This is a genomic window from Oceaniferula marina, assembly GCF_013391475.1.
GTDB lineage: Bacteria > Verrucomicrobiota > Verrucomicrobiia > Verrucomicrobiales > Akkermansiaceae > Oceaniferula > Oceaniferula marina.
The window spans coordinates 461372-576714 of record NZ_JACBAZ010000001.1; the positions used below are offsets into that span (position 1 = coordinate 461372).

The 115343-nt window shown below is 51.6% G+C and carries 102 protein-coding genes and 1 tRNA gene (2 of these 103 running past the window's edge); 69 read left to right on the forward strand and 34 right to left on the reverse strand.

Annotated features, from left to right (window positions below; genetic code table 11):
• Positions 1-1038, forward strand: the 3' portion of a protein-coding gene (locus tag HW115_RS01860; protein WP_178930875.1) for a sensor histidine kinase. Its footprint begins 147 nt before the window's first position; only the last 1038 of its 1185 coding nucleotides appear in the window; the start codon falls outside the window, past its left edge; it ends in the stop codon at positions 1036-1038.
• An 8-nt stretch (positions 1039-1046) separates the two neighbouring features.
• On the forward strand, positions 1047-1799 hold the full coding sequence (locus HW115_RS01865) for a LytR/AlgR family response regulator transcription factor (RefSeq protein WP_178930876.1): 753 nt from the start codon (positions 1047-1049) through the stop codon (positions 1797-1799).
• Between the two features lie 52 nt (positions 1800-1851).
• Here HW115_RS01865 and folD read toward each other — a convergent pair whose 3' ends face one another.
• From folD to HW115_RS01890, 5 genes are all read right to left on the reverse strand, one after another.
• Entirely contained in the window at positions 1852-2727 is an 876-nt protein-coding gene (folD, locus tag HW115_RS01870) for a bifunctional methylenetetrahydrofolate dehydrogenase/methenyltetrahydrofolate cyclohydrolase FolD (protein WP_178930877.1), read from the reverse strand.
• Between the two features lie 8 nt (positions 2728-2735).
• The gene (locus HW115_RS01875) at positions 2736-3416 is read right to left on the reverse strand and encodes a lysophospholipid acyltransferase family protein (protein ID WP_178930878.1); all 681 of its coding nucleotides are present in this window, start codon (positions 3414-3416) and stop codon (positions 2736-2738) included.
• 34 nt (positions 3417-3450) lie between these two features.
• The gene (locus HW115_RS20020) at positions 3451-4701 is read right to left on the reverse strand and encodes a rhomboid family intramembrane serine protease (protein WP_178930879.1); all 1251 of its coding nucleotides are present in this window, start codon (positions 4699-4701) and stop codon (positions 3451-3453) included.
• Between the two features lie 9 nt (positions 4702-4710).
• A complete protein-coding gene (secG, locus tag HW115_RS01885; protein ID WP_178930880.1) occupies positions 4711-5238 on the reverse strand; it encodes a preprotein translocase subunit SecG in 528 nt (175 codons plus the stop codon).
• A 163-nt stretch (positions 5239-5401) separates the two neighbouring features.
• Positions 5402-5788 (reverse strand): aspartate 1-decarboxylase, encoded by a 387-nt coding sequence (locus HW115_RS01890; RefSeq protein WP_227021218.1) that lies wholly within the window; start codon positions 5786-5788, stop codon positions 5402-5404.
• A gap of 63 nt (positions 5789-5851) precedes the next feature.
• Between HW115_RS01890 and ychF the strand changes: the two genes are divergently transcribed.
• From ychF to aepY, 4 genes are all read left to right on the forward strand, one after another.
• A complete protein-coding gene (ychF, locus tag HW115_RS01895) occupies positions 5852-6967 on the forward strand; it encodes a redox-regulated ATPase YchF (protein ID WP_178930881.1) in 1116 nt (371 codons plus the stop codon).
• 212 nt (positions 6968-7179) lie between these two features.
• Positions 7180-8163: a PEP-CTERM sorting domain-containing protein gene (locus HW115_RS01900; protein ID WP_178930882.1), complete on the forward strand. Its 984-nt coding sequence runs from the start codon at positions 7180-7182 to the stop codon at positions 8161-8163.
• Positions 8160-9263: a hypothetical protein gene (locus tag HW115_RS01905; protein WP_178930883.1), complete on the forward strand. Its 1104-nt coding sequence runs from the start codon at positions 8160-8162 to the stop codon at positions 9261-9263. Before HW115_RS01900 ends, HW115_RS01905 begins: the two co-directional genes overlap by 4 nt.
• Positions 9264-9650: 387 nt before the next feature.
• Positions 9651-10808 (forward strand): phosphonopyruvate decarboxylase, encoded by a 1158-nt coding sequence (gene aepY, locus HW115_RS01910; RefSeq protein WP_178930884.1) that lies wholly within the window; start codon positions 9651-9653, stop codon positions 10806-10808.
• Between the two features lie 38 nt (positions 10809-10846).
• Here aepY and HW115_RS01915 read toward each other — a convergent pair whose 3' ends face one another.
• The 4 genes from HW115_RS01915 to HW115_RS01930 all read right to left on the reverse strand — a co-directional run bounded on the left by HW115_RS01915 (position 10847) and on the right by HW115_RS01930 (position 14887).
• Positions 10847-11458, reverse strand: a complete 612-nt coding sequence (locus tag HW115_RS01915; protein ID WP_178930885.1) for a lysophospholipid acyltransferase family protein — start codon at positions 11456-11458, stop codon at positions 10847-10849.
• A 34-nt stretch (positions 11459-11492) separates the two neighbouring features.
• Complete coding sequence (gene aroA / locus HW115_RS01920; RefSeq protein WP_178930886.1) at positions 11493-13445, reverse strand: 3-phosphoshikimate 1-carboxyvinyltransferase; 1953 nt, start codon at positions 13443-13445, stop codon at positions 11493-11495.
• Positions 13446-13480: 35 nt separating this feature from the next.
• The gene (locus tag HW115_RS01925) at positions 13481-14338 is read right to left on the reverse strand and encodes a prephenate dehydrogenase (protein ID WP_178930887.1); all 858 of its coding nucleotides are present in this window, start codon (positions 14336-14338) and stop codon (positions 13481-13483) included.
• Between the two features lie 105 nt (positions 14339-14443).
• Complete coding sequence (locus HW115_RS01930) at positions 14444-14887, reverse strand: hypothetical protein (RefSeq protein ID WP_178930888.1); 444 nt, start codon at positions 14885-14887, stop codon at positions 14444-14446.
• Between the two features lie 416 nt (positions 14888-15303).
• On the opposite strand from HW115_RS01930, the gene HW115_RS01935 reads away from it, so the two are divergent.
• From HW115_RS01935 to HW115_RS01945, 3 genes are read left to right on the forward strand one after another with little or no spacing between them, the layout of a single operon-like run.
• The gene (locus tag HW115_RS01935) at positions 15304-16383 is read left to right on the forward strand and encodes a LuxE/PaaK family acyltransferase (RefSeq protein ID WP_178930889.1); all 1080 of its coding nucleotides are present in this window, start codon (positions 15304-15306) and stop codon (positions 16381-16383) included.
• Positions 16380-17465, forward strand: a complete 1086-nt coding sequence (locus HW115_RS01940) for an acyl-CoA reductase (protein ID WP_178930890.1) — start codon at positions 16380-16382, stop codon at positions 17463-17465. The genes HW115_RS01935 and HW115_RS01940 overlap by 4 nt, the downstream gene beginning before the upstream one ends.
• 32 nt (positions 17466-17497) lie before the next feature.
• Positions 17498-17746, forward strand: coding sequence for a translation initiation factor IF-1 (locus tag HW115_RS01945; RefSeq protein WP_178930891.1), 249 nt, complete (start codon positions 17498-17500; stop codon positions 17744-17746).
• On the opposite strand, the gene HW115_RS01950 is transcribed toward HW115_RS01945, so the two are convergent.
• From HW115_RS01950 to HW115_RS01960, 3 genes are all read right to left on the reverse strand, one after another.
• Positions 17731-18153 (reverse strand): hypothetical protein, encoded by a 423-nt coding sequence (locus HW115_RS01950; RefSeq protein ID WP_425498128.1) that lies wholly within the window; start codon positions 18151-18153, stop codon positions 17731-17733. The genes HW115_RS01945 and HW115_RS01950 overlap by 16 nt on opposite strands.
• A 69-nt stretch (positions 18154-18222) precedes the next feature.
• Positions 18223-18732, reverse strand: coding sequence for a thiol-disulfide oxidoreductase DCC family protein (locus tag HW115_RS01955; protein WP_178930893.1), 510 nt, complete (start codon positions 18730-18732; stop codon positions 18223-18225).
• A gap of 76 nt (positions 18733-18808) precedes the next feature.
• A complete protein-coding gene (locus tag HW115_RS01960; protein ID WP_178930894.1) occupies positions 18809-19342 on the reverse strand; it encodes a GbsR/MarR family transcriptional regulator in 534 nt (177 codons plus the stop codon).
• 462 nt (positions 19343-19804) lie between these two features.
• On the opposite strand from HW115_RS01960, the gene HW115_RS01965 reads away from it, so the two are divergent.
• The 21 genes from HW115_RS01965 to HW115_RS02065 all read left to right on the forward strand — a co-directional run bounded on the left by HW115_RS01965 (position 19805) and on the right by HW115_RS02065 (position 47952).
• Entirely contained in the window at positions 19805-22528 is a 2724-nt protein-coding gene (locus tag HW115_RS01965; RefSeq protein WP_178930895.1) for a LamG-like jellyroll fold domain-containing protein, read from the forward strand.
• A 12-nt stretch (positions 22529-22540) separates the two neighbouring features.
• Positions 22541-23986, forward strand: coding sequence for an outer membrane protein assembly factor BamB family protein (locus HW115_RS01970; RefSeq protein ID WP_178930896.1), 1446 nt, complete (start codon positions 22541-22543; stop codon positions 23984-23986).
• 4 nt (positions 23987-23990) lie between these two features.
• On the forward strand, positions 23991-25166 hold the full coding sequence (locus tag HW115_RS01975) for a hypothetical protein (RefSeq protein WP_178930897.1): 1176 nt from the start codon (positions 23991-23993) through the stop codon (positions 25164-25166).
• 48 nt (positions 25167-25214) lie between these two features.
• Positions 25215-26447 (forward strand): ABC transporter permease, encoded by a 1233-nt coding sequence (locus tag HW115_RS01980; protein ID WP_178930898.1) that lies wholly within the window; start codon positions 25215-25217, stop codon positions 26445-26447.
• A 13-nt stretch (positions 26448-26460) separates the two neighbouring features.
• Positions 26461-27138, forward strand: a complete 678-nt coding sequence (locus HW115_RS01985) for an ABC transporter ATP-binding protein (RefSeq protein WP_178930899.1) — start codon at positions 26461-26463, stop codon at positions 27136-27138.
• Between the two features lie 34 nt (positions 27139-27172).
• Entirely contained in the window at positions 27173-27445 is a 273-nt protein-coding gene (locus tag HW115_RS01990; protein ID WP_178930900.1) for a MoaD/ThiS family protein, read from the forward strand.
• 33 nt (positions 27446-27478) lie between these two features.
• Entirely contained in the window at positions 27479-28249 is a 771-nt protein-coding gene (locus HW115_RS01995; RefSeq protein ID WP_178930901.1) for a HesA/MoeB/ThiF family protein, read from the forward strand.
• Complete coding sequence (gene modA, locus HW115_RS02000) at positions 28246-29763, forward strand: molybdate ABC transporter substrate-binding protein (protein WP_178930902.1); 1518 nt, start codon at positions 28246-28248, stop codon at positions 29761-29763. The genes HW115_RS01995 and modA overlap by 4 nt, the downstream gene beginning before the upstream one ends.
• Before the next feature lie 81 nt (positions 29764-29844).
• On the forward strand, positions 29845-30687 hold the full coding sequence (locus HW115_RS02005; RefSeq protein WP_178930903.1) for an ABC transporter permease: 843 nt from the start codon (positions 29845-29847) through the stop codon (positions 30685-30687).
• A gap of 33 nt (positions 30688-30720) precedes the next feature.
• Positions 30721-31371 carry an ABC transporter ATP-binding protein gene (locus HW115_RS02010; RefSeq protein WP_178930904.1) on the forward strand — a complete coding sequence of 217 codons (651 nt, stop codon included), beginning with the start codon at positions 30721-30723 and terminating at the stop codon, positions 31369-31371.
• Between the two features lie 504 nt (positions 31372-31875).
• A complete protein-coding gene (gene mce, locus HW115_RS02015; protein WP_178930905.1) occupies positions 31876-32277 on the forward strand; it encodes a methylmalonyl-CoA epimerase in 402 nt (133 codons plus the stop codon).
• A gap of 44 nt (positions 32278-32321) precedes the next feature.
• Complete coding sequence (locus HW115_RS02020) at positions 32322-33875, forward strand: acyl-CoA carboxylase subunit beta (protein ID WP_178930906.1); 1554 nt, start codon at positions 32322-32324, stop codon at positions 33873-33875.
• A 35-nt stretch (positions 33876-33910) separates the two neighbouring features.
• Positions 33911-34282, forward strand: a complete 372-nt coding sequence (locus tag HW115_RS02025) for an OadG family transporter subunit (RefSeq protein WP_178930907.1) — start codon at positions 33911-33913, stop codon at positions 34280-34282.
• Between the two features lie 49 nt (positions 34283-34331).
• Positions 34332-34706, forward strand: a complete 375-nt coding sequence (locus HW115_RS02030; protein WP_178930908.1) for a biotin/lipoyl-containing protein — start codon at positions 34332-34334, stop codon at positions 34704-34706.
• A 92-nt stretch (positions 34707-34798) separates the two neighbouring features.
• A complete protein-coding gene (locus HW115_RS02035; RefSeq protein WP_178930909.1) occupies positions 34799-35944 on the forward strand; it encodes a sodium ion-translocating decarboxylase subunit beta in 1146 nt (381 codons plus the stop codon).
• Between the two features lie 80 nt (positions 35945-36024).
• Positions 36025-37512: a butyryl-CoA:acetate CoA transferase gene (locus HW115_RS02040; RefSeq protein ID WP_178930910.1), complete on the forward strand. Its 1488-nt coding sequence runs from the start codon at positions 36025-36027 to the stop codon at positions 37510-37512.
• A 23-nt stretch (positions 37513-37535) separates the two neighbouring features.
• A complete protein-coding gene (locus HW115_RS02045; protein WP_178930911.1) occupies positions 37536-39644 on the forward strand; it encodes a methylmalonyl-CoA mutase subunit beta in 2109 nt (702 codons plus the stop codon).
• Positions 39641-41818 carry a methylmalonyl-CoA mutase gene (gene scpA, locus HW115_RS02050; protein ID WP_178930912.1) on the forward strand — a complete coding sequence of 726 codons (2178 nt, stop codon included), beginning with the start codon at positions 39641-39643 and terminating at the stop codon, positions 41816-41818. Before HW115_RS02045 ends, scpA begins: the two co-directional genes overlap by 4 nt.
• Positions 41819-42001: 183 nt before the next feature.
• On the forward strand, positions 42002-45598 hold the full coding sequence (locus tag HW115_RS02055; protein ID WP_178930913.1) for an HzsA-related protein: 3597 nt from the start codon (positions 42002-42004) through the stop codon (positions 45596-45598).
• 184 nt (positions 45599-45782) lie between these two features.
• Positions 45783-46904, forward strand: a complete 1122-nt coding sequence (gene meaB, locus HW115_RS02060; RefSeq protein WP_178930914.1) for a methylmalonyl Co-A mutase-associated GTPase MeaB — start codon at positions 45783-45785, stop codon at positions 46902-46904.
• 289 nt (positions 46905-47193) lie between these two features.
• Complete coding sequence (locus tag HW115_RS02065; RefSeq protein ID WP_178930915.1) at positions 47194-47952, forward strand: PEP-CTERM sorting domain-containing protein; 759 nt, start codon at positions 47194-47196, stop codon at positions 47950-47952.
• 68 nt (positions 47953-48020) lie between these two features.
• On the opposite strand, the gene HW115_RS02070 is transcribed toward HW115_RS02065, so the two are convergent.
• The 8 genes from HW115_RS02070 to HW115_RS02110 all read right to left on the reverse strand — a co-directional run bounded on the left by HW115_RS02070 (position 48021) and on the right by HW115_RS02110 (position 56316).
• Positions 48021-48968 carry a hypothetical protein gene (locus tag HW115_RS02070; RefSeq protein ID WP_178930916.1) on the reverse strand — a complete coding sequence of 316 codons (948 nt, stop codon included), beginning with the start codon at positions 48966-48968 and terminating at the stop codon, positions 48021-48023.
• A 51-nt stretch (positions 48969-49019) separates the two neighbouring features.
• Positions 49020-49946 (reverse strand): glycerophosphodiester phosphodiesterase family protein, encoded by a 927-nt coding sequence (locus HW115_RS02075; protein WP_178930917.1) that lies wholly within the window; start codon positions 49944-49946, stop codon positions 49020-49022.
• Between the two features lie 192 nt (positions 49947-50138).
• Complete coding sequence (locus HW115_RS02080; RefSeq protein WP_178930918.1) at positions 50139-50966, reverse strand: PEP-CTERM sorting domain-containing protein; 828 nt, start codon at positions 50964-50966, stop codon at positions 50139-50141.
• A 492-nt stretch (positions 50967-51458) separates the two neighbouring features.
• Positions 51459-52190: a DNRLRE domain-containing protein gene (locus tag HW115_RS02090; protein ID WP_227021219.1), complete on the reverse strand. Its 732-nt coding sequence runs from the start codon at positions 52188-52190 to the stop codon at positions 51459-51461.
• 192 nt (positions 52191-52382) lie between these two features.
• Positions 52383-53291, reverse strand: a complete 909-nt coding sequence (locus tag HW115_RS02095; RefSeq protein WP_178930919.1) for a phytoene/squalene synthase family protein — start codon at positions 53289-53291, stop codon at positions 52383-52385.
• Between the two features lie 21 nt (positions 53292-53312).
• Positions 53313-54155 carry a 4-(cytidine 5'-diphospho)-2-C-methyl-D-erythritol kinase gene (gene ispE / locus HW115_RS02100; RefSeq protein ID WP_178930920.1) on the reverse strand — a complete coding sequence of 281 codons (843 nt, stop codon included), beginning with the start codon at positions 54153-54155 and terminating at the stop codon, positions 53313-53315.
• A 9-nt stretch (positions 54156-54164) separates the two neighbouring features.
• Positions 54165-54776, reverse strand: a complete 612-nt coding sequence (locus HW115_RS02105; RefSeq protein ID WP_178930921.1) for an HAD family hydrolase — start codon at positions 54774-54776, stop codon at positions 54165-54167.
• Between the two features lie 145 nt (positions 54777-54921).
• On the reverse strand, positions 54922-56316 hold the full coding sequence (locus tag HW115_RS02110; RefSeq protein WP_178930922.1) for a UTP--glucose-1-phosphate uridylyltransferase: 1395 nt from the start codon (positions 56314-56316) through the stop codon (positions 54922-54924).
• A gap of 213 nt (positions 56317-56529) precedes the next feature.
• Between HW115_RS02110 and dnaX the strand changes: the two genes are divergently transcribed.
• The 7 genes from dnaX to HW115_RS02145 all read left to right on the forward strand — a co-directional run bounded on the left by dnaX (position 56530) and on the right by HW115_RS02145 (position 63911).
• Positions 56530-58158, forward strand: a complete 1629-nt coding sequence (dnaX, locus tag HW115_RS02115; RefSeq protein WP_178930923.1) for a DNA polymerase III subunit gamma/tau — start codon at positions 56530-56532, stop codon at positions 58156-58158.
• A 35-nt stretch (positions 58159-58193) separates the two neighbouring features.
• Positions 58194-58499 carry a YbaB/EbfC family nucleoid-associated protein gene (locus HW115_RS02120; protein ID WP_178930924.1) on the forward strand — a complete coding sequence of 102 codons (306 nt, stop codon included), beginning with the start codon at positions 58194-58196 and terminating at the stop codon, positions 58497-58499.
• A gap of 72 nt (positions 58500-58571) precedes the next feature.
• Positions 58572-59738, forward strand: coding sequence for a tRNA guanosine(34) transglycosylase Tgt (gene tgt / locus HW115_RS02125; protein ID WP_178930925.1), 1167 nt, complete (start codon positions 58572-58574; stop codon positions 59736-59738).
• 8 nt (positions 59739-59746) lie between these two features.
• Positions 59747-60058 carry a preprotein translocase subunit YajC gene (gene yajC, locus HW115_RS02130; protein ID WP_178930926.1) on the forward strand — a complete coding sequence of 104 codons (312 nt, stop codon included), beginning with the start codon at positions 59747-59749 and terminating at the stop codon, positions 60056-60058.
• An 18-nt stretch (positions 60059-60076) separates the two neighbouring features.
• Positions 60077-60913, forward strand: a complete 837-nt coding sequence (locus HW115_RS02135; protein ID WP_178930927.1) for a SecDF P1 head subdomain-containing protein — start codon at positions 60077-60079, stop codon at positions 60911-60913.
• A 130-nt stretch (positions 60914-61043) separates the two neighbouring features.
• Positions 61044-63572, forward strand: a complete 2529-nt coding sequence (secD, locus tag HW115_RS02140; protein ID WP_178930928.1) for a protein translocase subunit SecD — start codon at positions 61044-61046, stop codon at positions 63570-63572.
• 264 nt (positions 63573-63836) lie between these two features.
• Positions 63837-63911: transfer RNA gene (locus HW115_RS02145), tRNA-Asn, on the forward strand.
• A gap of 90 nt (positions 63912-64001) precedes the next feature.
• Here the strand turns inward: HW115_RS02145 and larC are convergent.
• From larC to HW115_RS02170, 5 genes are all read right to left on the reverse strand, one after another.
• Positions 64002-65186 (reverse strand): nickel pincer cofactor biosynthesis protein LarC, encoded by a 1185-nt coding sequence (gene larC / locus HW115_RS02150; protein ID WP_178930929.1) that lies wholly within the window; start codon positions 65184-65186, stop codon positions 64002-64004.
• Complete coding sequence (gene larB, locus HW115_RS02155) at positions 65183-65857, reverse strand: nickel pincer cofactor biosynthesis protein LarB (RefSeq protein WP_178930930.1); 675 nt, start codon at positions 65855-65857, stop codon at positions 65183-65185. The genes larC and larB overlap by 4 nt, the downstream gene beginning before the upstream one ends.
• 7 nt (positions 65858-65864) lie before the next feature.
• Positions 65865-66677, reverse strand: coding sequence for an ATP-dependent sacrificial sulfur transferase LarE (gene larE, locus HW115_RS02160; protein ID WP_178930931.1), 813 nt, complete (start codon positions 66675-66677; stop codon positions 65865-65867).
• 61 nt (positions 66678-66738) lie between these two features.
• The gene (locus HW115_RS02165) at positions 66739-68361 is read right to left on the reverse strand and encodes a 4Fe-4S binding protein (protein WP_178930932.1); all 1623 of its coding nucleotides are present in this window, start codon (positions 68359-68361) and stop codon (positions 66739-66741) included.
• Between the two features lie 4 nt (positions 68362-68365).
• Positions 68366-69280 (reverse strand): DUF362 domain-containing protein, encoded by a 915-nt coding sequence (locus HW115_RS02170; RefSeq protein ID WP_178931428.1) that lies wholly within the window; start codon positions 69278-69280, stop codon positions 68366-68368.
• A 215-nt stretch (positions 69281-69495) separates the two neighbouring features.
• Here HW115_RS02170 and HW115_RS02175 point away from each other — a divergent pair, with 215 nt between their 5' ends.
• From HW115_RS02175 to HW115_RS02205, 7 genes are all read left to right on the forward strand, one after another.
• Complete coding sequence (locus HW115_RS02175) at positions 69496-71562, forward strand: family 20 glycosylhydrolase (protein WP_178930933.1); 2067 nt, start codon at positions 69496-69498, stop codon at positions 71560-71562.
• A gap of 74 nt (positions 71563-71636) precedes the next feature.
• A complete protein-coding gene (locus tag HW115_RS02180; RefSeq protein WP_227021222.1) occupies positions 71637-73814 on the forward strand; it encodes a family 20 glycosylhydrolase in 2178 nt (725 codons plus the stop codon).
• Entirely contained in the window at positions 73811-75493 is a 1683-nt protein-coding gene (locus tag HW115_RS02185) for a sialidase family protein (RefSeq protein ID WP_178930934.1), read from the forward strand. The genes HW115_RS02180 and HW115_RS02185 overlap by 4 nt, the downstream gene beginning before the upstream one ends.
• A gap of 142 nt (positions 75494-75635) precedes the next feature.
• The gene (locus HW115_RS02190; RefSeq protein WP_178930935.1) at positions 75636-77237 is read left to right on the forward strand and encodes a sialidase family protein; all 1602 of its coding nucleotides are present in this window, start codon (positions 75636-75638) and stop codon (positions 77235-77237) included.
• 57 nt (positions 77238-77294) lie between these two features.
• Complete coding sequence (locus tag HW115_RS02195; RefSeq protein WP_178930936.1) at positions 77295-79367, forward strand: family 20 glycosylhydrolase; 2073 nt, start codon at positions 77295-77297, stop codon at positions 79365-79367.
• 40 nt (positions 79368-79407) lie between these two features.
• The gene (locus HW115_RS02200; protein ID WP_178930937.1) at positions 79408-80907 is read left to right on the forward strand and encodes a sulfatase-like hydrolase/transferase; all 1500 of its coding nucleotides are present in this window, start codon (positions 79408-79410) and stop codon (positions 80905-80907) included.
• 126 nt (positions 80908-81033) lie between these two features.
• The gene (locus tag HW115_RS02205; RefSeq protein ID WP_178930938.1) at positions 81034-82659 is read left to right on the forward strand and encodes a sialidase family protein; all 1626 of its coding nucleotides are present in this window, start codon (positions 81034-81036) and stop codon (positions 82657-82659) included.
• A gap of 7 nt (positions 82660-82666) precedes the next feature.
• On the opposite strand, the gene HW115_RS02210 is transcribed toward HW115_RS02205, so the two are convergent.
• Complete coding sequence (locus HW115_RS02210; RefSeq protein WP_178930939.1) at positions 82667-83749, reverse strand: DUF6268 family outer membrane beta-barrel protein; 1083 nt, start codon at positions 83747-83749, stop codon at positions 82667-82669.
• Here HW115_RS02210 and HW115_RS02215 point away from each other — a divergent pair.
• A complete protein-coding gene (locus HW115_RS02215; RefSeq protein ID WP_178930940.1) occupies positions 83748-84275 on the forward strand; it encodes an adenine phosphoribosyltransferase in 528 nt (175 codons plus the stop codon). The two genes, HW115_RS02210 and HW115_RS02215, sit on opposite strands and share 2 nt — an antisense overlap.
• A gap of 462 nt (positions 84276-84737) precedes the next feature.
• On the opposite strand, the gene HW115_RS02220 is transcribed toward HW115_RS02215, so the two are convergent.
• Entirely contained in the window at positions 84738-85559 is an 822-nt protein-coding gene (locus HW115_RS02220; RefSeq protein WP_227021223.1) for an inositol monophosphatase family protein, read from the reverse strand.
• 392 nt (positions 85560-85951) lie between these two features.
• On the opposite strand from HW115_RS02220, the gene proC reads away from it, so the two are divergent.
• The 3 genes from proC (at position 85952) to HW115_RS02235 (ending at position 88316) form a co-directional block, all read left to right on the forward strand.
• Positions 85952-86758 (forward strand): pyrroline-5-carboxylate reductase, encoded by an 807-nt coding sequence (gene proC / locus HW115_RS02225; RefSeq protein WP_178930941.1) that lies wholly within the window; start codon positions 85952-85954, stop codon positions 86756-86758.
• A 266-nt stretch (positions 86759-87024) separates the two neighbouring features.
• Positions 87025-87270 carry a Sec-independent protein translocase subunit TatA/TatB gene (locus tag HW115_RS02230; protein ID WP_178930942.1) on the forward strand — a complete coding sequence of 82 codons (246 nt, stop codon included), beginning with the start codon at positions 87025-87027 and terminating at the stop codon, positions 87268-87270.
• 14 nt (positions 87271-87284) lie between these two features.
• Entirely contained in the window at positions 87285-88316 is a 1032-nt protein-coding gene (locus tag HW115_RS02235; RefSeq protein ID WP_178930943.1) for an endonuclease/exonuclease/phosphatase family protein, read from the forward strand.
• An 11-nt stretch (positions 88317-88327) separates the two neighbouring features.
• Here the strand turns inward: HW115_RS02235 and proB are convergent, their stop codons facing one another.
• The 4 genes from proB to HW115_RS02255 are packed head-to-tail and all read right to left on the reverse strand — an operon-like array spanning position 88328 to position 91784.
• A complete protein-coding gene (proB, locus tag HW115_RS02240; protein ID WP_178931431.1) occupies positions 88328-89083 on the reverse strand; it encodes a glutamate 5-kinase in 756 nt (251 codons plus the stop codon).
• A gap of 39 nt (positions 89084-89122) precedes the next feature.
• Complete coding sequence (locus tag HW115_RS02245; RefSeq protein WP_178930944.1) at positions 89123-90820, reverse strand: putative manganese-dependent inorganic diphosphatase; 1698 nt, start codon at positions 90818-90820, stop codon at positions 89123-89125.
• A 55-nt stretch (positions 90821-90875) separates the two neighbouring features.
• Positions 90876-91319, reverse strand: a complete 444-nt coding sequence (locus HW115_RS02250) for a YraN family protein (RefSeq protein WP_178930945.1) — start codon at positions 91317-91319, stop codon at positions 90876-90878.
• A gap of 24 nt (positions 91320-91343) precedes the next feature.
• Entirely contained in the window at positions 91344-91784 is a 441-nt protein-coding gene (locus HW115_RS02255; protein WP_178930946.1) for a hypothetical protein, read from the reverse strand.
• Positions 91785-92129: 345 nt separating this feature from the next.
• Between HW115_RS02255 and HW115_RS02260 the strand changes: the two genes are divergently transcribed.
• The 4 genes from HW115_RS02260 (at position 92130) to HW115_RS02275 (ending at position 95564) form a co-directional block, all read left to right on the forward strand.
• Positions 92130-92936 (forward strand): hypothetical protein, encoded by an 807-nt coding sequence (locus HW115_RS02260; protein WP_178930947.1) that lies wholly within the window; start codon positions 92130-92132, stop codon positions 92934-92936.
• 116 nt (positions 92937-93052) lie between these two features.
• Complete coding sequence (locus HW115_RS02265; RefSeq protein WP_178930948.1) at positions 93053-93838, forward strand: hypothetical protein; 786 nt, start codon at positions 93053-93055, stop codon at positions 93836-93838.
• 24 nt (positions 93839-93862) lie between these two features.
• On the forward strand, positions 93863-94336 hold the full coding sequence (locus tag HW115_RS02270) for a hypothetical protein (protein WP_178930949.1): 474 nt from the start codon (positions 93863-93865) through the stop codon (positions 94334-94336).
• Between the two features lie 31 nt (positions 94337-94367).
• Positions 94368-95564: a hypothetical protein gene (locus tag HW115_RS02275; RefSeq protein ID WP_178930950.1), complete on the forward strand. Its 1197-nt coding sequence runs from the start codon at positions 94368-94370 to the stop codon at positions 95562-95564.
• Here the strand turns inward: HW115_RS02275 and HW115_RS02280 are convergent.
• Entirely contained in the window at positions 95548-96111 is a 564-nt protein-coding gene (locus HW115_RS02280) for a hypothetical protein (protein WP_178930951.1), read from the reverse strand. The two genes, HW115_RS02275 and HW115_RS02280, sit on opposite strands and share 17 nt — an antisense overlap.
• 110 nt (positions 96112-96221) lie before the next feature.
• Between HW115_RS02280 and HW115_RS02285 the strand changes: the two genes are divergently transcribed.
• From HW115_RS02285 to HW115_RS02325, 9 genes are all read left to right on the forward strand, one after another.
• Positions 96222-96722, forward strand: coding sequence for a hypothetical protein (locus HW115_RS02285; RefSeq protein ID WP_178930952.1), 501 nt, complete (start codon positions 96222-96224; stop codon positions 96720-96722).
• Positions 96719-97279 carry a PilW family protein gene (locus tag HW115_RS02290; RefSeq protein WP_178930953.1) on the forward strand — a complete coding sequence of 187 codons (561 nt, stop codon included), beginning with the start codon at positions 96719-96721 and terminating at the stop codon, positions 97277-97279. The genes HW115_RS02285 and HW115_RS02290 overlap by 4 nt, the downstream gene beginning before the upstream one ends.
• Before the next feature lie 98 nt (positions 97280-97377).
• Entirely contained in the window at positions 97378-99048 is a 1671-nt protein-coding gene (locus tag HW115_RS02295; protein ID WP_178930954.1) for a hypothetical protein, read from the forward strand.
• 393 nt (positions 99049-99441) lie between these two features.
• A complete protein-coding gene (locus HW115_RS02300; RefSeq protein ID WP_178930955.1) occupies positions 99442-100119 on the forward strand; it encodes a hypothetical protein in 678 nt (225 codons plus the stop codon).
• Positions 100120-100190: 71 nt separating this feature from the next.
• Entirely contained in the window at positions 100191-100694 is a 504-nt protein-coding gene (locus HW115_RS02305; protein ID WP_178930956.1) for a hypothetical protein, read from the forward strand.
• A gap of 70 nt (positions 100695-100764) precedes the next feature.
• A complete protein-coding gene (locus HW115_RS02310) occupies positions 100765-101745 on the forward strand; it encodes a hypothetical protein (protein WP_178930957.1) in 981 nt (326 codons plus the stop codon).
• A gap of 531 nt (positions 101746-102276) precedes the next feature.
• Positions 102277-103059, forward strand: coding sequence for a hypothetical protein (locus HW115_RS02315; RefSeq protein WP_178930958.1), 783 nt, complete (start codon positions 102277-102279; stop codon positions 103057-103059).
• 87 nt (positions 103060-103146) lie between these two features.
• Entirely contained in the window at positions 103147-104337 is a 1191-nt protein-coding gene (locus HW115_RS02320; RefSeq protein WP_178930959.1) for a hypothetical protein, read from the forward strand.
• A gap of 175 nt (positions 104338-104512) precedes the next feature.
• Positions 104513-105166 (forward strand): L,D-transpeptidase, encoded by a 654-nt coding sequence (locus HW115_RS02325; protein WP_178930960.1) that lies wholly within the window; start codon positions 104513-104515, stop codon positions 105164-105166.
• 39 nt (positions 105167-105205) lie between these two features.
• Here HW115_RS02325 and HW115_RS02330 read toward each other — a convergent pair whose 3' ends face one another.
• On the reverse strand, positions 105206-105568 hold the full coding sequence (locus HW115_RS02330; protein ID WP_178931432.1) for a DUF3147 family protein: 363 nt from the start codon (positions 105566-105568) through the stop codon (positions 105206-105208).
• A 235-nt stretch (positions 105569-105803) separates the two neighbouring features.
• Between HW115_RS02330 and HW115_RS02335 the strand changes: the two genes are divergently transcribed.
• From HW115_RS02335 to asd, 4 genes are all read left to right on the forward strand, one after another.
• Positions 105804-106931: a DNA-directed RNA polymerase subunit alpha gene (locus HW115_RS02335; RefSeq protein ID WP_178930961.1), complete on the forward strand. Its 1128-nt coding sequence runs from the start codon at positions 105804-105806 to the stop codon at positions 106929-106931.
• 27 nt (positions 106932-106958) lie between these two features.
• Positions 106959-107351 (forward strand): 50S ribosomal protein L17, encoded by a 393-nt coding sequence (rplQ, locus tag HW115_RS02340; protein WP_178930962.1) that lies wholly within the window; start codon positions 106959-106961, stop codon positions 107349-107351.
• Between the two features lie 177 nt (positions 107352-107528).
• Positions 107529-107789, forward strand: coding sequence for a hypothetical protein (locus tag HW115_RS02345; RefSeq protein ID WP_178930963.1), 261 nt, complete (start codon positions 107529-107531; stop codon positions 107787-107789).
• 258 nt (positions 107790-108047) lie between these two features.
• The gene (gene asd / locus HW115_RS02350; RefSeq protein ID WP_178930964.1) at positions 108048-108938 is read left to right on the forward strand and encodes an archaetidylserine decarboxylase; all 891 of its coding nucleotides are present in this window, start codon (positions 108048-108050) and stop codon (positions 108936-108938) included.
• A gap of 44 nt (positions 108939-108982) precedes the next feature.
• On the opposite strand, the gene HW115_RS02355 is transcribed toward asd, so the two are convergent.
• The gene (locus HW115_RS02355) at positions 108983-109921 is read right to left on the reverse strand and encodes a thiamine-phosphate kinase (protein WP_178930965.1); all 939 of its coding nucleotides are present in this window, start codon (positions 109919-109921) and stop codon (positions 108983-108985) included.
• Between the two features lie 115 nt (positions 109922-110036).
• Between HW115_RS02355 and HW115_RS02360 the strand changes: the two genes are divergently transcribed.
• The 4 genes from HW115_RS02360 to HW115_RS02375 all read left to right on the forward strand — a co-directional run.
• Complete coding sequence (locus tag HW115_RS02360; RefSeq protein ID WP_178930966.1) at positions 110037-112727, forward strand: tetratricopeptide repeat protein; 2691 nt, start codon at positions 110037-110039, stop codon at positions 112725-112727.
• Between the two features lie 24 nt (positions 112728-112751).
• Positions 112752-113249 (forward strand): pantetheine-phosphate adenylyltransferase, encoded by a 498-nt coding sequence (coaD, locus tag HW115_RS02365; protein WP_178930967.1) that lies wholly within the window; start codon positions 112752-112754, stop codon positions 113247-113249.
• Positions 113250-113403: 154 nt separating this feature from the next.
• Entirely contained in the window at positions 113404-114783 is a 1380-nt protein-coding gene (locus HW115_RS02370) for an L-serine ammonia-lyase (protein ID WP_178930968.1), read from the forward strand.
• Positions 114784-114795: 12 nt separating this feature from the next.
• Positions 114796-115343, forward strand: partial view of a mechanosensitive ion channel family protein gene (locus HW115_RS02375; RefSeq protein WP_178930969.1) — the 5' portion only. Its footprint extends 790 nt past the window's final position; the window shows 548 of its 1338 coding nt (coding positions 1-548); the start codon lies at positions 114796-114798; its stop codon lies beyond the right edge, outside the window.

Below are 115343 nucleotides of genomic sequence, written 5' to 3' on the forward strand. Positions count from 1 at the left end.
TGGTTCATTGCCAGCCCATTACTGATCTATGTTTCTTACCGGTTCCCCATCCTTTATGACCGCTGGTGGCTGCATACCGCGCTTCACTCAGTGCTCTGCCTGCTCATCATGGTTGGCATTGGCCGCACCCGGGAATTCATACTCGAAGAATGGCCCACCCTCATCCCGCCCGAATCGAGGGTGCCCCAAGCAGCCCCTGCCTCCTCAGCCGCTCACCCGGAGCCCATAGCTATCCCCGGCTCGTCCATTTCCTCCGCCTCCCTGCAAAATAATGAGGCGCCAATCAAATCTGACCATTGGCTCGAAAAAACCGGCGTTATCCGCTACGCGAGTCAAAGCTCTCCTCTGGGTATTCCGCTCTATGTGACGATTCTCTTCATTTTCAGTCTCACCCGCTACAGGGATGAAATAAAAAAACGCGACCAGGAAGCACTCAAACTCGAATCCCAGCTGGTGCAAACGCAGCTCAACCTTCTCAGATCCCAATTGCAACCGCACTTCCTCTTCAACACCCTGAACACCATCAGCACGTTGATCCACACCAGCCCCGACAACGCTGACGCCATGGTCATCCAGCTCAGCAAGCTGCTACGCCGAACACTCGACCAACGAAACGACAGCATGATCCCGCTTCAACAAGAGGTCGAAACCTTGAAAATTTATCTCGAGATTCAAGGGATGCGCTTCGGCGATCGCATGCAAGTGGATTACCTCATTGAGGACGATACCAAAAAAGTCGACGTCCCGCCGATGATCGTGCTTCCCTTGGTGGAAAATGCCGTCCGCTACGGCGTCGAGAAATCAAGTAAGGCAACGACGATCACCATCCGTTCCCACCTCGAGGGTAAACAGCTCCATCTCGACGTGATTGATGATGGCCCGGGCATCAACCCTGAAAACCAATCCGGGACAGGTGTCGGTCTCGGGAATACCCAGAGCCGACTCGAAACCCTCTACCCAGGTAAATCGGCCAGTGTCACCCTCATCGAACAAGAGGATCACGGTGTCATAGCCCATATCGAACTTCCCCTCCCATAAACATCATCATGAATTTAAAAATAGCCATCATCGATGACGAATCCATTGCCCGTGACCGCGTCAGGCGTTTTCTGGAAAGCCACATGACCAACATCCAGATCATTGGAGAAGCCGGCAATGGTATCCAAGGACTTGAAATCATCCGACAGCATCAACCGGACCTCATTTTTTTGGACATTCAAATGCCGGAAATGGATGGATTCGCGATGCTTGCAGAACTCCTTCCAGATGAGCGACCTTATGTGATCTTTACCACGGCCTACGACGAATATGCGATCAAGGCGTTCGAAATTCACGCCCTCGATTACCTGCTCAAGCCTTACACGAAGGAACGCTTTGACTCCGCACTTGAGCGCATGATAACGGTTTCACCTCAAAACGGGGGCATTCAGAAAAAACTTGAGTCACTTCTCGCGCAAGCCGCCCCCCCGAGTATTTCACGTCTGGTCATCAAAGATCAAGGCCGTGTCATGTTCGTCCCCCTTGACCAAATTGATTGGATCGAATCGGCAGGCAACTACGTTATTGTTCACACCCATGATAAGTCCCACATGATGAGAGAAACCATGACCGAAATGGAGCGTAAACTTCCCGAGGTTGATTTTTTCAGGGTGAGCCGCTCAGCAATCGTCCGAGCCGATCAAATCATGGAATTGCGCACCGTCAGCAAATCTGAGAGTCAGGTGGTCCTGAACTCAAAAGCAAAGGTGAAAACAACTCTCCCTCTCAAAGAGCTTCAAGCCAAACTCAATCATCTGTAAGGAGATGGGCAGCCCTTGGTGCTGCAACAGCCACAGATTAGACCGAGGTGCTCTATGAGACCGACTGTCTGGCCGCCTTCACGGTGTTGGCGATCAACATGGCGATGGTCATCGGCCCAACACCGCCCGGCACCGGAGTGATGGCGGCACACTTTGGAGCCACTTCGTCATAAGCAACATCCCCAACCAAACGATAGCCTCGTTTTGCGGAGGCATCCTCCACCCGGTTGATCCCGACATCAATCACCGTTGCCCCATCCTTGACCATGTCAGCCGTGACAAATTCAGGACGGCCAATGGCAGCTACAATAATATCCGCCCGGCGACTGACTTCGGCCAAATCTTTAGTCCGCGAGTGAGCCACGGTTACCGTGGCATTTCCTTCCTTGCTCATCAGCAATAAGGCCATGGGTTTCCCCACAATCATACTGCGCCCGATGACCACGGCTTGGGCTCCGGAGGTCTCCACCCCCGCTTCTTTCAAAAGTCGCATACAACCGGCCGGAGTGCAGGGAACAAATCCCGAGGCGTCCTCCAGCGCCAACTTGGCAACGTTCTCAGGATGAAAACCATCCACATCCTTGGCTGGGTCAATGGCGCGAACAATCGCCTCTTCATCGATGTGTGGGGGCGGCGGAGATTGAACCAAAATCCCATGAATAGCGGCATCCTCATTCAATTCCTCCACAACCGCTAAAACTTCCTCCTGACTGGCATCAGCCGGCAATTCAATTTTTCTGGAATGCAGCCCCAGTTCGGCACATTTCCTTACTTTGGAGCCCACATAGACTTTGGATGCCGGATCATCACCGACCAAAACCACAGCCAAGCCCGGAGTAATTCCGCGATTCTTTAAGGTTTCAATTTCCTGACTGCACTCGTCGAGCACTTTGGCCGCTACCGTTTTTCCGTCGATGATCTTGCTCATGCTGATTATTATTTACTGGAAGTTTCGGGGAAGTCGTCAATCCCTTCGTGAAGAGAACTCTCTACACCTTGTCGAACAGATTCAAAATCATTTTCATCTAACTTCGCCGGAATATGACACGGAGCTTCAATATGAATCGTCACCCGGCTGAACGGTTTCGGGATATGCAAGCGGTCCCAAGTTTTTAACCGCCAACTTGAGGAATAAGAAAATCTGACCGGATACAAAGGACAGGATGCCGATTGGGCCAGTTTGACCACTCCGGGCTCCATCACATATCGAGGTCCACGGGGGCCGTCCGGCGTAACAAACACTTGGTCATTTTGTTTGAGTGCTCGCTTCAAAGCAATCAATGAAGCTACGGCCCTGCGGGAACTCGATCCACGAACGGACTTGACACCAAAGCAGGAAAGGAACGAGGCAATCACCGCTCCATCCTTACTGGCACTGGTCAAAGTGCTCGCGGGAATTTTTCCAAGAAATCGACTCAAGGCCAAAGGAGCCGTTAATAGATTACCATGCCAAAAAACCCAAACCCCGGGGATCCCAGGGCCAACCACTTGACGCGTCTCATGTGGATCCTCAACCCGATAGCGCAGGGTCATCCCCAACAAACCAACCACGGATGCCGCCAGTTTGCCCGCGGCCAATTGCTTCCACGATCCTCGAATTTCCAAGCGCTTACTCATACGGCATCATTCCTCATCCAACTTCAATCGGCAGTTAACCTAGCATCTTCAGCACGGCCGTCAATGCTGCGACCAGAATCAAACAGCCGGCAACAAAACCTGCTATTTTATCACGGGTAATCGATTTAGGCCGGTGCATTGATGCCGACGGTGGAAAAACAACCGCAGCATACACCATGCCTGCTACCAATCCCCCGACATGTGCCGCATTGTCGATGAAGCTCATCCCCAGCGTGCCAATCACCCCCATCAGAATCACCCCCGCAATCAACCTGCGTCTGGCCAACCGCGGAACCAGACTTCTATGCATCAGCTCAAAGACCATCAAAAAGCCCAATAGCCCCATGATTCCACCGGAAGCACCAACGGCAGGACGATCCGGATACCACCAAAAGGAGGCATACCCGCCAACCCACATCGCCATAAAAAAGACAATCAACAAATGGGGCCAACGTGCCAGACACTCGGTTCGGCGACCCAGGTACATCAAGCCGGCGGCATTCATCAACAAATGCACTATATTCCCATGGAGAAAAGGAGTGGTCATCAATCGCCAGGTCTCCGTAGCATCTGGAAATGCCGCAAGGTATTTTACGCCTTCTTGTTTTAACAAGCCAGCCCTCAGGATGGACAATTTAAGACCACCGCTTCCAGCTGCCCCCATATCCACGACCAACTGAACCACAGCACAGACGGCTAAACAGGCCAACAAACCATAGGTTACCGGGATGCGCTGCCGATGCATCCAACTGTCAAACTGGGCATCCGGCAAATCTTCCGCCATATCGCGGTGCTTCATTTTTGCCAGATGCGTTTTGGTTTTCCAGCCTTCATACAATGGCAGCAAACCAAAAATGAGAAATAGAAGAGCGGCCACACCAGCCACCTGACTTGAGTAAAGCGAGCTCCACTGCCCTCCGCTGTTCTGCCAGGCTGACCATAACGACCAGGCCATAACGGCGGCAAAAACGGCTCCCATCCGCAAGCCATCGCTGAGATCCCGCTCTGCTGCAAGCTTGCGCCGAATGCGGATCGGCGTGTGCAAGGCTGCAACTTCCTCTGGAACAACCAAACGATCGTGTTCGGGAGTCCAAACCAAATCAATCCCCTCTCTGGAAGATCGCAGCTTGGATGCCAGGTCTTCCAGATCATCAGCCACATGCGCTCGACCTTTAGCATCAAAAAAGCCAAACCCAGATGTTGCGGGTTTGGCTGGAAAGGCATCCCTACGTGCCCATACAGGCAGAGTCTGGGATGCTCCTGATGTCTTGGACGATTGCCCCACGAAGATGGATTAGTTTCCTCCTTCTCCGGTCTCGGATGAAGCCGGAGTCTCTTCAGAACCGGTGGATGGTTCTTCGGTAGCCGTGTCCTTGTCCTCTGCAGGAACGTCTTTGTTGTCTGTATCTTCAGCAGGAGCGCTCTCCTTGGAATCAGCATCCGGACTGCCAGGCATCACTACCGGAGCCTCAGGAGCTTCCGTTGGAACATTTGGCACAGTTTCAGCAGGAACGTCCTTCTCGGAAGTATCACTCATGTCAATCTGGGTGTTCTGACGCTTACCAATCAAGATGGCCAACACCAGGGTCACCACAAAAAACAAGGTGCCAAGGTAAACGGTTCCTTTTTGCAAGACATCGGTCGTGCGTGCTCCAAACGCCTGGTCGGTCAGACCGGAACCAAAAGCGGCTCCAAGGCCTTCCTGCTTGGGGCGCTGCATCAGAACGACGAGTGCAAGCAACAAACAGATGATCACGTGGATCACCAGCAGAAGATTAATCGAGATGGTTAGCCAGTCAACGGCTGCAATTAAAGGTGTCATGGGCGCGGGAATATGGTGAACGGATGCCAGCTTGTAAAGACGCGATTTACGACTTTAGGCATCTTTTTTCTGATTTTCTCCCCTTTTCTATTCAGTTGGTGCGATTCATGCGGAATACTGACAGGCAAACAAACGCCTAGCAACCAACCAACTGAGAAAAGGCTTAAATTTTACGAAGAATTTCGTTCTTTTCGTTACAAACTACCTTCAAAGGAACGATCGGTGTTTTAGAGAGAGCAAAGGCCATGATGGTAATCCGCTCTCCCGCCTTGATGACATGTGCCGCACCTCCATTCATAATGATGGTTCCGGTTCCCGGCTTCCCGGCCTGCGCATAGGTTTCGAGCCGACCGCCCTTGGATGCTGAAGTAACAAGGACCCGCTCGCCGTCGATTAAGCCGACAGCTTCCATCAGATCGGATGGGATTTCAATGCTGCCTTCATACTCGACATCAGCGATACTGACACAGGCGCGGTGGATTTTAGATTTTAATAGCACGAGCTGCATGCCCGCAACCAAGCCCCGAACGGCCTGAAGGTCAAATTTCAAATTCAATAAAATCGTAAAAAATCACCATTGCAATTGTCAAAAATTCCCCTAGCGTCCCGCGCCATGCTCAAGGCAGGAATTGTAGGACTCCCCAACGTCGGTAAATCAACCCTCTTCAATGCAGTCACCCGCACACGCAACGCGGAGGCTGCCAACTACCCGTTTTGCACCATCGACCCCAATGTCGGCGTCGTCACCGTGCCGGATGATCGCTTGGAAGTCTTGGGGGAAATCAACAGCACCCAGAAAATCATCCCCGCAGCTATCGAGTTTGTCGATATCGCCGGATTGGTCGAAGGCGCATCAGAAGGTGCCGGTCTCGGTAATAAGTTTCTGGCCAACATTCGTGAAGTCGACGCCATTGTGCAAGTTGTCCGCTGTTTTGAAAACGACGACATTATCCACGAACTCGGAACCGTCGATCCCCTGCGCGATATCGAAATCATCAACTCCGAGCTCATCTTGTCTGACATTGCCGCGATGGACAAACGGAAGGAGTCACGGACTAAAAAGGCCCGGGGTGGTGACAAAGAGGCAAAAAAGGAACTCGACCTGATTGAAAAGCTCCTGCCCCACCTCGATGCCGGAAACCCAGCCGTCACGCTCGAACTCAATGATGATGAAAAGGAAACTCTGCGAGAGTTTTTCCTGCTGAGCTCGAAGCGCACAATTTTTGCCTGCAACGTGGCTGAAGACGAACTTGCCGATGCCCAGTCCAATCCCGACGGCCATGCCATGGTTAAAAAAGTGCGTGAATACGCCGCAGCCAGCCATGATGCCGAAGCCATTGTAATTTCTGCACGCATCGAGGAAGAATTGATCGAGCTCTCCCCCGAAGAAGCCAATGAGTTTCTCACCGATATGGGAATCACGGATTCCGGTGTCTCTACTCTGATTCGTTCGGTCTACCACTTGCTCGGATTGCGGACCTACATCACCAGTGGGGAAAAGGAAACCCGGGCCTGGACAATCCACACTGGAGATAAGGCTCCTGCAGCAGCTGGAGTCATCCACGGTGATTTTGAACGTGGGTTTATCGCCGCCGAAGTCGTCGCCTACGAAGACCTGGTGGAGGCCGGCTCAAAATCAGCAGCCCGCGACGCAGGGAAACTGCGCATCGAAGGCAAGGAATACGAAGTCAAGGACGGCGACGTCATCGAATTCCGCTTCAACGTCTGATCCTGCTCGATCAGCCACCAGCCACCTCTTCATTTTTACGAAAAAACCAACAACCTGGGGGTTTTAACCCCAGGAAAAGCATAAAACCACTTGATTTCCAGCATTAGAAGAGGTATCGGACACATCAAGCGCAGTCGCTAAACCTGCTTTAGCTCTTCGCAACCCCCGCATCTGAATCCAAGCCCCCCAGAACTTGTTTTCCTTTGCGAATCATGCTCAAAATTTCCCATTTTTTCATCGTCACCTGTGCGACAGCACTGCTTCTTGGCAATGCCGTTCAGGCTGCCAACGTGATGGCTGTCACCGGAAATCAGGGTGATGGCAATTTTGACCCTAATTCGTTTTACGAAATCAACACCGACAATGGCCGCTCGACCAAGATTGGCAGCGCCACAGTCACGCCCAACCAATTAGCCTACGACGTCAGTAGTAACAACTACTATTACATGGACCACAACGGTTCGAATTTTTACCGATTCGATATTACAAACGGCACCCAACACCTGATTGGAGACCTAATCGACGTCGGTATGCCGAGTGGAAAAACCGGCAGTGGTGGTGGTGACTTCTACAACGGACGATATTATTACACACCGGAAACAGGAACTGAAGGCCTCTATGTCATCAGTTTCAACGGCGATGGGTCCCAAATTGTCAGCCACACTCCGATTGCACCAAGCAACCTCAGCGACCATTCCGACCTCTTTGACGGATCAGGAAATGCAGGGCTCGGGGACTTTGGTGATTTTGCCATCGATAGTGACACAGGGCTAATGTACGGGAGCTCCAGAATGTCAAAAAATGGCCAATCTTACTATGCATTCTGGACCATTGATCTGACCGACCCTAATTACGAGATGGCCATGCTTAACGACAATATAAGTGATGTTTATCAAATGGCCTTTGACGAGAATAACGTGCTTTGGGCGAATCGCTGGAACAGCGGCGGAGACCTTTATGAGTTAAATAAATCTGACGGCACAATCTCTGACACGGCCACACTCAGGTATATTAACAGTAGAGGGCGGTGGAGAGCCGCCAACGGTGATTTCTATGACATGGCATCAACTGGGGTGCGCGAGGGTATTCCCGTTATTCCGGAGCCAAGCTCCTTCGCCTTCATGAGCACGGCAGCCTTCCTGTTTCTTCGCCGTCGACGCAAACCAGAGGCTGTGCTATACTCCACACTGCGATGAAACCCAATGAGGGCAAGGGCTGGCAAGGACTCAGCCGCGAGTTACGCCATTGGTCCTGGAAGCGACTCCGCCCCAAAATCAAACGGGCATCCGATGAAAAACGTCGAGAGCCCACGTTAAAGGATAGCCCGCCGGAACTCGACAGCAAAGCAATCAGCCTCAAGGTTCACAAGCCTCCGCTGGGAATCACCAAAACCACACCCGCCCAAGTGGAGGAAATATTGGGTGATGAGGAAGAACCCGAGGATATCGAAGAAAAGTGGGGACTGATGGACCGCGTCAGAGACATCCCTATCGGATGGCAAATTCTCGGAATCCTTATTCTGGCTGGCATCATCACCCAATCGACCCGAATGATTGTCGAGGGACGGAAAAATAGAGAAAAAGCCATTACCATCAACACCTCCATCCTCGAACAAGACCAAGAGGAAATTCAATCCGTTGAACAAGCACTCCACCAGACCATCCGCTCCTATCTCGCAGCCGACTCCCTTGAAAAAAAGCTGAAGTGGAGCCGCTACCCTGAGCGCGTCAAGCCGATGATGGAGCAATACTATCAAAACCATACATTCAAACCTCTCGATTTTGATCACATCAAATCGATCAATTTTGTCACGTTTTGGTCGCGCCCCTTTGTCCTGCTTACAGCCTACACGACGAGTGGGGACTCCGTCTTTATGACTGTCGAGCAAACAGGCAACACGGCATTCAAGGTCGACTGGGAAACTGATGTCTACTATTTGCCAATGGATTGGCAGTCATTTATCAAACAACGCCCGACACAATCGCTCAACATGCGAGTCCTCGTCAAACCTGACAACCACTACGCCTATCAATTCAGAGATGAAGAAAAATACGAATGCTTCAGGCTGGTAAGCCGTGACGACCACACCCCCGTCTACGGATATGTGGAACGAGGTAGCCCGGCCTGGAAGGATCTACGCTACTTTTTCGAACTCCGAAAAAAATCAAGTAAGCAAGGCGAACCCCTCATTTTAACCCTGCGTTTCCCTGATACCAACAATCCCAAAACAGACAAAGGTGTAATGATTGAACGCTTTCTATCTAACAGGTGGCTTTATGTTGAACGCAAACCATAAGCTTTGAGCAAGCCTCGATCCATCAGAAGGTCTCAGTTCATTCTATGGGTTCGAGAAGCATAGGCACTATTTTTGCTTGAATGGGCGTTCATTTTTATAAACTCTGGTGTATTGGCACTTCCTCGGAACCTACACTCCCCGTGAATTCATGAAAAACGACCTGTTCCAAAACATCTTTCGTCACAGTCCTCAAATGTATTTCAACAGCAAATCAGTTAGCACCATCAAGGCTCTTCACCAGCAAGTCTTCACGCATCATGAAGGCGCCAGTCACCGCAGAATCACAAGGGAAAGAAAAAAACGAACCCCCTAAAAACGCTGCAATGCGTGACGAAATCGAGCACACATCTGTTACGCGTCCCAACACTTCATCTCTACTATCCTACTATGGAAGCGACCACCTTTCTCTCAGCCCTCAAACAACAGGGTTATACTCACTTCTCCGGGGTTCCCTGCTCTTTTTTAAAGCCCTTGATCAACGCTGTCATCAATGATCTGGATATCGACTACATCGGAGCCAGTAGTGAAGGAGAATCGATAGGTATCAGTCTGGGAGCACATTTGGCCGGTAAAAAAACGGTCAGCATCTGCCAGAATTCAGGTTTAGGTAACATGGTCAACCCTCTGACCTCACTCAACAACCCTTTTAAAGTTCCCACTCTACTCATTACTACCCTGAGAGGTGAGCCTGGAACCCCTGACGAACCCCAGCACACTCTCATGGGGGAAATCACAGGCGAGTTACTGGACACCTTACGAATCCCCTGGCAATTTTTCCCAGACTCGGAAGAGGCTATCGCCAAAACACTCTCGAATGCTGAAGACGCTATCTCAAACGACAATGCCCCCTACGCTTTGGTGCTTAAAAAAGGAACCTTATCTCCAACAAAACTTGAACCAAGCCGCCGACAAGCTTCCGTCCAGACCTATCATCTATCACACCCCCCGTCTCATCAAGACAAGAGGCCAAGCCGAACCAAGGCCATCAACACGCTGCTCTCTCAATGCTCCGGAAATGAGGCGATCATCGCAACCACAGGAAAAACCGGGCGTGAACTCTTCACCCAGAACGATCGAGATGGAAACCTTTACGTTGTCGGAGGCATGGGAACAGCGAGTGCCATCGGTCTGGGGATTGCCACCAGCCTCCCGAACCAAGCTGTCATCGTTTTAGATGGAGACGGAGCGGCACTCATGAAATTGGGAGCGCTCGCCACCATTGGTCACTATCAACCGGATAATCTGCTTCATATCGTGCTCGACAACGAAAGCCATGATTCGACAGGAGGCCAAGCAACATCCTCCAGCACCGTGGATTTTGCCCAAATCGCCTCTGCATGCAATTATCGGAATGTCTATCGTGCTGACAGCCTCGACCAATTGTCTGATTGTCTCGACGACAGCCGCCGCCGGCACGGCCCAAGTCTCATCCACCTGAAAATCAAACCGGGCTCCCCGCCTAACCTAGGACGACCTAACATTCCACCCCATCAAGTCAAAGAGCGATTCATGCAGTTCCTGCAATCGAACAGATCAAGCTCATAAGCTCCAATCGTCAGCATTCTAGTCGGAGGATTTCAGAATCAAGGCATCTCAATTTTGGCAATCTCCTCCATGATCCGGTCGGATATCTTTTGGTAGCCATCGCGACCCTTCGCCTTGAGTTCTTCGGGAGTGAAGGTGATCGGATCACCGACAACAATGGTGATCGGGCAGAAGCTTACTTTTGCTGAGCCACGAGGCAGAGCTTCCCGGGCACCAAAAATCCTGACAGGCTGCACCGTCGCCTTGGTCTTGGCTACGATCAAACCAGTTCCAGCCTCAGCGGGTTGTAGACTACCATCCAAGGTCCGCGAGCCTTCGGGGAAAATCACTACACGGTTTTTATTCCGTAGCAGCTTGATGATCGTTTTTAAACTGGTCATGTCCGGCCGTTCCTGGTCGACGGGAACCACATTCATTCTTGGAAACAACCAGGCTCCAAAACTGCGGAATAAGGTTTTCCTTGCCAAGAAATACACCGGATTTTCGTAGATAATCCCAACCAGAGGAGGGTCGATGAAACTCTCATGATTAGAGGCAATCAGAACCGGGCCGTCTTCGATCAATTTCTCTCGACCGACAACTCTCAAAGAGAAAAAACAGATAAGTAGCTTTTTCCACAGCGTGTAATTAAACCAATAAATCGTTTTCATGATCCTTCAATCAGACTGATAAATAAAATGCGCTCTATAAGCCTTTGCTTTTTAAAATCGACATCGCCTCGTCCACGACTTCTTCAATCGTCATTTCCGAGCTATCAATAACCGTGGCGCCTTCGGCAACAACCAAGGGTGATGTTTTCCGGCTGCTATCCTCCTTGTCGCGCTGACTAACGACATCGGCCAAGCCTTCGGCGGATCGACGGGCTAGACGCACTTCTTCGGAAGCATCAACATAGAGTTTGTATGGGGTATCAGGAAAAACAACCGAGCCAATGTCCCGCCCTTCCATCACCAGGCTTCCAAGCTCAAGGTAATCACGCTGTTTTTCCACAAGTAACCGGCGAACCTCTGGGATGGCAGCAATCGCGGAAACCCGGGAATTGACCGCGTCCTCCCGCAGCGCGTCACCAGCATCAACACCATCCACAAGAATGATCGATCCCCTGTCGCGAACACCACAGCGGAGGTCGATGCGATCCAACATGGCAATCACTCCCTCCGTATCGGAAGCGTCAATTCCGTGCTGGATACTCGCCCAAGCAATCGCCCGATACATCGCCCCTGTATTGATCATAATCAGACCAAGTTTCTCGGCCAGCCTGCGGGCGACCGTACTTTTTCCTGATGCCGCCGGACCATCAATCGCAATCGCAAAATGAGGTTTCGGGTTCATCACTTTTTCCAAGTCATGCTGAAACCCGGGATAGGACGTATTGATAAAGTCCGTGTTGTGCACCACCGTTTCACCCTCCGCAAACAAGCCGGCAATGATGAACGACATGGCAATCCGGTGGTCATCATAGCTTTCGAGTTCAGCGGCATGAAGTGGTCGACCTCCTGTAATTTCCATCCCATCGTCAAACTCTTCCACCTCAGCGCCCATGGCACGCAGGTTGGTTACGACGGTGGATATCCGGTCACTCTCCTTGACCCTGAGCTCACTGGCATTGCGAATCACCATACGCCCTTCGGCCAAGGCTCCGGCAACGGCTAGAACGGGAATCTCATCAATCAGATTCGGAACTTCTTCAGGTAAGATCTCCGTCCCTTGCAAGGTTCCCCCGATTACCGTCAAGTCTCCGTATGGCTCGCCCGAGTCTTCTGAGATCATGTCGACTCTAATATCAGCCCCCATGCGAATCAAGACATCCACAACGGCTTTGCGCGTTGGGTTCAAACCTACCTTTTTAATCTTGAGCTCTGCCCCGGGCATGGCGGCAGCGGCAACCAACCAGAAAGCAGCCGAAGAAATATCACCGGGAATGTAGAGATCGTTAGCCATCGGAATTTGCCCCCCATGAACGGCGATCCGATGGCCATCAATTGTCGAATCAATTTGAAAATGGTCAAAGATGCGCTCGGTGTGGTCGCGGGTTTCAGCAGGTTGACGGACCGAAGTCTCATACTCGGCAAACAAGCCTGCCAACAATACCGCGCTCTTTACCTGGGCACTGGCCATTGGCATATCATAATGGATTGCCTGCAATCGTTCTGCGGACCCGCCAAGGATCATGGGAGCACATCCCTCTTTTTCGCCTGCAGCCTCAATCCTGGCCCCCATCATGGACAAGGGCGTCATGATACGCCCCATCGGCCGGGACTGTAGGGATTCATCCCCGGTCAGGGTCGATTGAAATGGCTGGGCTGCCAGAACACCGGCAAGCAAACGCATTCCGGTCCCCGAATTGCCACAGTCGATTTCCACATCAGGAGCATTCAGCTGCATCGCCTGTCCATAGATCCTTAGCGACGTCGGTCCATAGCCCTCTAAACGCTCCAGCACCTCATACTGAACACCCAAGCTGGCCATGGCCTCCAAGGTGCACAAGCAGTCTTCACTCGGGAGATAATTGTCGATCTGAGTGACGCCGTCTGCGAGTCCGGCCATAATAGCGGCTCGGTGGGAGATGCTTTTGTCACCCGGCACTTCGATGACCGCGTTCAGACTCTTAATGGGTGTTACCTTGATGGAAGACATAACAATAAAAAATAAAGGGGCCTCTGGAAAGATGGTTATTGTTCCTTTTTAGGAGGAAGTTGATCTCGCAGGTCCTTGGCTTGCTGCAGGAACGATGTGACAGCTTCTTCGCTCGATTGCTCCAACAAAGCAAGCATTTCACGCAAATGTTCAATACTCTCTTCAATCGGAGCTTTCAATGATTCCCGGTTTCTCAACATGATCTCAGCCCACATCCCCGGGTGTCCCGAGGCAACCCGGGTGGTGTCCCTCATGCCATTTCCCGCAAATTTACCGTAATCCGGGTCCTTCAGACCAACCATGGCACCTACCGATGCCAGCAAATGTGGTAAATGGCTAATCCGGGCCATCACTGCATCGTGATCCTCCGAAGATGTCAGGTAACAGCGACACCCAAGCACCAGCCAAAAATCTTTCAAGGCATCCACATCCGCCTCATCATGGCCAAAGTCATTGGTCATCACACAGGCGGCTCCGTCAAACAAGCTCTCGCGTGCGGCCAACACCCCGGTTTGCTCAGACCCCGCCATCGGATGACTGCCAATGTATTTCGCTTCGCAACGACGCACCAAAGCGTCCAAGGTCTCTCTGGGAGTCAATTTTACACTACCGACATCTGTGATGATCATCCCTTTGAGGGAGACGTCACGCGATACAGTTTCCAGGATTTGCAGCATGGCCCCGACTGGGGTCGAAAGAATCAATAAATCAGCGCCCTTTACAGCCTCAGTGAGACTCGTTGTGGCATGCTGGATTCCCATACTCGCGGCCTCATCCACAGAGGCTTGCCTCCGTCCCCATAAGTAGACCTCGGTGTCTGGCAATCGTTTTTGCCCGGCCAAAGCCATCGACCCTCCCAAGAGCCCACTTCCTAATACGGCAATCTTTTTCATCCGCGACAATCGATGTCAGAATCACATATAAAAAACAAGAACCGACGCGCCAAACTTGCGACATCGGTTCCTGTGAAAATTCAACAGTGTAATGGTATCGGGAGCTTAAGGCACTCGGAACTTATGGGTCTCGTCAGGATCCTCAGGATCACGGCAAAGTTTTCCGGATGCAATCCCTTTTACATCAACGATGTTATGGGTGTAAGGGTTAAATACAAAACCGGGCTTCCCAGGAACGGGTGACGCGGTCGGATAGTTTTTCTTGCCATTGGTATTGGTCGGAGGAGTGGGAGACGTATTCCCATCAGAGCCTGGCGTTAACACGGTGCTATCCACTCCGGTTGGGTTTCCTGCGGCGTCGACCCCAGCCACACCATTTCCTTGTTGGCTTTGCTCAAGTATTTTCTGCTGTTCAGGCGTCAGTGTCGGTTGACCGCTCGGCGTTTGCGTCCCTGGATTGTTCGGATGAGGCTTCGGATAAAACGGGCTACACGCTCCGACAAGGAGTGCCAACCCGAGGGGTAAAAATGCTTTGCTCTTTAAGTTCATGGCTCGATCGAGTGATGGTATGCGGTTGGTCAATAATATGGATGATAGAGATGATTGCGTATCATTGCAAATGGGAGGTCTCCGTCAATCTGGGATTGAATCGAGGACTGCTTCCATAAGCTTAAACGACTGATATTCCCTGATTGTTTCAAAGAATCTACGCCAGCGCCCCTTCAAGGCTTGGCTTTGGCTTCTTTGATCCATCGGCGGGAAAAACAGCAGATGACGCATTTTCAACGCAATCGTCTGTTAAGTCAAGCCATGAGCAAGATTATTACACAGATTTTCTACTCTGCTCAACAATCAGCCTTGATTGTCAGCCGCGCTCCATTGATCTTTGACTTCGACATGATATGGCAGCTCCACACTCAAGCCCATCTTCAGTGATCACACCATAACCTCGCCGTTGTTACCCGATGAATTGGAAGGAACAGAATCCCCCGCCCGACCCCTCTGCAAAAATTGCCGAGGCCATTGTTTCGGGGGCCCTTGATGACGAGAGCTTCAATCGGCGGGCTTTGGAACTGTTCGACTATCAATTTTCTCGCAACTTACCCTACCAGCGATACTGCGAGCATCTCGACGCACTCCCGGGAAAGGTTTCATTCTGGGGCGACATCCCGGCGATCCCAACAGATGCCTTTAAACAACACGCGCATCCTCTCATCTGCCGACCGGACGGTAAGCACCATCCCTATTTTCAAACCTCGGGTACAACCACAGACATCAAGGGGCGACACTATTTCCCATCCTTTGAGCTTTATGAGCAATCCATTCTTCGCTCATGGAAACTGGAATCCATCCCGCCCCCCCAACGGGCACTTTTCCTCGTTGCCCATCCCCAACAGGCTCCCCGGTCCTCGCTCTCCCATATGATGGGGGTTCTGGATCAGCAACATCAGGGAGGCGAAAAAACATGGGGGCTCGAGGCATCAGGAGCATTAGATCTTCAATCCATCCAGTCCTGTATTGCCCACAGTGTCGACTCTCTGGCACCTCTCGCCATACTCGGGACAGCACTTGCCTTTTTACACCTACTTGAATCCTGCACCATACCCGTTCAACTCCCCCCAGGAAGCTGGATCATGGAAACCGGAGGCTATAAGGGAAGTCAAAGAAGTCTGAGTAAACAAGAACTCTATCGGCGCTTGCAAAACCAATTTGGAATACCTCCAAAACTCATCGTCAACGAATATTCCATGACCGAATTGAGTAGCCAGTTTTACACCCGGGGACTGGAGAATGCACATCACGGCCCACCCTGGACACGCATCAGGGTCGTTGACCCCATAACAGGGATGGATGCCAGCAGCGGCAGCCCCGGCCACCTGGCCATTTATGATCTCGCCAACACCCAGTCGGTGCAAGCGATCCAAACCCAGGATTTGGCTGTTGCCCATGGCCCCCATTCCTTTTTTCTACTCGGCAGAGACCCGTCCGCCCTTCCCCGCGGGTGTTCACGCGGAGCAGACGCAACATTTTCATCCACACCATGACCACCGAGCTCCGAATCCAACTTCTTGCCCGGCATTGCCAGTCCCCGGAATTTCTCGGGACCTTTAGCCCCCAGGATTTAATAGCCTGGTTACAAGCCGAACTGGGGAATGCCACCGTGCTGGACCGATTTATCCCCCACGGGCCGATTCAGACCATGGCTATCGCCCCCAAACGACTACTCCACATCGTCAGTGGTAACAGCCCTCACGGAGCGATGCAGAGTGTCTTGCGCGGACTCTTGCTAGGGTCCATGAACGAGGTGAAATTACCGTCCGGCGGGCTCCCTGAGCTTAAACTCTGGGTTGATGCCTTTCCTGACGAACTCCAACAACTTGTGAACCTACACGACGAGCTGCCCGACGCTCTATGGAAACAAGCCGACGCAGTCATCGCCATCGGTTCAGACACCAGCATTGAAGCGATTCATGACAAATTAAGTCCATGGCAACGGTTTATTCCACACGGACACAAAGTCTCGATGGGTGTGGTTTACAGTGACTTCAAAACAGCAGCGGCTCGGGCCGCCCGTGATGTTTCACTTTTCAACCAGCGGGGGTGCCTGTCACCTCACGCCATCTACGTGGATGAAACCAAGCCGGGAGACAGGCAGCGCTTTGCCTCCTTGCTCGCAAAGGCCATGCAGAGCTTCAACTTAAACCATCCCCCTAGCCCCCTCAGCCTCTCCGAAGCCGGAGCCATACGCAATCTCAGGGAAACCTATCGTTTTCTAGCCGCCAATGATCGAGACATCGAACTTCACGAAAGCAAGGCCTCACTCGATTGGACGGTCATCTCCGAGCCATCAATCACACTCAAACTTTCCTGCCTCAACCGATGCGTGTATGTCAAACCGCTGCCGCAGCAGCAGGAAGACAATATACATAAACTCATTGGAGACGAAGCCGCTCACCTCTCAACCGTCGCGATTCACCCATACTCCGATCAAACGGCAACCCACTGGGCAAACTCGCCAGCCAGCCGTATCTGCCCAATGGGAGAGAGTCAATCCCCCAGCCTGTTCTGGCACCACGACGGCTTCCCCCCATTGGCTTCCTTACTAAGCTGGAAAGATATCGGCTAAACCCTCTTCACTTCTTTCGTTTTTATAGAATCATGTTTGACCCACCTATCACAACAACAGGGACGATTAACGACACCTCCCGCAAACCCACCTATGATGTTACCCTGCCCAATGGAAAAATCATCATCGGACACCTACCTAAATCACAGGCACCTTTGCGCGAGGTGCTGCAATCCGGAGATGTCGTCAATCTGGAACTCACGCCATACGATCTGGAGAAAGCCAGAATCGTAGGCGTGGTTTCTTCCAGTGACGTCACCTCGGATCAGGCACCGGCCTGAGGTGAAGCTTCACCTTTATTCTCTCCCCACCCGGCATACACTGGGGGCTTCGGCAGTTGGGGTGTCTCGCGTCGACGTCCTAACTTCGAAAACAACCAAATGTTAAAGAAGTGCATCATTCCCAACACAAGCATCACAACGCCGAGTTTCGAACTAAGCGCCTCAAACACACCACTCAGGCCACTCACAGCCTCACTCATCTTCAGGTAGAGGGATACAAATCCCAGGTTCACAAGATAGAACCCGACAACCAGAAGGTGATTAATACTATCAGCCAGATCCTCGTCACCCTGAGTGCTTTTGACCAGAAAAACCCTGCCATTTTTGTGCAGTGTTTTTGCAACCCAGAATGTTAAAGGCAAAGCTATCAAGAGATAGCCGATATAGGTAATTACAGTTTCGTTCATCATTTTATTTGTTTTGGTTTTGTGTTCTCGCACAGACCTCTTGCCTGCGCAAAATTGCTTTACTCCGCCTTAGATCAGGCCATCGGGAATATCAGGACGTTTGATCTTCACTCTGGAGTTCTCATTGCCAACGAATCCAGGCACTTCACCCTGCTCGCCGATCCTGTGGCTGACTTCTGGTTCTCCGGCCTCTCGTCCAAAGAAAAAATCAGACAGGGCCAAGCGTTTCGAAGCCAAGAGTCCGGCTACACACTTCGCCATCGGTAACAACCACGGTGATGCCAGACGCTTGCCCCAGTATCGATAATCACGGCAAGCATACAAACACACGGCCCATGCCCCAGCCCCCTGAATAACCTCACCACGAGCCGTCCTCACAACCAACTCCAACTCAGGCCGCCAACAAGCTAATTCCGGAAAAATCAACATCGCCCGCTCAGACCGGTAATCAATAAACTCAAACTCCACAAATCGATCCTGTGCCAATAACCAATCACGGAAACGCCTGCAAAAACCACAGCGCGCATCATAATATACCTCCAAAGGTGACAAAGGATCAGGAATGGTTGTTTTCTTCATGATTGTAATTTCAGAAAATAGTGAAAGTTTTAATGCGCTCGATTTGGTTCTTAAGGTAAGTATTCGTCCGTGCTGCCTAGCTAAGTAATTTCGCTGCCAATTTCATGGCTGGACCGTAATGCAATTTGTCAATCTTCCCTCCCACATTGCGGGCAAAGCTGACAAAGGTCTCGAGCTCGCGAATTTGATTGCGGAACGCTTCCGCTCCCACGCCTTCGAGATCTTTGGTTTCCTCATGGCATCCACGTAAAAGCTCGAGCGCAGGGTCAATTTCACGCCGCTGACGTTCGCGTAGAATGATTGTAAAGATTTTCCAGACATCTTTCTCAGCCTCGAAAAATTCCTTTCTTTCCCCCCTGCGAACGAGAATGCGAACCAAGCCCCAATTCACGAGCTCTTTCAGGTTCGTATGCGCATTGCCACGACTGATTGTCAGATACTCCATGACTTCGTCAGTACTCAAGGCTTCAGGCATGATCATCAACAAGGCATGAATCTGAGCCATTGTCCGATTGATCCCCCACTGACTCCCAAACGCTCCCCACTGGGAGATAAAATCATCCCGGATCTCATCAAAGCATCTCGCCTCGCTGTCGGTGCTTGCATTCATCGATTTCAGTTATTACTGAAAATACAGTCATTAGCAAGCTTTTATTTGATTTATCGAGAAACCTGTGGGAGCCGCCCCCCAAGCACCGTAGAATGGGTTGATCTAGAGTTATTCCTCTAAGGGATGCAGTCGGATATCCTGGGCGAGAAGATGAGAAATCACGTCCATATAATCAATTTTGACAGTTCAAAAGACAGTTTTGCCATTCACATGCAGAAAAAATAGGATACATCTTTCCTGAGCAGCATGAACGTACAGATCAAATCAGAGGAAAAATCAACCAAGGTACCCGGAAGAAACAGCCGGAATGATGATAAAATCTACGATTTGTGATGTATAATGCGCTGAGCCCAAGAGGTCACACTCCGAATGGGCATGCGCCACCCCATTCCCTGAGGCCGCCTTGCCCCCCCCGCTCCCCTAAAGCTTTTCAAATACAACAACCTACTCTCATTCCGGATCATGCGTTTTCACCTTCCTTTCATCGCCTTGCTCTGTTTTGCCCCTATCACCGCTGCGGAAATCAGCCTTTCATTGAATCAAAAGGAATGGAAAAACCAACCAACGGAAAAGCCCGCCCATTTCGACCGAGATGGCTTTCTACTTTTTGAAAAACAGCAACACATCCTTCTGGACCCCAAGTATAGTAAAAAGCTCCCCAAAGAGCGTCTGATGCTCAGAGCCAGAGTGCGGGTTGACCAGCCTAATCGCTGGGGAGGCATCCTCTCCTATTCACAAGACAACGGAAACTATGAACGGGGATGGCTTCTAGGATTTACCCACGACCGTTTTACCTTCAAACTTTCTACTGGCAAAAGTTTTATCCAGGCTACGTCCCCGTTCCCCTTCATCCTTGGACAAAGCTATGATCTGGCCGCACGCTATGACGGCAAGGAAATGCAACTCTACGTTGATGGCGTTCTGGTGGCAAAAAACAAAGCTGCAGGGGCTATTGCCTACCCGGATATTCCAACACCTCTCGTAGTTGGCGCCTACAAAGATAAAGATGAATTCTACCCAATGCTCGGCAGAATTGAATCCCTGAGCATCGGTTCCAAACTCGCCGATACAAACCAAATCAAAAAAGAAGCCGCTGCCAACCAATACCCCTTTGCTGTCCGACCATCAATCAGCTTCCTCAAGGCGGGTGAAGCCCTCATCGAATGGGAATCAAGCCACAGTGGCCCCTCAATGATCAATTTTGGAACCAGCCCGGAAATGGGAACCATCATCAAAAGTGAGTCGTCCACCACCAACCACAGCATCGTCCTCAAACATTTGGAACCTTCCACCGTCTACCACTTCCGGATCGGAGTCATCCATCAAGGCAAGCGGATTCTCGCTCCTCCGATGAGCTTTGACACGACCATGAACTACTTGCCGGCTCAGCTCCCTGCAAATGAAGCATTCAAAGCAAATGCCAAGACTCAGGCATTCGTGAATACCCTGGTCAAAAAACACGGGGCCCATTTCTCAGGACACGCACTGGTCCTCGGCGGAGTAGATGCCAGATTATCCTACGAACTGGCAAAAAATACCCGCCTGAAAGTCACCATCATCGACCGCGATGCCGATCGGGTTCAGCAATTGCGACAAACACTCTATCAAGCCGGAGTCTATGGCTCTAGAATCGAAGTTCTACACGCACCAAACGATGATATCCCACTCGGAAGTTGTCTCGCCAATTTGATCGTTTCTGAACGTGCACTTGCGGGTGAAGTCCTGCCCTACCCGGAAGCCGAGTGCAAACGGCTCACCCGCCCGTCCGGAGGCCAAATCCTCACCCCCACTCTCAGCTACACCCGACCAAAGCTCCCCGGCAGCAGTGAGTGGACCCACCAGTATGGTGACTCGGAAAACCGATCCTATATTCCGGACTCCCTCGCGGGGGCCCACACCCAGGAAGATTTTACGATCCAATGGATCGGTCGGCCCGGTGCCGATTTCGGTATCGACCGCCAAAACCGAATTCCCGCCCCTCTCGCCGTCAACGGGCTGACGTTTCTTCAAGGGTTCAACCGTATGATCGGCCTGGATGCCTACAACGGGCAAGTCCTGTGGTCGAAGGAAATCCCGGACTTACGCCGCCTCAATGTCCCTCACGATTGCTCCAACTGGTGTGCAGACCAGAACAACATCTATTTTGCCTTGGCTGATCGAGCCTGGGTCATTGACGCAGCCAGTGGTGAACGCACCGCCAATTTGAAACTCACGCACAAGGAGCGGGATACCCACGACTGGGCATACATCGCCGTCAATGGAGATGTCCTGATCGGCAGCACCGTGCCCAAGGGATCCCATTTCAAAGAGTTCTGGAATAAATCCAATTGGTTTGACCAAGTTGGAAACGAGAAATCGATCACCCAAATTTGCAGTGATAAGGTTTTTGCCTACAAACAATCATCCCTGAAAGGCCTATGGGCCTACGGCAAGGGATTGATCATCAATTCGAGTATTACCCTCACGAAAGATCAACTCTACTTTCTCGAAGCCAGACATCCGGATCTCAAAGTGCAAGGGGCCGGTCGGGTGTTTGATAATAAACTCTGGCTCGACACCTATGTCGTATGCCTGGATCCAAGCAACGGTCGTAAGCGCTGGGAAAAGAAAATCCCACCCTTTTCCCATGTTTCCGAACGCTCGGGTTTCATCCAAGCCATGCACGGACAGGTCAGCGATGTCGGATATCTCATGGTCGCTTCCGAAGGCATTTTCGCCAATGGTAAATTTACAGGTAAAGGCCATTTCGTGGCTCACCAGTATGATTCAAAGGGGACGGTCAAGTGGTCGGTTCATAGCCCTTGGCAGTCCAACAATCATGGAACCCACATCGCCCACCCCATCGTCTTCCCAGACAAAGTGTTCCTCCATCCATACGCCTATCAGATCGAGGATGGTAAAAAAATCGACACCCGGGTGACGAACATTTCCGGATGCCCGACTCCAGTGGGCTACCCCTCGGGACTCATCTACCGATCATCCGGATCTGGAGCCACGAGAATCCTCTGTATCTGGTCGATTCAAAACCAAAAGAACACCGGCTGGAAACGCCTCAGGCCAAGCTGCTGGCTCAATTACCTCCCCTCCCAAGGAATGGTGATTATGTCCGAAGGCGGAGGAGGTTGTTCCTGTGGAGGGTGGATCGAAACCTCCGTCTCTCTCATCCCTATCAAGCACACCCACTAACTCCATTTTTCCATGTCGATTTCATCATTCAGTCTATTTCTCACCCTGACCGCCAGCTTGCTGCTTACTGGTCTGGCTGGTGCCAATGACGAGTCGTGGCCCAGTTACCGACACGATAATGCCCGCTCGGGAAAAGCTTCCTCCGATTTAAAACTGCCTCTCCGTTTGGCTTGGGATAAACACAACGCCCCACCTCAACAAGCATGGACAGGACCGGCCAAATGGGACGCGTATGCCGGCAACGACGGCTTACAGTCGATGCGTAATTTTGACCCTTGTTACTTCACAACCAGTCAGGATGGCCACCTCTACTACGGCTCATCGTCCGACAACGCAGTGCACTGCCTCGACACCAAGACGGGTAAAGAACAATGGGTCTACTTCACCGAAGCGGCGGTGCGCTTTCCCCCCACCCTCTACAAACATCTCGCGCTGTTTGGTTCCGATGACGGCTATGTTTATGCGGTGCATGCCAAATCAGGAAAGCTCGAATGGAAGTTCAAGGCATCGCCGGTGAGCAACAAAGAAGAACGAAGAGTCCCAAACAATGGTAAGTTTATTTCCCATTGGCCGGTCCGCACCTCCGTGATGATTCATCGTAACCTCGCCTACTTTGGGGGCTCTCTCCTTCCATGGAAAAAATCCTACCTCTGCGCCATCGATCCGGAAACCGGCAAACAGGGCGAAAAGGGATTTATGTCCGAGCTTGATAATGTCACTCTACAGGGGGCCTTACTAGCCAGTCAGGACCGCATTTATGTTCCTCAAGGAAGAACCGTGCCCTTGGTTTTCTCCTCTGACAAGGGTGTGCGATTGGGAAAGGTTCCCCACGCCGGTGGAGTTTTTGCCATTCTCGACGAAGAAGGTCGCTTTTTCGCAGGGCCACAAAACCAACGCACTGCCACGGAAGAAGTGAGAGCCATCGACACGAAAAACAATGCCAGAGTCGCCACCTTTGGTAGTGCCAACCGACTCGTCGTCGCAGATAACATTGCCTACCTTCACTCGGATAAACAGCTTCAGGCATTCGATTTGAAAAAAAACGGCACCATCATGGCCGAGATCAACCAAATCCAAACCCAGATCAATCAATCGAAACAGCAACTCAAACAAACACCCAAAACAAATCAAAATCGACGGGATTCGTTAAGCCTGACCATCCGGGAGCTGGAAGAGAAAATTAAACGTACTCGCAAACAAACCGACACCTGTTGGTTGTGGAAAAAAGACAGCCAGGTGCCACTCGACCTGATTGCCACCCCCAGCCATATTATTGCAGGTTATGATGGATCGATCTCCATCATCGACAGAACATCAGGCGAACCTGTCTGGTCGACATCGATTCAAGGTAAAGCGCACGGATTAACCATTGCCGATGGCAAACTCTTTGTCTCCACCAATCTCGGCAGTATTCTTAGTTATGGAAGCAAAGAAACTCAAACCCCTCCCATCCCCTAAGCCCATGTGGAACACCACCCTACGCCTGCTTTTTCTGACCGCAATCCTAAGCCCATACGCATGGGCTTGTCAGGTTCCTGTGTTTCGCTACGCCCTGGAACGCTGGGAATCCGATACCTATCAACTATTTCTCACGAGCCCCGGAGCACTCGACAAACCGCAAACCGAATGGGTCAAAGAGTTCCAACAAAAGCTCAAGCATACCAATCTCAAGCTCAACATCATCGACACCTCACGCTTGTCCGAAGCCCAGCTCTGGCAACTCCCTGAAATTGACACCTCGGCAAAGGAAGCAAGACTTCAATTGTTCCGACCGAACAATGAGCAACAAAGCAGCGGACAAACCAAACCTATTCTCAATACGGCCTTCAACGAGGTCAATTTAAACCATTTGATCGACTCTCCAGCCAGACGCCACATCGTCGACCGTCTTCTGGAGGGTTCCTCCTGCGTCTGGCTCATCATCCACAACAACCAGGAAGCCAAAGCAAAAGAAATCCAATCGGAATTAAACACCCACTTGCGAACGATTGAAAAGCAAATCAGCATTCCTGAGGGAATCATTGGCACCGCGGAAAGACACAAAATCAATGAAGATACGGATCTTGAGGATGTGCTCCGATCTCAGATCCCTCTTAAAATAGCCTTCTCATCGCACATCATTAACACCCAAACCCCTGAGGAAGCAGCCTTCGTAGCCCAACTGATTCATAGCTCTGGCTCTCATGCCACACTTCAAAGCGAACCGCTGGTCATTCCGGTCTTTGGCAGGGGGCGTAAACTTCCGGCCATGCCATCATCGATGCTAAGCTTGGAAACCCTGCTGCGTGGATGCCAATACCTGTGCGGTGCCTGTTCTTGCCAAGTGAAAGAACAAAACCCAGGAGCCGACCTCATCATCAATGAGAACTGGTCCTCTCACCTCACCTCCGGTCTGGCCGTCATCGACAAAGAATTGCCACCGCTTGCAGGTGTCGGTGACCTCACAAAGAGTCATGGGAACACATCATCACCTGCTCCCAAACAGGATGCCGAACTAGGAAACGAGGATCAACCCAATGTCATTCATGCGGTCGAGGAACCGGCAAATCAAAGATTCCCCATCTGGATCACCCTGGCATCTCTGTTTGCCATCATTACCCTCTGTTCCATACTCGCAGTCAAAAGGAAGGCATCTTAAGACCTTTCTTACAAAACCATTCTCAGCCCATATATTTCATCACACACCGTGAGCATCACCACTCTCATTTTCAAAGAACTCCGACACCGAATACTCGGAGCCTGCATTTCAGTTCTGACCATTACCATTGCCCTGACTTGTCTTGTCGCCTCAATGGAAGCCATGCGTAGCTACGACTTAAAAACAGAACAACAACTCGCAGAGCTTGACCAAAAAACAAAAGAAACCAACCAAAAGCTCAATGACCAGATCCGCAAAACCATGAAAGGGCTCGGGTTCAATGTGCATATCTATCCGGCGACACAACAATTGTCTGAAGTTTACGCCCAAGGTTACGCTTCGGAAACCATGCCCGAAGCATACGCCCAGACCTTGGCCGACTCTTCCATCGTCAGCATCAACCACCTCCTCCCCAGGCTGTCCCGCCGTATTCTTTGGAAAGAAAACAACACAGAAATCATGCTGATTGGTGTGGATGGACAAGTGCCTATCTCCCATCGGAATCCAACCAAGCCGATCATGCAACCCGTGCCACCAGGCAGCGCAGTGATCGGAGCTGAGCTGGCAAAACAATTCAAACTCAAGGTGCGGGAATCCATCACGATCAACCAGCAGTCGTTCACCATTCACCAAATTCATCCACCACGTGGCACGATTGATGACATCACCATCTGGATTCCTTTGAAATCGGCCCAGAACATGCTGAACCTTCCTGGTAAAATCAACGCCATCCTGGCCCTCGGCTGCAATTGCACCAGCATTGATCGACTGGGGACAATCCGCAAGGAACTTAAGACCATCCTACCCAACACCCAGGTCATTGAAATTGAAAGCAAGGCCCTTGCCCGCGCCGAATCCAGAAACAAAGTCCGCGAGGAATCCGAACGAACTCGTCAAAACATCGTCACGAGCCGAAAACAAGGTCGCAGCGACCGACAAGCTTTTGTCACCTTGCTGACACCACTCATCCTGATTGCTTCTCTTGTTGGATTGTTTACTCTCTGCCTGTTTAATGTTCGTGATCGCCGACCAGAAATCGGTCTCCTCCTATCGATGGGAATACCCTCTAGCAAAATCTTTACTCTCTTTCTTGGTAGAGCTGCATTGATTGGATGTTCGGGAACTTTGATTACTCTGACCATCATTTTTCTGCTGGATTACCCGCTTGACCACTACTGGGACTTGGCACTGCTAGCACCACTCCTTACGGTCCTGTCTGCATGGTTACCCACCCTGACGGCAGCCCGTCACGACCCATTGATCAGTTTAAAACAAGATTAATCCTCCTCAATCAATGCATGCTATCAACACAAAAGAAATCACTCAGGTTTTCGACAATGGAAACCACCGGGTGACGGCTGTCGACAAGGTCACACTCCAAATTCACCAAGGCGAACTGATTGCGATTACAGGCCGAAGCGGCAGTGGTAAATCCACCCTGCTCTATCAACTTGCAGGGCTGTTACATCCCAGCAGCGGCACCCTCCACTATGGAGAAAACCAGCCCTACAAACTCAGCACAAATAAACTTAATCAATTCCGAGCCGAACACATCGGCATGATCTATCCAGATTTCCGACTCCTGCCATATCTGAACGTCATCGAGAACATTCAATCCCCCTCATTGGCACTAAACATGACGGACGACGAAGTGAAGCAACGCGCCCTCGATTTAATTTCCAGCTTCTCTTTGCAAGACCGGGTGAACCACTTGCCTTCAGCCCTAAGTTCGGGTGAGCAACAACGTGTCGCTCTGGCCAGAGCTTTATTCACCTCTCCATCAACGATCATTGCTGATGAGCCCACAGGCAATCTGGACGAAGCCAACAGCCACAAGCTGATCAGCACACTCAAAAATTACGCCGAACAAGGAAATGTTGTGATCATTGCCACCCACGACCCCTTGGTTATGAAAGCGGCCGACCGCCAACTGCAAATGAAGCAAGGTCAACTGAGCCAGGCACTTACCTAAACCCACCTCACTCTAACTCAGCCCCATTTTAACCATGCACATCCTACTACAAGGTCAACTCGGAGCACTGACAAACTCGCCCATTATCGACTACCCGCTGGTTGAGGAAACCACCGTCGCCGACCTCATTCAGCAAATTTGCAAACGCCTACCTCAGGAAGCCCAACAACTCATCCTTCACAGTGACGGTTCATTGCGCCAAAGCCTCTTTGTTGCAATCGATGACAACCACCTCAGGGACCTCAATACCCTGATCCCGCCGAACACCAAAGAGCTGATACTCATGCCCCCGATGGCAGGAGGCTAAGTCATGCATCACAACTCTCGATGAATCACCACCATGCATCTCGACCCCACCGACCAATCCATCTATTCATGGCAACTTGACGTCCCCGGACTCGGAGCCTCTGGCCAACAAATCTTGCGCAACACCACCGCACTGGTGTCCCGAGTCGGAGGCCTTGGGGGGCCGCTTGCCCAGTCACTGGCGGCAGCCGGGTTCGGAAAAATCATTCTCGCTCATGGAGGCCCCCTGCGGCCCGACGACTTAAACCGACAAATTCTCATGACCCATGAAGGTTTGGGGAAAAACCGAGCCAAACAAGCAGCCGCCACCATTGAGCGTTTCACCCCTCGGGTTGAAACCATGGCCGTCGAATCCAACATCAATGAAACCAACGTCGAATCCCTGGTAAAACAAGCCGATATCGTTTTTTCCTGCGCCCCTCTCTTTGATGAGCGCTTACTCATGAACCGTGAAGCCATTCACCAAAACAAACTCTTCGTCGACAGTGCCATGTTCAACCTCGAAGGACAGGTTCTGGCTGTCCGCCCCAACCAAAGCACCTGTCTCGCCTGCATCACTCCAACTCCCCCTGCAGGATGGAAACGGCGTTTCCCTGTGATTGGTGCCGTTTCAGCCTTAATTGCCCAATTGGGAGTCCTGGAAGGAATCAAACTACTTACAGGAATGGCTCCAGCAAACACCGACACGCTCCTGCATTTTTCAACGCAACAATCCACACTCAGAAAAATCAAACTCACCCGCAACCCGGAATGCCCCCACTGTGGAACACACACACACGAACAAAACACCGTTACCATTCCATGAACAAGATTACTTTACTCTTCACATTCCTCATCGGAACAATGGCCATCTGCCTCTGGGCACTCTGGCCCTCACAAAAAACAACATCGGATGATAAATCCCTCACGCTTTACTGCGCCGCCGGCCTGCAGAGTCCGGTTGAAGAAATCATCGAAGACTATCACAAACTAACAGGCAGAACCGTCAAGGTCATTTACAACGGGTCGGGCGCCCTGTTATCGCAAATCAAGATTGCCCCGGGAGACCTCTATCTACCGGCAAACAACGAGTATATCCGTCAGGCTGAATCGATGGATCTCACCATGGAATCGATTCCTGCCGCGAGTATGACCGCAGTGCTCGTCGTCGCAAAGGACAACCAGAATATTCAGGATTTGGATGATCTAACTCAAGAAGGTATTCGTATCTCCTTTGCCGATTCAACGGCAGCCATTGGTAAACATGTGCGTCAGGTGCTCAGTGAACATCAACTGCTCGCAGCCATTGAAAAAAACGTCACCGTGACAAAACCAACAGTGAACAACATCATCGAAGATGTAGCTCTGGGCAGCGTCGACGCAACGATAGCGTGGGATGCGGTTGCAAACCACAACCCGAAAGTCAAAACCATCCCCATCCCCATCTTCCATAACAAACCAAGGGTAGCGGAAATTGCGGTCCTCCGCTCCAGCAAGGAGGCAAGTGCCGCACTTCACTTCGCACGTTACCTCAGCGCAAAAGATCGAGGCTTAAAAACCTTTGCTCAACACGGGTTCCAAGTCAGTCCACAAGCAGACCTATGGAAAGACGTGCCGGAGATCCTTCTCTTTTCAGGTTCCATGTTAAGGCCCGCAATCCAAGATGGTTTAAGGGAATTTGAACAACGTGAAGGTTGCCGAATTTCGACCGTTTACGAAGGCTGCGGAACCTTGGTCGCCCAAATGAAAGCCGGAGCACAACCCGAGTTCTATTTTTCCTGTGATGTCACTTTTCTGGACCAAGTCCAAGACCGCTTTGAACCCGGCACGGTGATCTCCCAAAACGAAATCATCCTCCTCGTGCCCAAAGGTAACCCGAAAAACATCCGAACCCTCGACGACCTAAACAAAGCAAACCTTAAGGTAGGGGTTGCCCATCCGGTTAAAAGCGCCCTTGGCAAACTAACCCACGACATGCTCAAGGCCTCCAGCCACCTCAAACCACTTGAAGCATCAGGAAACATCATCATTCTTGCGAGCAAGGGCGATGAACTTGTTACCCAGATGCAGGCCGGAGCCCTCGATGCCGCATTGCTCTATCGAAGCAATGCCAAAGCCAGCGAAGCCATCACCAAACATTGCTCCATCATTTCCTTGAATCGAACTGACGCCATTGCAACCCAACCTTTTGCGATTGCCGTCAATGCCCAACACCCGCAAATGATGCGCAGGCTTGGTGCATACCTCTCCAACAAACAGGCCGAGCAACGGTTCAAACATTTCGGTTTCACCTGGAAAAAAGAGACTCACAATCGGAGTAACACACCAGCAAATCCATAAGATCCTCCTCAAGCGTCTACAAATCCCTTGTTAAATTCCTGTTCACGTCCAAAAGATTACCGCTAGAATCACGAAGCACACATGAGCGATTCACAGACCACCCCTCCGCATAAAAAAAACCGGAGAGTCAAATCCGACATCCCGTTTTTTCTCGGATTGTTCGGTTTTGCCGGGGTATACCTTGTGCTCATCCTGAGTTTGCTTGTCGCCAATGCGAGTTTCATCGATGCGGAAGCCATCCGCGAGGCCTTTACCAGTGAAGCCACACTCGGCTCATTGAAGCTCACCTTTCTTACCTGCACCATTTCCGCCATCCTCTCGCTCTTTGCAGCCATCCCAATCGCATACAGTCTTTCGCGCTTCACCTTCAAAGGCAAAACCTTCGTCGACACCCTGTTCGACATCCCCATCGTCCTCCCCCCACTCGTTGTTGGACTCAGCCTGTTGATTTTATTCAACAGGCTACCCGACCCCGACAACTCTCTCGAAAAATGGCTCAACCAACACGGCATTGCCATCACCTTTCACGTCCCTGCCATCATTCTGGCCCAATTCACCGTTGCCGCCGCTTTCGCCGTGCGTAGCATGAAAAATACCTTCGATCAGATTTCGTCACGCACCGAAGACATTGCGCTCACGCTCGGTTGCAACCGATCCCAAGCCTTCTGGAAAGTCACCCTGCCTCAGGCCCATAAAGGGATCATTGCGGCCGGACTGCTAGCCTGGGCCCGTGCCCTTGGAGAATTTGGCCCCATCCTGGTATTTGCCGGAGCCACTCGCGGAAGAACCGAGGTCCTCGCCACTTCTGTGTTTTTAGAAATCAATATCGGCAACCTCGCGGGAGCTGCATCCATTTCCCTGGTCCTGATCACGCTGGCCATCCTTACCATTCTCACTGTCAGGCTCGCTGGAGACCGCCGCTAAAGCTCCCTTCGCCCAAGACCAATCCATCCAAACATGCTCAAGGTCCACCAACTCGCAGTCCACGCCGGAAGTTTCGCTCTGGAAAACATTTCCTTTGAAGTCCCGACGGGTGCTTGTTTTTCACTGATGGGCCCCAGCGGCAGCGGGAAAACAACCCTAATGGAGGCCCTCTGCGGCTTACGCCACGTGGACTCCGGCACCATCCATCTTTCGGATAGAACGATTACCGATATGCGCCCCGGCGACCGCAACATCGCACTTGTCCCGCAGGACAACGCCCTCTTCCCGCATCTTACGATCCGACAGCATCTCAGTTTCGGGCCTCAAATCCGACGTTGGAGCAAAACGGACACCCGGAACCGCTGCAACGAACTCGCCGAGCAACTAGGACTCACGCAGTTACTCGACCGCTACCCGGCCAAACTTTCAGGAGGGGAAGCCAAACGGGTCGCCCTCGGGAGAGCTCTAGCCTCACGCCCCGACCTCCTATGTCTGGACGAAGCGCTTACCGGTCTGGATGATGGAACCCACAACGAAGTGCTCAGCGCCTTGCAACAAACGATCTCTGACCACTCGGTGACCACCTTGCACATCACACATAATCGTAAAGAGGCTCAGGCACTCGCCTGCTCCATCATCGAAATGGATCAACTGAGATCACAGCCATCTCAGATCATCACCTGATGAAACGTCATCACTCGGCGATGAATGCTGCCCCGCTGCCTGTCTGAAACTTCGGAGGCGTCCAGAGAGGATTCCGTAATTAAAGAAGACCAAAATGACTGCAGCCTCCCGAACGGGATAAAAACCTCACAAATTTTTTCTAGCCATCCCCCATCCCACTAGGGCTCTGGAGCCTGAAGTCAAAATACGCTTAGCCCGAGGCAAGCTTTGGCTTGGCAAGTCACGTCTGGCTACCTAGTGTGCTAGTCAATGTGAAGAAATCCTTGTGAGGATAACAAGCCTCAATAGAAAATCAGCCTCTAAACTTAAGTCTTAACCCCACATACTCTCCATAGAATTTGACCAGACAAGCACAAAATAGCCAAAATCGCAAAATATGCGCAGTCTCGGACGCTACTCGCAGAGCAAGTTATCAACAATCAGACTAGCTTGGCCACGCACTTCGAAAGAAAGCTCTTCACACTCTGATCCAACTCTCAAAATCAAACACCCCAATCTTCTATTATGATCACGAAAATCGACCACTTAGGAATCGCCGTCAAATCTCTGGATGATGCCATCCCATACTACGAAAACGTCCTCGGCCTCGAATGTGAAGGTCGGGAAGAAGTAGAATCGCAAAACGTGAAAACGGCCTTCTTTGCTGTCGGCGAGGTTCACGTTGAACTACTCGAGCCCACCTCTCCTGAAAGCCCGATTGCAAAATTCATCGAGAAGAACGGTGAAGGCATCCACCACGTTGCCTTTGGAACCGATGACGTCATCAGCCAACTGGCACAAGCCAAGGACAACGGTGTCCGGGTTCTCCACGAAACACCGATCGATGGTGCTGGCAACAAACTGATTGCCTTCCTCCATCCCAAATCCACCGGCGGTGTTCTCACCGAGTTCTGTCAGCCCAAGTAAACCCCATTCGGTAATCACACTCTAATTCACAACAATCTATCATTATGGCCATCGAAAAAGAACTCATGGATAAACTCCAAGCCCGGAGGGACGAAGCCCTCCTCGGTGGAGGACAGGAACGCATCGACAAACGTCATGCTAAAGGGCAAATGACTGCCCGCGAACGTCTCACCTCCTTTTTTGACGGAGGTGACTTTATTGAGTTCGGTATGCACGCCCACCACTCTTGCACCAACTTTGGTCTGGAGAAACGCAAGATGCCCGGTGACGGCGTCGTTTGTGCCACTGGAACAGTCGATGGCCGCCCAACAGCCGCATTTGCCCAGGACTTCACCGTCGGTGGCGGTGCCGTAGGACGTATCCATGCCAAGAAAATCTGTGACTTGCTCGACTACGCTGTGAAAGCAGGGATGCCGGTCATCGGAATCAACGACTCGGGCGGAGCCCGGATTCAGGAAGGCATCGAAGCTCTCGCCGGATACGGTCAAGTCTTCTTCCGCAATGTGCTACTCTCCGGAGTGGTGCCCCAGATTTCTGTCATTTCCGGTCCATGCGCCGGTGGTGCAGCCTACTCACCGGCCCTGACCGACTTCCTGATCATGACCCGCAAGAATGCGAACATGTTCATCTGCGGCCCCGACGTCATTAAAGCAGCCACCGGTCAGACGGCATCCCTTGACCAGTTCGCCAGCGCCGATGCACACGCCCAGGTCAGCGGAAACATCCACTTGATTGCTGAAGACGACCAGCATGCAATCGATCTCAGTAAGCGCCTGCTCTCCTACCTGCCATCCAATAATGCAGCCGAGCCTCCTCATCAACTGAACGATGAGATTGCCATTACCGAAGACCCTGAGATCAACGACCTCATTCCAGCGGATTCCAAAACACCACTGGACATGCAGAAGGTGATCGCCCGCATCGTCGACCCGGGAAGCTGGTTTGAAATCATGCCTGACTTTGCACCAAACATGCTGGTTGGATTTGCTCGTATTGAAGGCCTTATCATTGGCGTCATTGCGAACCAACCCATGGTGAAGGCTGGTTGCATCGACATCGATTCTTCCGACAAAGCTGCCCGTTTCATCCGGGTGTGCAACATTTACTCCATTCCGATCCTCTCGCTTGTTGACGTCCCCGGCTTCATGCCAGGCCTAGCACAGGAACGAGGCGGCATCATCCGTCACGGAGCAAAGATGCTCTTTGCCTGGGCATCAGGAACCGTACCAAAGATCACCTTGATCTGCCGCAAAGCATACGGTGGAGCCTATCTTGCCATGTGTCCAAGTGATCTCGGTGCCGACTTTGTTTTTGCATGGCCAACAGCCGAAATCGCCGTGATGGGTGCCCAAGGCGCCATGAAGGTTCTCTATCGGAAAGAACTCGCCGAAGCCGAAGATCCAGAAAAACTGGAATCCGAACTTCGCGCATCCTATTCCGAGAAATTCGCCTCCCCCTATCAAGCCGCAAGTAATGGTATGATCACCGATGTGATCGATCCGGCGCAGTCCAGATCAACACTTGCCCTTGCATTCCGTCAGATGATGGATAAACGTGAGAGCCGACCACCGAAAAAACACGGTAACATCCCACTCTAATCATAATCTAATCATCTATTAACACTCCATACCTGATGACTGTCATTCCCAATCTCCTCGCGAACGCTGCCGGTGAAAGTAAATCCCTGGCAGATGCAGCCCCCCACCTTCTCGGATTCTTTGTCGTTCTTGGAACCTTGGCAGCACTGCTCGGCCTGTGCACGCTGGTAAGTAAAATCCTGCAACGCTATCAACCCGAGCCCGCCGCCCCCAAGCCGGTGAGAAAGCCCGCAGCAGCAGCCAGCCCGGCGAGTGACAGCATTTCACCAGAAGTGGTGACCGTAATCGCGGCGGCCGTAGCCGCCGTGGCAGGAGACAAACAACGCATCATTTCGATCAAACCGCAAAAATCATCCTGGAGTCAAGCCGGACGTCACCAACACCATACGTCCCACAATATCCGATAAATCCATCCGACATCTGAAGAATCCAATCAATCATCCTATTTAAACCATCATGAAACAACTCCGCATTACCGTAGAAGGAAAAACCTATGACGTCACTGTTGAAGTCACCGATGACGATGCCCCAGCCCAAGCAGCAGCCGCGGCCGCACCAGCCGCTGCCGCGCCAGCCGCGGCCGCACCAGTGACCGCACCACCCGTTGCCAAAGCAGCGGAAGGAGACGTCGTCAGCCCTCTGGCTGGAGTCGTACAAGCCATCGAAGTTGCAGCCGGAGCCTCCGTCAATGAAGGCGACCTCGTCATCACCCTCGAAGCCATGAAGATGTATACATCCATCAACGCTCCGGGTGCAGGCACCGTGACCGCTATTCACGTCAACGTCGGTGACGCTGTCGATGAAGGGCAACCTCTGTATACCCTCGGATAATCCGACTCCTGACCTCAAACCTCCTTTTTGACCCTGGCAGTCTGGCCAGGGTCACCCCGTTGATACTCATCCGAAACTAACACTCTTTTCTCATGGAAGCACTTAATGAACTCTGGCAAGCAACCGGTTTTATCAATTTGGAATGGCAAATGATTGTGATGTGGGTCGTCGTGACGGCGCTCCTCTATCTTGCCATCGTTAAAAAATTTGAACCTCTTCTTTTGGTGCCCATCGCCATGGGAGCCCTCATCGGAAACCTCCCGCTCGACCTCTACGATGCCACAGGACATCTCAAAGATGGAACCCTCTTCTACTACTTCAACCAAGGGGTCAAACTGGAGATTTTCCCTCCTCTCATCTTTATGGGAGTGGGAGCACTTACTGATTTTGGTCCGCTGATTGCCAACCCCCGCACCCTTCTGTTGGGTGCTGCCGCCCAATTCGGCATTTTCTTCACTTTCTTCTGCGCCCCGATCTTCGGATTCGAACTCGAACAAGCAGCCGCTATCGGCATTATCGGAGGAGCTGACGGCCCTACTTCGATTTTCGTAGCAAACAGCCTGGCACCTGAGCTCCTCGGAGCCATCGCTGTAGCCGCTTACAGTTACATGGCCATGGTTCCGATGATCCAACCGCCAATCATGCGCGCTCTCACCAGCGAAAGCGAACGTAAGATCAAAATGAAAACACTGCGCCAGGTCAGCCAGCTCGAAAAAATGATCTTTGCCATTGTTGTCATGGTCTTCTGCCTGCTCGTGCTTCCTTCGTCTGCTCCGCTCATCGCCATGTTCTTCCTCGGCAACGTCCTTCGCGAAAGCAAGGTGACTGAACGTCTGGTCAAAGCTGCCCAAAACGAAATCATCAATATCATCACCATCTTCCTCGGTCTCTGTGTCGGTCTGAAAATGGGAGGTATCACCAGTGATGGAACCCACATGTTCCTGAACGGACAAACCTTGAGCATTCTCGCCCTCGGTATTGTCGCCTTCTGTATCGCCACAGCTTCCGGAGTCCTCATGGCCAAGCTGATGAACGTCTTCAGTAAGAACAAAATCAACCCTCTCATCGGATCCGCCGGAGTTTCCGCAGTGCCCATGGCCGCCAGGGTATCCCAGGATGAAGGACAAAAAGCCGACCCGTCAAACTTCCTTCTCATGCATGCAATGGGACCTAACGTAGCCGGGGTCATCGGTAGCGCCCTCGCCGCTGGTTATTTCCTTGCCATGTTCGGAAACTAACAAAGAACCACCTTTTTTTTAACTTGGCTCGGAGTCTCGAAAAAATTTCGACCCGAGCCTCTTTTTCACCACCATAAACCATGAGCCATCCATTCCCAACTCTCACTGCCGAAGAAGCAGCCGAACTCATCCCCCACGACGCCAACATCGGCTTCAGCGGATTCACCCCAGCCGGTGCAGCCAAAGCCGTTCCAACAGCTCTAGCCCAAAAGGCGGTTCGTGAACATGAGGCCGGACGCGACTTCAAAGTCGGAGTCCTCACCGGAGCATCCACCGGAGCCTCACTCGATGGAGAACTTGCCAAGGCCGACGCCGTCAAGTTCCGTACCCCCTACCAGTCCAACCCGGACATGCGTAAAAGCATCAATGAAGGGCGGACCCGCTTCTTCGATATGCACCTCTCCCAGGTACAACAACAAGTCCGCTACGGATTTCTTGGCAATATCGACTATGCCGTGGTAGAAGCTGCTGATGTAGCCGCCGATGGCAAGGTGCTTCTCACTTCCAGCGTAGGAGCTACCCCCACCTACCTGAACAAGGCAGATAAAGTCATCATCGAGCTTAATAGCTACCACCCGAAACAACTGCTCGGGTTCCACGATATTTACGAACTTCGTGACCCACCTAACCGCCGCCCGATCCCCATCAGCAATGCTGAAGACCGCATTGGTAGCCAGCGAGTCTGGGTGGACCCCAAGAAAATCGTTGGAGTGGTTGAAACCAACCGCCCGGATGAAATCGGAGGATTCACCCCTACTTCTGCAATCACCCAGAAGATCGGTGAGAATGTCGCCGAATTCCTCGCAGCTGAAATGGCCGCAGGTCGGGTGCCCTCAACCTTCCTCCCGATCCAGTCAGGTGTCGGCAACGTCGCCAATGCCGTACTAGGAGCCATGGGAGCGCACCCGGACATCCCCGTCTTCCAGCTCTACACCGAAGTCATTCAGGATTCTGTCATCGCCGGCATGAAAGAAGGCAATATCGGCTTTGCCTCCGGAGCGTCCCTAACAGTCTCGCCGGATGTCCTCCAGGACATCTATGCCAATCTGGAAAACTATCAGGGCAAGCTGCTTCTCCGCCCACAGGAAATTTCCAATAACCCTGAGATTGTGCGTCGACTCGGTATTATTTCGATCAATACCGCGCTCGAAACCGATATCTTCGGCAACGTCAACAGCACCCACGTGCTCGGCCAGAAGATGATGAACGGCATCGGTGGTTCCGGAGACTTCACCCGCAACGCCTATATTTCCATCTTCACTTGCCCATCCACAGCCAAAGGAGGGGCGATTTCAGCCATTGCTCCGCTCTGCTCCCACATGGACCACAGCGAACACTCAGTCCAGGTTCTGATCACCGAACAAGGGGTCGCCGACCTCCGCGGCAAAAACCCGGAAGAGCGAGCCATGAGCATCATCAACAACTGCGCAGCTCCTGAATACAAGGACCTACTGCTCAATTACTACAACACAGCCAAATCCGGACACACCCGCCAGTCGCTCGATTCCGCATTTGCCTTCCACAAGGCATTCATGGAAACCGGCAACATGCAGGACGCCAAAATCTAAATCACTTCCAACCACACTCCACCATGAGCCAAGAACCACACAAAGAAGGCTTACTGGCAGAATTCCCGCCTCACACCTACGACCAATGGCACGAGGCAGCGGAAAAACTTCTCAAAGGTGCCCCCTTTGAGAAACTGCTTGTCAGTAAAACCTACGAAGACATCACGATCCAACCGATCTATCGTCAAGAGGATATTGAAAACCTCGAACACCGCAAACACCTTCCCGGATCGGGTTCCCTCGTCCGTGGTAGCCAAAGCGGTGGATTCCTCAAGGCTGGCTGGGAAATTTCCCAGGAAATCAGCCCATGCATGCCACCCAAGTGGAACGAAGTTGCCCACCAAGGACTCAACGGCGGTCAGAGTGAACTCAATGTCGTTCTGAACAACGTGACCTGCAATGGCTACGATATGGACCAGAGTGAGAAAACCACTTGCGGACTCGCCCTTGAAAATATGGAAGACATGGAAGTGGCACTCGATGGAGTAGCACTTGACTCCATCTCCACATTCTGGCGCTCCGGTGCCGGTTCCGTCCCTGTAGCTGCGCTCTTCTTTGCTGCTGCAAAAAAACAAGGTATCGACCTCAAGAACCTTCGCGGGTGTTTTGAAATCGATCCCCTCGCCGAGTGTGCCCTGCAAAGCCACATGACCCAGAGCCTGCAGACACGCCTGATGCACATGGCCGCCCTGACGAAGTTTGCGATCAAGAATGCACCCCAGGTTCAAACCATCTGCGTCCAAGGGAACGTCTACCACAACAGCGGAGCTTCCGCGACGCAGGAGCTCGCATACATCATCGGCACCGCCGTCTATTACATCGAGAAGATGAAAAAACGCGGCATCGAACCTGCCGACACGCTCAAACACATGCGTGTCCAACTCTCTGTCGGATCCGACTACTTCATGGAAATTGCCAAGATCCGTGCCACCCGCTGGCTCTGGAGTAAAATGGCCGAAGCCTATGGAGTTGAAAACGCCACAGTCTACATCCACGCATCCACATCCAAGTGGAACAAAACGCGCTACGATGCCCACAGCAACATGCTCAGGGTCACCTCGGAGGCCTTTGCTGCCGTTGTTGCCGGAGTTGATGCCCTGCACGTCGGCCCCTACGACGAAATCGCAGGCAAGAGCGACGAGTTTTCCCGCCGTATCGCCCGGAACATCCACATCATTCTACGTGAAGAATGTGGCCTTGACCAAGTCATTGATCCAGCCGGTGGTTCCAACTACATCGAATGGCTCACCGACCAGGTAGCGGGTAAAGCCTGGGAGATCTTCCAGCAAATCGAGAAAGACGGAGGCATGCTGCGCACGCTCGAATCCGGATCGGTTCAAAAAGATATCGAAGCGGTCTACCAGAAAAAACGGACCAACATCCGTCGGCGCAAAGATCGTATCGTTGGTGCCAACATGTATCCCGATCTTGGGAATGGCCCTCTGACCAAACAAGGGTGCGGCAAACAAAACGACCACGCTTGTGCTCTCAAAGCCGGCTCCGCTGCCAAGCGCAAGGACGTCGCAGCTATTGCTGACATCACACCTTCGATCGAAGCGGAGATGATTGAACAAGCTATCGCAGCTGCCGAGCAAGGAGCGACCGTTGGCCAAATCGGTGACGCCACCGACCTCCACGCCGGCCGGACCTTCAACATCAAGCAAGTTCCTCAACGCCGCGCCGCTGAGGAATTCGAAGCTCTGCGCGATGCCTCAGCTGAATTTGAAAGCAAGACCGGAGCCGCTCCGGTCATCCTTCAACTCAACATGGGACCATCCCGTCGTTATCGCCTGCGAGCCGACTGGACCGCAGCCTTCTTTGAAGCCGCTGGTTTCAATATCGAAGGCTCGACGGACTTTGATACCATCGATGATGCTGTTGCGGCCTTGCAGTCTACCAACACAAAGGTGGCAGTAATCACCTCGGATGACGCCAACTACGCCGAATGTGTGGTGCCTCTGGCTAAAGCAATCAAGCAAAGCCAACCCGAAACCACTCTCATCGTGGCAGGCGCTGCTGGCTATCAGGAAGAAGCGTGGCGCGAAGCCGGAGTCGATGACTTCGTCAACGTCCGCGTCAATAACTACGAAATGAACCTCAAACTTTTGAAAGGAGCAGGAGTAATCGCATGAGCCGTCCCAACTTCAAAGACATCCCATACACAACCAGCCAGGAAAACCTGAGCTACGAACAGTGGTGTGCCAAACTCGAAAAAGAGCAAGGCAAGCCAATCGACGAAATCGTCTGGAACACCATGGAGCAGATTCCGGTGAAACCCCTCTATACCGAGGAGGACACCAAAGATGTGGAGCACACCGCCTACCAGGCAGGTATCGCTCCCTTCCTGCGCGGTCCTTACGCCACCATGTATTGTTTCCGACCATGGACGATCCGTCAGTATGCCGGATTCTCTACAGCCGAAGAATCCAACGCCTTCTACCGCCGCAACCTCGCTGCGGGACAGAAAGGCCTCTCCGTGGCATTCGACCTCGCAACCCACCGTGGTTACGACTCGGATCACGAACGAGTGGTCGGTGACGTCGGTAAAGCCGGTGTGGCAATCGATTCCATCCTCGATATGGAGGTGCTCTTTAAGAACATCCCTCTCGATAAGGTGTCGGTTTCCATGACCATGAACGGTGCGGTGCTTCCCGTGCTCGCCTTCTACATCACGGCGGCCCTCGAACAAGGAGCCACCCTCGATCAGTTGGCCGGAACCATCCAGAATGACATTCTCAAGGAATACATGGTGCGGAACACCTACATCTATCCGCCCGAGCCTTCGATGAAGATCATCGCCGATATCTTTGAGTTCACTTCACAGAAAATGCCGAAGTTCAACTCGATCTCGATCTCCGGTTATCACATGCAAGAGGCTGGCGCCACTGCCGACCTCGAAATGGCATACACCCTCGCCGACGGCTGGGAGTATCTCAAAACCGGTATCGAAGCAGGTATCGACATCGACGCCTTCGCTCCCCGCCTGTCCTTCTTCTGGGCCCAAGGCAAAAACCACTTCATGGAAGTGGCCAAAATGCGTGCGGCCCGTGTTCTCTGGGCAAAGATCGTCAACACCTTCAACCCGAAGAATCCTAAATCACTGGCACTGCGGACCCACTCGCAGACATCCGGATGGTCGCTCACCGAGCAGGATCCGTTTAACAACATCTCGCGCACCACGATCGAAGCTATGGCTGCCACGCTGGGCCACACCCAGTCGCTGCACACCAACGCGCTGGATGAAGCCATTGCTCTGCCAACCGACTTCTCCGCTCGTATTGCCCGGAACACCCAGTTGTTCCTTCAAGACGAAACCGAGATCTGCCGCGTGATCGACCCATGGGGCGGTTCTTACTACCTCGAGGCCCTCACCGACTCGCTCATCAAAAAAGCATGGGCCCACATCGAAGAGGTTCAGGAACTCGGCGGTATGGCTCAGGCGATCGAAGCCGGCATTCCCAAAATGCGCATCGAAGAAGCCGCTGCTCGCCGTCAGGCGCGAATCGACTCCGGTGAGGAAACCATCGTCGGTGTAAACAAATACCGACTGGAAAAAGAAGACCCGCTCGACATTCTCGATGTGGACAACACCGCTGTGCGTCTGTCCCAGATCGAACGCCTCAACAAATTGCGCGCCGAGCGCAACGAGGACGAATGCCAAGCTGCCCTCAAGGCCCTGCGCGATTGTGCTGGTGGAGGCGAAGGCAACCTTCTCGACCTTGCAGTCAAGGCCACCCAGGCCCGAGCATCGCTTGGAGAAATCTCCGATGCATGCGAAGACCACTTCGGTCGCTACAAGGCTACCATCCGTTCAATCTCGGGCGTGTATGGTAAGGAATTCAGCAACAAAGGTGATATGAAAGACATCCCCGAACTCATCCAAAAATTCGAGTCCAAGGAAGGACGCCGTCCCCGCATCATGATTGCCAAGATGGGGCAAGACGGTCACGACCGAGGAGCCAAAGTGGTATCCACCGCCTACGCAGACATGGGATTCGACGTCGATATCGGACCTCTGTTCCAGACACCCGCCGAGACAGCCCAACAAGCTGTCGAAAACGATGTGCACGTCATCGCCATGAGCTCGCTGGCTGCTGGTCACAAGACCCTGCTACCCCAGCTCATCGAAGAGCTAACCAAGCTCGGACGCGAGGATATCATGGTCGTCTGCGGTGGTGTAATCCCCGCTCAGGACTACGACTTCCTCTACGAAAACGGTGCTGCCGCGATCTTTGGTCCTGGCACCGTGATACCTGAATCCTCAAAGAAAGTTCTCGAACTTCTCCTTGAGCAGTTGGAAGCCTAATTCGCACTGTTCAACCACTCATCTCAAGGGGCGGGCCAATGGGCTCGCCCCTTTTTTCATACCTATTGATCACTCATCCCTTAGCAAGCTATCCAGATTTGAATATAAACAAAGATTCTATATAAACGGCAAAAATATAGTACAACGGAGCGTATTTGTCATCGATCTAAGCATTTTAATAAAATGAAAACAAACAGCAGGCTATCTAGGGCATATTCACTCATTATCGCCAGTATTCTTTCCATCTGCTTCAACCTAACAGCATGGTCTGAGCAAAAAAACATCTTAGCGGACATCGACGCCCCCCTGCTCTTTACAAAACGTCACTCCTATAAAGGGATTCACATTTACGATGCTTTTTACAAGTGGCCTCCCGGAGGAGGCGGTATCTATATCATCGACAACACCCATCAAGCTCCGTCGGAGTGGAAAGAGCGATGCCTCATAGGTGAAGGAAGCAAAGTCACGCTAGGTAAGGGGCTTTATACTCATCCTGAATTATCTTGGGACGCAAAACGCCTGCTCTTCTGTTATAAAGGTGAGCCTCAAGGAAACACCTGCATTTATGAAATCAACATCGACGGCTCCGGCTTACGACAAATCACCAACCCTGAAAGCTGCGGCATCAGCTTCAAGGGAACAAATAAAAGAGCCGGAATGCACGACCTCGCGCCAGCCTACTTACCCGATGGCCGCATTGTCTTCCTATCTACCCGGGCTGCCGGACTGGTTCCATGCAATAATTCAGGAGTGACTTTGCTCCACGTAATGAATGCAGACGGGTCAGATATCCACCCGATCTCCGTCAACTCGGAAAACGAATTCGATCCCTGCGTCTTGCCGGATGGCCGCATCATTTTCGGGAGATGGGAATATATCGATAAAAATGCTCTGACCGTCCAATCACTATGGACCGTCCACCCGGATGGAAGCAATGAAACCGCTCTGTTTGGAAACAACATGACCTTCCCCGAGGCCTGTATCGACCCTCGCCCGGTGCCAGGAAGCCACCTCATTGCGACAACTCTGTCCAAACACAACGCCGCGCCAAGAGGAACCGTCGCCTACATCGATCCCTTCAAAGGTAAAAACAACCCTGAGGCCATTTTCAATTTCATTACTCCCAGTAAACCAACCGAGGATCGAGGTAATTCCTGTGAGCCCTATCCACTCAACGAGCGATGCCTCCTGGCAAGTGGGCGCCCCAAGGGGCAAAAACGCAACGTGATTGAATTTCTTGATAAAAACGGCACACGGCAAACGCTGATCTCAGACCCATCGATTTGCTTGCACGACCCGATGCTGGTCAAAGCCCGGCCCACCCCCCGTATTCTCCCAACCTTGACAGACCGCAGCAAAAAGACAGGTCAGTTTTTCGTCCAAAATGTCTATGAAGGGTTAAAGGGAATTAAACCTGGTGAGGCCAAGTGGTTGAGGGTCGTTGAAGAAAGCTCGCGAGTGAGCCCTAGCCCGCTCAGCAAGACTCCATACAACCAAACGTTCCTTGTCAGCGGTGCTTTGGCATTCGCCGCAAAAATCTATCATGGCATGGTTCCGATCAATGATGACGGATCCATTTACTTCGAAGCCCCATCAGGTCGGCTTCTCTACTTCCAGGTTCTCGACAAAGATAAACGCTTGATCCGCAGCATGCGCACCTTCATTCAAGCAGCACCAGGCGTCACACGTTCCTGTATTGGTTGTCATGAAGATAAAAGCAATACCCCCTCGCTTGCTCAAGGTCGGTCAACGACCCTCCGGGGAAAAGCCGCCAAGCTTCAGGATGAATCATGGGGGAGCGGGTACATGGATTACCCCAGCATGATTCAACCCATCTGGGACAAACATTGCATTGACTGCCACGGGGGAGAAAAAGGATTCGCAGGCCGGCTCGACCTCACAGGAGGATGGACAACTCATTTCAATAACAGCTACGAAAACCTGATCGACCGCAAGCACACTCAGTTGGTTGCCCACTATATTTCAGGTATTGATTCGATGAATGGAACAGCCCACTACTCGAACCAACTTTTCCCTCCCCGCTCACACGGTTCGGCAACGGCCCCATTGGCCAAGGTGGTCATGTCGGAGCACCATGGAGCCAAACTCAGTCAAAAGGAAAGAGATCTGGTGATGGCTTGGATCGACAGCAACGGCATCTATTACGGGAACTGGGATTATACGGATCACGGCTACACGTCCAATGCAATCAACAATACCTACCAGAATCTAAGTAAGGCCATCCAAGCTGCTAAATGCACCCAATGCCATGAGAAAAGTGTCACCCGCGACTGGATCAACTTAAGCCACCCCGAACTTAGCCGCATACTAAGAGCGCCTCTAGCAAAAGGGCCGCAAGGCTATGGCTTGGCTCTATGCAAAGACACCCGGGTCGACCCCTTAAGGAAGAGAATTACCTTGCTTCGCAGTGGCCGCTACGAACATGCGGTCAAACCGCTCAGCTATTTCCCCAAAAAGAAAATCCCCAAACTGAATGAAGAAGCTCCCTCGTACGTCAGTTTTAAAAACACCGATGATCCGTCTTACCAACAAATTTTAAACATCATCCATACGGGCAGACTTGAAGCCCTGAAGTCACCCCGCATCGACATGCCTGGAGCCGTCGCCATTGCCGGAGAAGACAGGATGCTGATTGAACCTGATGTTCCCGTATCCGCCCCACCCTTGCAGGCTGAATACCAAAGCCCGCAAGGACTGAGGCTCCACTGGAGCCGAACCGCAAAAAACATTGGGTTAAAAGCTGAAATCCATCGTAGTAACAAGCGGGCATTCACCCCGAATGAAGAGACGCTTATCGCCGAAACACTGACAAATCACCACATTGACCAGCATCCCAGAAACGCAAGTCCATACTACGCATTGGTGCTCAAAGACAAAGAAGGCAAACGAAGCAAACCAAGCTACATCGACACACAACAAATCCACCCAGAAATCCTTGTAGCCTCGAAGGGACTCGGGGCCATCAGGATAAAGAATGGCAAGGTCACTCAGACCTATAAAACTCCAGGGATCTGCCAGGATGCCTGGCAGCTTCTGGACGGCTCCGTCATTGCCTCAGGAAAATCGGGCTTACGAAAATACAAAGCTGACGGCTCCTTGTTGTTTGAATACCTCGCGACCAACAAACAAAGTGAAATTCATACATGTATGCCTCTGGCTGACAATCGAACACTGATTGCTGAAAGTGGCCCGGCTCGTATTATCGAACTCGACCACACAGGAAAACCACACAAAACCATCCCCGTAGATGCCATCAAATTGAAGCACCCGCACAAACAGATGAGAGGCGTCAGGAAAACAAAAAGTGGAGATTACCATATTATTTCCACCTACGAGAAACGCCTGCTGATCCTCAACTCAAACGGCAGCCTCAAAAAAGAAATCAACCTGAAAAACCATCCGAGTCCAAAACCAACAGCCGCGCTGCATTCCATCGTGCCTCTCCCCCAACATCGCCAATTGATCGGAACCTCCTACGGCAGCTCATTTGTTATCCTAGACGAAAACCAAGGTGTCGAGTGGGAGTTGACACCTGAAGACGTGCCCGAACTGGGAATGAAGTATGCGGCAGGCGCCCATGTCCTTCCCAATGGCAACCTGATCTGCACAAGCTACAACAGTGACTACCCCATTTTCGAAATCACACCGGATAAACACATCGTCTGGAAAATCAAAGCCTCTTCGGAAATAGGGCAACCTCTGCATGTGCAAGCGGTTAAAGATCCGGGAAACCCAGCGAATTTTGAATTGCTGAAATAACGTACATCCCTCTCCTTGCCAGTTCCTTGATCACCTGCTGTTGATCAACATGGTGATTGCTGGTCAACGGTGAATCCCCTCGCTGTTGAACCATACCATGAAACCCTGAGTGCGACCCCAATAGCTACCAACCCATCAACGGTATAATCTTGCATTTGACAAGCGAGACTTATAATCAGAGGGCATGCCGCGAAAGATCAAACCAGAATGGCAACCCGAAGACGCTGATGAACACCACCAGTATGCAGGATTTGTCGCCCCCGGAGTCAGCGGGGGCCACGACGGCATGCCCGGCCCCTCGCCATCAGCCCGCAGACGACCACTGAAAAAACGCCGAAAACTCAGCCTGGATGATTTTGAAAAAGGGATTCTGGATTCGAATATCAGTGTGCTTTCCCAAGCGATCACCCTGGTCGAGAGCAATAACCCTGAACACGAAAAAACAGCTCAGGCACTACTCCAGCGCATTCTTCCTAAGTCAGGCACATCCATCCGCATCGGCATCACCGGCGTGCCCGGTGCCGGGAAAAGCACCTTGATTGAAAACATGGGCTGTATGCTCTGTGAAATGGGCCACCGGGTTGCAATCCTCGCGGTGGACCCCTCAAGTAGCGTCACCGGTGGTAGCATTCTCGGAGATAAAACCCGGATGGAGAATCTGGTTAAACAACCCAACGCCTTTATCAGACCATCACCATCGGGTGGATCCCTCGGAGGTGTCGGACGTAAAAGTCGGGAGACCATGCTGCTCTGTGAGGCTGCAGGCTACGACGTCATTCTTGTGGAAACCGTCGGCGTGGGGCAAAACGAAGTGACAGTCCGTTCCATGGTTGATTTCTATCTTCTGATCATGCTCTCCGGTGCAGGCGACGAGTTGCAAGGGATGAAAAAGGGCGTGATTGAGATCGCAGATCTGTTAGCTGTCAATAAAGCCGACGGCAATAACATTCAGCCTGCGCGTCTAGCGGCTGCCGAATACGGGCGGGTTCTCGAGTTTCTCCAACCCGCCACCCAGGGATGGAAAACAAAAGCCACAACCTGCTCGGCCTTTGAGCGTCCTACGCTCGAAGATCTCTGGAAAATCATTCTGGAATTTGTCGAAACCACCCACGCTTCCGGCGCGCACGACGGAAGGCGCAAGGACCAATCCATCCAATGGATGCACTCGATGATTGAGGAAGAACTGCGAAACCGCTTCCTCCGGAGTGAAAAAATTCAACAATTACTGCCCGATATTGAACATCAGGTTGCCAACAACACCCTGCCTGCGACGTCGGCGGTCTACCAAATCATGCAAGAAATTTGATAGTGGCTTATCCTTTCCATGCTCGATTTATGAACTCGAATGTATCGGAGCGATGATGAGGTAAAACCAAGCTGTGACTGATTCAAAGATCCATATTTGAACATTTCGGTCCATGAGGCGCTATTTTTTCTTTATCAACAGCTGTCGTTTTGTTCAAAATGAACCGTCGCATCTAGTTTGAGACGCTCTTCATTCCACAGTAACCCTTCTGAGTAAGAAGGAAACCATGTGGATCGAGTCAAATCCATCCGATCTCCCCTAGCCTTCACTCAACCTCTTTTATCCCACCATGAATTCAATAAGCAAGCTTGCCGTATTTGGATCGTTGCTCGGACTCAGCCTGGCAAACCCAGTCAACGCAGCCATCACACTTGTCTCGGAAAGCTTTGACTATCCTGATGGCAATCTGGCTGGCAACAATACGGGAACCGGTTTTTCAGATGCCTGGGGAAGCGGAAATTTCACAGTCCTCAATGGTGCGGCCTATTCGAATCCTAATTCATCTACTCAGAACAGCACACAAAACCGAAGCCTCAACGGATTTTCCGAAACAACATTCACACTTAGCCTCGACTACACGGTTGTGGCCAATGTCGAAGGCTCTTACGACTTTCATGTCGTCCTGCTCGACGATTCAGGACAAACCTTGTTCAGCCTCGGCAACCGAAACAACCAAGGTTCTACCGGGGAGTTCTATGTAGCAAGGCTCGGAACAAACAGCGCCGGGAACGCGCAAAGCGCATACAAACTGGGAGGATCAGAAACCTTCTCAGACACCATGACGGTTGATTTTTCCATTTCTGGCACGTCCGTCACTGCCAACCTGAGTTCGGTCGCGTTTCCCAGTATGAACACTGTACTCAACCGCTCAGACTTCGCGGCAGCGATTGATTTTACGTCCGGAGGCACACTCCGCATCGAAAAGAGCGGCCTCGACGGAATGCAAATCACCACCGACAACATTCTTATCACTGCGGTTCCCGAACCCAGTTCCTCGATTCTGATGGCTATGGCAGGATGCACGCTGCTTGTCCGACGCCGACGCTAAGCGCGGCTCAGCTGGACGGCGAAGACTCCAGAACTGAATCACATGCTTGCTGCACGTTTCTAAACCACTTATTTTCTTTTGAAAATGAGAACCGCACGATCATCATAACTGATATACCCCTTTTTAAGGCCTTTTGTGGCTGGTGTTTTGATTCGAAGAGGATCATTTTTGAGTAATTGCTTCAGCAACAGCTCATACTCTTTTACAGACGCGTTTTCAGGAATATTCAAGTATCCATCAGAGCTTAGCTCAATAACTTTAGGGTTAACTTCAAATGTCCAGCTTTTGATTTTATCTTTGGGTATGTTAAAGCCATCAATCACCCAATATTGAAATGGCTCAATGGCATTGATATTGTTTTGATAATGTGACTGAGCTTTCAAAAGAGGCATCATATACTCTCTAGCAATGTCTTTCTCTTTGATTTCAGCATCTGATAGTTTTAGTTTTTTGATTATATTGCTTCGTAGTTCACTACATATTTCATCAACCAATTTTTCTTCGTCATTATAAATGATGCCGTCTACCCTGGCTTTACAGTCACCTAAGGCAACGAGCTCTCTGCTATTGAAGTTATACCAAATAAGGCTAGCAGAAGGACGGAATACAGGGTCATTTTTAAAATCAATGTCAGGATACTTGCTGTAGAATTTTTTGTATTCAGCGTTGATTCTATCCAATATATATTCCTTGTTTTTATTAGGCGGTATAGAGGTGAAAACTCTATGGATAATATCCCGGCTTATTCGCCCACCTTTTTTCCCCTTATATTTTTCGCCTGACTTATCTGTGGCTCCATCAAAAACGGCCATGTAAGACCCGTTGTAGAAGAGACCATCTTCACATACGGCATTCCACTCTTCACCTGCCCCTATTTTGGATTGAATGTGATATTCAATTGATCCTTGAGGGACGTCATCATTCACTACTTTGTCATATTGAAGATTTTCGTCAGCACAAAGATGAACCATGCTACACAGACTGAGCACATGAATTAAAGAACTTCTCGTTTTCATTGAAGGTTTCGTCGTTGACTCGAAATCACACCATTGAGATGATGGTTAAAATCAATGGCGGTCAATTGCTTTAAGATACTTGATAAGATCTTCTGCTTTATCGGTCATGATAATTGAAAAGCCTCTGTCTAATAATTCCCCCCAAACTTTTTCAGGAGCGACAGCTGTATTTCTATCAACAAACCCACCATAATTGCTTACCCTTAATGTGAGTGCCCAGGTTCTGATATTTAGTTTATTGAGGGCCTCAATCATCTCCTTCGAAACCGCAGGGTGGTCTAAGCTATTAAAACCAATATCAAATGAAGATGATGAAAGTGTATCTATATGACTTTGATAATACTCGATCCCATTGCTATTTTTTGGCCAAGCAAGTGTGCTTCTACCTTTCCGAAAATTGAAACGGGGAACGTAATGTATTTTAGGATATTTCTTCGTTATTTTTTCAGCCTCTTCAAGTGAGTATGACCCTCGGTATAAAATAATACTTTCACAGCCAACCTTCTTGATAACCGGCATACACTCTTCAATCGATACCCCCTTTAAGTCCAGATCAACATAGATTTTATCTTTGCAGCAGCGAAGAGCCTCCTCAAGAGTGGGCACCCGCTCATCCATCAATTCACGTGTATGTTTTTTAAGGCGCAGAGATTGTATTTTTTCCAAAGTTAAACTCGAAACATTTCCTTTTCCATCCGTGGTTCTTCTTACATTAGAATCATGCATTAACACCAATTGACCATCCTTGGTTCGTCTAACATCAACTTCAACGGCATCTACCCCACCAGCGATGCAATCTTTAATGGAGGAAATTGAATTTTCTGGGTTGCTTTTATAGACCGCTCGATGAGAAACGACAAAAACATGCTGATCATATTTCGTAATATCTCGTGGTTTGGAATCACCTGCCACTAACGGAAGTGAAATACTCCAAAATACGGCGGCCACCATTACATTTTTAACTGTGTTACTTATCATATCATTGTATTGAATTCATTATCACTACACCTAGAATAGAGGGGAAAGCATTACACGCTCGTTTCATCCACGACCAATCATCATGCCTTAAAACCATATACAAAATGCCCCGCAAACAAAACGCCTCGTTCCCAACGAGGCCTTTGAACTCGTCATCATTGCAACTCGAGGAACTCGGCGTTGTTATCTAGATTATTTACTACGGCGCAGAATCAGGGCGATGCCGCCAAGTCCCAACAAGGCTGCGGAAGAGGGCTCTGGGACGGGCGCGTATTTGGCTGAGAGTTCGTTATGAATGGTATTAATTTCAGCATCAGTCATCGACGTATCGTAGATTCGGATCTCGGCAATATATCCATTAGCCCAGTCTTTCGTTGAATCAGTGACATTTGAGAATGCTCCCAAATTCAAGCGGTCTAGATTAGCCGCATTAGCCGTAGTGCCGTGGGTTCCGGTTAGAATCGCTGATCCATCCAATTGCATAACCACCGCATTGGTTGCATTTTGCCCTGATACAATACTGAAAACATGATGATCCGAGTCAGCTGCGTCTCCACTAGTGTCGATGTTCGAACCATCACCAACACGCGTTCTCCAATCTGAGCCAGAGATCGCTAGACGTAACCGGTTGTCGCCAGAGTCGACTGTATTATTCTGAGCAGAAAGTAAATACCTCGTATTGGAATAAGAGACAAACTGCCCCACTACAAAAACAGTCATCTCCGCCGTATTCGGCGTTGTGCCGGCTAGCGACGTATCTTGTAAGAAATCATCAACGCCATCAAATAACACCGCAGCGTGACCACTTCCGTTGTAATTCGTTTCATAGCTTGGTGCCGTGCTTGCTGAAGCCCCACTTTCTAAACCAAAGACGTTACCGCTAGCTGAATCAGTCCAGGAGGTTACGTCAGCTCCTTGTGTTAATCCGAGATCATCGGCTGTGAGCTGTAGATATAAGGCCGCTTGAGAAGAAACGGTCACGGTTACCGCAAGGGCAGTTGATATTAGCTGTGTTTTCATTTTAATAATTATGAATTCGATTATTTCGTTGAGTGGTTTCAACCATAAGGTCATCCGCATCAGATCAATCTACTGAGAAGTGACTTCACTACTAATATCCCGATTCTCAAAACGTGACAAAAAATCACTCATCGGGAGAAAATTTTCAGGATTCCACAATTTACAAAAAAGCCCAAATGCTCACTCTTGATCATGCTGCTCACTGAGCCCCTAGCGTACAGGAGCGCTCCAGCCTCCGCACGGTGAGTTGCCACTAACACAGCGTCGCGGCATCCGTCAAAAGTTAATGTTAGACAATCCTCCCCCCCCAAAGCTTCAAGGCTCAAGCAACCGTCAAATACAAATAAAAGGCCACTGCTGAACCATCTTAAACATGGATGGCATCATCTCATTTTCTAAATTTTCAGGCGCAACAAAAAGCTCCCACTTTGAAGCGGGAGCTTTGAACATGCAATTATCACACTGATCTAAAATCAGAAGTTACCATCTGACTTATTTCCTGCGGCGCATAATCAGAGCGATGCCGCCAAGACCAAGCAAGGCCACGGAAGAAGGCTCTGGGACAGCCAAGCTCAACGTCGAGCCGCGACTTCCAGACCCAATGCCTACGTCTTCCTTTGTATACCAGTTCATCGTATTATCATTGTCAGCAGAAGATAGATTGAACATGAAAGTAACAACATTTCCAGTGGTTAACTCCTTCGTAGCGTTCAAGAAACTCAAGAGGTCGGCATTGCCGGCACCAATATTGAACACTCCGCCATCAGCGGGTGATGCATTGAATGAAAGCAGCCCTGATGCGGATCCCGAGTAGAGATCATTCTCGTCCAAATGGTTTCCATGGCCGTTGCCAGCCGGGCGATCTGCACCTGTGAGGGTATCCTCACTCCAGTCATTGCCTGCAGCCGTGCCCTTGAGACCATAAAGAGTGAAGGCCGTGTTGTCGGGGATAGCGCCGCTCGTGCCGGCCGCAGTAAGGGTGAGTTGAGCACTTGTGATCGTTTGACCCGCGTAGGCCGAAAGGTCAAATTTGAGATAACCTATCCGCACATGAACGCCTCCTCCAATATCATATTTATTGGTGATTATTGTTTCAGCGCCGTGGATAACCGTATCAACATTGTGTGAGTAGCTATCGTCAGTGGGAGTCAGCACAGTAGCTGCATTACTCAAAGAGGGCAACGCCAGCAGAGCCAACGTAGTGATGAGAGGTCTTTTGTTCATGTTATTTTAGTAGTGGTTGTAAGTTCATTTTATATGGCGAGGCAACCATGAGATAAGCCTCTGTAGACCAGTCTACAGAGGCCTTCTTATCTACTAATATCCAGATTCTAAAAACGTGACGCTAATAATCACAAATAATGCCTCAGCCATCCCTGCAAAGACGACCGAGATCAGACAGCCCCCAAAGAATGCTTATAGAATAAAGGCATCCCAAGCACAACGATACACCTCGCTGCGTTGCACTTTGACCCCATGGCTCAAAGTCTCCCAATTGGCGACCTCCATCAAATCGAGTGTTCGCAAACCAATCAGGCCGGGTAATGCCGTGGCCATCCGTGTCCGACGGCCCGTTAACGATTGGGCATAGGCTTGTCCATCTTGCAAATACGCTCTCGCCCGTTCTCGCCATTGCTGAGAAGCATGCAACAAATCTTCGGTATCCTCTGGGTTCACCTTGGGCAGGTAACACCTTCCAACGTTTAAATCGTTCGGCAGGTCTCTCAGAATATTGATCAACTGCAGGCCTTTGCCGTAATTCCTCCCCCACTCCATGAGCTGACCTGAATCAGCCGTAGAAAAAGAATCCAGGGTATGGCAGCCAATCTGTGTCCAGAACTCACCAACACATCCAGCCACCATATAGCAATATTCCTCTAACTCTTCTCCCCCTGAGAAGCGAAAGCCCGCTTGCAATTCAAACCGCTCAATATCAAGCCGCTGTCCTCTTAAAATGTGCCCCATCACAGTGAGAACCGCTTGCTTTACAGAATCCGATTCCATTCCGTGCAACCACGACATCACCGCTTGCATGTGCGACAGCAACACGTTTTCTCCTCGGTGCTGCTGCAATGGCATCACCTCTTTGGAGAGACGTTGATACCAGTCCTCGTCAGTCCCTCCTTGAACGAGCTCAGCCATTCGATTGAGCATGTCCAGGCGAAGCTCTGCAGGCAAGCTCTCCGTGTCTGCCAATGTGTCACTCGCCCGAGCCAAGAGATACCCCAGGCTCACTGGTTCGCGCATTGGCTTGGGAAGAATACGCATACTCAGGTAAAATGACCTCGATACGTCTTTAAGAATCTTTGTGTCTAATGCAGGCATGGAACAATCATTCGGTTCCGTTCATCGGATCGTCACCATAGCACTCCACAGAGTCGGGTCGAGGCACTTTCTCGCACGATCCAGCAGCGACCCCGCCTGCCCCGAACTCAGAAAAGCCATCATGGTTGACCCCGAGCCACTCATCATCGCGGCGTCTACCTCCGCTTGCTCAAGCAGCCAGACTTTCATCTCCGCAAGAAAACGAAACTTCTCAAACACCGGTAGCTCCAGATCATTGACAATCTCACCCCACGGCAATTGCTGGGGAGCATACCCAACACCGGGCAAGGGTGACGCCCCCTTCCAGCGATTATACGCGTCCGGCGTATCGACCCCAAAGGCAGGTTTCAACAGCAAGATCTTCTGCCCGCTCAGTTCCGGACGATCCACCGGAGTCACGATCTCACCGCGACCTCCAATCAAACACGCCTGTTGATAAATAAAAAAAGGAACATCGGAGCCAATCTCGGCCCCCATCTCAGCCAAGGCATCTGGCGCCAGGCCGGAACCTTCAAGCTCATTTAGAGCAAGCAGGGCTGTCGCAGCATCACTACTACCACCTCCTAGCCCAGCCCCGTGAGGCACTTCCTTTTCCAAGCTCACTTTCCACCGACACTCTTTACCGCTGCGATCCTGAAAAAGTCGGACGGCTTTTGTCACCAGATTCGTCTCATCGACGGGGACACCTGAGGTATCACAGCATAAGCTGTAATGCTCTGATGAAGTGAAAATCAGACGGTCAGCCAGATCCAAAGGCACCATGAGGCTTTCCAAGTCATGAAATCCGTCACTCCGCTTACCCAAAATTTTAAGGGAGAGGTTGACCTTGGCCGGAGCCAGCCAATGGAGTTCGTGATTGGGCATAGACCGAGTCTAATGCATTTTTACGGGCGATGGAACACAAACCACCTGCATGCCGGCTGATTGGGCAGCCATAATTCCAGGGGCCGCATCCTCAAGCACCAGACAGCGCTCAGGCGCAATTTCGAGTCGAGAGGCCGTTTCCAGAAAAACATCTGGTGCCGGCTTGCCGCATTTCACGTCGTTTGCCGTCACCACCTCATCGAAAAGGTCACTCAGGCCGGTGATTTGCAGCGTTTTTTCCACCACCATTCGAGTTCCTCCGGAGGCTACGGCCATGGGGAGTTTCCCTCGCAGGCTTTTGGCAAAGTCCACCACTTCTTCGTTGATCTCAACTTGATCGAGATTACTCAGAAAAGCGGCCCGTTTGTCGACACAAACGGCCTCGGCATCAAGATGCAACCCGCACTCACCATTGATTTCCTCAACGATATCTTTGGTAGGGCGTCCGCCCATGGCATAGAAAACATCTTCAGGAAACACATTTCCGGCATGATGTTTTGCCAAGGCGTCACACCATGCAGCAAAATGAACCGGCATTGAGTCAACCAACGTGCCATCGAGATCGAAAATCACGGCATCATAACCGTCCTCTGGAATGTCAAGGGATGCGAATTGCGTCATTGCGATTGCGATATGCCTCCTTCATCACCATCTTGCAACAGCATAAATGATTCATTTTTGCCGATCGGCAATCGGAGACTAAGAATGAACCACTTACACCTTATCTTTTTTGAGGTGAATCCCTATTGCAAGTAGGCTAACAAAATTAAAGAGTCACCTCTTCATCCGTATATTTGCCGCCGGCAACCCACTTGGTTTCGCCTGATTCATTGATAAAGCTTACATTCCCAACGATCGTGACACCGTCGGCAAAGCGAACCGGTCCTTGGACCGTCAATTTTCCAGCTTGAACAAGCGAGGGCATCCCCAGACCTTCCAAGCTATCGACCAACTTGTATTCGTCACTCAGATCAATCACGGGAGGTTTACCATCGCGTTCGGCGACCAGGGCAATACGGCCATCTTCTGTGCGTTCATAGGCGTCGGATCGCAGGGCAAAAAGATCGGATGTGGTTTTCACTGGAGCAAATCGAGATCGGGGCACGCAAATCGCACCGGATCCGGGGAACGATTCTATGGCTGCTCCCATGGCTGTTTCGAGTTGATACACCTGTGTCGACTGTTTGTCACGGGGATCCACCGTCTTGGTGTTTTTGATCATCGGCAATGGAAGCACGCCATTTTCTTTTTCAAGCAACTCTTTCAATACATCCAAACGAATCCAGAGGCTGTTGGTATTAAAGTATTGATGTTTCGAAACATCCTGGAATTGCTCCAAATCTTCCTCTGGGCATTGGGCCACTTCACGCAGCAAAAGCTGCTCATCACTTGAGCGAACAGCAAGATGTCCCCCTTTTTTATCCGCTTCCGTGCGCCGGGTAGCTTCCATCAAGAACGGTTTACCACTTTCCGCAAAGTAACGAAGCAAGTTGGCATCCAGAATGGCCCCCAAATTGTCTGAGTTCGATACAAATGCGTATTTCACCCCTCCGGCCAGTAGGGCATCAAGCCATCCACTTCCGGCCAACGCAGCGTAAAGATCACCATGTCCGGGTGGACACCATTCCAAAGAAGGGTTCTTTTCCCAATCGACCGGCAACATCGAATTTACATCAATTTTGGGAATCTGATTCTGCATCATTTCGACGCTTTCGGCGCCAGCGAGATCATTCTCCTGATATGCCTCCATGTGCTCCAAGGTATCCTCGGACGTACTAAAGCTGTTCATCAGCAAAAAGCGAACTTTGCCTCCCGTGGTTTCCCGTAAATGGAGGATCTGCTGCGCGATGATATCAAGAAACGTGGTATCATCCTTCACAGGAAGTAGGCTTTTAGCTTTTTGAAGCCCCATGCTGGTCCCAAGGCCACCATTCAGCTTAATAACCACCGTCTGCTTTAACAGCTCGGGATCAAAAGCCTCACCGTCAACCGAGACATCCTCGAGCAAGGGCAAACTTTCACAAGGGCGAATGCTGTCCTCGGAAATCAAGCCACTTTCATTCAGGCAAAGTAGTTGATAGTTGCGTTCAAAGGCACGGATGGCAGCTTCACTCACAGAGGCAGCTTCCATCTTCTCTCTAAATGGGGAAAAATCACTCATAAGACAAAAATTGATGAAACGACGGGGCGGATCGCGGAGCAGGCAATAACCTGCCCCCCTGCGGATTACAACCATAATCAGGTAACGGCTGCGGTCACACTGTGGGATGAAGCAATCTTCCGGAAACCCCTCCCTTTGCCCCGCCCCTCCAGCCGAAGAAATATTTCACAGTTTCGTATTTTCAAACCGCACATCTCGATTACCCTATCCCGCGTGAGCTACCAGGTCTTTGCCAGAAAATACCGTCCAAAAACATTCAATGATGTACTTGGACAGGATCATGTCATCTCAACCTTGCGCAATGCCATTGAGCGAAATCGGCTCGCCCATGCATGGCTCTTTGTCGGCCCGCGCGGAACCGGCAAAACGACCACCGCCCGGATTCTCGCCAAAGCCCTCAACTGCCCGGAAGGCCCCAGCGCTGATTTCGACCCGGAATCTCCACTCTGCCGGGAAATTGCGGAAGGCACATCCCTCGACGTCATGGAAATCGACGGAGCTTCAAACAATGGAGTCGACAACGTTCGCGACCTCAGGGAAAATGTCCAGTTCACTCCAGCCCAGGGGAAATTTAAAATCTATTACATCGATGAGGTTCACATGCTTTCCACCGCGGCCTTCAACGCCCTGCTGAAAACGCTCGAAGAACCACCGGAGCACGTCAAATTCATTTTTGCTACCACCGAACCGAATAAAATCCTGCCCACCATCATTTCCCGTTGCCAACGCTTCGATCTTCGACCTATCCCGACCCCCACGATTGCAAAACACCTGCAACACATCGCCACCGAGGAGGGCGTTAAACTCGATGACCCGGCAGCGTGGGCCATCGCCAAAGGTGCAGACGGTGGCATGCGCGACGCCCAGTCGATGCTCGATCAACTCGTCGCCTTCTGCGGAGAAGAGATCACCGAGCAAAATGTGCTCGAAATCTTCGGGTTCACCTCTCGCGAAACCGTCGCATCTCTCACTACCCACTTGATCAAAAAAGACTCACCTGCAGCACTTGAACTGATTCACCAACAAGCGGAATCCGGCAAGGAACTCTCCCAGTTGCTCGGTGAACTCATCGGCTGCTTGAGAGCCCTTCTCGTTACCCGTCTCGACTCCCAGGCATCAAACGAAGGTTTTCCCGAAGAACTCTGGAAACCTCTGGTCGAAGCGGCCCAACCCATTCAAACCGACCGCATTCTCGCCTTGATCGACACCCTGGCCGACACCGAAGGCCGCATGAAGTGGGCCGCCAATAAACGCCTCCACTTTGAAATCGGACTGATCAAAGCCATTCAGACACTCAACGACATCAGAATCGGAGACGTCATCAAAGCTCTCGCCGGCGCCGGCCACGTCGAGCCCCCACCTACAGCTCCGGCGCCTACTCTCCCCGAAACAAGTCCTGATCCCCACTCCGAAACTCAAGCCTCCGCCCCCGCCAGCCCTGAAGTGGCCATGGAAGAGGCCATGGAAGAGGCTCCGAAAACCGAGCCCTCAAACTCCGAGGAGCCATCACTTGTGGCAGAACCAACGACCATTCCGGAATCAGCTCCCGCAAACCAGGCCACGTCGCCACCCACTGAATCGACAGCTCCGCCCGTCAACGAACCACCAGTAGAAAAAGTCGGTCTGGACGCTCTGATCGCCAGTGCCCCTGACGGTCCGCCCACCGCCACCATCCCAGTGGGAGAACTCCCACCCAAGGACACACCCACACCAGAAACTCCAGCGCCGGAACCAGAAGTTGTAGCCCCCCCCGAACCGGAAACTCCTGAAGAAGATGAATTTCATAACGACCCCCTGATCAAGAAAGCACTCGAAATTTTCGAAGGCACACTCAGAACCTAATCAACTAACTAACCCATTCACCAATCAACGATCCCATGGACCTCAACAAACTCATGCAGCAAGCCCAGCAAATGCAAGCCGGCATGCAAAAAACCCAGGAAGAACTTGCCGCCAAAACCGTCGAAGCCAGTGTTGGAGGCGGCAAGGTAACCGTCGTCGCCAATGGTGCCGGAGACGTTCAATCCATCAGCATCGACCCTGCTGTGGTCGACCCCGATGACGTTGAGTTTCTTGAGCAATTGATCCTCTCCGGAGTGCAGGAAGCCGTCACCAAAGGCAAAGACATGGCCGCAGGTGAAATGAAAAAGCTCACCGGAGGGCTTGGCATCCCCGGATTATAACTGACAGGACGGCTTGCCCCCCATCCGCCACTGATCAGCGCCCCTCCATAGGAGCGCCCCCTTCCCTATACCATGTCATTTCAAATCCACAGCAGCTGTGCCAATACCTCGGCGCGCACAGGAACCCTGACCACCGCCCACGGTGAGATTCCGACTCCGATCTTCATGCCCGTCGGGACACAGGGAATGGTCAAAACCCTGTCACCGGACGAACTCACCGATGTCGTGGACGCCCGGATTATCCTGGGCAACACCTACCACCTTTATCTCCGCCCAGGATTGGATGTCATCCGAAAAATGGGAGGCCTGCACAAGTTTTCCACCTGGGACAAACCCATTCTCACCGACTCCGGGGGGTTCCAAGTCTGGTCACTCGCCAAGTTAAGAAAGATCAGCGAACAAGGCGTTCAGTTCGCCAACCACCTCGACGGCTCTAAAACCATGCTCACCCCCGAGCTGAGTATGGAAATCCAGGCGACTCTAGGATCTGACATTGCCATGCTCTTCGATGAGTGCCCACCCTACCCCTGCGAGGAAAAATACGCCGCCAACTCCCTGGGGCTGACCTCCCGCTGGGCACAACGTTGCAAAGACTGGCACGTCGAAAATGCAGCCAAACACGTCCCCTGGATGCTTGGAACTGAACATGCAAAACTGGAAACTCACCAGCGACAATTGATCTTCGGCATCGTCCAAGGCAGCACATTCGCTGACCTGCGCGAGCAATCAGCCAAAGAACTGGTCTCCATCGGCTTCGACGGCTACGCCATCGGCGGAATCTCTGTGGGAGAACCCGAGCACGAAATGATTCGCGCTATCGATAATGCTGTCCCCTTCCTTCCTACAGATAAACCACGCTACGCCATGGGACTTGGCACCCCACCGCAAATGCTAGAGATGATTGCCCGCGGTGTCGACATGTTCGACTGCGTGATGCCCACCCGCGTCGCCCGGCATGGACTGGCATTCACTGAAGACGGCCCCATCCACATTAAAAACAAAGCCTTTGAGTTTGATGCCCGCCCACTAGACGAAACGACCCATCCGAGCCTGCAAAAATACTCACGCTCCTTTATCCGTCATCTGTTCCGTTCACGCGAAATGCTCTCTTTAAGATTGCTTTCCCTGCATAATCTGCATTTCTACCTGCGCCTTATGGCTCAAGCACGGGAGCACATCGCTGCTGGCACTTTTGAGACATTCAAGGACCACTTTATCAAACGCTACACTAAAAACTAATTAAGAACATGAATTCAACCATTCAACTCCTCGCCGAAACCACCAGTAATTACCAGCCCATCATCATGATGGTTCTGATGTTTGTGATCTTCTGGGTTGTCCTGATCCGTCCGCAACAAAAACAGCGAAAAGAACTCGCAGCCAAACAGGCAGCCATCAAAAAAGGAGACAAGGTGATCACCATCGGCGGCATGCACGCATCCGTCAATGCGGTCAACGAACGCACAATATCCCTCAGGCTCGCCGAAGGAATTTTTGTCAAATACGACAAAACCGCCATTGCCACCGTGAATCCGGAAAAAGGCAAAGACAGTAAGTAAATAACGAGCTTTTCCAGCTTGAAACGCCTGCTTCCATTTCTCTCCTGTTTCCTGTCCTTTGCCTACGCGCAAGTGGAGCGGGTCGACACGCAGTACACGCTGCGTGTTCAGCCTCATGCGAATACGGATGAAAATGCCGCGGATGAAAATACCGAGCGGCCACCCATCACAGCCCGAGAACATAAACAGGCGGCATTTATCCTGCAAAAACGCCTGCGGGCACTCAGGCTCAGCAAGTCGGAGGTCACACCACAAGACGAAGACCTGATCCACGTCAGCATCCCCGGGCTGTCACCGGAGGAAGCCGAGTCGGTTAAACACGCTCTGACCACCCCGGCACAATTGGGGCTCAAGCGTGTCCACCCTGACAATCGTCAACTTGCTGACAAAGTTGCAGATAAAGAAGCCCCTCTGCCAGCCGGATACGAGCTCAAGGTGCTGCACGATCTGGATCAAGATGGCCGCCCCACGACCGAAAACCTGCTCGTCCGAAAAAAGGCCGACATCACAGGTTCCGACATCAAAGAGGCCCAGGAGCTCTACGGCCCCTACGAAGGACAACTCGATGTCACCCTCAATGAGGATGGTGCACAAGAAATGCGACAAGTCACCCAAGCCATGCAGCTTGGGCATGACCGACTCGCGATCCTGCTCGATGACGAGGTGCTGAGTGCCCCCGTTGTTCAGGCCGTTCTAGGTGAGAAATTCCAAATTACGGGCATGGGCTCGGTTGAAGAGGCCCAAAAATTTGCCTTGGCGCTAAAAAACCCGCTGAAGTATCCCCTGATACTCATCGAGGAAAAGCGCCCCCCGACCCACATTCTTCAAGATCCGGGGAAACAGGCAGCTCCTTAGAGTTTGCCACGCTCTCGTAAATCCCCCGCTTGCCAAGCAAGCCATCTTTCGCTACACCCCGCCCGTGGGGAGTATTGCCCTCTCATTTATTCTCAATTTTTCATTATTCATTCCCAATTAATACAAAACCATGCTCGCTTCATTATTTAGTGACGACCGTCTATTGACCTTCCTCGCAGGCCTCGGCTTACTTGGACTGTTTTTCTGGTACTTTGCCTCCGATTACGAACGCCGTAAGCGCAACATCGGATCGGCCATTGTGCTACTTATCGCCCTCTTCAGTTTCATGTCCATCATCCCCAAGGAACAATGGGGCAATGTGCTGAAAGGTGAAACTCCCATCAGTAAGGCCCACAACCTCAAAGGAGGGATCGACCTCATCGGTGGATCATCCTTCACCCTGAGGGTCCAACCCAGCAAGGGTGACAACGGGGAAGAAATCCCGGTCACGCCTTCTGCGGTGCAACAAGCCATCCAAACCGTTGAAGGTCGACTCAACGCCCTCGGAACCAGCGACACCTTGATCGTGGCCCAGGGAGACGACCGCATTCTGGTGCAGATGCCCGGCATCGCTCCAGAAGAGGCCCAGCGCACTCGTGAAACCCTCGAGAAAATCGCCAAACTCGAACTCAAAGCCGTTCACCCTGAAAACCGGGTTCTCGCCAATCAGGTTGCAGCCGATCCCGAAAACGAAATCATCCCCGGCTATGACTTCAAAGTGCTCAAGGACAAGGACGAAGATGGTAAAGCGACCTCGGAAAACATGCTGGTCAAAAGCCGCGCTGCCCTCGACGGAACCTACATCGTTCACGCCCAGGAACTCTACGGCCCCTACGAAGGTCAGCTCGATGTTACCCTCAACGATGAAGGGGCATCCAGAATGTTTGATCTCACCAGCAAAATGACCCTCCAAGAGGATCGGCTCGCCATCGTGCTCGACGGCAAAGTCCTCAGTGCTCCCACGGTGCAGGCAATTCTGGGTAAGAAATTCCAGATCACCGGCATGGGCAATGCCAAAGAAGCGAAAGCGCTTGCCTCGGCCCTGCTCAACCCTCTGAAAAACCCACTCATCGTCGAGGAAGAACGCACCGTGTCCGCCACCCTCGGTAAGGAAACCATCTATTCCGGTATCTACGCCGGTATCGCTGGCCTCGGACTCACACTTGTATTTGTCCTGCTCTACTACCGTTTTGCCGGGATGATCGCCCTGATCGGACTCGGACTGAATATCTGTGTTCTCTTTGGAACCATGGCCATGTTTGGCTTTACCTTCACCCTCCCCGGTATCGCAGGTATCATCCTCACCATCGGTGTGGCTGTGGATGCCAATGTGATCATTTACGAGCGACTCCGAGAAGAGCTCGCCGCAGGAAAATCCATCAAATCCGCCATCAACACGGCCTACGAAAAAGCCTTCTCCGCTATTTTCGACGCCAACATCACCACCCTGATCACCGCTTTGATTCTGTTCTGGCGTGCCAGCGGCACCGTCAAAGGTTTCGCCATCACCCTGACCATCGGTATCCTGGCCTCCATGCTCGCGGCCCTGCTCTGCACCCGTGTGCTCTTCTGGTGGTTCTCCGACGCTGGAATGCTGAAGAAACTTAACTTCCTCAACCTGATCCCACAACGCTCGTTCGACTTCCTGGGCAAGCGCAAGATCTCATTCCCTATCTCTGCAGCCCTGATCCTTGCGGGTCTTACGGTCACGGGAATTAAAGGAACGGACGCCCTCGGTATCGACTTCACAGGCGGTGCCCGAATTGCCTTCCAGTTTGAGGATGACACCCACATCAGTCAGCCCGATGCCCAGAAGGTCATCGATGGTCTGAAACTGACAAAAACAGCCTCATCCCAAGAGGAGGAAAACAACATCGGCCACCTGCTGACGGTTCGTTGTGCCAACAACGAAGTGGAAGCCGGTGAAGAGGCTGATCCCGAAATCATCGTCGAGGCACTCCGTAAAGCCTTCCCTGAAACACTCGGACAGCGCGTTGCCGTTCTCGATGACAACGGCGCTGAGAAAAAAGACGAAGCTGGTAACACCATCACCGAATGGAAATACCAGGCCGCCAAGGAAACCATCAGTGCAAGTCTGGGTAGTGAATTCCTCACCACCGCCGTATGGGCGCTGATCATCGGCCTCGCCGCGATCCTGATCTACATCACGATCCGCTTCGAGTTCTCCTTTGCTCTGGGTGCCTTTGCAGCCCTCTTCCACGACTTGCTGATCTGTCTCGGTATCGTCGTGATCTACGGTCACGAAATGTCACTGATTCACGTCGGTGCCTTCCTGACCATTGCCGGTTATTCAATCAACGACACCATCGTTATTTTCGACCGGATCCGAGAGGACTTGCAAACCAAGCGTGGTGATGTCAAGGATGTCATGAACCAAGCCATCAGCTCCACCCTCTCCCGGACGGTGCTGACCTCAGCCACCACCTTTGTGGCCGTTCTGGTGCTCTTCATCTTTGGTGGAACCGCCCTGCAGGACTTCTCCTTCACCATCATGATCGGCGTGATTGTGGGAACTTATTCCTCGATCTTTATCGCCTCTCCGATCGTTTATATCTGGACCAAGATGCGAGGAGCCAACCTGCGTCGCGAACTGCTTGACGCCAACCTCGAAGCCGAAGTCAATCCGGCCAAAGGCTAACGCATCAGAGACAAATTGACATTCTGATCACCCAAAATGCCTGTCGTGTTTTTGCACGGCAGGCATTTTTTTACGCTCAAGAAACAGCTCCTATTCACCCATTCCATTCACGCTCAAACACTAAGCAAGCGACTGCAAAAAAAATCTGCATTTCGTGTAAAAAACATCTTGCAAAAATCCGATTTCCTGACATTTTCCCGCCGTCCGAGCGCCACAAACGCAACGACAAAACCACAAATCGAAGTTGCAAAACTTCAACATCATTCCTGCATAGCTCAGCGGTAGAGCGGGTGACTGTTAATCACTAGGTCCTTGGTTCGATCCCAAGTGCAGGAGCCATCTGAAAGCCTCATTCCATTACGGATTGAGGCTTTCGCCTTTTTGCGAGGCTACATCAAAAATGTCGCAATCATTGGCAAGGATTTCTCCTCAATGTGGAATGCCGAATTTATGCGCGGCGGCATGTTCCGCCTCGTGGGTCACGGTATGCAGTGACACCCCGTGTTCTTCCGCAGCCTTGCGGCAATCTTCATATTCTGGAGTTGCTCTGAGTGCACCACTGGGAAGTTTCGCCACTTTCACTTGGATCTTACCATAGCGGGTGTCCACGGTGTCAAAATCACGGTGCAAGGCATCGCGCCGGGTATCACTCCTGCGAACCCCCAAGGTTGAGGTTTCTTCAAACAAGAGGCGTTCCAGTCGGTCTGCGTCTTCAGGTTTTGCCAGCACTTTAACCACATGCGCTGGGCGGTTTTTCTTCATCTGAGCTGGGATGGAAACCACATCGAGGGCCCCAGCCTCCATTATTTTTTCAAAGGCGTGACCAAGTGTTTCACCTCGGTCATTGTCGAGGTGGGTTTCCAACACCGTGATCGATTCGCTCTGCCACGCACCACTTTCGGAAGACGCCCCTATCAGAACGCGAAGCACATTCGGAATTTCCAGATCGCGGGTTCCGGCACCGTACCCCACCTCCTGCAAAGTCATTGAGGGTAATACTCCCCAGGCATCGGCTAGCTCCGTTAGCAAAGCAGCGCCCGTGGGTGTAACAAACTCGACATCAATCGGAGATCCGCAAATCGGCACGCCCTTAAGTAAACCCAAGGTCGCCGGTGCAGGGAGCGGAATCTGACCGTGAGCACCATGGATAAAGCCCCGTCCCATCGGCAAGGGAGATACCGTCACACGTTCAATGCCCATCAGTTCTACGGCAGCGAGAACCCCTACGACGTCGACAATGGCATCCACCCCTCCCACCTCATGCAAGTGAACCTCGTCCACGGCCATATTGTGAATTCTGGCCTCCTCTTGGCAAATACGGGTAAAGACCCTAACGGCGCGCTCTTTCACCCTGTCCGAAACACCCGAGTTTTCAACGACTTCACAAAGGTCCTTCAAATGCCTCTCAGGCGCATGGTCATGGGCATGCACATCCACTTTGGTGGCGGCAAAGGCATTTTTCATTACCTTACCCACGTGTAGATGAAAATCATCGAGATTCAGCTTGGATAGTTCGGATTCCAGATCAGCGACCGGTAAACCCGCGTCAATCAGAGCTCCTAGCAGCATGTCGCCACTGGCCCCGGCAATACAGTCGAAATAGGCAGTTTTCATGATAATGATTGGTGTTGGTGAGTGAGTATACGGTGGGCCGCCATGGCTGCGCCAAATCCATTGTCGATGTTGACGACCACCAACCCGGAAGCACAGGAATTAAGCATACCTAACATGGCAGCCAAGCCATGAAAAGAAGCCCCATAACCCACGCTGGTGGGAACCGCAATAACTGGAGCTGAAACCAGCCCCCCCACCACGGTGGGAAGTGCCCCCTCCATCCCGGCAACGACAATCACGACCGAAGCCTTACGGATATCATCCATCCGATCAAGCGTCCGATGAATGCCGGCCACTCCAATATCCGTATACGCTGTGACCGTGTGGCCAAGGAAAGAAAGCGAGGCCGAGGCTTCCATGGCAACGGGCAAATCCGACGTCCCGGCCGAGACCAGAGCCACCGAAGAAGAGGAATTCACAGTGGGGCCGTTGTCCCCGAGCACAATCGTGCGCCCCAAGGCATCATATCGAGCCTCTGGAAGCGCCTGCAACACCTCCTCTGCACGATCAGTTGGCAATCGAGTGCCAAGCGCCCGACCGTGAGCATCAGCCAAGGCCCTCAAGTTATCGATAATCTGACCTGCCGATTTACCTTCGCAGTAAACGACCTCGGGAAACCCCTGACGGGTCAGGCGTTCGGTATCCAAGGTGCTATGGTTTTTCTCAAACATGCTTCGTCTATTCTGATTTTGTTTGAATCACTTCATTCATACTCCCTGACCGGAAACCGTCGAGATCCATCGAAACATAGGCAAACCCTGCCTTTTTCAAAGCGGCCGCTACCTCCTCACGCATGTCCAGTAAGCGAATCATCCCGGATGGCTCAATTTCCACACGCGCCACTTCCCCATGATCCCTGACCCGACACTGACGGAACCCAAGGGTTTTGAGTTCAGACTCTGCACGGTCGATGCGGTTGAGCTTTTCGAGCGTAACAGGCGACCCGTATGGCACCCTCGACGATAAACAGGCCGACGCGGGTTTATCCCAAACCTGAAGCCCAAGTTCATTCGCCCATGCACGAATTGCCTCTTTGCCCATCCCGGCTTCGGCCAGAGGACTGCGAACACCGTGCTCACGCGCAGCTCGTCGCCCCGGGCGAAAGTCGCCACAATCGTCGGCATTGGTTCCGTCAACAATGCAGGCTACCCCTTCCCGTGATGCCAACTCGGTAAAAGTGCTGTAAGCGATGTTTTTACAGTGAAAACAGCGATCTGTAGCATTCGCGGCATAATCCGGATTCTCAAGCTCGCTGGTCGCCACTTCAATATGACGGATCCCCACGGCCTCCGCCGCCACTCTGACATCTTCGAGTTCACCGGATGCCAAGCTGGGAGAAACAGCGGTCACAGCGGCAGCCTTATCTCCGAGCACCTTTGCAGCCACGGCAGCTAACAGCACACTGTCAACACCCCCGGAGCAGGCAACCAAAACACTACCACAATCCCTCAAAATCGATTCAACCCTCGCCCGTTGTTGCTGCTGATTCATTTTAAATTCCATCAAACCTTCAATCATCGGCCTAACCTACACCCTTTGTTATTTTTGTCATTCAAAATGGAAACTCTTCTTCCAGCTCCCGCACTGTATTTTCTTTGCCAAGTTCGATCACCTTGGCCCGCTCATGAACTTCCAGGCCCTCCACAATAATGGCTTTTTCCGGGCGAACCGGGCAGATAAATTCACATCCGCCACAACCAATGCAGAGATCAGGCTCGATCTCAGGGATCGTCAGGCCATCCTTCCACGGGACCATATGCACGGCTTGGGTCGGACAGTGCTCGCTACAAGCCCCGCAGGAGGTTCCTTCGGTTTTGACAACACAACGGCCTTTAAAAAAACGAACCATCCCAGTACGCACAGCGCGCCGTTCATCAATGGTCAACGGTTGAATCGCACCCGTTGGACAAACCTGGGAGCAGTTAGAACAATTGTAGGAACAGAACGAAACGGAGAAATCCTGATAGGGCTGCAGAAACCCAGCCAACCCATGCTGGGTGATGGATGGTTTGAGCACTTGATCCGGACAATGAGTCACACACAACTGGCAACCGGTACAGAAGTTTTGAAAATGCGCCAGTGACTTGGCTCCCGGTGGCAAAACCGCACGTTTATTGTGTTGATCCAACGCATCCGGTAGATCTTTCTCTGTAATCAAGGACGCAGCAGGAAGAGCAAGCGTAGACGAAAGAAAAAACCGACGACTGAGTGAAGGGCCCATGGATGGGATCTCAGTCGGGGCAAGCTCAGAGGTAGCCTTCGCTGTGACCTTTTGACAGGTCTGATTCGTCTTCTTCATTTTTATCTTCCCCTCCACGGCTGTTTCATCCCCCCCCTTGGAAGAGCCACGACGTAGTGTAATCCCACTACGTCGACATGAACTCACACAATCAAGGCACATCACGCAGCGTGAGTGGTCGATGCGATGATTTCGAAAATCGATACATTGCGCCGGGCAGACACGCTCACACATCGAGCAGGCAACACACGCTGAATTGGCAATTTGTAAGCGGAACAGAGAGTGTTTTGAGAAAAATCCGAGCACGGCACCAACCGGACAAAAGGTATTGCACCACAACCGCCCACGGTAAATTGCCAACAGCACAATCACAGCGAGGATCACCAGTGCCAAAACAAATGACAGCCAAGATACGGGAGAAATATCCACCGGCTGAACCACGCCGGTACTGGAAAGTTGGTGGTTCATCCAAGCTAGCACAGGACGGGCGCTGGCGCTGACCACCTTACCAAACAGGCTGTAGGGGTCTAGAAACCCAAGAGGTATCGCCGTTCCGACAAGCAATCCCCCAAAACATAGAATGGCCACGGTCAGACGGAGGTATTTGCGGTTTTTTGTATGAGGAAGTTTGCGCTTCTTACCTGTTCTCCGTGCCAACCACGCGGAAAAATCCATGAGCACCCCCATGGGACAGAGCATCGCACAATAGATACGACCAAAAAGAAGCGTCAAAAGAACCACCACGACCGCCCCCGCTCCGAACCAGGCCAAGCCTTGAACAAGGCTCAATAAGGAAGGCGTGAATTGCAAAAACAAACTAGCCCTGGCCATCGGCACCGATAGCCAATGGCTGATATCGACAAATACCAGCGTGCAACTGGCAAGAACCAGAGCGCCGATAAGAATGCGAATCTTCCGATAAATAGCTACACTCATCCGCTTAGGCGTCGATCGTGATGCGTTTGATCTTCACCTTCGAAAGATCTGCGTGCCCAGCTCCCATTTTATCCGCGATCTTCACAAAACCGAGTTCCTCGGGTTTCTTTCCATACAACTTGGCCGATGCCGCGTCGAGAGCCACCATATCCTTACCGATCATAAGGTATTTCGCCAGTTCCCCATCCTCTTCGGCTTTGCCTTGGGGGCCGTTTTTACGTAAAATCCGATAGGCGTCGACGATGTTGAGATCGGGAACCCGCGGGGCGAAGCACATATCGGCAATACACTGGTCGAGCCCGTTCTTGTGGAAAAAGCGGCGATCCCAGACGACACCCATCAGGTTTTTCATGCAAAGTGATAGTTTTGCACCTCCGTGGTGCTTTAAGACCGGCACGTTGATCAGGACATCGCAGTCGAGCATTTCCTTATGGATCTGAGCTTTCTTCAACGACTTGGCCTTGGGCAGTTTGACCTCCCGGTAATGGTCCTCTAAATTCGCTGGAGCCATTGTGCCTCCGGCATCTTCCACGGCTTTGGCGATCCCACTCGTTTTGTATGCCCGTTTCCAGTTGTGGCAAGTATGGTCAAAGACGGTGACTTTGGATGCGCCTGCCTTTAAGCACTCCTTTACAATCGCTCCCACCAGATCCGGGTTCGTATTGGCCGGAATTTCAGGTGGTTGGTCCCAGGCAATGTTTGGCTTAACAACCACACTCTGCCCCTTTTTTACAAAGGCTTGCATACCTCCAAGAGCCGCAATACCTGCGTTAAACATTTCAACAGGGCCTGCATTGCGGACCGCAACCAAATCCCAGGGGCCTTCGCCATCAGCCTCAGGGGCTGCAAACAAAGGGTTATGCCACGAAATAGCAGCCGCTGTGGCCGCTGTGGTTTCAATAAAACGACGACGATTAATTTTCATAATTTCTTCTCCTTCTGATAATTATTTCAGACATTAACGATCCCCCCACATGAAGCAAGAAGGAAGAAAATCTGCACGGGCTTTCATCAGATAAGCACAGTCGCCAAGCATCAAAGCTCCAAAGGTCTAAAAATAAGACCAGATAGTATTCACTATCGATAGGCGTATGCTTGTGCCATATATTGTCTAATCACACACACAAAGCACCCATGAGCATTCACTCTCTTCTTAATCGATTCGTGACCGGACTCAGCATCGGTCTCGCCCTCGCATCCCCCGTTTCGGCATCCGATGCCCAGGTCAACCCGCAAATGCCGGGACTGCTACCCATGCCCCAGTCTGTTACCTGGAATGACAAGGCCATTGCCATTGACAGCGTGCAGGTCAATTTGCCTTCTCTCAAAGGAGACTCACTGAAAATCAAGCAGCTGAAAAAAGAGCTCCTGGACATCCTGAATCGCAACCACATCCGGGTATCCCAAGATGCAGCCACCCAGATTCGTCTTCGCCTCGGCAAGGTTGTCGTTCCGGGGTACTGGGACGGGCAGGATCAGGAGGCCTACTCGCTGGTTTCCGAGAAACGAGGTGTCGTCATCACGGCCAATGCCATCGAGGGACTCTACTACGGAGTGCAGACCCTGCGCCAACTCATGGTCCATAAAGACGGCAAAACCACCGTCGCGGCATGCCAGATCTCCGATTACCCTGCCTTCAAAATCCGTGGGTTCATGCACGACGTTGGTCGCAATTTCCAGACCATTGAGCAACTCAAAATGCAAATCGATGTCATGGCGAAACACAAACTCAACGTCTTTCACTGGCATCTTTCCGAACACTACGGATGGCGGTTGGAAAGCAAGATTCACCCCGAACTTCAGTCCGACAAGGCATTTGGCCGCTGGCATGGCAAGTTCTACACCCAGAAAGAGTTCGTGGATATGGTCGATTACTGCTGGGCCCGAGGTATTATCATCATCCCCGAATTTGACACCCCCGGACACTCGGATGCTTTCCGCAAGGGGTTGGATATCCCCAACATGAAAGACCCCAGGGCAAAAAAAGCCATTTGTGAATTGATTGATGAGCTTTGCACCCTCGCTGACAAAAAACGGATGCCCTACATCCACGTTGGCACGGATGAAGTCCGTCATGCTGCCGAGCGAGTCAACAGCGATTACCTTCCAGCCCTCCACAAAACGGTTCAAGACAACGGCCGCGAAGTCATCGGATGGGCCAAAGGCATGACATTCAAAGGGGCCAAACAGATCTCCCAGACCTGGGCCACCTCCAGACCGTTTGGAGGAACCAAGCATATCGATTCCCGATCAAACTACGTCAATCACCTCGAGGCACTGGATTTCGCCCAGCGTATGTTTTTCCAGCAACCTTGCCGAGTCCCTCACGGTGATGAGGTCCAACTCGGGGGGATCCTCGCCTACTGGCCGGACACCCTGACGGACAACGAAAAGCGCAGCCTGACCAACAACCCGGTTATCCCTGCCATGGTTGCCTATTCCGAGGCCGTATGGAAAGGGATTCAAAAGGATCGTCCCGAATTTTGGGCCAAGGTTCCAACCAAAGGGACTGCCGAGTATGATGCCTACGCCGATTTTGAAAACCGTATCGCCGAACAGCGCGACCGCTTTCATCGCGACACCCCGTTCATCATGGTCAAAAGCCACGACATCGAATGGAGACTACTCGGCCCGGTTGCAGACAATGAAGCCGTAGATCTCGAAAAAGGCATCGTCAAAGAGCAATACGAACTCCAGGGCAAACCACTGAACTGGACCAAACCGGTCTACGGTGGAGCCATCCACGTCAAACATTTCTTCGGGTTCCAGAGTCATTTGAAATCCTTCCCCAAAGGAAAGAACGTCGTGTGGGCCAATACCCACATCTACAGTCCGAAAGATCAGGAAGTGGATGCTTGGATCAACTTCAACACTATCTCCAGCTCCGACCCACGTGCCGGTGTTGCCCAACAGGGGGATTGGGGCCCGAACCCCGCTTGTAACATCTGGCTCAACGGCAAACGCATCGATCCTCCAACATGGAAAAACAAAGGTAAAGCCGCCAAGGAAATTGCCCTAATCGACGAAATCTACACCAGCCGTGAACCAAGCAAAATCAAACTCAATAAGGGTTGGAATACCGTCCTGGTCAAATCCGCCCCTACGTGGAAATGGGTCTTCTCATTCAGCCCGGTTGAGAAAAACGGCCAAGCCTACCGGGAAGTAGAGGGACTCAAATACTCGGCAAGCCCACCCAAATAGCCACAACAACTCACATCACTCCCCGAGTCTATCATAGGGGAGCGATCTGTTCAGGATTCAACTCTCGCACAACGATGATCCGTCCATTGATTGCAGTCCTGTTTGCATTATCGACAATGCATGCCGTGGCATCCACGTGGACGCTTCCCACACCTGATTCCACTCAATCAAAGGTCAGCCTGATTCCCTACCCTGTCGAGGTCAACTGGCAGCATCAGGATACGGCCGTCCACGGCCCCATCAAAATCAGCACACCTTATCAGTCGGACGACGCGGGCAGCGGTCATCTATCCAATCACATCGCTCAAATATTCAAGGAGAGCCGAGTGCCATCGTCAGCGAAAACCCCTGCTGCTCACTATCACATCCAACTCATTGAAGGCAACGTCTCAGAAGCTCGTATTTCTAACGAAGCCTACACACTGGAAACAAAGCCTAACGGAGTCACCATTACGGCCCGACACCCGCATGGTTTTTTCAATGGTTTACAAACGTTCAGGCAATTGCTCTACCACAATGGGGACTCCCTGATGGTGGCTGGCTGTAAAATTCGTGACTGGCCCGCCTTCCAAACCCGCGGTGTCATGCTCGATGTCGGACGCAACTACATGTCTCCAGATTTCATCAAACAACAAGTGGATCGACTCGCCCGTTATAAAATCAACGTGCTCCACTTGCACTTCACCGAAGATGCTGCGTGGCGCTTGCAAATCAAACAACACCCCCAACTCACCCAAGCGAAATTCCACTGGCCAACACGCCAACCCGGAAAACACTACACACACGAGGAAATCAGAGATCTTGTCGCCTATTGTCAGGCGCGCCACATCTCCGTGATTCCTGAAATTGATATGCCCGGTCACAGCGAAGCCTTCCGCCACGCCATGGGAGTCGATATGCAAAGCCCGGAAGGTATCCGCATTCTGAAAGAGGTGATTGACGAAGTCGTCAGCCTCTTTCCTGCCAAATCGATTCATCTTGGCTCCGATGAAGTAAAAATACGTATGCCGGAATTTATGCCGACCATGGTCGATTACGTGCGTAGCTTGGGAAAACAGGTCATCGTTTGGAGTCCCGGGAACCAACCCGCCAAAAAGGTCATCAACATGCATTGGGGTGATCATAACGGCCACCAAGTGGACCCAGAAATGAAGCATCTTTCGACCATCGGCTTTTATATGGACTGGATCGACTCGCAATCCGGGGTCTATCAATATTTTTTCCAGCAGCCTTGTGATGTCCCGTATGGCAACCAAAATGCTATGGGCGCCGTTACCTGTGTGTGGACTGACGGGGCGCTAAGCAACGAAAAGCGGGTCCTCACCCAATACCCGTTTTACCCATGTTCACTGACCTTTGCCGAACGCATCTGGAGAGGAGCTCATCAAGCGCGTCCCGATCTCTACGCCAAACTCCCCCAACCCGGAACCCCGGCTTATAACGCCTTCGCTGAGTTTGAAACGCGTCTGACAGACCACCGCGACAAATTCTTCAAAGACCTCCCATTTGCCTATGTCAAACAAAGTCACATTCCGTGGCGCTTGATCGGCCCCTTTGACCACCATGGGGTCAATGACAGATCATTCGGTCCGGAACAGGCGATTCAGGACAGTTATCGTGACGGGAATCGAACCCTCACTTGGGAGCATCAACCGGCCTGGGGAAGCGCCATTCACTTGCGGCACCACTACTCCGTGTTCAATCTCCACCAGAATCAGGTTGCTCCCGACTACTGGCCAGCCACGATGAACCACCGTGTCGGCAAAGGCGGAGGAACCTGCTATGCGCTCCAATATATTCACAGCCCCCAATCGCAATCCATCCACTTAATGTTTGGTATCGGTGGGCAATGGGGCCACTCCGGAGGCTACCGAACGGCCCGGGCGCCCTCTCAAGGGTCTTGGGATTTCTCCGGTGGCGATCTCTGGCTCAACGATCAACGGGTCACTCCACCCCACTGGCCATTCAAAAGCCTACCCTGGAGTGGTTGGCGCAAAGGCAGGATCGAACACGCCCCACTAACAGAAGAAGGGTATTTCTTTCGCCCACCTGTTCCTGTCACCCTCCAACAAGGTTGGAATAAAATTCTGGTCCGCATTCCATTCGGATGGTGGAAAGAGGACAAAGGTCAACGCAAGTGGTTCTTCAACTGCGTTCCAGTGAGCTGGGACGGCACCCACTACCGCGAAGTTGATCAACTTCAATACGCAACCACACAAGATCACACACCAAACCCACCACAGTCAAAATGAAACGACATCTCATCGTCTCCGCTCTTTTAACGCCTCTCTCATTTGCAGCTGAAGCTCCTTATATTGTCGCCACTCCTCCCGCCGATGCCGGCCGTGGACTGATCCGTGTTTCGGACAAGGAAATACGGCACTATCCAGGAAAAGGAGGAAAACAAATGCTTCAATCGCTGGACAACGGCGAAACATGGAAACTCGTTCCTCTTCCCGCTAGCTACCCCGGAGCCACGTGCCTGAGCAAAGAGTCTCCAGCCATCGCACAAAACCCGGTGAGCAAAGAGTTCATCCGCTTCGAACCCCTTTATCGGGGAAAAAACAATGACGACGGGGTTTATATCACGGAGGGGGGCATTGACGGAAAATGGAATCTAGTTAGAGATAAGGACGGTAACAGCGTGCGGCCAGGAGGAATCCTCCGTAACCCGCTTTGGGTAAACCAGAACAAACGTATCGTCATTCCCGGCCATGGCGGAGGGTGCTACACATGGTATTCTGACGACCAGGGGCTCAGCTGGCAGCGCTCCAATAAAATCCAATCGCCACCACACCAACTGGGAGGCATCCACAAAGGAACGCGCTGGAACCACGGTATGGTCGAAGCCACTCTGGTGGAGTTAAAAAATAAAAAGCTCTGGATGGTTGCACGAACAGCCCAGGACCAGCACTATCAAAGTTTTTCCTCCGACTTCGGTAAGACCTGGAGCAAAGCCGAACCCTCACGCTTCTGGGGAACCATCACCATGCCCACGTTCCATCGACTCGACGATGGTCGTATCCTTTTCCTCTGGTCCAATACCACTGCCCTGCCTGAAATTGAAACCGCAACAGGTCGTGGGGAAGACGCGTTCACTAACCGCGACACCATCCACGCCGCCATCTCAGAAGATGAGGGGAAAACTTGGATTGGTTTCCGCGAACTGATCCTCGACGAACATCGAAACCGTGGTGATTACGGAACCTTCAATGGCTCTCAAGACCGGGGTAAACATCAAGCCGAAGTGGTCCAGCTTGATCAAAACCGCGTGCTCTATTCCTGCGGGCAACACGCCATGCACCGCCGGTTGATGATCATGGATGTCCGCTGGCTCTACGAAAAAGAACGTAGCTCGGATCTCGCCAAGGATGGTACCAAGGACTGGACCACCCACCAATTCATCGCCAAATACGTCGGTCACTGTGCTTACAACCGGACTCACGGTGCCCAAGTCGAAGATGGCGCATTGCGTCTCCGCCGAGTTGAGGCAAGCAACCTGACCAACCCCAATCAAGGAGCTGTCTGGAACTTTCCAGCCGGTGACACAGGACGCCTCACCACCAAGGTCCGACTCGAACCCGGCGGTGCCGGACTCCAAATTGCGCTTACTGACCGCTGGTTCAGCGCTGTCGACCACTCCGTTGATCAACTTGCCAACTACGTGCTCAAAATCGATGGCGAAGGAAAAACGCCAGAAGGTAAGCGCCTGCTGACACCTGGAAAAGTCCACGAACTGGCAATCACCTGGCAGGGAGTCGATAAAAAAGGCAGCGCTACACTGTCGCTCGACGGCCGCAAAACCACCATCAAAATTCCCTGCCAGCACGCCACCCCGAACGGTATCAGCTACGTCCACTTCTATAATCCGGCTACCACCACCGATACCAACGGAGCCTCTGTTATGAGCACTCACGCAAAGGTAAAATAATCCCAACGAGCAGAGCAGCTTTTCAATCTGTCGACAAGCATCGCAAGCGCAAAGGCAAGCCTAGTCCCCAAACCAGATGACAGATCACAAACCTGTCCTACATTAGCCTGCACCTCGGCTACTAAACACACACAATTCAACCATGAACACACACTTATCCATCACTCTTCTGTTAGCATGCTCCAGCATCGCTTCAGCTGACATCCTCTACGAAACCTCCTTTGAAAAAAGCTGGAACGCCAGCGACAAAAACTACAAGGATGCGGAAGATGCCGTCTGGGTATCAAAAAAAGGATTCAACATTAGTAAGAAGCACGCAAAGACGGGAAAACAATCTCTACATCTCATAGGTGGAGAATCGGAAGTGGTGCTGCACCTGCGAGATAACGCCAGCAAGGCCAAAGGTCTGAGTTTCAGAGCCGAGCGCTGGACATCCTCCCCTCCATTCGAATTCAGAATCTCCGCCAAACAAGGAGACAAGTGGACCAAACTCACCCCGCTGGATTTGATTGTCCAAACGGGACGTGGATTCCCCAGCAAGGTTGAACTGAAACTCCCTGAAGGTGAAGCAATCAGCGCGCTCAAATTCACTTCGACCACACCGAAGGACAAGGGAATCTTGATCGACGATCTCAAACTGCTGTCCAAGGCACCCGAATACCCGAGTATGGCTCCCCCACCCTATGTGAAGCCCACGGAGCCTCTGAAATTAATTGAACATAACGATGTCTTTGTATCCGGGCAGGACAATACCAAGATCTATCGAATCCCCGCTATCATCACCGCTAAAAACGGAGATCTGCTCGCTGTGATTGATGCCCGGCGCAACAACGCCGCTGACCTGATCCACCAACGCTCGATCGACATCACCTACAAACGATCCACCGACAACGGAAAATCCTGGGGGGCGATGAAAACCATTGCCGATTTACCCAAAGGTGAGGGAGCGAGTGATGCCTCCTTGATTCTCAACCGGGACAATGGTGAGATTTTCTGTTTTTATAACTGGATGGGCAAAACCAAAGAGTTCCGCTTCTATCTGCAAAGCTCAAAAGACAACGGCCATACTTGGTCGGAACCTAGCGATTTCACCGACCAAATCACTCCGAAAAATTGGGGTAAACTCGATTTCAAATTCATCACCTCCGGCCGTGGCATCCAGACACGAAATGGTAACCTGCTCCACAATGTCGTGCATTTACCCACGCGTGCCGTCTACCTCTATGGGAGCACGGATGGAGGCAAAACCTGGAGTGTCAACGAAACCCCCGTCACACCAGGAGACGAATCCAAGGTCGTGGAACTCAATGACGGAACCCTGATGGTCAACTCACGTGTCGGTGCCGACTACCGCTGGGTGCACCGCTCCAAAGACCAGGGAAAAACCTGGGAATCCAACAAGGAATATCAGTTACCGGACCCAAGGTGCAACGGCTCCATCATCCGCTATACAAGCACCAAGGACGGTTACGCCAAGGATCGCTTGTTGTTCAGCAATGCGGGCTCGCAAACTGGACGGAACAATCTGACCATTCGCATTTCTTATGATGAAGGGCGGACCTGGTCAGCTGGCAAGGTGGTCAACCCGGGAGCATCAGCCTACTCATCACTAACAATCCTCGAAAATGGCAATATCGGAGTTCTCTACGAAAATGGGAATGCCCGCACCAAATTTGCCAGTTTCACCCTCGAGGATTTAACCGATGGCAAGGACAAGCTGAACAAAGTCTACGAAATACGTTAGAAACAACTTGGTTTGTATAAGATTCAATCATGCTCATTTGATTAACCCATATCTCCCATGATGACCCACAACCGCTTCCATTTCAAGCTGCTTACGCTTGCGCTGCCAATCGCTTTACTCCCCTGTGCCCTCATGGCCAAGGGGAAGGTGGCAGAAGCCAAACCGGCGCTACTCCCCTTACCCCAGTCTGTTGAGTGGCACGACCAGGCGATACAACTCAGCACCGTTAACGTGACTCTCCCAAAGCTCAGAGACACGCCAATCAAAGCGGCCAGGCTCAAGCGAGAGTTACAGGAACTGCTCCAAGAAAATCACATCACCCCCAGCGCTGATGCCAAACAAAACATCATCCTCAAACTAGGCAAGGTGGACGTCCCCCGCCAATGGGTAGGCCAGGAGAAGGAAGCCTACTCCCTGATTGCGGAGCAACGAGGTGCTGTCATTACGGCAAATGCGGTGGAAGGGCTCTACTGCGGACTCCAAACCCTACGTCAACTGATGGTCCGACAAGATGGTAAAACCACTCTTGCGGCATGCAACATCCACGACTACCCCGCTTTCAAAATCAGGGGGTTCATGCATGACGTTGGGCGTAACTTTCAATCGCTTGAGCAACTTCGGATGCAGATTGATGTCGCGTCCCGATATAAAATCAACACCTTCCACTTTCACATCACCGAATACCACGGCTGGAGACTTGAAAGTAAGGTCTTCCCGGAACTTCAACGGATCGACACCTTCACTCGCAAACCCGGCAAGTATTATACTCAAAAAGAATTTGTTGAGTTTGTCGATTACTGCTGGGCGCGCGGCATCACCGTGATCCCGGAGTTCGATACCCCGGGCCACAGCGACGCTTTCCGTAAGGCCCTTGGCATTAAAAACATGAAAGACCCCAAGGCTAAAGAAGCCATGGTGAAACTCTTCGATGAGCTTTGCTCACTCGTCCCCAAAGAAAAAATGCCCTACATCCACGTCGGCACCGATGAAGCATCCAGACCTGCCGAACGCGTGAACGCCGACTACTTACCCGCATTGCACCAAGTCATTCACAAAAATGGTCGTGATGTCATCGGCTGGGTGCACGGCATGCACATCAAGGGAGACACAAAACAAATCCAGCAAACCTGGGCCAGCTCAAAACCACTGCCCGAATTGCGCCATATCGACTCCCGCTCCAACTATCTCAACTACCTTCAGGCACTGAACTTTGCCACCCGTATGCACTTCCAACAACCGTGCCGAGTTCCTCATGGTGACGAAACCAACCTGGGAGGCATTCTCTGTTACTGGCCGGACACTAAAGTCGATGATGAAAAACAAGCCCTGCTCAACAGCCCGGTTCTCTCAACGGTGGTCGCCTATTCTGAAGCCGTCTGGAAAGGAGTCAAAAAAGACCACCCGGAATACTGGTGCAAAATTCCTCCACGTAACAGTGAGGCATTTAAAACGTACGCCGATTTTGAAACCCGACTTCTCCAACAGCGCGACCGCTTCATGGCGGGTAAACCTTTTCTTGCCCTGCGCACCTACGATGTCAACTGGCGCTTGCTAGGCCCTGTGGCAGAGGATGAGGTCGCAGAACTTGAAAAGGGTGTTATCAAAGACCATTACCCCGATCACGCATGGTCGACCTCCGTGCAAGGGGCTGCCATTCATCTTCGCCATTTCTTCAAGTTCCCCAGCCACATCCAAAACTTCCCCAAAGGGAAAAACATCGTTTGGGCGAACACCTTCATCTACAGTCCGAAAGATCAAACAGTCGACGCCTGGATCGATTTCAACACCATCGCGGCCTCCGGTTACAAACGGGGTGAACGTATCCCCGAGCAGGGCAATTGGGACGGTAACCCGGCCTGCAATCTGTGGATCAACGGCAAACGCATCGATCCTCCAGTTTGGCAAAGCAAGCACCAGGGGATGGAGCACGCCCTGACCAATGAAATCTACAGTGCCCGCCCACCATCCAAAATCACCTTGAAAAAAGGGTGGAACCCCGTGCTGGTGAAAGCCGCCAATTCTTATAAATGGTGTTTTGCTTTCCTACCAATTCACGTCCATCCAAATGGCGATATCCGTGAAGTGGAAGGGCTCATTTTCTCTCCCACGAAACAGAAAAAGCAGCGGTAGGAATCATCGCAATCAGCACCCTTCCCCATCACGAATGACAATGAAAAAATTAACCACTATTGCTGGAATTACTGCCGTTACCAGCCTGCTTCCCCTCCCGCTGCTTGCTGACTCTTCAGACGAAAAATCTTCACCCACCCAACAACCTAACATCATTCTTGTTATGAGTGATGACCAAGGCTGGGGTGACGTTGCCTACAATGGCAACAAAACCGTAAAAACGCCCCACCTCGACACCATGGCTCGTGAAGGCGTTAGGTTGGATCGTTTCTACGCAGCGGCCCCGGTCTGCTCACCCACTCGAGGGTCCTGCCTGACCGGAAGGCACCCCTACCGCTACAACATCCAGTGGGCTGGAGAAAAAGGTCTCCCGGCAGAAGAAATCACCTTGGCCGAAACACTGCGCGAGGCGGGGTACGCCACCGGACACTTTGGCAAATGGCATATCGGCCAATTGAGCAAAACAGTCAAACAAACTTATTTTCCGGGAGACAAGGCGGATCCTGAGCACTACTCGCCACCATGGGAAAATGGTTACGACGTTACATTCGCCACAGCGGCTTCCGTCCCAACATACAACCCATACTTCCATGACAGCCCTGAGCTAGGCCAACCCGGCTACAAATTCATCATGGATAAACCGGTCGCACACGGTTCGACCATCGGCGTTCGCGTCAGGGAAAACTATTGGACAGGCCCCGGTCAATTTGTCGACGAAAACCTCGCAGGTGAAGATTCCGAGATCCTGATGAGCCGGGCTCTTCAATTCATCCAAAACAACGCCAAAGAACAAAAGCCATTTTTCACAAGTATCTGGTTCCATTCCCCCCACACACCCATTGTGGCAGGCGACAAGATGCGGGCGTTGTATCCCGATGAAAGTATCGAACGCCAACATTGGTTCGGCTGTCTATCAGCGATTGATGTGGAAATAGGACGACTTCGCAAATTGCTCAAAAAACTCGGTATTGCAGACAATACCATCGTCTGGTTCTGCAGTGACAACGGTCCTTCCTACATCCACAACCATAACTCATCCAGACCGTTCCGCGGAAAAAAGGCAACCCTCTGGGAAGGTGGAATCCGCGTCCCTGGGATCGTGGAGTGGCCTGCTCGAATCAAAGGGCAACGAGTAATTGATGTCCCTATGAGCACCAGTGATTTCTACCCTACCTTGCTTTCAGCAGCCGGCGTCCCCACCCCCGAAAAACAACCTGTCATCGACGGTGAAAATGTCCTGCCCATTCTCACAGGCCAACAACCAAAGCGTTCAACGCCTATCGCATTTCAAGCTCCGGTGATGAATGACAAAAACGTGCATGCTAAAAAGGGATCGCTGCAATTATGTCTACAAGGAGATCAATACAAACTAATCAGCTTCGATGGCGGAGCATCATGGCAACTCTACGATCTACTCAACGACAAAGAGGAACAAAACGACATCGCACAAAAACACCCCGAACTCGTCCAAAAAATGGCGGAAACACTCAAACAATGGACCGCTTCCTGCTCACATTCAGCCCAAGGTAAAGATTACTAGCCAACCATTCGGGACAACACCATCCGAACTGGTAGAGCGAAAATACCACTTCGAAAATGACAGCCTCGACATCCTGCGCGGGTATGAACGTTACCAAGCATAAAACCACCCATTTGATTTAATCCCATGAAACTGAAAAGCACACTGACCTCCGTCCTTCTCCTCTCCTTCTTGCTGGGCTCCGCAAACGCAGCCAAACAAGAAATACTGCACAAAACATCCTTCGAAAAACTCAAGCGCGGCAATCTCAGCACGCAGAGAGATGGCAAAACGCAATGGAAGTCACTTGGCAAAAGCGAAGTCACCTCGAAATTTGCCAAGACCGGCAAACAAAGCCTGCACATTTTTGGAGGAACAAACAACACCGTCGAACTGACCCTCGACAACGAGCTCCAACAAATCAGAGGACTCAGTTTCAAGGCCGAGCGCTGGACCAGTAAGAGCCCGTTCGAGTTCCGTATCCTCGCTCAGGTGAATGGCAATTGGAAAGAGGTATCCAAACTCGATGACCTCATCATGGTGGGCCGTGGTTTCACCTCCGATATCGTCGTCAAGCTCCCGCATGAAATCATCGGAGGGCTTCGCTTGGTCTGCACCGCCCCGGACAATGCCGGAGTCCTCATCGATGACCTCAAGCTCCTCAAGGGAGAACCCGAAAATGTCTCCAAAGCGCCGGAAGTCTGTAAGGACCCCATTCATAAACTGCTGGAGAAAAAAGATATCTTTATTTCCGGAACGGAAAACACCCACACCTTCCGTATCCCCGCGCTGATCACGGCAGCCAACGGCGATCTCATTGCCTGTGTCGACGCCCGACGCAAAGGTGCAGGCGATCTGATCTGGGTGAAGGACATCGATATTGTCGTCAAACGAAGCTCGGATAATGGTAAAACCTGGGGTCCCATGGAAACCGTCATTGACTACGGCGACGAAAGCGTTGGCAAACCCGCATCCGACCCCTCATTCATTTTGGATAAAACAACCGGCGAGATCTTCTGTTTCTACAATTTCATGGATCAAATCAATAGTCCAAAGGAGTTTCGCCTCCACGTCCAGAGCTCCAAGGACCACGGCAAAACCTGGAGCAAACCACGCGACATCACCGACGACATTGCCAAACCGGAATGGAAAATGGATTTTAAATTCATCACCTCCGGTCGTGGCATCCAGCGCAACAACGGTGATCTGATGCACACTCTGGTCAATCTCAAGCGCGGCCTGCACCTTTTCGGCAGCAAGGACCACGGCAAGACCTGGGGCTTTATCGACACCCCGATCAAACCGGCCAATGAGTCCAAAGTCATCGAATTGGTTGATGAAAGCCTGATGATCAACTCCAGACTCAACGGTAAGGGGTTCCGAGGAGTGCACCGCTCCAGTGACAACGGCAAAACCTGGGATTTTGAAATCGACCGCGGCCAGGTCGACCCCGGATGCAACGGTAGTATCCTGCGATATACCTCAATCAAAGACGGCTATAAGAAAAACCGACTGCTGCTTTGCCACGCCAACTCCAACCGTGGACGTAAAAACCTGACCGTCAAAATCAGCTACGACGAAGGAAAAACCTGGAGCAAGGGCAAGGTGATTGATGCAGGGCCATCCGCATACTCAAGCCTGAGCATCTGCAAAGACGGCAGCATCTCCGTGCTCTACGAACCCGGATACAAGGCCATCCGCTTTGCACGTTTTACTCTGGAAGACCTCACTGACGGCCAAGACAAACTCAGTAAGCCATACAGAGTCAAATGATGCCCAACTAAAATCGGAGATTGATACCGAGCTGAAGGTAAGGGCTGAGCTCAATATCCTCTTCAAAGAGCGATTTGTTCGAAAGGTCCTCAACTTCAAACCCCTGCCCGACAGATACCCCGGCTCCAGCAAAGCCCCACAGGGCTTTGTAAAGCTGGCCCTCTACCCGCACCCCAAACTGCATGCCTCCGAGTTTGACATAACGGTCGGGGGCCACTCCATTGCCTTCCACATACCAAGTTGGCCAGGTGTAACGCCCATACAACCCAACCAACCATTGGTCGTTGATGCTGTAATTCACGCCACCAATCGGCGGCAACAAATACGCCTGCCACCGCGGTGCCGGACGCCAAATAAAACCAACACCCGGAACCGCAAAATCGTTTCCATACCCAAACTGGGCATACACTCCCGCAAACACCTCCAGATTTTCATTCCACGCATACCCAAGCGCCAAGGCGGCCCCGAGCATCATACCATCGCTGCCACCATCCCCTGTCATACCGGGCATGATCATCCCTCCCCACACCCAATCGCTGGAAACATCATGCACAAATACAATCGGAACATAAATCCCCTCAAGCGTTTCCTGACTCAGTAACCCGAAGTCCCCACGAAAATCGGACCGACTCGAGCCGTAATACAACCAGGCAAAGAGATGATACTCATCTTGATTCAATGCCAAAAACGGAAGAAAGGCTCGAGTTTCCTCAGATGAAACTTCCCCAGGCAACGAATCAAAATCCGCACTGGCTCGGTAGGTGTAGGAAGCTGATCCCACCACGTAACCGAGAGGCCAATCGCTCTCCTTTTTCGAAGCAAACTGAATATCCGGAGCCCCAAACAACGACTGTTGTTTCGCCGTAGCTGCTGGGACAATTCCAAGGTCGTCCATCACGGATCCACCTGCCATACAAGCAAGGGAACTGTAAAGCATCCAACTGACCAACAAGCATGCGACTTTCACGGCCCCGTCATCACATAGGCCATGTCCCATGGCAATGACAATCAAGGCTTTTAAATGCATCCTTGGATCATTTTTCTGTCTTTTGCCTTTAGCCAACACCGCACTGTGATTAGCTTCAGGCATGACCAGTCCATCCGACCAGATACGTGCAGGCATCCGCGATGTTCCCGACTTTCCAAAGCCAGGGATCGTATTCAAAGATATCGCCCCGATTCTCTCGGACCCCGAACTGCTGAAAAAATCGATTAACCTTCTGACGGCCACCGCAGGAGATGTCAACATCGACAAAGTGGTAGGTATTGACGCCCGGGGATTCATCTTTGCGGCACCTGTCGCTCTGGCTCTGAATGCTGGCTTTGTCCCGATTCGAAAACAAGGCAAGCTCCCATGGCAAACCCACAGCATGGCTTACTCACTGGAGTATGGCGAAAATGTTGTTGAAATCCACAAAGACGCGATCCTCCCGGGAGAAAATGTTCTGCTCGTCGATGACCTTCTGGCTACCGGCGGCACCGCAGCGGCTGCCATCAAACTCATCGATCAATTGGAAGCCAACCTGATTGCGGCCTCCTTCTTAATCGAACTCAACTTCCTCAACGGCCGTGACCTCCTCGGAGATACCCGGGTGGAAGCCGTAGTCGATTTCTGAATCGTCCCGGGCTCTCACCAGAGGCGATCGACCCAAAGCAAAAAAACACCCCAAAAAGCAAGGGTTCGGACTTCGCTACCACTTGTGACAAGCAAAATACGTGTTACCTTTCACAGGGTGGCGTGGGATGCTCATACAGGCTCCATGCATTGGGGGCATGTGACCAGCATGTGACCACATCCTAAAACCGTTGGTTCTTCGGCGGAAGGTCCGTTGAGTATCGACGGCTGCCACCCTCTAATCTCCAATAGAAAGGAGCAAGCGATGAGCTATCGACTAGGAACATGGGACCCCTCCCATGATCTTGGAGGGCTACAAAAACGCCTATCGAACATATTCGGAGGCGACAGCGAAAAGAGGCTATCTCTCAAAGATGATACCGACTGGGCGCCGGCTGTTGATGTCGCCGAAGACGATGCGGCCTTTTTTCTCTTTTTTCTCTTTTTTCTCTTCAATCTCGGCTCACAGCTGGTAGCTATCGGCCACAATGCCGAGGAGCTTTTCGTGCACCCCCGGCAAAGCAGCCACCATCAGACGGTCGTTCCACAGATCATAGGGAGATCCAGACTGATTACTCACGATGACACCATTCTCCCTCATCAAAACCATAGCCGCCGCGCAGTCATATGGTTGTAAATCCGTCTCCCAGAACCCCTGAATCCAACCCATACTCAGAGTGGCAAGGTCCAGGGCGGCACTACCTGAGCGACGGATCCCCCTACCTGTAGTCAACACCTTGGCCGCAGCGTCAAAGAAACAAGAACTGACATCCGGGGAGCGATAGGGAAAGCCCGTCATAAACAAAGCTTCCTCAGCAGGAAAAACATCAACAAAGCGAGTGGAGGCTTCTCCATTCCAATAAGCACCCTGCCCTGCCATGGCCGAAAACACCTCGTCGGTGCTTGGCTTATACACCAGTCCCAGCACCGGTTCGTTTTCACGAATCAAGGCGACTGAAATAGAAAAGTGGTCCAAACCACTCAGGTAATTGGTGGTCCCATCCAGCGGGTCCACCACCCAGAAACATTCCCGGGACCCGGACCTCCCGGTTTCTTCACCAAAAAAACCAGCCTCGGGCACAATCCTTCCCAGCCCCTGAAACAACATGGATTCGGATTCTTCATCAACAAAAGAAACAGTCTCCCGAACCGCCTTCATTCGTCCCATCGTCCCCCCCGATTCCGGCCCTCCGGTGTCAGGCATCGAACGAAAGTGCTTCATCTGGAACACCCCAACTTCACGAACCAATTGCAGGCACGCCTCCATCGTTGACTGATCAACCATCCTCATCATTTCGAAAACCTAGGCAGGAACCCCAAGGCTGGCAAGCCCTTCGAAACAATCCACTGCCCAGGACAAATACAATAGGGGCTAACAGACCAGGAAGCTAACAGAATTCACATGATTGGAGAGGATTTACAGGATTTTTTTAGAAGGTAGCAATAGGTTTGAGGCACACCTTGATCTTTAAAAAATAAAAATCCGGAAAATCCTGTCAGCGCCGCAGGCATCACCGAGATCATCTCCCTAATGTAGGAGCCCTGATCCACGGCCCCATCCAATTTCACTGAAACAAAACACCCCGATTGCTTCAAGCCCCAGCTCAAGCTGAGAAATCAGCTTTGCATGCTTTTTAGCGGCTTGCATTCGTTCGTTTGACCGGACTACGCTTGGGCATGACAATAGGATTTATTGGATGTGGCCGTATGGGAAGTGCTCTCCTTGAAGGAGCCCTCAATGCCAAGATGGTTCAAGCCTCCGAGGTTTGGGGATACGACCCATTCCCTGGGGCGGCAGAAGCTCTTTCTGAGAGGCTTGGCATTCAGGTGGCCCAAGACAACCGGGATCTGGCTGCACAATCTGATCTCATCCTGCTCGCCTGTAAACCATATCAAGTAGTCGAAATCCTACAGGAAATCAAAGACCTGCTGACCGAGGATAAACTGATTCTTTCGATAGCTGCAGGCATCACCATCCCAACCATGCAATCCCAGTGCCCGGATAAAACCAAAATCATCCGGATCATGCCGAACACTCCTTCCTTGATCACCCAGGGAGCAAGTGGCATCGCCGCTGGCGCACATGCCACCGAACAAGACTTGGCACAGGCCTGCAAAATCATGAAATCGGTGGGGCTGGTGGAAGTCGTCGACGAAGATCAACTGGACGCCGTAACTTCTCTCTCCGGAAGTGGTCCGGCATACATTTACACCCTGATCGAATCCCTTGCCGGTCAGGCACAACAAGAAGGCTTATCCGCTGATGCCGCACTACGGCTGGCTACCCAAACCGTCATCGGAGCTGGAAAAATGGTGGAAGCTACCGGTATGTCTCCGGCAGAGCTCAGAAACCAAGTCACCTCCCCCGGAGGAACCACCTTGGCGGGACTTGAAGCTCTCAGCGCCAACGGATTCGAATCAAGTATCAAGGCTGGCGTTCATGCCGCCGCCGAGCGATCCCGGGAAATAGCACGGGAATCGTAAGGGGTGACCAAAGAGCCAAGGCTCATTTTTCCATACCATCTTCGCAAAAGAGATGGAAACCGGCGAAAAAAAGCCACGGTGAAAGGCGTAGTCTGTTTAGCTCGTCCACAAGTGGACAGATTACGCCATCGATTCTATTTGCCAAATCAAGCAAAGGAGCTAGCTTTCACTGCATTCAGCGCCCCCCATAACCAGATCCTCAACAAGCTCTGAGAAACCTCTTGTTTTTAATCCAACCATAAACAACTCAACCACCTTTCAATCCTATGACAGAACTTAGTACCATCGCCTTCCTTGGCACGCTCGGAACCCAGGAAATGGTGATCATTTTCCTGATTGTCCTCCTTCTTTTCGGAGCAAAAAAACTCCCTCAACTTGCCCGAGGAGTCGGCAAAAGCATGGGCGAATTCAAAAAAGCCAAAGAGGAGTTCGAACACGAAATTTCCCGGGCCGAGGAAGAAGCGACCAAGCCAAGCAAAGAAAGCAGCCCTCGCAAGGAGGAGGCCAGCTAAGCACCTTCCCCCCGATGCTCCGACATCCATTCCAATACAAATCCATTGCCTCGATTCTTTTCGGGGCATTTTTTTGCCTCTGCACTTCCGCCTGCAGCGAGGAGCCAAGCACCCCGGAGTGGAGTGAGTCTCAATCCAAAAATGAGAGCCGCGAAACTCAACGTGAACAAACAACGCCCCGCCATCAGGGAACAAACCCGAGAACAAACAAGCAAGCGGACGCTTCACCCCAGGTTCGGTTTATCTCATACAACCTGAAAAACTACCTCAGCATGCCACGCTACGTAAGTGGCAAACAAATCACCACGCAGAAGCCAGCATCGGAAATTCAAGCGCTGATATCCATTCTTGCCGACCAGCAACCGGATATCCTCGGCATCTGCGAAATCGGCACGGATGACGATCTGACAGACTTCCAAACGAAACTTCGCCGCGCTGGAGTGGATCTCCCCCACAGCCGACGCGGCTACGGAGCTGACCGCAGACGATCGCTGGCCATTCTCTCCCGCTTTCCCATCGTGGCATGGAAGTTGCCGGAAAAGACCAACTACAAACTGAACGGCCGCACCTTTTCAATCAGCCGGGGAATCCTCGACACCACCATCCAATTGCCAGGGAAACAATTCCGCATGGTCGGAGTACACCTGAAGTCCAAACGCCCGGTGGAAGATGCCGACCAGGAATCGATGCGACGCAACGAAAGCATGCTGCTCAGACAGCATTTGGAAAATATCATCAAACAATCGCCAAAAACGAATTTGATCGTCTACGGAGATTTTAACGACACCAAGGCAAGCCGATCCATCTACAGCATTCGAGGCAGACCCAACAGCCCCGACCACATGCAACTCCTCGATCTCGCCGACGCCAACGGCCACCGCTGGACCCATTACTGGAAACGGGAAGACGTCTACTCACGCTTCGATTACATCATGGCCAACGAAGCAGCAATGATGTGGATCGACAGAAAACAATCATGTATCCTCTCACCTCGAAACTGGCTTGAGGCAAGCGACCACCGCCCGATCTCCGTCATCATTCGCTGATCCCACCCGTATCAGGGGGTAAAGCGGGTGCCCGACGCTCCACCGTTAACGATGGTTTCCAACTTCTGAGGTTTGCGTCCGCTGGCAATAACCGTTTCAATCCCGGCATCCAAAGCAACTCCCACCGCTTTCAACTTCGATGCCATCCCTCCAATGGAAAACTTTCCATGATCATCCCGAACGTGGTCCGCAACCGAATGGATATCCTCCACCCGCTCGACCACAGAGCCATCAGGCCGCTGTAGGCCATCCACAGTACTGAGCATCACCAACAAACGGGCACCCAGCAACTTGGAAACCTTGGCTGAAAGCATGTCATTGTCACCAAATCGAAGTTCGCGCACTGCCACTGTATCGTTTTCATTGATGATCGGGATAATGTTCCCGGCTCCAATCAATCGATGCAACGTGTTCATCACATGATCGCGCCGTTTATCACTTTCCAAATCCGCAGCCGTCAGGAGGATCTGGGCCACATTCAAACGAAACTTCTGAAACAGGTTTTCATAGGCATGCATCAAGCGGCTCTGACCGACAGCGGCACAGGCCTGACGGGAAGCGGTATCATCAGGATAGCCATCGAGCGCCAAAGCTGAGACGCCAGCGCCAACCGCTCCACTCGATACCATCACGCATGGCACGCCCCTCAACATAAGTTCGGAAACGGAAGTCACCAATCGAACCAAAGATGCTTCGTCAAGGGTTCCATCCTCCTCCCGGGTCAAGACCCCGGTTCCTATCTTAATCACTACAATTTCCTCGGACATTGGCATGGTTTTCTATCTCAAATTACTAAAAGGTCATGATTATTGGCTGGCAGCCGCCACTCGCAGTGCCTGACAAACAGCCGGGAATACTTGCTTTTTACGACTCACCACACCAGGTGCCTGAAACACCCCCTGCCCGTCCCGATCAAAAGGTAAGGCTTGAACGATTTTCTCGTCCCCACTCGCCAAAAGCACACTGTGCAGCTTGTTAATATCGGTCACAATCATCAGGGCGAGGTCATATCCCTTATGAGCCACCAAACTGTCAAGCGTTGTCATCAACTCCTCACGCCGGTCATCAAAAAAGTCCAGACCGGCCTCTTCCACATGGGAAATACTTACCCGGGCACCATTTTCTTCAAAAACCTTACGGTCTTCACCCACAGCATCCGAGCTGGTTCCATGTGCGAGCAACGAACCGGAAGCAAAAAAATCACGGGTGAACTGCCCGGCATCCACTTCGGCAATTCCGCACAACCATTGCAATATCTCCCGATCCAGATCCGTGGTTGTCGGTGAGGTCAGGTTCAAGGTGTCAGAAATCATCCCGGCGATCAAACACTTCGCCACAGGCTTGGGCACCTCGATGCCCGCATAGCGGTACTCCCTTGCCACCAAGGTGGAGGTTGATCCGACAGGTTCGTTCAAGTAGCGAATCGGCTCGCGGGAAATGATGTCGCCCGCCAAGCGGTGGTGGTCAATCACTTCCAGCACTTCGGCATCCTCCACCCCCTCGACAGCCTGTGAATACTCATTGTGATCCACCATCACCATGCGAATCCTCGGTGGATCAATCAAATCGGACTTGGAAATCACCCCTATCAGGCTGTTATCACCTGGATTGACTACTGGAAAAAGGTCCTGTTTGTGGTTGGCGATGCGCTTGCGCATCCCCCGGACCGACTCATCAGCCAGCACCCGGTAAACATCCTTATTCAAAGCATGGCTGACCATGCGGGAGCAACGGATTAACTTCGCCGCCGATGCCGTATCCAAGTTACAAGACAAAATACCCACCCCATTCTCGCGGGCAGCCTGAATGAGATGCTCGGGAGGCTCAAATCCGGAAGTCACCACCAGCATGCGAACTCCGTATTCAATCGAAATCCGCTGCACATTCGGCCTGTCTCCGCACATCACCACATAAGAGCCGACGTCTCCCTTCTCCTTTGCCATCTCCAACCTGCGTTGGACCGTTTCAGGGCTGGAGGCTCCAACCAGCATCACAATCTCCCGCTCCTCACTCTCCAACTCAGCTCCTACGGATTTTGCTTCGAGCGTGGTTTGAATTTTTTCCGGAGACACCTGCATTCTACGCACAGATTCAGCACCGAGTTCGGAGGGCATCAATAATTGCAACAAATCGAGATACTTAAGCAAGCCCCGCAGCTCTCCTTGGTCGTTAACCACAGGAATACTGCGCACCCCTGTCGACAGCATCAAACGATAGGTCGCTAAAAAGGTCTCGTTTTCATTCACCTGAACCACCTCCTTGCGACAAATCATTTCAGCCGTCGCATTAACATCGTCGATCAACAAAGGCTTTTCCATCCCTGCCTGTTCAAGCACCCAGGCCGTCCGCGCGGGAACGGGTCCGCAGCGTGCAGCCACAGCCTTGCTTTCCCCCTTGCGACGCAATAGGTCAGCGTAGCCAATCGCCGCGCAAATGGCATCCGTGTCGGGGTTGCGGTGCCCCACCACATACAGGGGCATTTCAATAGTAGGATTTTTGATCATATGAATGTGCGCAGAGAGTTTCCGAAGATCCGCTCAATTGCAATCATCGAGTGCGTCAAAACGCGTTCCGAATGACCACAATTTCCGGAACTTCACCATCCGTGAGAATGACTTCGACAACGTCAAAGCGCCAGAGTAACTGACGAGTCCCCAGCAAATGCAACCAGGCATTGGCACCGCGTTCGATCAAGTCCTGCTTGGCCAGATCGACAGCCTCCAAGGGACGCCCATACCCCCGGTGCGTGCGAGTCTTCACCTCGACAAATCCGAGCGTATCGCCGTCACGCGTGACAATATCGATCTCGCCTCCCTTTGGCCCACGATAATTGCGGTACAAAACCTTACGCCCCTCGGATCGCATCCGGGAACAGGCAATCCTCTCACCCAGGTCCCCAATCGCGATACGGCTCAACTTTTCCCCAGTGGCATCATACAATGACACCGGGGCATTCAATAAACGGCTCCAACGTCCGTAGAACCATGATCCAGCCGATTTCATCGAAACTCAGAAACATCAAACCGACTAGTCGTCTTCGTATTTCTTGTGCCCTTCTTTTTTAACCGATTTGATCTTGCTCATCGCAGCATCCACCTTGGCCTGATCTTCGTCCAAATAGGCAAGTTCGAGCTCACACAAGGCGGCGTAACACACCCCCATCAAACGCTTGTAATCAGCCAAGGCCTTCGCCTTCTCCTTGCCCTCCGGCATCTCTTTCAGCATCGCAGGTTCATAAGCCATGCCTTTGCGGCACCCGTCAGCGGCAACACGGGCAGCCTTGGCGCCCCCAGCCCAATCAGCCTTATCAATCGTTCGCAACGATTTCAGGGCCTTGGCACTCTGTTCCATGGCTTCACCCAAGGGAGTGTGATCTTCCTCATCCGCAACAACAGGTGCTACCAAACATAAAGAAGCAGCGCCAAGGGACAAAAACATACGATTGATACAATGTGTGAATGTCATCATACCCCTATCCAAGCAGGGACAATGGATCTGTCAATCTTCTATCAGACCAGGATCTTGATCTCTGCAGAAAAATAGATCCGTCCGCCCCACTGGAAATCAGCCCCTCTCGACCCCAAAAAATCCATGATGATGCATACAAAAATAGTATTGACTCTATCTGTTATGTGGAGATACTGGGGTTGCTTTCAAAGTTGGGCATTGCTTCAGCCACCCCCTAAACGACTGAGGCTTCTCGTTCATTATGAATGAAAGACCGACTCCAAAGCACTCACCCATCCTCCCTCCCGAAACCCAAAACCTTTCCTGCCACTGACATCTAGTAAAAAGACCAGAAATCCATAAACAATGCTACAAGCATTTCAATTCGTATCGATCAGCCTGAGCCTCTGTGCAATCTTTTGCACACCCGAGTCTCAGGCGCAATATGTACAGATTGACCAGGAGTTTGGCTTAAACCAGCATACAGAACACCAACACCTCGCATTTCTCGCAGCCCGTCGAGACTCGATCCCAGGCCTATTGAGCCCATTCAACGCACCGCCCAAAGCTAAAGTCCTCGTAGAAGAACCCGAACCGTGGCTCACAACCCCACATCCATGGAGGCGGGGTATCACAGCAACCGTTTTTTGGGTTGGAGAGCGAGCCAGCGAACGCAACCCTACACCCAACGACTCCAGTGCTTGGGACCCCAACTGGCAGGCCAACTTCGGAGGGGAAGACCACCCGGCAAAGCGGAATGGCTACCTTCCAGCTGGGTTCACACCCAAGTTAAACCCCTTTTATATCGCCCTTCCGTATAACGATCTCGCCCCTGATGGCGTTCATTACCCAGAAGCATCCGAGGTCATCCCATGGTTCTGGAAAACCTACCGTGGTGAATGGACCTCCGTTTGCAAAGGCCGCTGGATTGCCGTCCACTACCGAGGGAAAGTTTGCTATGCCCAATGGGAGGACTGCGGCCCATTCAACTCAGACGATTGGCAATACGTGTTCAGAGGGCAACAACCGAAACCCACCCCCAATGGCAACGCGGGAATCGAGGTCAGCCCGGCAATCCGCGACTATCTCGGCATCCGTAGCGGCTTCCGAGTATCTTGGAAATTCATCGAAGACCACGAGGTCCCCAACGGCCCTTGGACACAAAGACACTAAACTCTATACAGCCCACACAACGTATTCTCCAAAAGATCACTCCATTTTTCCAATTTCATTCCATATAAACACTCCAATTCACACAAACAATCCAATACCAACAAACAAATAATACCATGAAAACCAAGACAAGCATCAACACACTCGCCCTTCTGGCCATGAGTGTGGCAACCAGTCAGGCAGACCTGACATTCACAGCGCCCGGCGGAGATTCCGCAACCGGAAGCAGCACATCAGGCACCCTGGCCATCAATGCCGGAGAACACAATAAATACCAGATCACAGGCTACACACTCGATGCCGGTCAAACAAATAAAGGTCTGACCGTCTCAGCCTCGGCCAACGGCACCAGTATCTTCAGCAACGCAAGCCTCGTTAAAAAAGGTGGTGTAACCACCGTAACCTTGGCTAACCCCATCACCATCGAAAACTCAATTACGACCATAACGCTTAGTTATAATGGCGAAGAAGCTCCCAAATCCGGCGTCGTTGTCGAAATTCTTGCCACCATCACCGATGCATCAGTCGAACCAACCGGAACTTTAGAAGCCCCGCTGCTTGCTGCAGATGACGGCCAGGAACTCCCATTTCTCAATTGGACTATCTCCAAACTCATGGATGCCAACGCTGAAACAGCCAACCCAGCCACGGGTTCATCCGGAGAAGACCAGAGTGAATCAGAAGATGCTGACAACATTGGTAAAGCAAAAAGCAACAATGGTCACGGTAACAACCTCGATGGCATCGATGTCTCCAACCCTGGCAAAAGCGCCGAAAAATGGGCCTCACAAGGAAAACTCGACACCGATTACAATGGGGATGGCGAATATGAGGACGACGAAGGAAAAGGCGGCGGATCAGCCATGAGCCAAACTCCTGTCAAGAACACCACATCTTCCTAAGATTCCATTGCTTTGTCCTCTTCTATGAAGAATATCTATCCAGCACGATTTGGCATCACCGCCCTTCTGGCAGTCATCACTTTGACCTCTTGCCATTGGGTAAGCGCTCAAACCCAACCGTCAAGCGGCAAACCCAAAGTCGATATCAAACGCCCATCCGTCTACGATGGGTGCAAGATCGTCAATAACAACAAAGAACACGCCATCCTTCCGATCGGAAGCATCGTATTCTTGCCAGATCGCGTCAAATCCAGAGTTTCGGATAAACCCGAAGGCCGATTTAAACTCTGGCCGGATTTCCTCAAGCGCAACAGAGACTGGATTTGGACTTTCGAAGTTACTCTCGATCAAGCCAAAGGCATTGCACCAATCCCACAGGCCAAGCTCGATGAGTTTACCAAACTCAACCGCATGGTCGTAGCCACCAACAATGGCAACCCGGTTGCAATCCTCTCCAAAAAGCAAAAAAGCAAGGAAGGCAAAGCCGAAAACAAATAAATACATCAACAAACCCCAACATCACAAAACCATGAAAACATTCCAAAGTCATCACAGCGCCGCCATTGCCTGCGCCGCCATGCTCGCCAGTATGAGCCTGGTATCAGCCAGCAATGACAGCTTCATCAAACAATGGCAATTATCAGATGACGGCAGCCGCGTCTGCGTCAGCACCATCTATTTTGCAGGTCCAAATGACGGCAGCAGCTCCAGTGGCACAAAAACTTCCGAGCAAACCGTTGGCTCAGCGGGTTCGTATTACGAACTCTGGACCGATGGTATCGGCTCGGATAACAGCACCAACTACCTGCTCGACACGGCCTATGTCGCACCCTATGCCCCGGAATCGACTATCACCTTCAGCTCGGGCGACCCCTATGCCACAGCGCGAACCCGTGCCGACGAATCCTTCTGGGTCCATGTTGGAGTCAAAGACCTCATGGCACCAGACACCGGAGCCCCTGATTCCGCACTGAATGTCTACTTCCAACACACCGCCCTCGCCTATGACTCATCTACCAATGGGGCTGCAGCTGGCGCCGAAGAAGCATTCATTCAAGATGCCTACATCAATGATAACGGGACCATTCACTTGGAAGGAGCCTCTCAGCTCGCCAACGAGGGAGTGACTGCAGATGACCCCGACGGCATCGCTTACAAGCAACGTGGAGAGGACATCTTCCGTTCATATGCCTTTGTCCGTGATGGAACCGCTTCCAGCGGCCTCCAGATCGCCGAAGGTAAAATCCAGATTTGGCCCATTGCCGAGGCGAGCATCTACCTCAAGGATTATGAGCCAGATGCCACACTCACCCGCTCGCTTCCCGACATCGAAGTCTCAGTGACGGACGCATATCCCTACAGCACCACCTATGTTTTGATCTACAAAGGGCAAAAGGATTCAAGCGGCCGTGACAGTGCTCAGGTCATTGAGGCCTACCGCCGCAGCTTCCCAAGCACCACAACGGTACCTCAGAACCTCAGCATCACTATTCCAGCAACGAACTGGACAGCCTATGTTCCTGATGATGGAACCTACACCCTTGAGGTAGTCACCCATACGCCGTTCGAAGGCCTCGCTTACCCAAGCACGTCAACGGACACCGATGGAAACAATATCCTGGATACCGACCACCTCCCTACATCCGGAGGACTCCGTCTCGTCCACAATACCTTCACCGTTGACCGGACCGTTCAGGTCAAAGGCAACGTTATTTCTTCGGAATAACGTTTTGATTACGGTAGAGTATGGAAAAGCGGGCCGATTGACGTTGGCTGGCCGTATCCTCCACCTCCGTAAACGCAATCAATAACAGGAGCCCGGAAACGGGCTCCACATGATACGACACCGACTTGCGCAATAGCTGTCCCTCCTTTTTTTGCTGCTTATTGTTCGGCGTAAACTCACCATGCTTCAAGGTTAAGGCTTTTTTCACCTTCTCAAAATCAGCCTTGACCGAAGCAGGTTTCATTCCTGGCGCACCATAGTGCACAGAAACTTCATACAGCTTACCCCAATGGTAATGAGCTTCCAGAGCATATGCCTGATGACCGGGAAGAGGGCCCCGGATCGAAGAAACACGGATTTCCCTGATTTCAGGATGATTCCCGGGCATCTTGATGTTCACATCCAAGCTCTTCGCTTGCGCCCAGTCCAGCACCTTATCCGGGGTGCCTCCCCATTCTAATCCAAAAGGAGGAGAAAGAATCGCCTGAGCCCGCACCCCACCCCCATGGATGAGAACAAGAGTGAAAACAATCGATACAATTCTCATAAAACGTGTTAACCTAATGCACATACGCAGCGAGAAGTAACGAAATACCCGACAAATGACAAGCAAGTTGCTCTACCCAACAGGCTGAAACCATCAATTGAAGACCAAACATGCGCATCCTGAAAAAACAACACCGAGTCCAACACCATGCCGCCGGCAGCATGTTACTCGAAATGACCGTAGCATTGGGGCTACTGACGGCCATCAGTTTTTTTCTATTCAAAGGAAGCCTGGACGTCATGAAACCCCGTCAATGGGTGATCAGACAAAACATCACCGACGCCTACCTCAGCTACGAGGAGGCCTACGCCAAGCGGGTCAGCTTTGAAGAATTGACAGCCTCGGAATCGAACTGGCCTGTGTATCCCGACACCAGCAGCAGTACGGTCGAGGTAGGCAAGGCCCCCGGGGGGGATGCCATTAACGGGACGCTCATCCGCACGCGCGTTGCAGGAGAAAACAATATTCCCGACTCAAGTGATAGCGATTACGCCACCAAACTAGCACTCAACCCAGCAAAAATGGAAACTTGGAAACTGAAAAGCCATCTTAGCTACACCTTAAACGGTAAAACATACGTAAAATCAAGAACCGTGGTCCGCACCCGATGAAGACGCACTCATATCAACACACGGTGAAGCCTGGATTCACGCTCATCGAATTAACCATCGCCATGATCGTCGGCTTGATGATCATCATGGTCACTTTGTCGCTGTTCACACAACAAACCCGAGCCTTTGATATTCTTAAAAAGCAAAATTTTATGATCCGCGAGGCTCCTCAAATCAACAACTTACTCAACAGTATTGTTTCACGAGCCGACGCCATTCAAATGTATCCCACAACAGCCGATGCGATTTCAGGAACCAATGCGGCAACAACCAATGCCACTGTGCTTGCACTCAAATTTCAGGGCGTCAGCGTGGAGTCTGGAACCACAGCGATATCCGAAAGTTATGGCGTCGTTGCCTACGACACCGCCACACAGGTACTGAATTACTATGGCAATTTAACGACCTTGGCAGATCTCGATCCCTCCACCCCCTCCTGGGCTGTCTCCACGCAGCTCAAAAATGCAACCTTCTCCGTTGAGAACGGGGTCCTAAGAATTCAACTCACAGGCCCCCATGACGGAGTTATCACCTATTCAACCACTCCGCTGCAATGATCACCAACGCGAACTGCCACCATCAAAAAAACGCACCGGGATTTGCGTCCGTTCTTTCCGTTCTAGCTCTAGGAATGGGCCTACTTACGGTGCTCATCATGATCTACAAGGATACCTTGCAAACCCAAAGCGATCAAAAAAACCTCCTATTAAGAAACGACTACGAACAGCGTGAAAGTGCCTTTTTAAGTGCTCTGACCAATATCATCCCCAACAAAGCCATGCGCGGTATGATGGAAGGTGCTGACGCGGAATCTGACCTTGAGTGGGAAAGCATTTTTAATGAAGCCCTCACCCAGGCCAACGCCCATCAGGCAGTCAACTCGGCAGAAGCCACTGCTCTCGGCTTGAGCAGCATGCGCTCGGCGAACACCGCCAACACCACTCTGGATCCAAGTTCGATCATCCACTCGATTTTTGAAGATGGAGGCCTGATTAGCTCGGGGACCAACTCCGTTGGAACTTCGACCTACAACTACCCTCCACTGCTAGGATGCGATTCCAGTTTAAAAGCGGATGACGAGTCGGCCCCCATTATTTCACATTTAAAATCTGACGGGACCGGCAACGCTTACAGCAAAATTCCAGCACCAGCATTGCAGTTCAATTACCAAAACAACAGCACGTTCATTGCCAAACACAATTGGTGGACGTTCAAAGTTTCATTTGCAGAGCAAGACGCCAGCAAAACCAATCTATCACGAACAAGCAAACAATATCTCATCTCCCTATATGAAGTTCCAGCCCAGTTGGCGATCAATAGTGCCGCCTACACCAATTTCGGTGCCCATGCAGATGGCACGGAGTGGTCTAACATAACAACATCCGGCGGAGTTTTCGCGTCCAGTGTAAAAACAAAAGGAGGATTTTCACCGGATGCCATCGCCAGCCGAAAAGGTATCGAAGTCGCCGATAATTCGAACCCATTTGCTGTCGATAACGCAGATCACAATAAAAAGCTCTACGGAGGCGCGTCCTCCGTCTACTCCTCCGCATCAGAAGGCGGCCGGGTAGCATTTATCCCCATTAACCGCGGCTACGATTTCTACGCCAGAAGCCTGGATGTCGAAAAAACACCAGACACCAATATGCAATCGTCTTCTGCCATTTCCTCCCAATCAACCGCATGGGAGTTCTATAGCGCGGGTGCCAACCAATGTGTCATGACCTTTACAGGTGAAACGCTATACTACCTCGAAGATGGCAAGAGCACACTCTCCGCCGTTGACATGACAGAAACACTCAATGCCTTCACCTATGAGGATTCCGCGGCTGGTGATCAATGCATCAAAGTCAACATGGAAAACCTGATTGCTTTCCTGGGCGACAACCTAGCACTCAACCCCTCACTCTGCGTCAATACCGACCGATACGTGCTCCTCGCCAAAGCTGATGACCTTTCAGACTTCGAAAACGGCTTTTCCCTCGTTGCTAATCAGCGGCTCATTCTGGATGGTGACATCAACATCACCAAACTCGACAGCGCGGACCGCTACCCCCCACTCTCCCTCTACGCCCCCGAAAAACGTTTTGGTAACGGAGATGGCAACGCTACGCTTAAAATTGAAATTGAAGGACAAATGGGATCTCTCGCCGATAATACGGATAAATCAAATGCCGTTAATATTGGAGACCTCATGGTCAACGGTGAGTCCACTGTCAGAGCGGATGACATCAAAGCAACGCTTAGTTCCGTCACCGAAGTAAACCAACTTCCACCTATCAACATGATGAACTGGATGATCGTCATCAGAGAGATTCGACCTTAACTCTCTACCTCACCTAACACACAAATCAAACCGCCCTGTTTTTATAAAAAAAAGCAACAAATGAAGATCGAAACTAACTTATCTTCAACCGCTTAGGGCTTATTGTTTTTTCTGCTATTTCTGCTAGACAAGCAGCGAGATTTACTTGATTAGATGCGTATGCAATCGCAGCCCACTCCAATCTAACACAATAGATTGCTATCCCCCCAAGGTAAAGGCCTCCCCAGAGCCCACCTCCAAAGTCTCCCTCAGAGCTACTCAAAGCTAAACATTTGTGCATTCGACCTGCCACAAACAGGCCTAATATACAATCTATAGCCTATTGTCTGCATCTTCCGGTGCACACTTAGTCAAACAAGAGAAACAACATCCATCAATCTAACACATATAGTTATGAAACACTCATCCATTATATTATTGGCTATTGCCAGCCTCAGCACCGTAGCGTTGGCCAACCAATCTCCCACTGGCCAACTAACCGTAGACAAGTCCATGGTCCGAAAAGGAGGTATACCAACCCTAACATGGAACATCTTCCACCCGATCAAACAAATCGAAGAAGTCGTCGACATTGACGATAATGATGAAATCACAGCAAAAAAGCGCCTACGGGTTCAAGTCTCCGTCATTGGCATCGGCATCACAGACGGACGCAATGAATACAAGTCCACATCGTGGCTTCATTTTTCATCATCCGGGTGGAAACATGTATTTGAAGGCTATGGCAGCCAAGTGAACACATCACAAATCAATATCGACAGAATTCTCGAACCAGGAGAAAAAATCAAATTCGCGGCCCGGTACTACTGGAACAGCTGGCAACCCTATTACTATAGCAACGGAGACAATGTCAAAGCCCTCATCAATGGAGATCAACCACCCAGCAAAGCAGGAGGCTATGATCAATCTTCACTTAACGACTACCTCCGCCCATACGTTAAAGACGGAAAACTCAACCTTGGAGAACTGGATATTATTTATGCAGCAGAATTAACGCATACAGATCAAAGAGCTTCAGGATTTGATATGCAGGATACGATTATCTTACTTAGATTTAGCGAAGTGGAATAAGCCCAGACCTTCACACCGCAATGATCAAGTCATCACTGTATGGATTGTGCTACCTCCTGAGTTTATTCGTCTTGTCCTGTACCTTTGCTGCTGCAGAAACAAACAATCACTCAGCTAACACACCCAAGAAAAGACCTAGTCATGAGGATATCCTTGATAAACAAGCGAAAAGCCCTCGACCAGTTCCAACAACAAATTCCGCACCTGCCCAAAGCGAAAAAATACATACCCCACAGAAAAATAAACCACTTAGCCGCTCCACCATTTTGTCTCACGCGAACAAGTGGACTAAAATCCCCCAAGGCAGTATCATGTATACGCCAGATCACTTGAAAAAAAATATCGTGGCAACACCGACTGGAAAAATCCTCAGTTGGAATGATTTCTACCGGAAAAATGCCGGTTGGATACACCTGCACCCGGTCACGATCAACCAAGCCAGAGGACTCACAGTGATCAAAGCTGATATCATTAAGGCATACCAGTCTATGGGGAAAGTCGTCGTCGCTACCTACCACAAAGCACCGATTTCAGTCATGCCCAAGGCTTTGGAGCCAGAAACCTTAAAACAATAACCAACCATTGAATCCCTAACACAGCATGAAAACATGTATCATAACACTCGTCCTAAGCTCAGCCAGTATCATGGCTGATTCCTACCTGAATGAAATCAGGCAAATCAATACATTCAAAACCGATCAAGGAGAAATCATCCAAACCGAATTATCCCTGAGTCATCTCGATAACGCAGGTAGCAAGGCCGCGGCAGAGGGCGTCATGGGACGCAGTGTCTTTGAATTGATTACAACCAACGGAGAAAGTGGTGAAGAAACCCTTCTGGATACAGTAACGGTCTCAAGTTATCTTGCTGATGCCTCCATCCAAATCCAGGGCCCGCAAGCCGATCCTTACAACCTGATACCGTCGAACACCCCCCGAACTCAAGTGGGTCAAGGGTTCACCTTAAATTATACCATCTCAGACCTTCTTCCATCCGGTGCTGATACACCTGAAGCCGCAAGCAGTCTCTTGTTCGAGCATGCCGTTTATAACTATGCCGAAGGTCAAAGCTCGGTGGCCCAAGGAGCTCTTCCAAATAAAAAAAACCAAAGCCACCTATCACAAAATGGGACTTTCGAGCACTCCCTTTCAACCAGCCTCTCAGCTGCCGACCTCACCCGGGTTCGAGGTGAAGAAACATTCACCGTTTATATGAAGCCGGACAACGAAAATCCGGACTACAAAGAAATCGATAGCGCGAAAGTAATTATTTGGCCCATCTCCAACGGTAGTATGTCCGGATTAATAGCCGGGAAAACCTATTCCAAGATTCCTTCCGTCACCCTTGACTTGGTTGACCTTTACCCAGGAAGTGACACCTACCTCGAAATCACGAGCCCCGCTTTGGACGCTCCTCTGATCTACGGTGGCCGAAAAAACACCAGCGACGTCCCTTTGACTGTCAAATATGAACTCAAAGACTTGGATTTAGTACTAAAAAAAGATGGCGTTTACCGCATTCAACTACTTCACAAAAGCCCGTTCGAGACCTTGGTCTTTGAAGACCTTTCTTTTGAAGTTAGCCGCGTGATCAAAGTCAACGGCAACATCATTTCTTCAGAATAAATCATCTCCGCCTGCTCATTCTTTCGTTTTCACGGCCCTAAAGCTTCATGCTTTAGGGCCGTTTTTTATATTTCTACTCCCCGCAGCCCAGTCAGCCTTGCTATTAAAGTTATAATTTTTGCAATCTCGCCCCTAACAGCCCCAATAAATAAACTTTTACATAACCAGCTCAATATGAACGACTAACGCTATTTTTATCTGGACACTTCGCCCATCATACAGCATAAATATAGCAGTTGAGGGCCACACGGCCATCAGCATCCCCATCAGAAACACCCCCTCATCTTCCTGTTTCTATCACCTCTCCCCCAAGCGCCCTCCCTTCTCCTGATCATTCAGGAACCATCACATTTGTCTTCCCTCCAGGGCATCAATCAACGCGCGCTTCAGGCTGGTTTCCGGACCGTCCCTCCAACGGGATTCCGTGTACACCCAACGAGCTCAACAAAAGGGGTCAAGTAGCCAAACCAACCCGACCTTGAACATAACTAGACATTGATAGACATACACAAAACGAAAACCCATACCATAATGAAGACAACAACCATACTCACCATCGGCACTGCCATACTGATCAGCACAGCCATCAGCCAGGCAGATATTACACTCAAAGCACCTGGAGCGACATCTGCAATAGGAACCAGCACTCCAGGAAGTCTCACATTGGACGCAGGAAACCACAAAAAATATGAAATCACCGGATATGCAGTCGATGCAGGTCAGACCAATCAAGGCCTGAGCGTCTCAGCCTCAGTCAACGGAACCCGGATTTTCAGTGGCATTTCGTTGGTAAAAAAGGGAGGCGTTTCCGTGGTCACCCTCGACACACCCATTGTCATCAAAGATGCCAATGCCATCATCTCTCTGAGCTATGACGGGAGCGAAGATCCCAAATCAGGTGTAAGTGTTGAAATTCTAGCTACCATCACCGATGCCACGGTCGAACCGGTCGGCACCCTGAAGGCTCCACTTGTTGTCAAAAATGACGGTCTTGAACTCCCCCTCCTAAACTGGAGCATTTCCAAATTTCTCGATAATGAAGCGGTGACACCTCCATCGACCGGAGGAGGAAATGAAGACGAGTCCTCATCCGAAGACGCAGCCAATGTCGGCAAAGGGAAAAGCAACAACGGTCACGGAAACAACCTCGACGGCATCGATGTCTCCAACCCCGGAAAAAGTGCTGAAAAATGGGCCTCATACGGAAAATTCGACACCGATTACAATGGGGATGGCGAATATGAAGACGATGAAGGACGTGGTGGCGGATCCGCTATGAGTAACACCCCGGTCAAAAATACGGTCAGCCAGTAAAAGAACTTCTTCCACCGTAATCGCGGGTCACCCAGACAAGCATCACATCAAAAAAGGATTCTGAATCATTCAAACATCATACTCACCATGAAAACATTCCAACGTATTCTGCCCGTTTCCCATATCGGGATCATCGCGGCAGCCATCAACCTAGCCTGCCTCCCCCCCACAACGGCAAACGACAGCTTCATCAAACAGTGGCAATTAACAGAAGATGGCACACGCATCTGCATTAGCACCATCTACTTTGCGGGGCCCGCGGACGGACAATCATCCACAGGAACCAAAACATCCGAACACACAGTGGGATCCGCAGGTTCCTACTATGAGCTCTGGACCGACGGAATTGGATCGGACAGTGGAACGGACTACCTACTCGATACCGCTTATGTCGCCCCTTACGCCCCTGAATCTAAAATCACCTTCAGTACAGGCGACCCCTATGCCTCGGCGCGCACCCGTGCCGATGAACCCTTCTGGATACATGTCGGAGTGAAAGACTTGATGGAGCCAGACACTGGAGCCCCCGACTACGCCCTGAACGTGTATTTCCAACATACAACGATGACATACGATTCATCGACCAACGGAGTTCCAGCCGGCCAGACAGATGAATCCTTTATTCAGGATGCCTATATATCAGAAAATGGGACCATCCACCTTGAAGGAGGGTCCCAACTTCCCAAAGAAGGAGTCTCACAAGAGGCTCCCGAGGGCATCGCCTACAAACAACGCGGCCAAGATATATTCCGAACCTATGCCTTTGCTTCGGATGGAACCGCCAGCGGGCTTCAAATTGCCGAAGGAAAAATCCAGATCTGGCCCATCGCAGAGGCCACCATCTATCTGAAAGATTACGAACCCGATGCCACCCTGACGCGCTCGCTTCCCGACATCGAGGTGACGGTCAAAGATGCCTACCCTTACAGCTCCACCTACGTGCAGATCTACCCCGGCATCAAAGACTCAGCAGGAAGGGAAAGCGCTCAAGTCATCGAGGCCTATCGTCGATCTTTCCCTAGCACGACAACCGTGCCGCAAAATCTACAAATCACCATTCCTGCAGCCAACTGGAAGGATCTGGTCCCCACAGACGGAATCTACACCATCGAAGTGATTACCCATACCCCATTCGAAGGTCTTGTCTACCCTACAACGGGCAAGGTCATGCTCGATGCTACGGAACTCCCCAGCACCGGAGGCCTCAGATTAGTCCATAACACATTCACTGTAGACCGGACGGTTGAGATCAAAGGCAACATCATCTCATCTGAATAAACAAACTCTCCCGCCCCAAACACCCTTACCAACGGCCCCGGCTCCTCTCAGGAGTCCGGGGCCGTTGCTTTGTTTGTAATCAACACGCGCACATCCCTCAAAAAAAATGAGCCTTGCCTAATGATCTGAACCCTGTAGGATGTCCTGCTCGAAACACCACCTCGCATACGAACGTATGAAATCTTTCATCCACTCCCTGCCTCCGCTCTTTGTGACATGCTTTTTATTATGTTCCTGTGGAGACCCCAACACTCCCAACCCCAGACAAACCGCACCGCTTAAAGCAGCGCACGTCAATCCCTTCGCCAAAGGTACCTACGCCCACTTTCGAGCACAAAAAGGATACCCCAGAAACTATGCCATCTGGAAAAATGAAGAGGTTTTGGCCCGAACCACCCCCTCGAATTCAAGTATCCGAATCGACCTGTCTGCCCAACGGGCTTATCTGATGAACGGCCGGGATTTGGCAATGGACTATCCTATTTCCACCGGAACCTCCAGCTTCCCCACACCAACCGGCAGCTACCAAATCCTTGAAAAAAAACCGTCCGAAAAACGGTCCAATACGTACGGGAAAATATATGATGCCGAAGATAAAGTCGTAAACAGCAATGCCGATATTCGAACAGATCCGGTCCCGGAGGGGGGCAAATTTGTAGGAGCGGCCATGCCATACTGGATGCGCCTGACTTGGGACGGCGTCGGAATGCACAAAGGAAAAGTGCCACGCTATCCCGCATCACACGGCTGCATTCGCACCTACTATAAAGTCGTGGAAACCGTCTACAGCAAAGTGCAAAAAGGAACGCCTGTCAGTATTGTTCAATAAGCCAGCTTCAGCCGGCTCTTCCTCTGGTTTAATTCAGGGTCACATCAGGTTCACCCCAAACCGCTTCACAATCCAGGCGGTAAAAAGAAAAAGAACGACCGTCAGGACACAGCCTGCCAAAAGGCTTACGCCATAATGCCACCCCCTGCGCAGCATCCAGGGAATCAGCAAAAACATCGGCAATGTCGGCAAGGCATACCAAAAAGTGTAATACGCATGCCTGGCTATTTTTTCCGTCCGAACATCTCCCTTCATTTCGAAAAACATCCAGGTCATGACCAACACCGTCACCATGGGTAAAGCCGCGATCAATGCCCCCAATCGGTCACTCCTCCGGGCAATCTCAGAAATGAGAACCACCAAGCCGGATGTAATGAGATATTTTAAAACCAAGGGCATCACAAAGGACAAGATCGAAGCTTTCCCAGTCAAGTCCAGTTGAAAAACGCCGCAGAAGGCGCTTGCAGGGCATAAAACCCGAAAAAAACGGTTGCAATATCCACCTTCTTCTCCTTAATTCACCGCCCCGCGAGCTAGAAACTTGCCGTAGGTCCTCTGCAAATCTGCCAACTGTCCACTCTGGACGACCCGCGGATCCCCGCTCGCCAGAGGGTAACCCGGCCACCCACAACATACTATGTCAGAAGACACCACAACGACCGAAACCAACGAATCCGTCGAAGATACCGCATTTAAGCTGGATCGCTTCGAACTCCCAAACCGCCTCACCAAAACTGAGGAAACCGAATCCGAAACCTACGCTCAGTTCGTCGCTGAGCCATTTGAAGGCGGATACGGCCACACCATCGGCAACTCGCTTCGCCGCGTCCTGCTTTCCTCATTGGAAGGTGCCGCCATCACTTCTGTGCGCATCGCAGGAGTGCAACATGAGTTCTCAAGCCTTCCTGGCTGCCACGAAGATGTCACCGACATCATCCTCAACCTGAAAAAGGTGAAGTTCAAGCACCACGGCAAAGAGCCTCGCGTTCTGACCATCAAGATTGAGAAAGAAGGCGTCGTCACAGCCGCAGATATCAACGAGGACACCATGTATGAAGTGGTCAACCCCGACCAAATCATCTGCACCCTCGACCGCAAAGTGAAATTCGACTGCGAATTCGAAGTCAAAGTAGGCCGTGGATTCAACACCGGCGACGAAAACAAGCGCCCGGACATGCCTATTGGTGTCATCGCCATTGACTCCATTTTCTCTCCTGTCGTCCGCGTGAAATATGCCGTTGAGAACACCCGTGTGGGTCAAATGACCGACTACGATAAGTTGATCCTCGACATCTTCACCGACGGTCGCGTTGCTCCAAATGACGCACTCCTCCAAGCATCCGCCATTCTTCGTCACCACCTTGATGTCTTCGTCAACTACGACGAAAACGCTGTTGACTTCGAAGAGGCACCAGCTGAACAGAGCGAAGAAAATGCCGCACTGAAGAAGTTGCTCAACATGAGCGTCAACGAGATCGAACTCTCGGTTCGTGCCGCAAACTGCCTGAACAACGCCAATATCACAACGGTCGGACAACTCGCAACCAAAACAGAAGCCGAGATGCTCAAATACCGTAACTTCGGTAAGAAGTCTCTTAACGAGATCAAGGAGAAGCTTGTTGAACTGGGTCTTGGACTCGGCATGAACATCGATCCTTCCCTTCTTACAGGTTCGCTGCCATCAGTCGCGGCACCACGCCTCGGAGCTGAAGATGAAGCACCGGTTGGCCTCGCCGACCTCATTGCCCAAAACCTTAACGATTAATTACACCCTTAACTTACCCTTTATCCAATGAGACACAGAAAAAAAACTGTCAAACTGCAACGTGACGCCGCACACCGTCGTTCACTGCTCGCTAACCTCGCCTGCAGCCTAATCGAGCACGGCCGCATCAAAACAACCGTCGCTAAGGCCAAGGCCCTGCGCCCGGTAGCAGAAAAAATGGTTACTCTCGCCAAGCGTGGCGACGTCCATGCCCGCCGCCAGGCCATCGCCTTCCTTCGTCAGAAGAGTGCTGTAAAGAAACTCTTCACCGAAATCGGACCCGCTTGCGAAGACCGTCAAGGTGGCTACTGCCGCATCACTAAACTCGGCGCACGCATGACAGACTCCGCCCCGATGGCTTACATCGAGTGGACTGACATCGAAGATATGGCAGTTGCCGGAACCAGCGAAGATGAATAGTCTGACGTTAGTTAACTAAACTAACTCATCACTAACACTTTAACAAATACGTAATTCCGCAAGGAATTACGTATTTTTTATGTAATTTAACGAAAAAATAATCATTTTTTTGCAAGAGTTGTTGGACAAAAGTGGATCTATCATTTATAAGTGTTAGCGAATCCAACATATATTGTTATGAAATCCAGAAAGAACCTAACTCGTTTCACATACGAAACTACTGCATTCCAGGGATGGCGCTTGAGCCTAAGCCGCTCGGGAACCACATTCACCAAGTATTTTTCCGACAAAAAATACGGTAGTGAACGCAAAGCCCTGAAGGCAGCAGAGGCCGCCTTGAAAGAGCTTAAAGAACTCGTCGAAAATTCACGCAAGGTGAATGGCAAGCTCAGCAAGACGACTACGAATAAAGCAAAGAAGCTTCTCAAGGACGTATAAAAATCCATCGGAAGCACATACTCAAACATCAAACCTAAAACAGGCGGGAGTCGAATCCCCGCCTGTTTTTTTGTACCTTCGCTCCTTGGGATGCGACATCATAACACAAAGGATTTCAGACACCTCCCCGCGTGGATAAAATCCCCATCACTTGTCGTCAGTGAAGCTGGATAACACAGCCATACCACAACATGCCTCGGCTCGGATTCATTCGAAAAAATATGGCAATTGAATCAATCATCACTATGCTCCGCCTCCATGAAGGACATTGAATTCTACAATCGGTATACAGGAAAAATGGAAACCGAGCAGGTCTATGGCGAAGCCTTTTTGAAATGGGCCTATGGAAACCCACTAGGTAAGGCGGCGCTTCACACCTTGGTCAAACGTCCCTTTTTCTCTCGCTGGTATGGAGGCCGTATGGATCTGGCCAACAGCGCACAGCGAATCGATTCCTTTATCCACGACTATGACCTCGACGTCTCAGAATTTGCGGATGAACCGAAAAACTATCAATCGTTCAACGAGTTCTTCTATCGTAAACTCAAGCCTTCTGCGCGCCCAATAGCCAACAGCTCCGTGGTATTCCCAGCGGATGGGCGCCATCTCGGATTCGCCAACACCAATGACATTCAGGGCGTTTTTATCAAAGGGCAGCAATTTGATGTATTGAAACTGCTCGGAGACGAGAAGCTGGCGGATCGCTATCTGGGAGGAAGTCTCGTGCTTTCCCGTCTCTGTCCGGTCGATTACCACCGTTACCATTTTCCGGTCAGTGGCACCGCATCAGAGACCCAAATGATCAACGGTCCGCTCTTTTCCGTTTCTCCCATCGCGCTGAGAAAACAGCTTTCCTACCTCTGGCAAAACAAAAGAACCATCACCAGCATCAAAACAGAAACCATGGGAACGGTCATCATGATGGAAATCGGGGCAACCTGCGTGGGCTCAATCCAGCAGACATTCACCCCGAAACAGCCAGTCCAAAAAGGTGAAGAAAAAGGCTATTTTGCGTTCGGGGGTTCCTCCACACTTACCCTCTTCGAACCGGATACGATCAAGATTGCCGACGACCTGTTGGAAAACTCATCCAAACAAATCGAAACCTATGCCCGTATGGGAGACCATCTGGCAGAAGCCAAGAATTGATCAGGTTTCAAGCGCCCGTATCCGATTACCCCCCAACGCCGGCATCAGCCACGGGGCGATGCTCCGGGCTCCTCTGAAGATTCCGACCGGAAGTGCTCCCAGCCTCCAGCCAATGGAGAACATTTCCCCGGAATCAATGAACCAATTGCAGTCAAGTCAAGATCAGGGAAGCGCTCTCTCCAAGCAGAGTCCAAGCCAGCGATCTTGTTTGAAGGCATGCTGATGAGCAATTCAAAGTCTTCCCCGTCCTGAAGAGCGGCATCCACAGAACAGCCTGCGGTTCGAGGGATCATCTCATGGTCAAGCCGGTAGTTGAGGCCACTGGCATATGCCAGCCGGGGGAGATCCTGAGCCAAGCCATCAGATAAATCCATCATGGCCCGAGGCTTAAAATGCTCCACCAACCAAGCCGATTCCTCAACTCGAGGGGTGAAATCCAGATGTTTTCCCTGAATCGAACCTCCCAACCTTCCGGTCACAAAAACCACATCCCCCGCCTCCCCTCCGGAGCGCAACACCAGTTGGTCTTTTTGCACCCATCCGGTCCCTGCGATGGAAATCATCGCGCAGCCCCCGTCAGGCACCGACGTCGTCTCCCCCCCACAAATCCCAGCTCCAAAGCTGCGTGCACATCGCTGTAATCCACGGTAAATCGATTGAACGTAAGCCAGTTCACGGTTCGGAGGCATCGCGATAGTCACCAGCAATTGAGAAGGCGTCCCCCCCATGGCCGCAAAATCACTCACAACTCGCGCAACGGCCTTCCACCCAACTCTCTCGCCGGACGTTGCAGCCGCATAATGAACCCCTTCTACAATGGCATCCGTCTTGAGCAACTGCCACCGCTCCACGTCACCGACGTCGATGACCGCACAATCATCGCCCGGACCAACAACCAACCCTTCTGAGGGCTCACTCGCCCCCAATTCCTCTACCAAGGATGCAATCAACGCATCTTCTCCAATATCAGCCAGTCGTTTCATCGCCTAGGTATTCCATGTGATATCCGACTAAAACCCAAAACAATTCTTCTGAAAATCACATGATTTTCTGTCAACAATTTCTGTCAATCTCGCGTTTTTGTCGCATAATATCGCTGTGATCCTAAGACTCACCATCCTTTTTGCCTCGCTCTGCCTGACCATTCAGGCTGCGCCTGAAAAAACGGCGCCCCCTGCTCCGCCGCTACCAGACAAAGCCAAAGCCCTGCAAGAGCTCACAAAAAGTAGCCATTATCAGCATGGACTCAAAGCAATGGAGGATCAATTGCCAGATCTGGCCATCCGACAATTCCGCACCATTCTGAGCGATCCCAAGCTTGGGCCTGATGCCAAGGCCTACGTCCAATTTGCTTTAGCCAAGGCCCTGATCCAGACAGGACTCAGCCAGCATGGCAGCGACCAACACGCCCTGGAGGCCTTGGAACTACTCAACACCCCCACACTAAAGCTGCTCCCATCCGCCCCCCTTTGGAAAGCCGAGGCCTTGGCTGCAATCGGTAAATACCAAGCCGCGGAAGAAGCCTTGGCCCAAATCCCATCGAAACATCCGAAACATGCCACCATCACCCTGGTTCGTGCCCGCATTCTCATAGCTCTGGCCCAAAACGACGGAGCTCTCAAACTGCTCAAATCTCTCACCGAATCCAATGTTTCGGAAACTCGCAACCTCGCCCACCTGCTAACAGCCGAAATCCAAATCAATAAAAGTGCATTCGACGATGCTCGAAAACAGCTTGATCAAATCAAAAGCACACAAGCGTCAACCGAAAGACTCAAAGACTATTTAGTTGCTCGTCTCGCTCTGGCCGAGGGCAAATCGGTCGATGCCATCAGCCGTTTCCGCTCGCTCGTCACCGAAACAGACCACCTCAGTCAACGCATCTACCACGCCTGCGTCCTCGGACTTTCAGATGCTCTGGCTGCACACAATCAAATCGAGGACTCGATCGGAGTGCTCGAAAACCACATCAGCCAACATCCGAATTCATCCATCCTCCTGCAAGGATTCCTGAGACTTGGCCAGCGCCTGTCGCCGAACCTACCAGCCAACCACCCGTCAATGCAAAAACTGATCGAGTGGAGTGCCCCCCCCATAAAATCCCCCGATGTTCTCTATATCACCGGTGACACATCTGACGCTCTGCCCATGTTCCAGCCACCAGTCAGTGAACACGACGACTTGGTCACTCTCGCGCTCTACCTCAGAGCCTCTCTCCTCGCCAAATCGAACGATCCGAAACAGCACGCTCAAGCACTGGCTTTGCTCAACCGACTCCGCACCCTCCACCCGGCGCATAGCCTGCCTCCCAGCGAGCTCTACTTACAGATTTATTCAAAGTCACTACTCGAAACCGCCCAACTCCAGCTGAAACAAAAACGCACCCAACAAGCGACATACACGCTGGAAGCCTTGGAGAAAGTGGCATTTTCCCCAGCGATGAAAGATCAGGCCAACTCGTTGCTAGGGATTCTACAAATCGACCAATCACAGTATAAGGAAGCGCTCGCGGCCTTCAATATGGCTCGGGAATCAACATCCGAACAAATAGCCGAAGCTGCAAGTATCAACGCCGGCATCAGCGCCCTCTTGGCCAGCGATATGACGGCTTTCAATAAAATCCTCGACGGTAAACAAACAGCTCACATCGAGACATCGCTGACACTTGAACGGGCTCTTTGGAAATGCCGAAACAACAACGCATCCGGTCGAATGGATCTGGATCGCTTTATTGCAACCCACCCAGGCCACCCCAGAGAAAACGAAGCACGATTAGCACTCGCTGCCGCCGGTGTAGACATCAGCCCGCCCGACATCCTCCTAACCAATGCACAACTGGAAATCATCACCCCCAAGCTCCCGGATGAAGCCAGCCAGTATGCCATCACCCGAATCAAAATCAGGGCAGAAGAGCTGTCTCAAAACTGGTCGTCAGCAGCCGCCCTCGCCGAGGGCTTCATTCAACAGTTCCCCCAATCACCCAACCTGCCAGCAGTAATGCTCAAGCAAGGCGAAGCCTACTACCATAATGAAGACTTCAACAAATCTCGCCGGGTCTTCCAACAGGTCAATGACCAGTTTCCCTCAAGCCCCTTCGCCCCCTACGCACGCTTTTACACCGCCATGGCAGCCCGCCTGGGAGGAACCACTCAATCCAGGGAGGAAAGTATCAGCCTGTTCCAAAATATCATCGACAGCAAACATGAGCTTGCCGATGAAGCCAGAATTCAACAAAGCCGGGTCCTCATCGATCTTCGTCGATATGCTGAAGCTCAAAAGGCTCTGGAGCCCATTCTTTCTGATAAACAAGCGGTTCTCTCAGTCCGCAGGGATGCCGGAGTCCTGCTGGCTGATTGCTTTCACAGACAGGCCGCCAACACTCCTGAAAAATACGAGCAAGCGGTTGCCATTTACGATCAACTCCTTGACAGCGATGGCCTTTCATTAGCATGGAATAACCGACTGCATTTTCTCAAAGGACAAACGCTGGAAAGCATGGACCGCCGCACAGATGCATTGGACACCTATTACAATGTCGTCATCAAAGGCCAAAATCCGCCGAGTACCGTCGGCTACGACGTCGAATGGTTCTGGTTCTACCGTTGCGGGTTCAAGGCCCTCTCCATGCTCGAAGCTGATAAACGCTGGGAAGCCGCCGTCAAACTGGCAAAAAGAATCGCTTCCTTCGATGGCCCCCGAGCCGAAGAAGCCTATAAACGATCCCACAATTTGGCGACCACTCACATGATATGGCTTGAAGACAACAAAGCCATCCCCGTTGACGAATAAACCTCAAACCACCTCCACACCACCATGCGCACTGCTGTCTATGCCGGATCCTTTGACCCACTGACCAACGGTCATTTATGGATGATCGAACGCGGCCTTGAAATGTTTGATCGACTCTATGTCGCCATTGGAACCAACCCTCTCAAATCATACACCTTTTCCGTCGAAGAACGGCTTGAACAACTTCATGCCTCCATCCCATCCTGTGAACGGTTAAGCATTTCCGAATTCCACAACCATTATCTGGTCAACTACGCGCGATCCGTCCAAGCCCAATTTATCCTGAGGGGGATTCGATCCTACACCGACTACGAATTTGAACGAGGCATGCGCCACATCAATAACGATATGGCCCCCTCAATCACAACCATTTTCTTGATGCCGCCAAGGGATATTTCCGAGCTTTCATCCAGCATGGTGAAAGGTTTGATCGGACCCGAGGGTTGGCAGGACAGCGTTCGCCGATACGTCCCGGCCCCAGTCTTTGAGTCCCTCAAAGAAATCGACTTGGACCAAGACTAGAGGGAGAAAAAACTCCACCTCTCCACGCCCTTCATCAGGTAGAAACAATCTGCCTCATTAGAAGGAAATCGGAACACTATCGGCTTGATGTTTTCCCAAAGCCATAGGATCAACCGCGCGCACTGTCCCTATCTCATCACCCCCATATCAAGCCATGATTTCCATCCTAGACCTTTTTTCCATCGGTATTGGGCCATCCAGTTCTCACACCGTGGGTCCGATGCGAGCTGCGTGCCAATTTGTAAAACAACTGGTCAACGCCCGACTCCCCAAGCTCCCTGTCCGCATCCAATGCGACCTGTATGGTTCCTTGGCCGCTACAGGCAAAGGACACGGAACCGATACCGCCATCATTCTCGGACTGATGGGTAACGACCCTGAAACCATTGACGTCAAGTCCGTCCCCACCATGTTGGACGCCATTCGCAAGGAAAAAAAACTCCTATGGCACCCGCAGCACCGCATCGCTTTCGAGGAACATCAACATATTGTCTACCACTCTGACAATGCCCTGCCGCTCCACCCCAATGGTATGCACCTGTGTGCAAGCTCGGCTGACGGAGACATCATCATGGAAGAGGTTTACTATTCCGTGGGCGGAGGCTTTATCGCCACTGATGCCGAAATGAAAAACCCTCACTTCGGAACCCCGGCATCTCCAGTCTATCCATTCCGATCGGCCGATGAATTGACCTCCCTTTGCGACGACCACCAGATCTCTATCCCCGAGCTCATGCTCGCCAATGAAAATCGAATCCGTCCAGAAACCGAAACACTGGCAGCCCTCGACCGAATCTGGGAAACCATGCAGGAATGTGTCCAAAACGGATGCTCCAACCGTGGGGTCCTCCCTGGAGGGCTAAACGTCGAGCGCAGGGCCTATAAAGTTCACCAAAAACTAGCCAATCATCCGGAAGCCGCACTTTCCGACCCCCTGTCGGTCATCGATTGGGTCAATCTCTACGCTCTCGCCGTCAATGAGGAAAATGCAGCAGGCGGGCGGGTTGTTACAGCCCCGACCAATGGTGCGGCGGGCATCATCCCGGCTGTCCTACATTACGCCACCCGCTTCCGCCATAGCCCCCACGGCCCCCGTAAGGCCGTACACCGCTTTCTGCTTACCGCGGGTGCCATCGCCACACTCTACAAACGCAATGCCTCGATCTCAGGGGCAGACGTCGGATGCCAGGGAGAAGTAGGCGTTGCGTGCTCAATGGCGGCAGGCGCACTTGTCGATTACCTCGGAGGAGACCATCATCAGGTCGAAAATGCCGCCGAGATCGCAATGGAGCACAACCTTGGACTCACCTGTGACCCGATCGCCGGACTGGTTCAAATCCCCTGCATCGAACGCAATGCCATGGGAGCCGTCAAGGCGATCAACGCTTCCCGCATCGCTCGCTCAGGTGATGGCACCCACTTTGTCTCGCTGGACAAAGTCATCAGCACAATGAAAGAAACCGGCAAAGACATGCAGGAAAAATACAAAGAAACATCGCGTGGAGGGCTTGCCGTCAATGTGGTTGAATGCTAGAACTCTCTATCGATGAATCCGTGGGAATCCATACGGTCCAGTATTGCCAACAACGTTTCTGACTACTGGCAGTGGGGAACCATGATCCTCTGCTTTGCTGCAGCGCTCATCCTGACCCGTATCATCTACAAAGCTCTCTTTCATGAGAAAGCTTCTTTCCGCAAGTTTTGCTCCCATTTCTTCAATACCGGAGAAAAGATCAATGGCACGCCTCTGGTATTTTCTGCCCTCCTGTGGATCACCCTCGCCGTCCGCAACCACTGGTCTCAAACGTTGATCGAAAAGGGGGGGGAAGGCATCCAATCCAACTATATTCACACGGTCGCTTTGATCGTTTCTGGCTACGTCGTCTATCAAGTGGCCCACGCCGTCTCCAAAGGACAGCTCATCCCCCGCATACTTAGCGGCTGCATGCTGGCGATCTTCATATTCCACCTGCTTGGCTGGCTCACCCCCTTGAATGAAGCCCTCCAAGACATTGAACTGCCTGTAGGTGATCTGAACGTCAACCTCTGGAACATCTTTTCATCACTCGCATCTCTGGTGATTTTGCTCTGGAT

Coding starts and splice junctions, on each gene's coding strand:
- HW115_RS01865 (WP_178930876.1), top strand. CDS start 1,047: ATGAATTTAAAAATAGCCATCATCGATGACGAATCCATTGCCCGTGAC.
- folD (WP_178930877.1), bottom strand. CDS start 2,727: ATGAGCAAGATCATCGACGGAAAAACGGTAGCGGCCAAAGTGCTCGAC.
- HW115_RS01875 (WP_178930878.1), bottom strand. CDS start 3,416: ATGAGTAAGCGCTTGGAAATTCGAGGATCGTGGAAGCAATTGGCCGCG.
- secG (WP_178930880.1), bottom strand. CDS start 5,238: ATGACACCTTTAATTGCAGCCGTTGACTGGCTAACCATCTCGATTAAT.
- ychF (WP_178930881.1), top strand. CDS start 5,852: ATGCTCAAGGCAGGAATTGTAGGACTCCCCAACGTCGGTAAATCAACC.
- HW115_RS01900 (WP_178930882.1), top strand. CDS start 7,180: ATGCTCAAAATTTCCCATTTTTTCATCGTCACCTGTGCGACAGCACTG.
- HW115_RS01905 (WP_178930883.1), top strand. CDS start 8,160: ATGAAACCCAATGAGGGCAAGGGCTGGCAAGGACTCAGCCGCGAGTTA.
- aepY (WP_178930884.1), top strand. CDS start 9,651: ATGGAAGCGACCACCTTTCTCTCAGCCCTCAAACAACAGGGTTATACT.
- HW115_RS01915 (WP_178930885.1), bottom strand. CDS start 11,458: ATGAAAACGATTTATTGGTTTAATTACACGCTGTGGAAAAAGCTACTT.
- aroA (WP_178930886.1), bottom strand. CDS start 13,445: ATGTCTTCCATCAAGGTAACACCCATTAAGAGTCTGAACGCGGTCATC.
- HW115_RS01925 (WP_178930887.1), bottom strand. CDS start 14,338: ATGAAAAAGATTGCCGTATTAGGAAGTGGGCTCTTGGGAGGGTCGATG.
- HW115_RS01930 (WP_178930888.1), bottom strand. CDS start 14,887: ATGAACTTAAAGAGCAAAGCATTTTTACCCCTCGGGTTGGCACTCCTT.
- HW115_RS01935 (WP_178930889.1), top strand. CDS start 15,304: ATGAATTGGAAGGAACAGAATCCCCCGCCCGACCCCTCTGCAAAAATT.
- HW115_RS01940 (WP_178930890.1), top strand. CDS start 16,380: ATGACCACCGAGCTCCGAATCCAACTTCTTGCCCGGCATTGCCAGTCC.
- HW115_RS01945 (WP_178930891.1), top strand. CDS start 17,498: ATGTTTGACCCACCTATCACAACAACAGGGACGATTAACGACACCTCC.
- HW115_RS01950 (WP_425498128.1), bottom strand. CDS start 18,153: ATGAACGAAACTGTAATTACCTATATCGGCTATCTCTTGATAGCTTTG.
- HW115_RS01955 (WP_178930893.1), bottom strand. CDS start 18,732: ATGAAGAAAACAACCATTCCTGATCCTTTGTCACCTTTGGAGGTATAT.
- HW115_RS01960 (WP_178930894.1), bottom strand. CDS start 19,342: ATGAATGCAAGCACCGACAGCGAGGCGAGATGCTTTGATGAGATCCGG.
- HW115_RS01965 (WP_178930895.1), top strand. CDS start 19,805: ATGCGTTTTCACCTTCCTTTCATCGCCTTGCTCTGTTTTGCCCCTATC.
- HW115_RS01970 (WP_178930896.1), top strand. CDS start 22,541: ATGTCGATTTCATCATTCAGTCTATTTCTCACCCTGACCGCCAGCTTG.
- HW115_RS01975 (WP_178930897.1), top strand. CDS start 23,991: ATGTGGAACACCACCCTACGCCTGCTTTTTCTGACCGCAATCCTAAGC.
- HW115_RS01985 (WP_178930899.1), top strand. CDS start 26,461: ATGCATGCTATCAACACAAAAGAAATCACTCAGGTTTTCGACAATGGA.
- HW115_RS01990 (WP_178930900.1), top strand. CDS start 27,173: ATGCACATCCTACTACAAGGTCAACTCGGAGCACTGACAAACTCGCCC.
- HW115_RS01995 (WP_178930901.1), top strand. CDS start 27,479: ATGCATCTCGACCCCACCGACCAATCCATCTATTCATGGCAACTTGAC.
- modA (WP_178930902.1), top strand. CDS start 28,246: ATGAACAAGATTACTTTACTCTTCACATTCCTCATCGGAACAATGGCC.
- HW115_RS02005 (WP_178930903.1), top strand. CDS start 29,845: ATGAGCGATTCACAGACCACCCCTCCGCATAAAAAAAACCGGAGAGTC.
- HW115_RS02010 (WP_178930904.1), top strand. CDS start 30,721: ATGCTCAAGGTCCACCAACTCGCAGTCCACGCCGGAAGTTTCGCTCTG.
- mce (WP_178930905.1), top strand. CDS start 31,876: ATGATCACGAAAATCGACCACTTAGGAATCGCCGTCAAATCTCTGGAT.
- HW115_RS02020 (WP_178930906.1), top strand. CDS start 32,322: ATGGCCATCGAAAAAGAACTCATGGATAAACTCCAAGCCCGGAGGGAC.
- HW115_RS02025 (WP_178930907.1), top strand. CDS start 33,911: ATGACTGTCATTCCCAATCTCCTCGCGAACGCTGCCGGTGAAAGTAAA.
- HW115_RS02030 (WP_178930908.1), top strand. CDS start 34,332: ATGAAACAACTCCGCATTACCGTAGAAGGAAAAACCTATGACGTCACT.
- HW115_RS02035 (WP_178930909.1), top strand. CDS start 34,799: ATGGAAGCACTTAATGAACTCTGGCAAGCAACCGGTTTTATCAATTTG.
- HW115_RS02040 (WP_178930910.1), top strand. CDS start 36,025: ATGAGCCATCCATTCCCAACTCTCACTGCCGAAGAAGCAGCCGAACTC.
- HW115_RS02045 (WP_178930911.1), top strand. CDS start 37,536: ATGAGCCAAGAACCACACAAAGAAGGCTTACTGGCAGAATTCCCGCCT.
- scpA (WP_178930912.1), top strand. CDS start 39,641: ATGAGCCGTCCCAACTTCAAAGACATCCCATACACAACCAGCCAGGAA.
- HW115_RS02055 (WP_178930913.1), top strand. CDS start 42,002: ATGAAAACAAACAGCAGGCTATCTAGGGCATATTCACTCATTATCGCC.
- meaB (WP_178930914.1), top strand. CDS start 45,783: ATGCCGCGAAAGATCAAACCAGAATGGCAACCCGAAGACGCTGATGAA.
- HW115_RS02065 (WP_178930915.1), top strand. CDS start 47,194: ATGAATTCAATAAGCAAGCTTGCCGTATTTGGATCGTTGCTCGGACTC.
- HW115_RS02070 (WP_178930916.1), bottom strand. CDS start 48,968: ATGAAAACGAGAAGTTCTTTAATTCATGTGCTCAGTCTGTGTAGCATG.
- HW115_RS02075 (WP_178930917.1), bottom strand. CDS start 49,946: ATGATAAGTAACACAGTTAAAAATGTAATGGTGGCCGCCGTATTTTGG.
- HW115_RS02080 (WP_178930918.1), bottom strand. CDS start 50,966: ATGAAAACACAGCTAATATCAACTGCCCTTGCGGTAACCGTGACCGTT.
- HW115_RS02090 (WP_227021219.1), bottom strand. CDS start 52,190: ATGAACAAAAGACCTCTCATCACTACGTTGGCTCTGCTGGCGTTGCCC.
- HW115_RS02095 (WP_178930919.1), bottom strand. CDS start 53,291: ATGCCTGCATTAGACACAAAGATTCTTAAAGACGTATCGAGGTCATTT.
- ispE (WP_178930920.1), bottom strand. CDS start 54,155: ATGCCCAATCACGAACTCCATTGGCTGGCTCCGGCCAAGGTCAACCTC.
- HW115_RS02105 (WP_178930921.1), bottom strand. CDS start 54,776: ATGACGCAATTCGCATCCCTTGACATTCCAGAGGACGGTTATGATGCC.
- HW115_RS02110 (WP_178930922.1), bottom strand. CDS start 56,316: ATGAGTGATTTTTCCCCATTTAGAGAGAAGATGGAAGCTGCCTCTGTG.
- HW115_RS02120 (WP_178930924.1), top strand. CDS start 58,194: ATGGACCTCAACAAACTCATGCAGCAAGCCCAGCAAATGCAAGCCGGC.
- tgt (WP_178930925.1), top strand. CDS start 58,572: ATGTCATTTCAAATCCACAGCAGCTGTGCCAATACCTCGGCGCGCACA.
- yajC (WP_178930926.1), top strand. CDS start 59,747: ATGAATTCAACCATTCAACTCCTCGCCGAAACCACCAGTAATTACCAG.
- secD (WP_178930928.1), top strand. CDS start 61,044: ATGCTCGCTTCATTATTTAGTGACGACCGTCTATTGACCTTCCTCGCA.
- larC (WP_178930929.1), bottom strand. CDS start 65,186: ATGAAAACTGCCTATTTCGACTGTATTGCCGGGGCCAGTGGCGACATG.
- larB (WP_178930930.1), bottom strand. CDS start 65,857: ATGTTTGAGAAAAACCATAGCACCTTGGATACCGAACGCCTGACCCGT.
- larE (WP_178930931.1), bottom strand. CDS start 66,677: ATGAATCAGCAGCAACAACGGGCGAGGGTTGAATCGATTTTGAGGGAT.
- HW115_RS02165 (WP_178930932.1), bottom strand. CDS start 68,361: ATGAGTGTAGCTATTTATCGGAAGATTCGCATTCTTATCGGCGCTCTG.
- HW115_RS02175 (WP_178930933.1), top strand. CDS start 69,496: ATGAGCATTCACTCTCTTCTTAATCGATTCGTGACCGGACTCAGCATC.
- HW115_RS02180 (WP_227021222.1), top strand. CDS start 71,637: ATGATCCGTCCATTGATTGCAGTCCTGTTTGCATTATCGACAATGCAT.
- HW115_RS02185 (WP_178930934.1), top strand. CDS start 73,811: ATGAAACGACATCTCATCGTCTCCGCTCTTTTAACGCCTCTCTCATTT.
- HW115_RS02190 (WP_178930935.1), top strand. CDS start 75,636: ATGAACACACACTTATCCATCACTCTTCTGTTAGCATGCTCCAGCATC.
- HW115_RS02195 (WP_178930936.1), top strand. CDS start 77,295: ATGATGACCCACAACCGCTTCCATTTCAAGCTGCTTACGCTTGCGCTG.
- HW115_RS02200 (WP_178930937.1), top strand. CDS start 79,408: ATGAAAAAATTAACCACTATTGCTGGAATTACTGCCGTTACCAGCCTG.
- HW115_RS02205 (WP_178930938.1), top strand. CDS start 81,034: ATGAAACTGAAAAGCACACTGACCTCCGTCCTTCTCCTCTCCTTCTTG.
- HW115_RS02215 (WP_178930940.1), top strand. CDS start 83,748: ATGACCAGTCCATCCGACCAGATACGTGCAGGCATCCGCGATGTTCCC.
- HW115_RS02210 (WP_178930939.1), bottom strand. CDS start 83,749: ATGCCTGAAGCTAATCACAGTGCGGTGTTGGCTAAAGGCAAAAGACAG.
- HW115_RS02220 (WP_227021223.1), bottom strand. CDS start 85,559: ATGGTTGATCAGTCAACGATGGAGGCGTGCCTGCAATTGGTTCGTGAA.
- proC (WP_178930941.1), top strand. CDS start 85,952: ATGACAATAGGATTTATTGGATGTGGCCGTATGGGAAGTGCTCTCCTT.
- HW115_RS02230 (WP_178930942.1), top strand. CDS start 87,025: ATGACAGAACTTAGTACCATCGCCTTCCTTGGCACGCTCGGAACCCAG.
- HW115_RS02235 (WP_178930943.1), top strand. CDS start 87,285: ATGCTCCGACATCCATTCCAATACAAATCCATTGCCTCGATTCTTTTC.
- proB (WP_178931431.1), bottom strand. CDS start 89,083: ATGTCCGAGGAAATTGTAGTGATTAAGATAGGAACCGGGGTCTTGACC.
- HW115_RS02245 (WP_178930944.1), bottom strand. CDS start 90,820: ATGATCAAAAATCCTACTATTGAAATGCCCCTGTATGTGGTGGGGCAC.
- HW115_RS02250 (WP_178930945.1), bottom strand. CDS start 91,319: ATGAAATCGGCTGGATCATGGTTCTACGGACGTTGGAGCCGTTTATTG.
- HW115_RS02255 (WP_178930946.1), bottom strand. CDS start 91,784: ATGATGACATTCACACATTGTATCAATCGTATGTTTTTGTCCCTTGGC.
- HW115_RS02260 (WP_178930947.1), top strand. CDS start 92,130: ATGCTACAAGCATTTCAATTCGTATCGATCAGCCTGAGCCTCTGTGCA.
- HW115_RS02265 (WP_178930948.1), top strand. CDS start 93,053: ATGAAAACCAAGACAAGCATCAACACACTCGCCCTTCTGGCCATGAGT.
- HW115_RS02270 (WP_178930949.1), top strand. CDS start 93,863: ATGAAGAATATCTATCCAGCACGATTTGGCATCACCGCCCTTCTGGCA.
- HW115_RS02275 (WP_178930950.1), top strand. CDS start 94,368: ATGAAAACATTCCAAAGTCATCACAGCGCCGCCATTGCCTGCGCCGCC.
- HW115_RS02280 (WP_178930951.1), bottom strand. CDS start 96,111: ATGAGAATTGTATCGATTGTTTTCACTCTTGTTCTCATCCATGGGGGT.
- HW115_RS02285 (WP_178930952.1), top strand. CDS start 96,222: ATGCGCATCCTGAAAAAACAACACCGAGTCCAACACCATGCCGCCGGC.
- HW115_RS02290 (WP_178930953.1), top strand. CDS start 96,719: ATGAAGACGCACTCATATCAACACACGGTGAAGCCTGGATTCACGCTC.
- HW115_RS02295 (WP_178930954.1), top strand. CDS start 97,378: ATGATCTACAAGGATACCTTGCAAACCCAAAGCGATCAAAAAAACCTC.
- HW115_RS02300 (WP_178930955.1), top strand. CDS start 99,442: ATGAAACACTCATCCATTATATTATTGGCTATTGCCAGCCTCAGCACC.
- HW115_RS02310 (WP_178930957.1), top strand. CDS start 100,765: ATGGCTGATTCCTACCTGAATGAAATCAGGCAAATCAATACATTCAAA.
- HW115_RS02315 (WP_178930958.1), top strand. CDS start 102,277: ATGAAGACAACAACCATACTCACCATCGGCACTGCCATACTGATCAGC.
- HW115_RS02320 (WP_178930959.1), top strand. CDS start 103,147: ATGAAAACATTCCAACGTATTCTGCCCGTTTCCCATATCGGGATCATC.
- HW115_RS02325 (WP_178930960.1), top strand. CDS start 104,513: ATGAAATCTTTCATCCACTCCCTGCCTCCGCTCTTTGTGACATGCTTT.
- HW115_RS02335 (WP_178930961.1), top strand. CDS start 105,804: ATGTCAGAAGACACCACAACGACCGAAACCAACGAATCCGTCGAAGAT.
- rplQ (WP_178930962.1), top strand. CDS start 106,959: ATGAGACACAGAAAAAAAACTGTCAAACTGCAACGTGACGCCGCACAC.
- HW115_RS02345 (WP_178930963.1), top strand. CDS start 107,529: ATGAAATCCAGAAAGAACCTAACTCGTTTCACATACGAAACTACTGCA.
- asd (WP_178930964.1), top strand. CDS start 108,048: ATGAAGGACATTGAATTCTACAATCGGTATACAGGAAAAATGGAAACC.
- HW115_RS02355 (WP_178930965.1), bottom strand. CDS start 109,921: ATGAAACGACTGGCTGATATTGGAGAAGATGCGTTGATTGCATCCTTG.
- coaD (WP_178930967.1), top strand. CDS start 112,752: ATGCGCACTGCTGTCTATGCCGGATCCTTTGACCCACTGACCAACGGT.
- HW115_RS02370 (WP_178930968.1), top strand. CDS start 113,404: ATGATTTCCATCCTAGACCTTTTTTCCATCGGTATTGGGCCATCCAGT.